The organism is Epilithonimonas sp. 33E, assembly GCF_059372615.1.
Map to the genome: position 1 here is coordinate 2,076,172 of NZ_CM182009.1, position 115,343 is coordinate 2,191,514.

Below are 115,343 nucleotides of genomic sequence, written 5' to 3' on the forward strand. Positions count from 1 at the left end.
TGGTGCAGCTAAACTATTTGATAGAGCTTATAATTTTCAACATACAATCGTAGATTTTGATGTTTTTATTACAGAATTAGAAGGCTCTACATTTGAGTTTGGAACTTTTGGAGTTGTAGATACAGATGAATTTATGCCGGTTTCTATCTACTCTTTCAACTACACAGGTAATCTGGAAGTAGTAAATGATGAAGATTATGGCTATGAAAGTACCGATTTTACTTGGGAAGCCAACAGATGGTATCATCTAAGATCAGAAACCAATAGCAACGAAATCAAATTTTACATTGATGGGGCATTAATCAAAACGATTCCGAATTTTGCTCAAACTAATATTACAGGCGTTAATTTTGTTCACGATAACTTTAGTGGAAGTGCTTATATTGATAATCTAAAAATCAATGATCAAATACTAGCCGTAAATGATGTAACGAAAGCCAACATCAAATTATATCCAAATCCAGTCAAAGATATTTTAAAAATCAATCTTTCAAATAACGAAAGCATCAGCGAAATCAACATCTATAATGTTGCCGGACAAAAGCTGAAAACGGTTTCTAAACAAACTGAAATTAATGTGGAAAGTCTATCAAAAGGTGTTTATTTGATTGATATCAAAACAGATAAAAACAAAACTTACAAATCCAAATTCATCAAACAATAAATCTTAATCCTGCTTTCATCGGCAGGATTTTTTATTAATTTTATCTAAAATATTATTCTGATGAAAAACCTTATCAAGCCGGAAACGCTTAACTTTCTTTCAACTCTGGAAATCAATAATAACAGAGAATGGTTTAATGAGAACAAACAGCTTTATCTAAATGCTAAAGAGAATGTTGAAAATGCAGTCAATGAGATTATTTCCGGTGTTTCGGAATTTGATAAAAGTGTTGAACGACTGGAAGCTAAGAATTGTATTTTCAGAATCTATAAAGACACCAGATTTTCTAAAGATAAAACGCCTTACAAAACCAATATCGGAGCATCGTTGGTAGAAAAAGGACCGAAAACTTTGAATCACGCCGGTTATTACATTCATCTTGAACCTAACAAATCTTTCCTGGCTGGCGGTGTTTATATGACCGAACCAAAAAACCTAAAATCCATCCGTGAAAAAATCAGTTCCGAAGGTGATGAATTTCTGAAAATCCTCAACAAAAAATCCTTCAAAGATCAACTGGAATTACGAGGCGATAAACTGGTAAAAGTGCCGCAAGGTTTTGACAAAGAAAATCCAATGGGCGATTATCTCAAATTCAAGCAATTCACGGTTTTTCATCCGCTTTCTGATGAAGATGTTCAGGATGGAAACTTTGTTAAAAATACCGTTAAAGTTTTTAAGGAAATTTATCCCTTTAATCAGTTTCTTAATGACGCTATAGGAAAATAATCACATTGATAAACACAAAGTAGAAGCTTTTTTATTAAGCTTCTACTTTTTTTAAAGTCTAAACAAAATTGCCAGAATCAATCGATTCTCTCTTTTGACCAAATCAGGTCGCCAATTCGGGTCCAGTTCAGAAACCGTGTAACCTGTCTGCGAAGTCACACCTCCGTGACCAGCAAAATAAGGAACATTAGCTTCGCGATAAACAAATTCCAAACGGAATGTAATGCTTTGATTCGGCATATAATCTAAGTTGGTAGAAAGATCCCAGCCTTCAAACTGATCTCCCGGATTAGCTGAGAATGGGAATGCGCCTTCTGTCTGTGTAGGATTGTTCGGATTGGGTAATGGGCTTGCCTGTCCAGTTGGATAAAGAACCAAATACCGTCCGGGATTTTTCATCCAGCCGCCACCAACAGTCCAGGCCATTTTATCTTTCGCAAACCAGACCCTGTTGTAAAACATTGCACTTAAGAAATATTGTGCTGGTTTGTCCGGATCATTATTATTGAAACCATTCACACCGCCGCCTTTTTCAAAACCGATATCGCCTGTAAGAGAAAACGCCATTTTAGTAATCCCGTCAGATTTTGGTCTGTTGTAGTAGCGCCACAAAACACTGTTGTCACTGTGAAATCTTTTTCTGTCCGGAATCAATGCCGCATCGGAGCCGTAATAATTATTCGTGATTAATTTCAGATTACAGTTAGGAATATAAGTCACATTAGCTCCAAATCCCGGCATTGCATTGAATCGCCCGTAACTCTGCCAGCCGTTGATAATCCAGGGTTCGATTTTTAAATTCCTGGTCGGAAATATCTGAATCCTTAATCCATTAAAAAACCAAGGTGTATTATCTGAAGTGAACGATGCCTGATATTCCCAATTCTCAGCCTGATAAAAAGAATTGAGTCCAATATAAGACATAAACAAACCTGCGTCAATATTGATTCCGTACCATTTGTTGATATGGATTCCGGCATTGGCTTCACTTAGATATCGATAAACATCATTCAGTTTATATTGTCCGCGGTAAGGGCTGTAATCGTTTCTCGGAATGACGACTGAACGTGTTCCAAACTGCGTCATGATTCTCGCTCTTGCATTTTTGTAATAGAAATCGCCGCCAAAATGTAAAGCCGCAATCTGAACCTCATTATGCCTTGCAACCGCTGTGCTTCCAATCGCCGTATTATCCATCGGGTTATTGAAAGAATAATTGTAATTGACATCCACCAAAACACTCGGAACAAAGAACTGGTTATCCTTCCATATATTTTTAGTTCGTCTGTCGCTTCCGTTTGCCCAGCTCATATCGAGACCTTCAAATGGTTCTCCGAATTGTTTATTGACTTTCGGTAATTCAGTATCGGTTGTATCAATTTTAGAATTGGTTTGAAGTTTCAAACTATCAAGAATTTCTTTTTTGACTTGCTGAACAATACTTCTTTTATCAGTTTCTGTTAAAGTTTGAGCATTACTATTCAATGACCATAAGCACAAGGCTATGATGATATTTTTTTTCATTGGATTAATGATAAAATTTAGATTTATAAAATAGGCTGAGTTTTGATTTCTCGTTTCAAATCGATTTTCGAAACAGGCTGGTAAACCAAAGGCGTGTGTTCTATCACAACATCACTTTTGTCCAACCCAAATGCTGCTTCATCGCTTTGACCAAGTCGCTTCAGAAAGAAATAGGAATTAAGTAAAACACCTTCTCTCAAAGCAAATTCATTTTCCACGGATAGGAATTTTTCTATGATGACAAATTTGAAATCCGGTTCGTTGTTATACTTGGAAGAACCATCCGGACGAATATGAAGATTGAGTTCTTTGCAATTGACCAAATCCTGCATAATTTTTTTGAAATACAATTCGGTTTTTGGCTGAATCCTGAATCCGATATTGATATTAACTTTAATAACTTTATCATCCACCAATTCCGAAATATTATAAGACAAAGTATAAGGTTCTTCTGTCCTATTAATATGGAGAAACCAATAAACATCTGCTTTTTTAGGATTTTTTGAAAAGATAGATTTGATGATTTTTTCTTCTATCTGGTGACGATGATTGGCCTTAGTCAAATAAACCAAATGTGTCGCAAACTTTGGAATATCCTGGTCTGAGCTTAACTCCTTGATTTGAGGGACAAATTGTCCAAGGTCAACAAACTTCGTAAATCTATTATTGATTTTTCTTGCAAAAAACCAGACATACATCGTCATAAAAATGAACAGTTCAAAGAACAAGAACATCCATCTCTCCTTGATTTTAGCAACGTTTGCAACAAAAAATGAAATCTCAACCGTCGCAAATAAAATCAATAATCCGAATACTAAAAACTTGTTCCATTTCAATCTGTAAATCAGGAAGTAACAAAGCAGAATCGTTGTCATCATCATTGCTATCGTGATACTAAAGCCATATGCTGCTTCCATATGTGTCGAAGATTGAAAATAGACAATCATCAGAATACAACCTGCCCAAAGGATATTATTCACACTTGGTATATAGATCTGACCTTTGATATTGGAAGGTTGTCTTACCGCTACTCTAGTCCAGAAATTAAGATTCATCGCTTCACTGATTAATGTATAACTTCCACTGATTAGAGCCTGAGAAGCAATGACTGTGGCAACTGTCGCAATAATAATCCCAGGAATTAAAAACCAATCAGGCATTATTTCGTAAAAAAGATTTCTTCCATCGAGAGCCGTTCCGCCTTCATTCAATAACCAAGCTGCCTGTCCCAGATAACATGAAATCAAACAAACTTTCACAAACATCCAGGTGATTCTGATATTCTTTTTACCACAATGTCCAAGGTCAGAATACAACGCTTCCGCTCCTGTTGTACAAAGAAAAACCGCTCCTAAAAGCCAAAATCCGTGAGGATAATTAACCAATAATTCATAAGCATAATGTGGACTCAAAGCTTTGATTACTGATGGAAACCGGATAATTTGTGAAATTCCCAAAATAAATAGCATTGCAAACCAAATTGCCATTACAGGACCGAAAACCCGACCAATCTTATGCGTTCCGAATCTTTGAAAAAAGAATAATAAAGAAAGAATTACAATGACAATCGGTACCGTTGGAATATGTTCCAGGCCTTTAACCATTTCCAGGCCTTCAACTGCTGAAGCTACGGAAATCGGAGGCGTGATAATTCCATCTGCTAATAATGTGGTTGCGCCAAGAATTGTCGGAATTGCCAGCCATTTTCCGTAACGGCGAACTAATGCATACAATGAAAAAATTCCGCCTTCGCCAGCATTATCGGCTTTTAAAGTCAGCCAGACATATTTGATAGTTGTTTGTAAAACCAAAGTCCAGAAGATGCAGGAAACACCTCCTAAAACCAATGTTTCCGTAATTTCTCTTTCTCCAATAACTGCTCTGAGAGCATAAAGTGGACTTGTACCGATATCGCCGTAAATAATTCCTAAGGCAACCAATAAGGAAGCAGCAGTAATCTTGCTGTTAATTCCGTTTTTTGACTTTTCCATTCATCTAATAATTGATGATACAAAAGTGGTAAGAAGCCTATCGGTAAAAGATAAAAAGAATGAGCGTTTGTATAAAGAAAATATAAAGATTGAAATATGTTTTTGTAACACAAAGGCACAAAAGCGTTAATATTAAATACAATTTTAAGGCACAAAGCTAAATTTGAAACAAATCTTTCTGCCTTAATTATTATTAAGAATTTCCTTGTGCCATTGTGTTTAACTTACTGAAACCTGTAACCGACTCCGCTTTCGGTAATGATATGTTTGGGCTGGTTGGGATTGTCTTCAATTTTTTTACGAAGTGTTCCGACAAAAACTCTCAGATACTGCGTTTCAGTTTGATAACCAACACCCCAAATTTCTTTCAAAATGTATTGATGTGTCAGAACGCTGCCTTCGTGTTTTGCAAAAAGCGAAATCAGATTGAATTCTGTCGAGGTTAATTTAATCAGTTCATCATTTTTCTTAACCGTCCTATTGACAAGATTAATCTGCAAATCATCAATCTCAATGACAGAAGTATTTTCCTGAGTCTGATTTCTACGAATGGCTGAGCGGATACGAGCCATTAACTCTGCCGTACGAAAAGGCTTTGTCAGATAATCCGTTGCGCCATTATCCAAAGCAGAAACAATATCATTTTCGTTGTTTTGAACAGACAGAATAATAATCGCTTTATTATACCATTCTCTGAGTTCTTTCAGAATCTCGTGACCGCTTTTATCGGGCAATCCAATGTCTAACAAAATCAATTCTGGTGGATGATTGGCTGCCATAATAATACCCTGTTTTCCGGTTTCTGCCTGCAGAACTTTATAATCATTACTTTCTAAGGTGATTTCCAGCAGTTTTCGGATTTGCGGTTCATCATCTATGATAAGAATCTCGGCTTTATTCATTTTTAAGATGGTTGATATAAGACGTTTCTGCAGGAATTTCTACCGTAAAAACAGCACCGCCATTTTCTTTATTATTCAATTTTATTTTTCCGTTTTGAGCTTCAACAAAACCTTTGACAATTGATAATCCTAATCCGCTTCCACCGGCCTTTGTGTTTGGAAGGCGATAAAATTTGTTAAAAACCAGATCCATCTTATCTTCGGGAAAACCATTACCATTATCAGAAATCAGAATAATTAAATTTTCCGATTGATGCCTCACTTCAATTTCAATGATTGAATTTTCAGACGTATATTGAATCGAGTTATGCAGAAGATTATGGATGATCTGTTCTGTAAATCCTTCATCGATCCTGAACAAAGGCAGTGTCTCATCGGACTGAAAAATAATCTTATGATTTTCATTAACCGATAATTTCTGAAGAACAGAATTAATCAAATCATTCATATCGTACCAATCGAATTTGGGACGTAAAATTCCATTTTCCAAGCGACTAATGTTCAAAAGGTTTTCAACCTGTCTATTCAGCCGAAATCCTGCTTTTCCAATTTCATTAAGCAAAATATTCTGATTGTCTATTGATAGTTTTTCTTTGTTTTCGTTAAGTGTATCAACTGCTCCGAGAATCGTTGCAATCGGTGTTCGCAGCTCATGAGAAAGGGAATTGAGAAGTGTGTTGTATAATTTGATCGTGTTTTCTTTTTCTTCTTTATCTCGCGCTTTCTTCTCGGCTTCTCTTATTTTGAAAGTCAAAACCGCATTGACCAAAGCAATGAAAAAATACAGGAAAAACATCAGCAGATCCTGCGTATTGTTGATATGAAAATTATAAACAGGCGGAATGAAAAAAAAGTTCCAGATCAATGCACTTAAAACTGCCGAAATAATTACCGGAACGATATCGAAAAGCATTGCGATCACAGAAACCGTCATCAGCAAAATCAATGAAGATGTTCTGTAACTTAACCAGTTTTGCAAGGAAAAACATAAGAAAGCAACCATAAGCACGGCTAAAATGCTTACGGTATATTGCTTCGTCAAGGAAATATTTTTTATTAACGGTATTTTCAATTCATTTATCAAAAAGTTGAACAAAGTTAGTTATTAACGTATAAAGATTTTGTAAAAAAAACTTTTTCATTAATTGGAAATAATTAATTTCTATAAAAACATTCTAAAATTATTAAAACTACTATTAAGTTAAAATAAAAAATCAATTCAAACCAGCGACTATACAGCGTTTTTCATAGGAATAGGTATGATCGATGATGTTAAATTCCAAATTCTATTTGGAACTTAAACCAAAAAGTTTATAATTTTGCTAACGCTGTTAGGAAAACTAAAATGGGAGTACACGAACGCAGACAAAGAGAAAAAGAATCTATACGCGCCAATATCTTGGATGCAGCTTTCTCTTTGGCTAAAACGGACGGGTGGGCTTCTCTTTCCATCAGAAAGATTGCTGATGCTATAGAATACAGCGCTCCTGTAGTTTATGATTATTTCGAAAACAAAGAAGCTATTCTCTTTGAGATCTCTCTGAATGGTTTTCATAAACTACACATAGAACTGCTAAAAGCTCAGAAGAAACACGACACACCGGAAGAGCAATTGGTTGCAATTGTTGATGCTTACTGGAATTTTGCTTTCAAAAATAAGGAGTATTATCAGCTGATGTTCGGATTGGGAATGCAATGCAGCGGAAAAGGATTGATGAAAGAAGAGTTCTCTTCTTTTCAGGATTTACTGTATGATTGCACTTATGATATCATTGTTAAAAAAGGTTCAAACCCAGATAATGCCTGCCATTCTTCTCACGCATTATTTTCAGCGGTTCACGGTTTGATCTCAATTATGATGATGCGTAATGATGATATCCCTTCTACGATGAATAAGACAACACTTGATGAGACTGTTGCAGCTTATATAAAATCGTTATAATTTTTTTCAATTTTCAATTAACACTGTTAGGAATATTAACACAGTATTAATTTTAATTTAATTATTAAAGGAATAATATCTGATATAATAGTTTCTTTATATTAACACTGTTAGATAAAAGAACATAGTTCAGATGAATTAATTAATCATATAATAACTTTTTAAAATATGGAAACAATGTAACTCAAATGCTAATATTTTGATTTTTAACTAACAATGTTAGATAAAATAACAATATTCAATTCTATTGCACTATTACTTAAAATTAACACACTTAAAAAACTTGAAATGAAAATAACTAACAATTCTAAACTTATTGTACTGATCTCGAGTATTATCTTTTTACAAAGTTGTACAAAAGCTGCAGACAATACGGCAATGGCGTTCCCTACGCCGGAACTTCCGGTCTATACCGTTATCACTTCTCTTGCAACAACTTATCAGGAATTCCCAACCTCTTTGGAAGGAAAAAACAATGTGGAAATCCGTTCTCAGGTAGACGGTTATCTGGACAGAATCTATGTTGAAGAAGGTTCTTTTGTAAGAGCCGGACAGCCGTTATTCAAAATTGATCCACGAGTTTACGGCGAACAGATGAATATGGCTGCTGCTAACCTTCAGGCTGCCAATGCTAATATTCAAAAAGCAAAAGTAGAAGTAGACAGACTTCAGCCTTTGGTTGCTGACAAAGTCGTTTCTGATGTACAACTGAAAACAGCAAAAGCCAATTATGCAGCAGCCGTTGCAGCAGCCGCTCAGGCAAAAGCATCGTTGGGTGGAAGTAAAATCAATGTTGGATTTACAACGATCACAGCACCCGTGAGTGGTTACATAGGAAGGATCCCTTATAAAAAAGGAAGTCTGATCTCCAGAACCGACCCTACTCCATTGACTTTGTTATCGGATATCAGCCAAATCTATGCTTATTTTTCTCTGAGTGAACTGGATTTCATTGCTTTCCAAAAGAAATATGCAGGCGCAACGCTTGAAGAAAAATTGAGGAATATGCCGGCGGTTGATCTGGTCATCGCAGACGGCAGCAATTATTCGGAAAAAGGAAAAATGAGCATCATTGACGGACAATTTGATAAAACAACTGGCGCAATCAGCGTTCGTGCTGTGTTCCCGAATCCAAATGGAACTTTGAGAACCGGCAATACCGGTCGTGTCCGTATGCCGCAATTATTATCAGATGCAGTTGTAATTCCGCAAGAATCTACTTTCGAAATTCAGGATAAAACTTACGTCTATGTTCTTGGAAAAGATAACAAAGTGACTGGAAAACCTGTGAAAATCTCCGGCAAGACAGAACACTATTACTTTATTTCCGAAGGATTGAATAAAGGTGAAAAAATCGTATTCACCGGCATCGGAAACTTGAAAGACGGTGCGCTTATCAAACCAAAAACAATCTCTTCTGACAGCTTATTGAAAGCCAATCCTTTGTAAAAATTATTCAGAAGATTAAAAATTAAACTAGTATGTTAAAACAATTTATAGAAAGACCGGTCCTTTCAACGGTCATCTCCATTATATTATTGCTGTTGGGAGCATTGTCGGTGTTCAATCTGCCGATCACATTGTTCCCTGACATTGCACCGCCAAGTGTTCAGGTAACAGCATTTTATCCGGGTGCGAACGCCGAAGTTGTAGCCCGTTCTGTTGCCGTTCCTATAGAAGAAGCAGTGAATGGTGTTGAAAATATGACCTATATGACATCCAATTCCAGTAATGATGGAACTATGACTTTGAGCGTATTTTTCAAGCAGGGTTCCGATGCAGACAATGCCGCGGTAAACGTTCAGAACCGTGTGTCAAAAGCGATGAGCCAGCTTCCTCAAGAAGTTGTCCAGGCAGGGATTTCAACTCAAAAAGTTCAGAACAGTTTCATTATGTTTATGGGTTTGTATAGTGAAGACCCTAAGGAATATGATGAATTATTCCTGCAGAATTATATGAAAATCAATATCATTCCGCAGTTGCAGCGTATTCCGGGAGTAGCTCAGGCGCAGGTTTTCGGAACAAGGGATTACTCGATGAGACTTTGGTTGAAGCCGGACCGTTTGGCGGCCAACAATCTTTCTCCGCAGGAAGTTCTGAATGCGGTAAAAGACCATAATCTGGAAGCGGCACCAGGTCGTCTGGGACAAGGAAGCAAGGAAACTTACGAATATATTTTAAAATATAAAGGTAAACTCAGCAAGAATGAGGATTACGAAAATATTGCCATAAAAGCCAATAATGATGGTTCTTTTCTAAGACTGAAAGACGTGGCGAGAGTAGAATTTGGTTCTTATACTTACACTGCTGCGAACAGAGTTGACGGAAAACCGGTTTCTGGTTTCGCAATTTTGCAGACCGCAGGTTCTAACGCCAACGAAATCTTAACTGAAATCGAAAAGCAGGTTGAGGAATTCAAAACAACTTTGCCAAAAGGTGTGAAACCGATTATTATGTACAATTCCAAAGACTTTTTGGATGCGTCCATTCATCAGGTTGTTGAAACTTTGGTGATTGCATTTATTCTTGTTTTCATTGTTGTATTTATTTTCCTTCAGGATTTCCGTTCAACATTGATTCCTGCTATCGCGGTTCCTGTTGCGATTATCGGAACATTCTTCTTTCTGCAGCTGTTCGGATTTAGTATCAATATGCTGACGTTGTTCGCACTGGTTCTCGCTATTGGAATTGTCGTTGATGATGCAATCGTTGTTGTGGAAGCCGTCCATTCCAAAATGGAACATACAGGAATGCCTGTAGAGCAAGCTACAATGAGCTCAATGTCAGAAATTTCAGGCGCCATTATTTCGATTACTTTGGTAATGTGTGCGGTATTTATTCCTGTTGGATTTATGCAAGGTCCTGCGGGCGTTTTCTACAGACAGTTTGCCTTTACGTTGGCGATTGCCATTATGATTTCTGCAGTTAATGCATTGACATTAAGTCCTGCTTTATGTGCATTGTTCCTGAACGACCCTCAGGGAGAGCACGGCGAACACGGTCACAAAAAAGGTTTTGGAACAAGATTTTTCAATGCTTTCAATGTGGCTTTCAATAATATGACCAGAAAATACATTTATAGTCTTAAGTTTTTAATTAAGAATAAATGGGTTGCAATTGGTGGTTTGGGAATTATCATCGCTGCGAGTATTTTCCTGATTAAAAAAGCACCAACCGGATTTATCCCGACTGAAGACCAAGGTTTTGTTTTATACGCTGTAAATACGCCTCCGGGAAGCTCATTGGAAAGAACACATAAAGCAACGGAACAAATCGATAAAATCGTAAAAGGCGAAAACGCAACCAATCATCTTTGGGTGGCAGACGGTCTGAATTTTATCAGTAATGCCAATGCTTCTCCATACTCTGCAGGTTTCATCAAACTGAAAGATTATGAAGACCGTGGCGACATGAAAGACCCGGATCAGATTGCAGCCGCTTTGACAGGAAAAGTGTCTCAGGTAAAAGATGCGAATGCATTCTTCTTCAACTTCCCTACAGTTCAGGGATTTGGTAACGTTTCCGGTTTCGAGTTTATGCTTCAGGATAAAACTAATGGTTCTTTTGAGCAATTGGGAACGACGGCTCAGGCTTTCATCGGAGAACTGATGAAACGTCCAGAGATTGCATTTGCTTTCACTACTTATGCAGCTGGCAATCCTCAATATACGATTGATGTTAATACCGATAAAGCCAATCAATTGGGTGTTTCAATTACAGAATTGATGCAGACAATGCAGATCTATTACGGAAGCAGCTTCGTTTCGGATTTCAACAGATTTGGGAAATATTATCGAGTAATGGCTCAGGCGGATATTCTTTACCGTACGGACACGAATTCTTTGGACGGCATCTATGTCAAAAATAATCTTGGCGAAATGGTTCCTGTCAAAACTTTGGTGACTTTGAAAAGAACTTTCGGACCAGAGACGGTAACAAGGAACAACTTGTTCAATGCTGTGACCATCAATGGAACACCGAAACCAGGTTATAGTACAGGTGACGCAATTAGAGCTGTGGAAGAAACAGCGAAACAATCTTTACCGAGAGGTTACGGCTACGAATGGACGGGAATCACGCGTGAAGAAATCAAAACCGGAGGACAAACGGCTTTCGTTTTCCTTTTGAGCATTTTGTTTGTTTACTTTTTGTTAGCAGCGCAATATGAGAGTTACATTCTTCCGTTTGCCGTTATTTTAACGGTTCCGACAGGAATATTCGGAGTGTTTGCTTTTACAGGATTGGCTGGAATTGATAATAATATTTATGTTCAGGTTGGATTGATTATGCTCGTTGGATTGCTTGCGAAGAACGCCATCCTGATTGTGGAATTCGCAGTTCAGAGAAGAAAAGCCGGGAAAACTTTGATTGAATCGGCCTTACAAGCTTCGAGATTGAGATTAAGACCAATTCTGATGACCTCATTCGCTTTCATTATCGGGATGTTACCATTGGTTTGGACACAAGGTGCGGCTGCAAAAGGAAATCATTCTATCGGAATCAGTACCGTTGGCGGAATGTTTACAGGGGTTGTATTCGGGATTTTCATTATTCCGGTGATGTATGTGATCTTCCAATACCTGCACGAGCAAATGCCAAGTAAAAAGAAACGTAAGCTAAAAAAAGAAAAAGCAGCTCTGAATTTAATTTAAATTTAAACGCAAAGGCACAAAGATTTTTTCCATAATCTCTATTGATAAGGTACAAAAATTTAAAATCTCCGATTTTATTTTGCGACTTAGAGTTTTTGACAATAAAGATTTATTTGTGCCTTTGCGATAAAAAAATAACAATCAATGAACATTATAAATAAAATAAAAGAGATTCTGGTCTCAACGGTAGTCGTGGCAAGTGCAGTTTCCTGTATGCCAAAATTAGCTTTGGACAAAGTAAGTCCGGAACTGCCGGAAACATTCCAATATATGGCAACGGCTGACACAGCAAGTGTGGCCAACCTGGAATGGCGACAGTTTTTCAACGACCCGATCTTGCAAGGTCTGATTGAAAAAGGCATCAAAAATAATTATGATTTGCAGATTGCCTTGAAACAGGTTGCCTCTTCGCAGGAACGACTAAAACAGGCAAAATATATGCAATATCCGGAAGTTGGTTTTGGCGTTACAGGTCAAATTACAAGACCTTCCGACAACAGTCTGAACGGACAAAGTATCAACTTGTTCCTTGGAAAAAGTTATGTTGAAGATTACAATGCAGCGTTCAATCTGTCTTGGGAAGCGGACATTTGGGGCAAAATCAAGAATCAGCAAGAAGTTTCGAAAATGCAATATCTGCAGACCTATGAAGCGACAAAAGCAATTCAAACGCAAGTTGTTGCAGCCATTGCGCAAGGTTATTATAACCTTTTGATGTTGGACAAGCAATTGGAAATTGCCAAATCGAATTTAGAGTTAAGTAAAAATACACTTAATATCACAGAAAAAATCTGGCAAAGCGGCGATGCAACATCTTTAGGTGTTCAACAGTCAAAAGCGCAAAAGGAATATACGGAACTTTTGATTACGCAACTGGAACAGAATATTAAAATCCAGGAAAATGCGTTGAGTATTTTGGTGGGTGAAAATCCGGCTAAAATCAGCAGAACGATTGAAATGTCCGACACGTCTCTTCCTCAAAATTTTTCTGCCGGATTGCCTGCAGCAATGGTAAGCCGCCGTCCGGATGTTCGTCAGCAGGAATTGGTTTTGTTAGAATCCAACGCTTTGATTGGAATTGCTCAGGCCAATATGTATCCTTCTTTGAAAATCACAGCCAATGGTGGTGTGAATTCATTTAAGTTCGATAACTGGTTTCAGATTCCGGCTTCGTTGTTTGGTTCAGCTTTAGGCGGAATAACGCAACCGATTTTCCAGAAAAGACAATTGAAAACCAATCTGAATGTAGCGAAAATCCAGAGAGAGAAAAATGTTCTGGCCTTCCGACAATCTGTTCTGAATGCCGTTGGCGAAGTTTCCGACGCATTGGTTTCTAATGAAAGCCTGAAAGTTCAGGAACAGAAAGCTGCAGAACAGGTTACAACCTTGAAATCCGGAATCCAAAGTGCTGAAAAACTTTATAAAAGCGGATTGGTGAATTATCTGGAAGTTATCACAGCTCAGGCAAATTCTCTCCAAGCGGAATTGAATCTGGCCTCCATTAAAAGACAACGGCTCAGCAGTATTGTTGATCTTTACCGTGCTCTTGGCGGTGGATGGAAATAGTAAAATTAAGTTATTTTTTGTTAAAAAGATGTAGTCTTTCGGGACTGCATCTTTTTTAATTTGATTAATGGGACTATAAAGATTTCAAATACTTTGAATTTTTTTATCAGAGATTTAAAATATTTATTTCTTAGAATACTTATCATAAGCCTTTTTCAGCTTTTTATCATAAGCATTAGAAGCCTGAGACGGCCCGTTATATTTCAAAGCAAACCGAGTCCAATCTTTCTTCTGTAAAAACGGGATCAGTTTATTTTTTTTCAGATACATGCCGAATGCTTTCAACTGTAATCCTTCACTTTTATACATGTCCGCTGTAAAAGATTCTACATTTTTGTACCCGATATCTATTGCATTGAAACCCATAATCTGAAACATTCCCCAAGATGTTGCACAAAGAGCTGCTTCTTTTACTTCTTTATTGTCGGATAAGGCAATAGCTTTATTCAGTCTTTTATATTCTGCAGCACCACCTAAGTAATATTTTTTTGTCCAGGTTTTATATAAAATATCCGGATTTTTTACAGAAAATTTTTTGGGGTCTATTCCTCTTTTAGTAAGTTCTTTCCAAAAGATATGTCCTTCAAATAAAATTTTCGGATCACCGTTGATAAGAAACCCTGTTCCATTACTTTCGATTTCGTTGACGGCTTTTACAACAGCTAATTCCAGTTTGTACTGCTTTGCAAAATTTATTAGATCATTTTCGGATAAGAATTTGTTTTTCTTAGAAAATATCTCTTTTTGTGTGGAAAGTAAAATTGTCCAGGTTTTAATTCCCACAATCCCATCGACAACCAGTTTATTCTTTTTCTGAAAATCTTTTACTGCTCTGTCCGTATCAACATCAAAATAATTATCTACAATAATGTAATCGTAGCCCACTTCTAACAATATTTCTTTGAGGGTGTAAACTGTTTTGTTTCTGGATTTGAGTTTAACGGTTTCCATTGCTTTATTTTTAAGAGTTTAAGTGATGATAATATTAGTAATTTTTTCTTTTACATCAAGTTACAATCTTAATAAAAAATAAAACTTTTAAAAGTTCTCTCAAGCGTATTTTACAGCAAGTCCCTGTGTTCCATCAGATAGGCTAAAGCTTCTTTTACCGTTTGTTCCGGACTCTTAGGATTAAAACCCAATTCGTTTCTTGATTTTGAAATATCGAAGTTCTGCTGTAATCCTGAAAACATTGCAATGTCTTTAACGCTTAATACCGGAGGTTTTCCACTGATTTTAGCTGAAAGTTCCATTACACCTGCAATTGCATACAGGACAAATTTAGGAACAGAACCAGGCACTTTGATTTTCAGTTCCGGATAAAGTTTTTGAGCCAGTTTGGTAGTATCGGTAATGGTCATACATTTTTCGTTGGCTAAAATATAACGCTCTCCGGATCGCCCTTTTTCTGCGGCAAGACAGCAACCTTCCGCAACATCTTTTACATCTACCCAATTCAGCGTTATTTTGGTATCCATCGGTATTTGCTTGTTTAAAATTAACCCCAGTACGCCATAAGAGACATTCAACTGGAGAAATGCTTCACTACCAATCATTGCTCCGGGCATTACGGACACCAATTCAATTCCTAATTCTTTAGCGAGCTGAAAAGCCAGCTTTTCTCCATCATTCTTAGAATTATAGTATATATCTCTCCTGTCTGGATTGTATCCATTACTCTCTTTAGTCGGGAGATTGGTATAATCTAAAGCAGCGATGGAACTCACATATACAATTCTTTTTACCCCCGCTTCAGCAGCGGCTTCAATCGTATTACGGGTTCCTTCCATATTGACATCGTAGATTTCCTTTTTAGGATCTTTGGCCCACAATTTAAATGAAGCACCCACAGCATAAAATGTATGAACTCCTTGAAGAGCCTTTACAAATGAAGCTTTGTCGGTGATATCTGCCTGCACCACTTCACAATCCAAATCTTTAAAACAGTCTTTATTTTTGATATTACGAACGGATGCGCGAACCTGAAATCCTTTTTTAATGAGTAACCTTACCAGATTGTTACCTAAATGTCCATTTGCTCCGGACACTAATACTAAATTCTTACTTGTCATTTTATTGATTTTAAATACTACTGCAAAGTTCATCCTTGCTTATTCAAAATCACTTCACAAATGTTACTTAAAAATCTGTTTGCGGATACGGCTCAAACTTTTGGGATTCATGCCCAGAAAAGAAGCGATATACTGCATTGGAACATTATGCAACAACTCAGGATGTTCTGTCATTAATTTTAAATAGCGCTTTTCTGCGGTAAGTGTTGCCAGTTCTTTCGCCCGTTTCTCATTGTAGGATAACGATTTCTGAAAAACTAAAAAACTGAAATCTTTAAATGCAGGGCTTTTTTGAGTAAGCAAATCAAGATCTGTCTTTGTAATACGTAAAAGTTCACAATCGGTAATACATTCCAGATTTTCATCTGATCGGGTCTGATTTGTAAAATTGGAATAAGAAGTAATAAAACCCGGAGGACAATTGATATGCGTGGTTACCTCATCACTTTTATCATTGTAATGAAACAACCGTACAAAGCCTGAAACCACAAAATATAAATATTGAGGAACTTTTCCCTCTTCTTCAATCACTCTGTTTTTGGGATATAGGACGGGTTCAAAATACTGAATGCATAATTCTCTTTCCACATCTGAAAGTTGTGTACGTACTGAAATAAGTTGGATGAGTTGATTATGCATAATATCATTTTTTAATTCATCAGTTCAAAAAAACTGGAATTATGATCATTCAAATATAACATTACTATTCTTCATAAACACTGGAAAAAGCGATCAGAAAAGTATCATTACTATTTTACTTAAAAATGCCAAATGATTATAAATTATCATTTGGCATTCTTTGTTCTAGTGACCTCAGCGGTGCATTTTCCGAACACTTTTGTAGAAGATTTGGATAAACTTGCTAAACTCTCGTCATTCATTATCTCAGATTGAAATGTAGAGAATAATTAGATGAAAGTTGTAGTTCATTATAAGACTTGGTGGCAAATACATTATTTTGATTTGGTTATATAAAATCACCAATTTTGTATTTTTTACTAACTTCAACAAATACTTTTAATATTATGAATGATTATGTAAATAGGAAATTTTTAAAAAGTAATAGTCAATTATATTTAGACGGGACTTGTTCTTATTTGAAAAACTATCCATAAGCTTTATATCCTTCTCTTATTTTTAGGTCACTTTTTTAAATAAGATTAAGAGCGTTTGTTTTTATTAGTCAAATATATGTCCTTTTTGTTTTTCCAAAAAAAAGACAATTTTTGATTGCAAAATTTCACTAAAACACAGACTATCAAAGGTAAAAATTCTTTAATGAAATATGTTTTACTTGTTGTATTGTTGATAGATGGGTCTGAAATAATCATATCCCTCTTTCACCAATCTATTGATGATGTGATTAGCTACAATATTCTGTTGATTCTCGTATAAGAATACCAAAACATTTAAAATAGGTTCTTTCTTATAAACATAATTTATTTTCATTAATAAAGCTATTCTGCTAATCAAATGAGCGGGGCTATTATTTATCCATCGAGATAATGCTTCTGTAATATGAATATTTACGATCTGATTCTGAAATTTCTTCATATTTTCTTCAACCAACAAGACATTTTCTTCATCTAATTTTTCTATAAAATCAGTGAGGTAAACAACTCCTTCTAATAACTTACTATCATTACTATCGGTTATTTTTTCTATAGACTGATTTATTAGTCCCCAAACTTTTAGAATTTTGTTAATTAAATCCTCTTTATTTCCAATCTGATCATTATCAATAATTGATTTTTGCCCTCTTAAAAGAGAAATAATTTTTTGGAGAACATGAATGTTCGGATTCTTCAGTGATTTATAAAGAAAACTTTCTTCAAAGCTATTTTCATAATTCCAAAAATAATAGGCTAAAAAATGCCTTAACAGACCGTGATTATAGAAAGTAAGAATCTTATCTGAATCTATGGCACGCTGATAACTTGAATAAAGTATTTTATAAAAATCAATATTTAACGGATTTCTAAAAGCTATTCCAGACATAAATGCTTCCCATTTAATATCATCATAATCTTCTACTTTTGAAAGATTATCATTAACCCAGGTGTTATCTAAGAACATAAATTGGGAAAGAAACTTTCCGAAGAGAACATAGGAATCAATATGGTTTTCGAAAGATTGTTCGAAAGCCAATTTAGCTTCAATATCCCATCGAGCGACTTTCTGATTATTCGGCAGATTTCTAGCATACTTCAAAGAATAATTAAGCAAACCTGTTAAAACATGTCCCGCTGTAGAATTTAAAGAATGAAGAATAAAATCACCACTCCGAATGGTACTAAAATCATCTTTAGGTAGTTCATCCAAGCATTGAAGCAAAACTTTTTTACAGTTTGGCAATAACTTACAATCAAAACTATGCTGTTCGTTTTGTGCTCCAGAAGTTATAAGCATACCAATCTCTCCAATTATCCAATCTTTAGTTACCCTAAAATCATCTTCTAGCTGAAGCTTATTAGATTTAAAAGACTCATTTGTTATGTATGCATAACAAAATTTCATAACCTTATCCCAATCAAAATCTCTACTTAACCTCCAAGCTTTAGAAAAACCTGATAAAATATTATAAGCATATATAAACTTAATCTCTACTAATTCTTCAACAAAATGAGCGAATCTATTTGGATCCTCTTCCACCGCTTCCTTTATAGCTTCTGCAAATCCATCAATTGTTGGATCATCAAATCCATAATTACTTTTAAAAGAATCCAGTTCATTCAATAGTTGCTCATCGGACATCGTTAGAATTTCATCTTTTGAAAATGGAGTGACATGGCCCATCCTAACAACAATTTTACCTTCTTCAGAATAATCTTTAGTAATCTTAGACTGTTCTTCAATCGTCAAGAACTTAGCACTAAAAAATGAATTTTCCTTTAGCGCGTCCAACCATCGGTGTTGCCATTCTTCTTTATTCAAGGCTAAGTGTTTGTCCCCTATTGGACCATTTTCAATTATTTTCCAAATAAACTTTTGTTCCTCTTCATTTAAGTCTGTACTAACTTTAGATAGTAGATAGTGAAGCTCTAATCTATAGGCATAGGTAGAAAATAAAGACATACTATCTTTTTCATCCAATAACTTCCAAAATAAAAATTTTAAATTACTCCAATCTTCAGCAACAATATAGAACAACATTCTCTTGAAGTATGGAAGATCAAATCTTTGGTCTTCAATAAAATCATTTAATACATCTTGTAAACTCTCGCTATCCTGCGTAACTAATTTGGTTAACCATTCTCTTAAATTAAATGAAAATACACCCAAAATAGGAGTATTATAATGAGAGTTCTCATCCAAATCTTTAATTCCTTCATATCCAATTATAGAAGTATAATCGCTCCAAAAATTAAAACTCAGACGATTATAAATATCTTGATAGATTACTTTATCAAGGTTATTTTTGTCAAATAAATCAGTTAAAAATTGATTAAACCAAACCTTATCCAGCTTTAAATAATTCTCTTGCGAAACCTCATCGATAATCATCGTTTCACCATTTGAAGATTTTTCCAAGCGAACTATCATTTTTTCAAAAATTCTAAATATTTTGAAAATATAATTTGTTTCACCAATTTTTCCCTCCGCAAAAATAACGTGATCGCGTAACAAGAAATTGATTTGCTCCAATAATCTGTATATCGTTTTGTTATGACAAATATTTATTATTTTGTCAAGTAATCCCTCGTTATGAAATGCATTATTTAAGGTATATGAATAATAAGGTGAATAGTATTGTACGGTAGATGATCTATTAAAATCCTCCAGATTATTTGATGTTCTCAACTCAAATAAATAATATAGAATTATTTCAGCTTTCTCTCTATCATTTGGATTATCTGTTAAAAATTTAGGTAATAATGAATCTGTAATTTCCGACGTTTGCAACATTGTATCAAATTGACTGGTTACCCATACAGGGATATAGTCCAAATATTCCTTTGTTACATTTTCGTTTGGAACCAAAGACAATATCTTAATTAAGCGATACCAAGTGTGGTAATTGTCGACGGGGTGTTCCGAAATATCCTTAATGATTTGTAAAATTTCCGGAACAAGTTCCAGATGCTCCGAACGCTCAAATTTTGTAGCAACACTAATCAGATAATCTAAAACCTCCCAAGATGGAATTTGATATCCACTTTCTTTTTGCACGGGTATTGGATTGTTTTCCGGATTAAAAAAACCTTGCTCTTTCAAATAACTAAACCAACTCATTCTCTGCCAATTTTTGGAAAAAATATAATTGATAACTCTGATTCATTTCGAATAAAAAATCTAAAATTTTCTTATCCAATGCTGTTTGTTTTCCAGACAGAATAATTCTGTCTATTTGTGCTGTGTTAGAAACAAACTCATCATCTTCCAAATCCATATTATTTCTTTGTTGAATTTTTCTTTCTGTAAGCAATCTGCTTTCTTGTTTACGTTTTTCCTCCAGCAAATGTTGGGAGAAAGAAGGAAGATGGGGTCTCAATTCTATTTTAAACAACTTCCCAGAAAAAGCTTTGATTGATGTGTCAAAAAATACATATTCTAAATTACCTTCTGTAAAATCCTGCTCGAGTCGACTATGCAATGTATAGCGCTCGTTTCCTTCACTAAAATCTTTATAATTAATGGTTGTGAATATGCATTTTGAATAGCCATGATCTTGTGAGTGCTTTTTTAACGTAAGCAGATTTATAGTATCCCTAAAACTATCTTTGGCGTGATTTGGTGGTGAACAATTAAGATTTCTTTTTGTTGCTTCCAAATAGATTTCGTCACTTTCTTTTGCTATGATTGCCTTATTGGAAAATAACATATCAATTCTACTCATTCGGTTATTGATAGAGGCTTCCACTTTGTCAGGTTCGTACATATTATCTAGCTGATGGACGGCGCTCATCATTCCTGCAATTTCTCTTTTCTTCTCCTTAAAACTTTTAAGAATCACCTGTTTTTTCACATCTTTATTCCGCATCCATTCCCTCTCCAAGTTTTCCGTAGTCACGAATATAACATGACCATTTTCTATCCAAAAGAGAAGTTCATCAAAATAATTGTCTTTATTTAAAAAGTCAATCTTAAGCAGTTCTAGCCAAACACAGGTATCAATAGCGAGGTAAATCATTTTCAAAATATCTACTTATACAAATATAATTAAATTTGAAATCCGCCACAGATAAACGAAATCCTGCGGTGCAAGTCAAAAAACTATTTCTGTTCACTATTTTTTTTGTAAAAGTTTTCTTTAATTCTAGCCAATTCATTTTTTTGTTCTTCCAATAGATCTTCTAAATCTTTGAACATATGATCAACTCTAGAAATATTATCATCCGACATTTTAAAATTATTTAAATCAACAACACCCATATTTTTATCAAAATCACTAAAAACTTCTAGCATCTCTAAGAAACTGATTTGCTCCCGAGTTAAAAACTCTTTATTCTCCTTCATCCATTCCTGATCTTTCAGCAGAATATCTTTATGCAGGTTAATTTGCACAACTTTACTAAAAATTTTTTCAGAATTATTTTTTACAAGATCAACAAATTGTGTCCATTCATTATCTCTTGGCATTGCGTTATATTCCAACCAACGAGGTATAATGATAGGTTCTTTATCCTCCTGTAAGATTTTCAATATCTCCAAAACCGGTTTTAAATCTTCCAAAGGTTGTTTGATTGGGAGATCATCTCTGTTAGACCATAACTTAAGAATAACATCACAGCATTCGGTCATTAATTGTTTTTTTTCGCTTTCAGATTCAGCAGCATTGATTCCGGAGATAAGTTCTGCTATATAGTGGGACATCCATCTAGCAAGTGTATTACTAGAATATTCAAGGTTTAGTTCCTTAATGAGCTTCTCACCCAATTTTATAATTGACTCCTCTGAGTGTTTTGACTGTTCCATCTGCTTTTATTAGGTAAAGTTTTATTTGATATCTGTTATCGCTGTCTCTATTTCTGTAGTGCCTCTCTTCGAGTTGTCTTTCGATCATACATCTTAAGATTAGATCCTTTTTTTCCTGTTTTAAAAATTCAACTAAAAAATTCTTCGATATTTTTAAAATACTGCCAGAAGATTCAACACCTGTATTATATTTTCTATTTCTCGGTTCATCGTTAGAAACCTCATTCCAGTTTTCGAAGACACTTATCAATGAATTTTTTGCATAACCCATTTTATAGTATTCATCATAAGTTACGTCATACTTTTTTTGCAAGCCATCTTCCAAAACAAAAGAACCTTGTTGATTACGGTTAAAAAGTTCATCCTGTGAATCAAGACCTTCGTATTCCGATTTAAATTCTTCTATCCACCCTTTCAAAAGGAAATCTTTTTCATCTGTTGCTTCATCATCATCTTCATCTTTAGCAAGAGGAAAATAATAATCGTAGCTATCTTTTGTCGTATGCAAAGCCCTCAATAAAGCATCTGATTTATCTGGAGAGACCAGATTTGATATAATACTTACTGACTCTTGATTAGCTCCCATATACATTGTAATACCACCATATACATAGAGAAAAGGATCGGCTTGATCCAAAAAGCCTACTCCCGAATCAAAATCATCTTCTTGGATCTGATCACGCCAAATCAAATCAAATTTGTTTTCGCCTTTCTTCCAGTATTTCTTTTTTAGTGGAAGCGGATCTCTTAAATCCGATAGCCAGAAGTTATCAAAAGCATTAGCTTCAGATTTTAACCAATCCTCCCAATCCTCCTTACCATCTAAATAATCAGTTTTAACGAATGGCTCATTTTCCAACAAAAAATTAGCGGCGCAGTACATAGCGTGATATTGCCAATAAATAGAAATATCTTCGACTTCCGGGTTGCTTCCGTGGTCATTTCTTGTAAGATGCCAATCTCCATTATAAAGCTGGCTTCCTATAAAATCATCTTCGTTAGGATTGCCAACGTACCCCCATTCTTCAGCAATAATTTTGTCTGCAACGTCTGCTACATCATATTCCGACAAGTTGAAAGGATCTCCAACCTTGTCATACCAATACGGCAATGTATCCAAACTACTAAATTTAAAAAGCCAACTATCGGAATCACTCCGTGCAAATTTTCGTTGCTTTCGGGCGTATTTTTTTTCCTCAACCATTTCAAATTTAGAATTATTCATTTGCAGAATAAAATTTAGCTCTTCATCTGTAAATACAGAGTTATCAAATGAATAAAGGTTAAGGCAACTTTTCTTAATATAATGCCTGATCAGGACATGAGGGAGGTTATTACTTAATAATTCCTGATAGAAAACATCTTTCAAATGCAAAAGTTTCTTTGGGTTCTCTTTTGATATTCTGTCTAAAGCAATCCACAAATATAATTTAGAAGACATCCAGTAAAACATATAGTTTTTCTCTTGGAAAGGAAGACAATTTTTTTCATTTTGTTTTTTAAGAAGTATATCAAATATACCTGTACTACCCAAGTTTACCATTTTCCGTAATGAATGGATAGCCCGCCAACGTAGACGCTTATCAGGATGACCAAGAATAAACCTCATCATATCTGCAACATTTTCAATACAGTCACTCGAAGGTCTTAATTCTTCACTCCAAAGACCGTCAGCTATATCAGGTTGAATTGGTAAGTTCCATCTTTTGATTATCCACTCTAATAATTCTTCGTTTTTATCTTTGGTGAGAGTATTCTTGATAAGCTCAAAAGAACTGTAAATAGATTCATCCGAAAGAAGATCAATTTTCTTAGGCAAAATTTTTCTGATAGTAATTTCCAAGATAATATCATCTACGCAGAATAGTTTTGCTAAGCTTTTGATAGAAAATATGCTCAAAGCACTCCCATAGTCAAGCTGATGGAGTCTGCTTATCAATACTTTTTCAAAGTTATCTTTCTTCCAATTTTTTATATCTGGATAAAATTCCCACTCTTCAAAAGCTTTTTCTAATATGTTTTCCAGAGTATGATATTCCAATAAATCACTGCTAACATCCACAAGGGCATTAAGGAAAAACACTTGATCCTCAACCTCACAGTTTTCAATTATATCTTCGAAAAAATTATTAATAACTGATCTACTGTTAAAACTTTCACCGCTGACTATGATATGATCAAGAACTCTTTCTAATGCTTTAACAGATGTAAAATCCAATGAAGCGAGATCAATATTATGATGTTTTTTTTCGTTATCAATATATTTTGATTCCGAATCTTCAGGTTTAGTTTCTAAAGAATCTATAAAATCAACATATTCTTTTATCTCCTTCACTAAATTATCATCAATGAGTTGGCGTGACTTTATCTGATCATATATTTCCTTTGAATAATGCTTATCTTTTTGCAGTTTTAAATCTCGGAACTCAGATTTTATAAATCTATTCTTTATATCAGTTTTTCCACTATTATTAATTCCTGAGATAATCATCTTGTATAATTCTTCCAGATTTCGCCAGTTATAATTTGTCTTAAGATTGATCAGCGACGCTGCCGTAATGTGGTCGATATATCCTACTTCCATTGCTTTTTTAAGCACTGTAATTATTGGACGTCCTAACTTTAGAACGTTTCGATGATGCCAACGGCACATGATCGGAAACATTGAAGATTTATCAATGTTTCCAATTCCCATTAAACCTTCAGCATAAGGAAAATGTTTTTTATCGTAATTTCCTAATTTAATATCGCAATATTCAATAAACTTAGCAAAATCATATGCCATCTTTGGATTATCATTAACAATGCCTATCTGTGACAATTCAAAAAGACATCTTATTTGTGCGAAAGCTTCAGTATCAATTTCCGAAACAGATTTAATTGCTTTTTCAAAAAAATCTTTACTTAGAGTATTATTAATCTTGCTGCTAAGCAGTAAACACTGTAGATAGTTCTCTGTAGATTCATTAGCAGAAACATGAGATTCCTGAATAATTTCTTTTGCCTCATGTAAAAGTTTGAATGATAACTTTAAATATCTTTTGTTTAAGATGATTACTTTTAAAACCTCGAACCTAAGTTTCAACTTTTCGGCCTGCTTGTCAAAGCTATCGATAATTAACTGCATCAACTCACCTTTATCATCAAAATGATTACAGGTTTTTGCGAGCTTAACCGCCAAAAATATAAATCGGGAATTTGCCCAATAACCAAATTGGTGTTTAAAATCATAATCATTTTGAATATCGCTGCAAATCTTTCGAAATCGTTCCGTAAGCTCAGTCTCTTCAAAACGGTGAGTTAAAAAATCGGAATGCAGCTGATAAACTGGAACAGCATATTTAAAAAAAGCTACAAACTCTCTCTTATCTCTTTCAATTATTTTACGTTGGTCATAATCTTTAATTTTATCAATGTTTCTAAAATTAGAAGGATAGTAATCTTCTAGTTTTTTGTCTGCATTCTGGAGTGATGACATAAGACAGTCCTTTTTGAGAAAAATTTCCATCAATCTTGGTTCATCCTCGAAACGGCTGTCATTAAAGAAAGGTACTTTACCGAGAGGTTTTGAATCAATTCGATTGAGACAATCAATGATTAAAACACTATCAACTCTGTAATAGCTTAAAATTCCGCAAAACTCTACAGCAAACTCATAAAATAATTGACTGAACTCCTTTTTCTTATGAGAAAATACTCTTAATAGGTCTTTAGCAAGCTGAGTCAAATCAAAACTGATTGGCAACTTATATTGAAACAGTTTACAAGATATATATATCTTTTCGTCAATTCTAAATTTATCATATTTCAACCACTCTGAAATCTCAGTTTCACTCGAATTGCTGACAATATTCTCGATAAGATGTTTACCTGCACTAATTTTCGACTCAACAGGACTCCATCTATTGAAGCGTTCCAACATTCTTCTGACTCCGTATAATTTCAAAAAAGCCTCAGCTTCAAATGCTATATCAAGACTTGATATGGGATAATGCCGTAGCTCTTCGTCATTTTTTGTTTTTCTCCAAACAAGCCATTCATTAGCAGTCTTAAGATGCTTGATGGCTATTTCTCTATTTTCGGGTTTACGGGAATTAATGCCAGCAAGTTTTAGATGAAAAGCTCCAGCCCAAGAGCGTTCTTCACTTTTCATTTGAAGCCTTGTCAAAGAATTTTGATCACCAAATCTCAAAACCAAATCCGGATATTTAATAAGAAGATTGGTCAGACCTTTATCTGTTTTAGATTCTTCGGCGGCTATAAATAATAATTTAAAATAATTGATATCATTCTCATGTTCAACACTGGCATTAAGAGCAAGTTTCGTACGGTTGATATAAACTTCCCTATTGCGTATCGGGTCTGTAGGGAAGTCTAAAAATTTTCTATCTAGAACAATATCAATCAATTCATTCTTCAAACCCGATGAGTATAAGATTGCTCCAAGATTTGTAGAAGCGTATTCATCTTTAGTTGAATTGGATAAAAACAAATTTGCAATATCCTGATGTTCTTCCAGACTGAAAGGATATGTCTGTCTTACATAATTCTCGAAATCTTCATCCCTGAAATAAAAATGGTTATTTTCAAGAACAAGTCCATTCCAAATGTCAGATGCTAAATCTTGAAGCAAAGCAATTTGAACATTCATAATTTCTGAAATGTAATTAATTGGCACCGGTCTTGGCAGCATTATGAGTAACTTAAAAAACTCATCGACAAGAGCTCTATTATCCTCTCCAAGCTTAACTATAGCATCTTCGATTTTATCGAGTATCAAATTATCAACAAGCTTACCGTTGGGTTTAAGATAATTAATTACCTCTTTTATTCCCTGATTTCGTAGGGACATTGAATAAAACTGTACTCTTGGAATACCATTGGTAAATTGATGAAATTCTAAAATTTCTCTTTTCGTAATATTTTTAAAATTGATTTTTGCAAATTGAGTTGTTTCCTCCAATGAAAATGGTTGTAGTTCATACTCCAAATGTTTTTTAATCGGGAGTTTGAGAGAATCTTTTCGGTACGTACGAGAGGTTACCACAATATGACAACCCTCTGGAATTTCCATATTGACAAGATCTTGGACAAAGCTTCTTTCTCCAAACGATTCTGCCGCTGTTACACTATTATCAGCAGCATCAATAATGAGCAGTAAATAAGCGTTAGCATCTCTGCTTTTTAAAATTTCAACGCCTGCTCTAATCCTCTTTTTTAGTTCATTCAAATAAACATCATCAGATTCATTTTGTACTAGCAAAAACTCAGTTCCTAATGACTTGGCAAGCTCATTAGCCAACTGTACAATAGCATTTCTATGTAAATGTCTTTTATCTTCCGGATTCTGATATTTACCTGCACCATAACAATCAAAGAGAATAGATTGGCAATAGTCGGGAACAGCATTTTTTATCTGATGAACAATGGTTGACTTACCAATTCCTGCACCACCGTGTAAACAGATGGGTAGGTAAGAAACATTGGAATCAATAACATTTACAATATCCTTCAGTTGTTCTCTTTCAACAGTACGTATATTTTTTTCGAAATTTTGAGAAACAGGAAAAAGATTTTCAAGCGCACTAAATCCAAAACTTGCAATCACATCAGTAACGCCTAAGGTGCGGTCATCCTCACTTTCAGGCATCATCTTATTCCAGACCAGCTGAAATAATGAATTGAACTGTCCTTTAGACTTTATGCTATTTTTTGAAATGGAATTTATCAATTCAAGTTTTAGTAGCTGTCTTGAATTTGATCCACAATCATTAAAATCCAGCAATCTCACAAAATCCGTAAACTCTGTAAGATTAAGACTAGAAGCCTTATGCAGTTTTCCGAAAGCATCTTTATTTAAGTCTGGAATTTCGGAAAAAACCTTGTTGAAACTTAAGGCTCTTTGATTAGTCTTTAAAAATTCCTGAACTTTAAGAATCTGATTGAGATGGGATTGATTAACATTTCTGTTACTGACAAGTTTGATCTTTATTTTTTGCAGAACTTTTTCCCTTCCAAACTCATCCACAAATTTTTTAAAAATATTAGCTAAACGCAGAACGATTGATCCATGAAAAGATTTACTCTTTTTTCCTTCATAAAGTTTGGAAAAAGTAAAATTTTCATCAGCCCTTCTGGTACTGTATTTTAATTGAGATATAAGTATAGAATTGGCGCTGTCGAAATCCTTTCCGCCAAAATATTCCGTTAAATCAATCCCTAAGAACATTTCTCCGGTAGGATCAAGTTTTTTCGAGAGATTTTTCTCAAAACCTTCAATAGTTAAAGCCTTTAGCCCTTGTTTATCAAAGTTTAGTAATTCCAGAGATTTTTTGATTGTCCACAAAATATGAAAATCATCCCCGGCGCTTGATAAATCGGCATCGGGAATAAACCTTTTATTAACCATTTAACTAATAATTTGTATAGCTAATTTACTTAAAATTATTTGTCAAATTTTATTTAAGTAACCGCAAATTTTCCTATTCCAAAAAAAAAATAGTAAATCAAATGAGTCTTTAAGAGTCCCTCGATTAAAGAAATTTAAATGAGTAGACATTTCAGCTTTGAACTTTTCTTCTGATTGTATTCCAAAGTCTGTAAACGGAAGAGGTAAGTTGATCTAATCTTTAACATAATTGGATACCCACAAGTTTTTTCACGTTTTTCTGGGCTTGCAAAAGTTAACCAATGGATGTTATCTTGCTTAAACAAATACAGTATAGATTAATGTTTATGAATTTAAAGGTAAGACGAGCCAAGGAATTACTCTTGAGTTTATCATAAAGAATAATCAACTTAAAACTGTATACCTTATCGTTTAGTTATTTTAAGAACAAAATAGCTTGTCATTTTCCAAATTTTACTTAATTTTAAATAAAGCAATATTTTTTTATAAAGCATCATTTAGAAACATAAATTATAATGAAAAACTATTACGCATCCGAAGAACTTGCTCAGATTTTACTAAATAATGGATTCGTAGACATCACTGATAAGAAATTCCCGCTGCACTTTAAGCAAATAAAAGAAAATGGCTATGACCCTGAAAAAGCTAAACGAGCATTTAGGATAAATACTAAAGATCTGATTCTTTTCGATTATATCACAGTTAAATTTGTCCACAAAGGAAATGGTTGTAGTGCAACAAATATGAGAAAAGAAATATCTGAAAATGAATTGAAATCAGCCATTGCATTTTTTTAAACTTCCTTATCAAACCAGAAATGCTATAATGCGATCAGGTGTTGCAATTCCTACATTACATCAGGATTACAGATATATTCAAGAAAATCCATCCTACAATAATCCCAGAAATAAACATATTGTTAAAGCTTTTGAAGAAGTTAAAATTAAATGAATGAATTTTTTTAGAAAAATTATATTTTTTCTAAAATCCATCTTATTAAAAATTCATTTGCAATCAAAATATAATTCTCTGCTTCTTGTTTAGATTTTGTCTGTCCAGGGTGAGCCGCAGAATTCCTCTGAATTCTTAAGCGCTCAAGCAGATTAATTTTTAAATTATTTGCATTATTAAATATTGTAGATAAATGTTGTCTCAAATTATTAAGTTCAGAAGGATTGCAACTCACACGACGTGTTCTACCTGATTTAAATTTTTCTAGCGAACCCTGCATTTTTGCCAATGTCAAGCCGGGTATTCTCAGTGGAGAAAACAAAATCTGCAGCTCATTCTCGATTGCTCTTCCATACTGGATAATAACAGGCGAGAAATCACTATTTAAATCTGTCGTAGCAAGCAAAAGTTCAGCAGAAGATAGGTATTTAACAGTGGTACTATTTAATTTATGGATATCAAAATTGTTAGAAATAATTCCCTCATAAACCGAGATATCTAACTTATTAACATACTCATCAATTCGCAATTCAAGATCATTGATTCTTTCATCATCTTGGACACTTTTTTCTTTCAAATTATTAAAATCATTAACAAATTGAATATTCAGGAGACTATGTTCTAAACTGGTTGTTTCATCAAAAAAACCACTATCAAATACATTATAATCGATACTGCCGTCATCAGAGATACTTAAAGATGACATTTGTTCGATATTAGTATTAGACTTCGCTTTATTCCTAAGATAAAATAATTTTACTCTTTTGCCTTTAAGCTTCTTTGCAGCTACTAAATTCTGAAAATTACGAATAAGATATTCACTGTGAGTTTCGATTATTAATTGGATATTAAATTTGTCATTGGCCTCTAAAAACATTTCTGCAAGAAGTGACTGCCACTTAGGGTGCAGATTAGCTTCCGGTTCTTCGATAAGAAGCAAACTTGGAAGATAATAAATCTCCATATGATAACCATATTCATTATCAGGAACCTCTTTTTCCCTTCTATTTCGTTTTGCCTGCACACAAATTTGAATTAATATCAAAATCAATTGTTTAATACCATACCCAAAATCAACTAGCTCACGATGACTTCCATCAAAATTAGTAACTGAAATAGAGATTAATTGAAGCTTTACCTGAAAATCAATGCTAATATTTAATCCTATTTCGAATTTTTTTAAATACTTTTCCATGAAAGGAAAACTTGATTCAAATGCATGGTAATCTTTAAGTAAATTTATAAATGGAGAGTTACTAGATGCAGAATAAACTCTAGCATTCTTTTCTTTTACCGCTGAAAGATAGTTAACCGTTAAAATCCTTTGCTGCAAAAGATCCCAAGCACTTTTAAAACAATTTTCAATTACATTATATTGAAGATTATTTTTATCTGTTTCTATCCAAAATACTTTCTGCTTGATGATATTAACAGAAGCCAGATAAAGAATTTCTTCTACTGTTGGAGGTGGAGTAAAATCATCTACTTCAAAATCACTCTCTCTGATTACTGCCCTATCACTAACAATATTATCTTGCAATCCATCAACAAATATAGTCCAAGAACTTAGATTAATATTGTCTTTAAAGGATTTAATGAGTACGGACGGAACAAATGGAACATGTTCTTTAGATGCGATACCATCCATATCCTCCAACCACTCTACACTATTGTCATTATCTTCATAAATTTTATAGAATCTGTATACGTTTTTTAATTCTTTCTTAAGCTTTCCAAAGTTAATAGTCCATTCGACAAATCCTTGAAGCTGGTTATAAGGTAGAATTGGTACATATTGTGAAAAAATAACATCTTCAGAATTTTTCTTATAAGCTTCGAATTTTTTTTCGTTTTCTTCTTTTTCTTTTTTGTACTCAATATCATCTATCGCTAAATCATTGTCAGTAGCTTTTTTATATGCAAAAGAAAACAAAAGTGATTCATCTTCATTATCAAGTACCTTGATTTCTCTTAATTTTGCTTTATATTTTTGATTAGATTGTACATCAAAAGATAATGAAACAAACAAATTAGTCAATCCTAAAAATGTAAAAGGAAGAGAAATTTGCATTCTATTATTCTTACTATTGTGCAAAACATTGTCAAAATCTCCTAATAAATGTTCTTGTAAACTCAAATCAAGATCAAACACTGATTGCCCTTCTTTAATACTATCTCTTAAAAGCTGAAGGAATTTAATAATTGAGCTTTTGCCTGAATTATTTGCTCCAGTTAGTATGTTTATAGAAGACATTTCCTCCTGAAATCCTTCTACATCATCAAATATTCTAAAGTTTTTAAGACCAAGAACGTCTATTAATCTCATTATTAGTTTTTTATTATAATTTCTTTTTAAAGTAAAAGACTTTCCCTGAGTCTTAACTGCATGATCAACGATGAAAATAGCTAATTAAAAATTCACTTAAAAAATGTGACTTAATAATTATTACAAATTTTTAATTTGCTGTTTTATATTTTGTCTAAACATCTAAAAAGTGCTGTAAATTTAAAAACTTTTTTTTCTATAAATTATGGAAAACCGTAATAATTCAGTAGGGAAATTAAATAAATTAGCAAAGCTTATTCAAGACTTTAAATTAAGTATATAAAATTTAATAATTTTACTTTTTTACATTTCAACTTAACTAAGCATGTACATATCTCAGATTAAAATTACCAATTTCAGGAATTTTGAAAATACTACAGTCGATTTTAATGACGGCATCAATGTAGTAATAGGTCATAACAATGCCGGAAAATCAAATTTGGTTTCCGCTCTTTCCTTAGTTATGGATAATTCAAAGTCAAAACGTCTTAATATTGACGACTTTTACAAACTTATTCCGACCGCACATTTATTGACTTCTCCTCCAAAAGTAAGCATTGAAATAACAATCAAAAAAGGATCTTATGAAACGGAGGATGACTTAGTAACCGTTTCAACTTGGCTAACCAGATTAGAGGAAGATTACGAAGCAAAATTAACATATGAATTCTTTCTTCCCGAAAAGCATGTCGAGAATTACCAAACCTTAGTTAGGGAAATTCCTGAGAATGAAAACCAAAATAAAAATATTTGGAATACGATTAAGCATGATTTCCTAAGACTTTATGTAGTAAAGATTTGGGGAGGAAATGTTGTCAATCAATCCACAGCAGACGTAGACTCATTACAAAAATTTGATTTTCAATTTTTAGATGCTATAAGGGACGTCGAGAGAGATATGCTGACGGGGCGAAATACTTTGCTGCGAGATGTTTTTGATTTTTTCATGGATTATGATATCAAAATCCATCCAACAAAAACAGCACCTGAGAAACATATGGATATTAAAGAAAGAAAAATTGAGTTTTCTGAAAAAGCTGAAGAATTAGTAGGTTTGTTACACAGGAGAATTGCATCAGGAAAGGAAGAAATATTATCTTATGCAAAAGATACGGGAGCGTCATTTAACAATGCTGTTCCAGATTTTGAAGGAGTAATATCAGAGACAGAGTTGTATAGTGTTCTAAAGTTAATTGTAGAATATGAGACAGGAATAAAAATTCCTGCAACACGCAATGGTCTTGGTTACAACAATTTAATTTACATGTCTCTTCTTTTAGCAAAAATGCAGGTCAATAATGACGTTAATTATTTGGATAGCAATGCAAAAATATTTTCAATGCTGGCTATCGAAGAGCCAGAAGCTCATCTACATCCGGCAATGCAATTCAAGTTTTTAAAATTTCTCGATGAAAATAAAACTAAAAGAAAAGTAAGACAAATCTTTGTCACAACACATTCAACACATATAACATCCGCCGTTGGGCTAGATGAAATTATTTGCCTGCACAATAATGAAGGAGAAACTATTGTGGCATATCCCGGAAAAACATTTGTTAATGCGGAAGGTCAACCTTTAGATCATAGCAAGAAGTATGTTGAGAGATTTTTGGATGCAAGTAAGTCAGATATGCTTTTTAGTCAAAAGGTACTATTTGTTGAAGGACTTGCCGAACAAATCCTTGCGACGGTATTCGCAGGTTACGAAGATAAATCTTTAGAAGACCATCATGTAAGTGTCATTAATGTTGGAGGAAGATATTTTAAACATTTTCTTTATTTATTCGATTCTGAAAAAGATTTCTCAATATCAAAACCTGTCGTATGTATGACTGACAAGGATCCTGAAAGAAAAAACAGAACAGTAGAAAGATCAAATTTTCAGAAGTGTTATCCATTTGAATATAATAGTGAAGCTGAAACCTTCGATTACCAGCAAAATTCTTTTAGCAACGAATATCAGCGGGAGACTCACCCGAACATTACAGTATATTCTCAAGATTCGGAGTTAGGAAAAACATTGGAATATGAAATAGCATTTTCAAATCCATCATTAAAACTAATTCTAACGGATTCTATGAAAAATAGAAATGAGCTAGAACGTCTAATGGATTTGTACGATCACGAAGATTCAACACTTGAAAATTTCTTTGAAATCCTACGTGAAAGTGATGAGAATGAGAGAATAATTTCCGGCATTACTCTCAACACCTCGCTTGATTTAGATGGTAAGAAAAGATCGATAATTGCAGCAAGATATCTTAATTCCATTGGTAAAGGCGAAAATGCTTTAGAATTGGCAGTTGTGCTAAAGGATAATTTATTAAAAAAAGGTACTGAAGAATATGTAGAGTTCAATGTTCCTCAATATATTAAAGATGCAATAGAAAAGTTATGCCAGTAGAAATATCATCAGATTCCTTAATAGAGATTAATAAACATTTTAAAGTTAAGGCTGGACCTGGTGCTGGTAAAACGCACTGGCTGGTTGAGCACATTAAAAATGTTACAAGAAATTCCACACTAATTTCCGGCGCAAAGAAGATTCTTTGCATTACATATACCAATATTGCAGCTGAAACAGTTTTAACAAGGCTTGGAAGCTCGGCAACTCAGGTTGAAGTATTGACAATTCACAGTTTCTTTTATTCCCATATAATTAAACCTTATCTATCATTCATTGCTGAAGAATATGATTTTGATGTCAGCTCGCTAGATGGTCATACAGATATTATAGTTTCTGATTACTCATTTTTGCAGGAGTGGAAGGCATTAACCGGTCAAAAAAGAATTACCGATGATAATTTAATTACTTACGCCTTTGAAAGACTCAGATGGTTACTAGTAGACGATGAATTGATTGTCAGAACAGATTATCCTTTCAGATTTGGGGGTTATCCTATTAAAAACAGCTCATATTTTGATTACAAAAAAATGACTTGGCAAAGGGGTATACTTCATCATGATGATGTATTGTTTTTTGCCTATCAGATTATCAAAAAGTTTCCTTTTGTTATTAAAATAATCAATAAGAAGTTCCCTTACGTATTTATTGATGAATTTCAGGATAGCAACCCTATACAGGTAAACATAATCGAAAAGTTATCAACTGGTTCTACAATTGGAATCATCGGTGATGTAGCGCAATCCATATATGCATTTCAAGGTGCAACACCTGCACTTTTCGATGGGTTTACATTACCTGAAATGGAGCATTATTTTTTAAAATTTAATCGCAGAAGCACTAATGAAATCATTGATTTCCTAAATATTATCAGGCAAGATCTTCCTCAAGATTATCATAGAACGGTTTCTATATCAAAACCAGTACTTTACGTGGGTGATATGGTCGAAGCTCTGAGAAGAGCTAAAACCTCTTGTCCTGATGGGTATGTATATACATTATCTAGAAATAATATCACTTCCAATGCTATGAAATCAGAAATAAACGGCTCTGGAATGGACGATAAGCTTTTACGGAAAATCAAGTTAGAAGACTCGACTAAAAAAAGGGCTGATCTAATAACAGCGTGTATTACTGCTGTTGCTCTCGGGCAACAATCTAAATTTAAAGAAGCCATAAAAGTTTTAGAAAACGTAATAAATTATAGACGTAATAGGTTAGAAGGAAAAAAGAAAGCTTTACATTACTTAACGATCTTAATGGCAAAATTCAATGACTATAAAGATCTTTCTATGCTTGAATTCTCAGAATTTATCAGACTGAATATTAACGATAGTATTCCAAAAGCAACAAAAGGAAAAGGAAAGATTTTTTATGAAAACAACACATTCCAAAGCGTCTACTTGTGTGTAAATATATCTGAAGATTTAAGCTATCACAGAACAGTCCATAAGGCAAAAGGAGATGAATTTGATAACGTTCTATTAATTTTAAAAGAAGAAAAAGATTTAAAATTTATGTATGAACCAGATTTATACAATTATACGCAGGAAGAACATAGAATTTATTATGTTGGAGCAAGTCGTGCTAAAGATCAACTTTTTATTTCAGTTCCAACACTTGATGTTAATGTTGAAGACATCATAAAAGATATGGTAAATATTCAAAGATTTTAATCGATATTCTAAAAGATGCGATTTTTTTTAACATTTAGCATATAATTCATATTTATTCGAAGAGCTAAGCTAGCCCAATGACATTAAAATCAGTAGGCAAATTAAGGCAATAATATACCAAAGTTAGATATATAAAATACTACTTGTTTTTAAAATTATACTATCCATAGAGAAATAAAATTGTTCTTTTTAGTGTAAAAATAAATCTGGTACATTAAAATATATAGTAACCGTAATTTAAAGATATTCTTGTCAGTTTCATTATTTGGTCTGAAGCATATATTTCGTATAAAAACCTAACTTAAATGTTTTTAAATTAGGTGTTAATTACGTCACATTTATGAAAACAGCTTACTTATACGTCAGAGTAAGTACTGACGAACAAAAAAGAAAAGGTTACTCCCTACCGGAGCAGGAAGACAGATTATTGAAATATTGTAAATACAACAATATCGAAGTTAAAGGAATTTATCGTGAAGACTATTCTGCTAAAAATTTCAATCGTCCAGAGTGGAAAGAATTATTCTCCAAAATTAAAAAGAAGTCATCAGAAGATAAAAATATATTATTTATTAAATGGGATCGATTTAGTCGCAATGTCGAATATGCTTACGAAATGATTGGAAAGCTTCGGAAGTATAAGACAACCGCAATGGCTATCGATCAACCTATTGATTTCTCCGTGCCTGAAAGTACTGTTATGTTGGCTGTATATTTAGCCGTTCCAGAGGCAGAAAATACTCGAAGAGCTCAAAATACTTCTAATGGTATTCGTCGAGCTAAGTTAATGGGTAGATATCCAAATAAAGCTCCCATAGGATTTATCAACGTAACTTTAATTGATGGTAAAAAAGCTATTGTACCTAAAGAACCGGAAGCTGAAATTATAAAATGGGCTTTCAGTCAAGCTGTTCAAAATCATCACAAAATATCTGAAATCAGTAAAATAGCTAATGAGAAAGGATTGATATGCTCACGATCATACTTTTTCCGGATTTTGCGCAATCCAATTTATTGTGGAATCATATCAGTTAAACTTAATTCTAATGAAAGACAGATGATAAAGGGATTACATGAACCATTAATATCTGAGGCATTATTTGATCAAGTTCAATCTGTCATTAATACAAAAAGAAAAATGACAGCTAAAAGAGATGATTTAAAAGAAATGTTTTTTCTTCGAGGCTTTTTGACTTGTCCTGTTTGTGGTCGAAAACTTACCGGAAGTTTTTCAAAAGGTAAGCAGAATAGATATCCCTATTACCATTGCGACAATCGTTGCAAAATTAGAATTGGTGCAGTTTTACTTAATGACAGTTATCAAAATAAACTTCAAGAATTAATACTAGCAGATAACACGATGGAGTTGTTTAAGAATATTTTGGAAAATCAGAATATAAAGACTCAGAAAGCGAATTATTTGTATGCTCAACAATTAGTAGACAGAAAGATAAAAGAGGAAAAATTAACGCTTTCTCGAGGAAGGAAATTATTTATAGCAGGAATATTAAAGATCGATGATTATAATGAATTAAAACAAGAAAGTCAAATCAACACAAAAAATCTGAAGAAAGAAGAGCGTGACATTACTCTTAATTTAAGAGTAATCGATAAAATGAATCAAATGGAAAATAAGACATTTCGTGAGATTTTCCAAAAATTTGTCGAGTTTGATACTTCAGATAAAAAGCATCTTGTGAATCTTATTCCTCCTATTGATATTGATTATAAAACTGGAGACCTTTCATTAGAATTTAAGCCAGCATTTTCAAAAATATTGTCAAAAAAAAGTAATCGAAAAAACAATAGGAAAAATGAATTTCATTGATAGAACTGTTTCAGTAGAACAAGCGATTATTATTCTGGCCAAGAATGGTGTTCAGGTAAATGAGAAAGAAGCTAAGGATATATTAGAATTGCTATATTTAGTAGCAAAAACCTACAATAATTCAAAAGAGAAAAAAAGCTCTAACCTTAAGGAGAATTCGAAATCTTAATGATTGTAGATTACAAGCCTATTGTGGCACTTTCAGACTGTTTATTTCAAACAGACTAAGTATTTTACGTTTAAAACATCGAACACAAAAGGTCAAATTTTAAAAATTTGATAACTAAGCATTTACGGATAAAAAAAGGAGATAACTAATAAATAGTTGTCTCCTTAAGTGACTCAGCGGTTGATTTTCCGAACACTTTTGTAGAAGATTTGAATAAACTTGCTAAACTCTCATCATTAATCATCTCTTAAAATATTATCTACGAAATACAATTCCATTTCTGGTTATTACATATCAGATTGAAATATAAAGAATTATTAGATGAAAGTTTTAGTTCATTATAATACTTGTTTGCAAATACATTAATTAGCAATTTTATAAATTTATAATTACCTAAAAGAAGATACCAACTTAAAAAAATAATAGATAAAAAGTTCCGATTTAATACTCAATAAAAATCGGCAATAATTGTTAAAAAAAAGAGTTACATAGAAAAATCTTTAAATAAAAGTATTTAAAGGTTTTTCTATGTAAATGGTAGTTGATGTTTTATTTACTCCATTTTAAGTTTTGTGCATACTTTGTATGTGGTCCAATTTCATGTGGAAAAGATTTCGAACCCCTCTCATCACCTAGTGTTTGAATAACTTCATCCGTAACCCAGATGTAATTTTCAGATGTTTTATTCTTTAAATCTTTAAGTAATGGCATTTGGTCATCATTAATTACTAAATCAAAAACTTCATAAATAAAAAGACCTTTACCTCCCATATCCAAATCAATTATAGGTGATTGACTTTTTTTCTTAAATCTATAGTCGATGTATCTAAAAGGCCGCCAGTTTAAAATTTCTGTTGCAATTAATTCTTCACAAAATTCTCTCCAAGGCGAACAGACATCATCTCCCCAGTTCTGACTTTTAACAACACTGATGAGCTTTGCTTCAATCTGTAAAGCGTTATCATACTCGGCAGTTACACCATTTGTTCGCAGGTATAGCTCACAGCGTGGAATACCATTTCCCCTATCAGGATGAGGCATAAAATCCTTCAGAATTTTTACAATACCATCATTGGGCATCAATCCTAATTTGCAGTGATCAGATAGGATAAATTCTGTCATCCCCGGAACATTAATATGAGGCTTCCTTCGAAATAAGGCAGTATAGAATTCTGTGCTTCTTTTTTGATCATGTACATATAGTATGATTTTGATTCCGACGATTTGCATCATATTTAAAGTTTTAATGGAGACATTACACACAATAAACAAAATCCTGTATCAGCTTCCTGTAGGATAACGAGCAGTATGATTTATGACACAAAAATAGAAAAAAAAATCAAAATAAGACAAAAATGTCTTATTTATAATATCTTTGCTGAAGAAATAATAAACATCTAAAAAAAGACAATCAATGGATGCAAATTTATCTTCCGCTCACAAAATTCTAGTATTAAATACACTGGCTTTTACCATTTGTTTTGCTTGCTGGACATTGAACGGAGTTCTCGTAACTTATCTCGTAGATAATAATATTTTCAATTGGTCAGTCGTCGAAACTGGCTGGCTGCTCGGAATTCCCATTCTTACGGGCTCCATTATGAGATTACCCTTGGGAATTTTAACTGATAAATACGGTGGAAAACCTGTATTTTCAACCCTACTACTTCTTTGCAGTGTTCCATTGTTCCTACTCTATTTTGCAGATTCCTATTGGATCTACTTTCTGCTAAGTGCCTTATTCGGAATGATTGGGACAGGTTTTGCCGTAGGAATTGCCTTTACATCAGCTTGGTATCCAAAAGAATGGCAGGGACGTGCCTTGGGAATATTTGGGATGGGAAATTCAGGCGCTGCCTTAACCACATTTTTTGCCCCCACTCTACTTAATTATCTATCTGCCGAAGACCCAGAGAATGGATGGAGAATGCTTCCCATACTCTATGGAATTACATTGGTCATCATAGGATGCATCTTTCTACTCTTTGTGAAAAATAAGAAAGTTACCGCACAAAACAAGTCTACAAAACAACTTCTCGAACCTCTCTCGAACATGAGAGTCTGGCGATTTGGTCTTTATTATTTTTTAGTATTCGGCTTATTTGTCGCTTTCTCTCAGTGGTTGATGCCTTACTATGTGAGTGTCTACAAAACCTCATTGGTTTTAGGAGGACTTTTGGCATCAGCCTTCAGCTTACCCAGTGGCGTTATCCGCGCTTTTGGCGGTTATCTTTCAGATATATTCGGTGCTAGAAAAGTGATGTACTGGGTCTTATACTCTTCACTGATTTTAAGCGGACTTCTGATGCTTCCGAAAATGGAGATTCTAACTCCCGGAAAAGGCATCACAGCAAAAAAAACAGGAATCGTAAAAAGTTTTGGAAATGAAAAGATCATTCTTGATAATGCCGAATTTGCTATTAGTGCAAAACCAGAGATTCCCCAACAAACTTCAGTATTACCCGAATCCTTTTCATGGCAGGAAATTTTAGTAAAACAAAACGAGCGCGTACAGAAAAAGCAGCTTTTGGCACAAGGTGTCACATTGATCAAATTTGAAGCACACATCTGGGTTTTCTCAATCTTGGTGATTCTCATCGGCATTATGTGGGGAATCGGTAAAGCAGCAGTTTATAAACATATCCCTGAATATTTTCCGAATGAAGTCGGTGTTGTCGGCGGAATGGTTGGATTAATTGGTGGTCTAGGCGGATTTATTGGTCCTATCCTTTTTGGATATTTATTAGATTTTTCAGGGTTATGGACCAGTTCATGGATTTTCGTATTTCTCATTTCCGCTATCTCATTGTTCTGGATGAATCAGGTTATTAAAAAAATGACAAACAATGCTGCACCGCATCTTAAAGACAGAATTGAGCACGTCAACAACAACAAAGATTAAAATAAACTAAAAGAATAAATTACTACAATATGAACGAGTCAAATTGGTTAACGGACTACGATCCGTCAAATGAAGAATTTTGGAAACGCAGTGGGAAAAAGATAGCTTGGAAAACTTTGGCCATCACCACAGCTGCACTTACTTTCTCTTTCGCAACCTGGTTTCTTTACAGTGTTATCGTTATCAAACTTCCGCACATCGGTTTTCAATTCACAGATGACCAGCTCTTCTGGATGGCCGCTATGCCCGGACTGGCGGGTGGTATTCTAAGAATCGTCAATACATTTCTAATTCCCATATACGGAACAAGAAAAGTTATTTCAATCAGTTCACTGATCAAAATAATTCCTCTTTTAATGTTAGGATTTGCTGTGATGAATCCCCAAACATCATTCACTTATTTTATGCTGATAGGATTCTTATTAGGGATTGGAGGTGGAGATTTTTCATCCTTCATGCCGTCTACTTCATTATTTTTCCCTAAAAAGGAGGTAGGAACAGCACTCGGAATCCAGGCAGGTGTCGGTAATTTTGGGGTAAGTCTGGTACAGCTACTCTCTCCTTTGATTATGAGTCTTACACTGTTCTCATTTTTAGGCGGCGGTGAAATCATCGTGGAAACCGGAAAAACGATCTACCTGGAAAATACTGCATTTATCTATGTGATTCCTTTATTGATCGTTGGAATTTGGGCTTGGTTTTCATTAAAAAGTATTCACGTAAAAGCTTCTTTCAAAGAGCAGCTGGATATTTTCAAAGACCGTCACACCTTGTATTGTACGATGACCTACATAATGACCTTCGGAATTTTTGCAGGATTTTCTGCGGCCTTCCCCCTGATGATAAAAAATCTTTACACGCCTTTGGATAAAAGCATTGACCCTTTGCAGTTCGCTTTCTACGGTCCCCTTATCGGTTCAGCATCCAGAGTTATTTTTGGAAAAGTTGCGGACAAGATCGGTGGAGCATATCTGACCCATTTTACAGGAATATCATTGATAATTTTAATTTCCAGATTGATTCTTGGCGGTTACCTGACCCCAACTTCACCGGATCAATTTCAGGGATTTCTTCTCATAGTATTAGCCATATTTTTCTTCACAGGTATAGGTAATGCAGCGACTTTCAAACAGTTTCCAGTTATTTTTTCAGAATCACCGAGAAAAGCAGCAGGTGTTATCGGCTGGACAGCAGCAGTGGCTGCATTTGGTCCTTTCGTATTTAATATTTTGATCACACAATCCAGAGCATTGACTGGAGATTCCAGATTATTCTTTTGGTTTTTGGTGGTAGGATGTGTTTGTGCAACCGCCGTCAACTGGCATTTCTATACAAAAAAAGGATGTGAAAGACCTTGCTAGTATTTCCTTTAAGCTCGTTTATTAATTTAAAAAATTGTAATGCAAAAGAAAATAACTTCAGTTTTACTGTTGATATCTATCGCTCTGAATGCGGGATTGATCTATCAATTTTTTTACAAGGGTGAAAAGGTAATTGCTGAAAAAGAGGGAAGATATGAAATCAAAATGGCAAAAGAAAACCGGGAGTTTGTTATGGCAGAAATGAGAGGTTTTCTGGAAAGCGTCCAAAAGATCAACGAAGGAATTGCTAAAAATGATCCTGAAATCATTGCAAAAGTCGGACAACAATCCGGAACCTGCAAAGTGGATGCGGTGCCACAAGGTCTTGTAAAATCTTTACCGTTTGAATTTAAACAAATGGGCTTTCAAACTCACGAACTTTTTGATGTGATGGCAAAAATGGCAAAAAAGAAATACGACCGCCAACTAACTCAGGAAAAGCTCAATCAATTGCTCAACAACTGTGTTGCTTGTCATAAAACCTATAAAATAACCACCGAATAATAAGAAGATGTATAAAACTAAAATCGCCATCAGCTTTCTGGTCTTTGCTTTTGGAATCACAAATGCACAAGTCGACAGCCTGAAAATGAACATTGACCTCAGAACAAGAGCCGAACTGGATAACGGAGCAAGAACGCTAATCCCAAAAGGAAAATCAGCAGAAACGACGGTTGTATCAAGAGCTCGTTTCGGAATTAATTATTACTATAAAAATCTGGAAGTTTACATTTCTGCACAAGACGTAAGAACTTGGGGTGAATCCTCTTCTACTGCAAGTAAAAATCAGAATTTTATTCTGAATGAGGCTTGGGCCAATTATCAATTTTCAGAACGATTTGCCTTAAAATTGGGACGGCAAATTCTTTCTTACGACAACGAACGATTAATTGGGGCATTGGATTGGGCAATGCAGGGACGAAGTTTTGATGCTTTAAAAGGTATTTTCAAATTAACTCCGAGTTCAAAATTAGAAACCGTTATTACTTACAATAATGACGACAATGACGCGAATGACCTTCCCGACAAAGAAGTTTATAATATTACAGAAGCCGGAGAAATCACAAAATCTCTACAAATCATCCATTACCAATACACAGGAAAAAACAAGTTACAGTTCTCCGCAATCGCTTTGAACCAGGTTTTACAAAACCCGTCTGGTACACATTACGATATGTTGACCGTAGGAATTAACTCAAAAAAATATTTTGAAAATTTCGGTTTTTTTGGTTCTGCTTATTATCAAACCGGAAAAAATACAGCCGCTCAAAGTAAATCTGCTTATCAATTTTCTGTAAATTCAGACTTCATCATCATACCGAAATTTAACGTGGTTTTGGGAACAGAATGGCTTTCCGGAAGAAGTTTTGATACGGAAGCCGGCAAGAATAGATCTTTCAGTCCTCTGTACGGAACTAATCATCTTTATAATGGTTTTATGGATTATTTTTATTTCGGGACAAATCATTTCAACAGTTTTGGCTTGAACGATTATTATCTGAAATCTACTTATAAATTTAACTCAAATTCTAATCTTCAAGCCGATTTTCACGCATTTACATCCAATGGAAAATTGGGCTTAAATAATTTGGGAGAAAAATATTCCAATTATTTAGGAACCGAATTAGATTTGGTTTTCACGCAAAAAGTTGGGAAAGTCATCACAGCTAATCTAGGACATTCGTTTATGTTTTCAGGAGAAAGTATGAAGTTTCTTAAAAATGTTCCGGAACCAAAAAACTTACAAACCTGGACTTGGATCGGTTTGAAGATTGCACCGAATTTCAGGCTGAAATAACCTTTATTACATTCCTTTCTTTCAACAAAAAAATCGACCAAAAGTTTTGGTGGATTTTTTTGTTATCTAGTGTATCGATTTAAGATCCGTATATAAATTTACCATCACATTCTTAACATCGAAATTATATGCGGAATTAAAATAATGTTAAACATGCTGAAGATTCGTTCAATTGATTTAAAACTTTACTCACATCTAACAAACAGGAAAATCATAGATAAAGATTTTGTATTTTTACATTCTATTCTGTTCAGAGTAATAAATCCGAGGGTCTAGATTAAATTATTAATTAAAATCAATGTTGATATTTTCCAATACTTGTCAATACGCAATTAAAGCCTGTATAGTTCTTGCAACCGAGAGGAAAAAGATAGGAATTATTGATATTTCAGAACAAATAGGAACGCCCACTTATTTTACTTCAAAAATTTTGCAGCAGCTGACCAAAAAACAATTGATTTCTTCAGGAAAAGGAAAAGGGGGCGGTTTTTTTCTGACTGATGAACAATTTGAAAACCTGACAATCAAAGATATTTATGAAAATTTCGAGGGAAAAGAAGTTCTTACTTCCTGCCTCTTAGGACTTAAACAGTGTAATGGAGATAACCCTTGCCCTATCCACCATCTTGCGGTTGCTGTAAAAGAAAAGGTACTGATTATGTTCAAGTACAAAATCAAAGATTTAAAAGATCTTGGAAGCGTGATGCAGATGATGGGTGTGCCAAGTGATTTATGAATTCAGTTATTATAATTGAGGAATTTTGATTTGATTCAATTTCAGTTTGAAAGATTTTAAGTCAGAAAAAATAGAATCTAATTTTGGTTTGAAATAATTGGTTTCGGCAAAAAGTTCTTCGTAATAAGCAATTCCTTTCAGCAAATTTCCTTTGAAAATCTCCCACTTTTTCACCTGAGATTTGGTGATTTCTTCAGAGAATTCCAGAATTTCATTCTTAAAATAATCGACATATAGTTTCAATTCATTGATGAATAAATGAGGACGTCGATCATCTGATAAAACATTCTCATAACCATAAATATGACGAACCATTTTCGAAAGTGAAACCTCTTTATCAAAAAAACTAAGATTCGGTCCCGGACAAATAACAACAACTTGCTTCTCCCCTTTTACCAGGATATCTAACTCCAAATATGCAGAATTTGCAAGTCCAACACAAAGACAAGATTTTTCTGTAATGTTTTGCTTCTGTTTCTCGTATTGTTTATCAGTCAATTTTAACCTGTTAGTTTTCAATTCACTCAGTTTTATATCCTGATATTTTTTGGAAGCCGTACAAGTTCCTTTAGGTGTAAATTCTTTGCTGAGCGCCAAAAATTTCTTTGGACAAGAACTCCCAAATTTTTGATTTGAAATATTCATATCCTTGATTTCATCATTGCTCGTGCCTCTGATTGTGTTAAACGGAACTCCCAATGGCGACATATTGCTCAGGTAATAATCTTCTTCTTTTGCATTTATCAAAAGGTTCCTGGTCTCCTGATCCACAGAAGTTGCCTCTGGAACCAGCAAAAATGGCGAACCCCAACCCACACTGTCCGCATTATATGTGGTCAAAAGAAACTCGTGTTCTTCAGAAGTTCCAACACCACCTTGCACAGAAATTCTGGTTTCCAAAGGTTCGGAAGTTGTCATTTTCCCTTTCTGCTCCAAGGCTGATTTCCAGAGAGCAAAAGCCGAAGCTTGAAGCTCGTTTTTCTTTTGTTTGAATTCTTCCATAATTGGCCCCATAAGAAGTCCGTCGGTTGCGAAGGCGTGTCCACCGCAGTTTAGTCCAGATTCAATTCTGTATTCTGAAACCCAAAGTCCTTTTTTCGCAAGAAAATTCCCCTGAATCATCGCAGAGCGAAAATCGCTGACTTTAAGAATGATTTTCTTTTTCAATTCGCCATTTTCATTAGGAAAAAAATCTTCAAACTCTTCCAGATAACTATACAATCTTGGATTCATTCCGGCAGAAAAAATGACGGATGACGACAATTTGCTATTGGCAAAACCTCGCAAAGAAGAGTGTGCATCATTATAAATAGTCGAAAGCTGAACATTTTTCACAAAATTATCCTTGTCTACTTTCGTCATAATATTCACATCTATTTCACCTGGATTTAAATGATTATCAACGAAATTTTTGATGCTTTCCGCCAGATTATCTTTTTTGTTGAGGATATTTTGCAAACCATCTCTCAAGCCAGAAGTACTTGGCAACATTCCGATAAACTGTTTGAGACTTTCTGTATTTTTTGAAATTTCATGTTTGAAATCTTTAAATTTTTTGGTCACAATTTCATCCATCATATCCAGATAAGCCGTGATTCTCTCCGCTCTGTGGTCTTCAGATTTAATTGAAATTTCTTTAAAATCGAAATTGAATTTTTTACTGTAAAAATCTCGCATTCTCTCAACAATTTCGTCATCTATAATTGAAACTACAGATGAAATCCCAAATTGAGCAACACGGATTGGACTATCGATTGTGTAAGCGAGTCCCATCACAGGAATATAAAAGTTGTGTGCAGGTTTTTTGTTCATTATTTATAAATTGAATTAATTGTTTGAGTTCCGAGATTTCATAGTAGTTACAAGAGAAAATAACCGTGCTGAAAGTCCTAACAAATTTAAGATTTTCAGAGGTTGTTATGTCAAGAATAGCAACATTTTTTAAGCACGAAAAAAAGGATTTATATCATACTAATTTCACCATCAAAACCATCGATAATTCAATAAAAATAATATGAGAAAATTGACGATAACATCAATGAGAATCAAAAGATTATGAAATTACCAAAAAGTTAGTCTACTTTTAAAGATTTGATAAAAGAACCGATTGAAATCATAATGATAACTGAGGCAAATAGCAACCAATATTTTGCACTCAAAAACGGAATATAAAAGATGGAAAAAATAGCTGCGAATGACAAGATGATTTCATTTAAAACAATACCGAAAACCATTAATAAAATACCACAATTCACTGTTTTATCAAATTTAAAATAGTCCAAATCTACTATTTTCCATATTAGAAAAAGACTAATTCCCAATAGTAAAACCAAATGCAAATACGCAATGACAATATTGATGCTGTTGAATGCATAAATGCCTAAAGACGGGATAGCAGAAGCAATTTGCAAGATAAACTTCATTAAAAAAGAAAATCCGACAACTGCCAATAATAATTTTTGAATGAAATGATTTTCTGAGAATTTCGATCGATTTTTCCAAACAAAACTCCAAAGTTTCCACGCTCCTAAAAGTTGAATGAGTGAAACTATGGTAAAAAATCCATACAACAAATCAGGAATTTCTGTCCATAAAATTGAAAGTCCGTAACCGAAAAAACAACCGATGAATAAAAGGAAAAATATAGTTTTATTCAAGTTTTCTGAGATTTGAATGCCGTACTTTTTTAATGAAATCATAAGCAAACCGACACACGAAAACAGAAAAAATCCATTGTACTGATAATGCAGATAAAAATAAGTTGAGGCTCTAAAAAGCACTTTAAATTCATCTTTTCGGGAAGAAAAATAAGCCAACCCAAAAATTCCAATTGCAGAAATTGTGGTAAAAAAAGCACCTGATTTTAACCAGATTATTTCAGGATTTCTATTTGATTTTGTATCAATTAATAAAAATATAAAATACGCAAATCCCGTAAACAAAGCAATTGACGCAAATATGATTGACAACCAAAAATAGCCTCCATAAAGAAAAGTGAACAACATTCCATACGAACCGATTTGGTTAGCAATCATTAAAAATTGGTATTTTTTGAAGTTTATTTTTTCGGAAATTTCACTCAAATATTTCGTAACAAAAAGATAAATACTTGCTGAAACCCAGCCATAAAAAGCAAAATGCGAGTGCGCTTCCTGCGTAAATTTGTGCGTTAATCCTGGTAAAGAAAAAGCCATATTGTACCTCATCATCACGCCGACAACCGACACAACAAAGAAATTGAAAACGCAAAGTTTTAACCAAATACTAAAATTCTTCATTAATTACTCAGGGATATAAATAATTTCTCCATTTTCCAATTCGTAAGCGATAATGTCCCAATTTTTGTCAGCTTGAACATCGGTAACGGTTACAATTTCATTTTTTGAAAATGAAAAATAAACCCAATTGGTATAAGATCTGGCATCTAAAACCTGATGCGTTTTGATTTCTCCTGCTGATGCAATGTCTTCTTCTCTATCATCACTACTGTTACAAGAACTAAAAATGAATAAGCCCAATACAAGAGCTACAAGTGATTTTACTTTCATAAGTATAAATTTTTTTACAAAGAAATAGTTTTTATTATACTGAATAAAAATAAAGATGTGATAGAAATCAAAAATAAGACATTTTTGTCTTATTTTAATTTTTAACAATTAATTTTGTTAAAATCCTTGGATTTTTAATGGAATCTAAAGCTGAAAATTATGATTTTAATTAAATGATATTCAAATTGTATGTTGAAAAACTTTCAAATTCCTCTTCACTATGACTGATGACAAATAATGTGGAATTATTGTTTTTATTAAACTCCAATAATTCATTTAACATCACTTTTCGCATCGCAATATCTACTGCAGAAAATGGTTCATCGAGCAAAACAATTTCAGCATTTTGGGCTAAAGTTCTTGCCAATGCAACCCTTTGCTGTTGTCCGCCAGAAAGTTTAGAAGGCGATGTATTCTCGAAGGTTTTGAGGGCAAAATTTTCTAATAATTCATCAACGATATTTTCGTCTTTTTCCGTTTGTGCGAAAGCGATATTTTGTTTCACATTCATATTTGGGAACAAGGCGTAATTCTGAAACATCAGTGAAATATTTCGTTTTTGAGGTGGTAGAAATATTTTATTGGCAGTATCCAGCAAGATTTTATCATTTAATTTAATGAAACCAAAATCCGGATCAATCAATCCCGAAAGTATTTTGAAAAAAGTGGTTTTTCCAATCCCGGAATCGCCTGAAACGTGCACAAAACTTCCTTCTGAAATCCGCTCATTCACCTCAAGAAATTTATTTCCTGACGAAGTAAAAATTTGATGTCTTATCTGAATTTCAATCATCGGAATGTGGTAAAATTAGTTTTTCGGTTAATGCTGTAAATCAACAATAAAATAAGAAAGGAAAGGATGAAAAGCACGAATGCATAACGGTTAGCAGCCTCAAAATTGAGCGCCTGAACCTGGTCGTAAATCGCAACTGAAGCGATCCTGGTTTCTTTGGGAATATTTCCGCCAACCATAATCACGATGCCAAATTCGCCGATACAGTGGGCAAAAGTGAGCGCAATTCCAGTGATAACAGATTTTTTTATATTTGGAATAAGGACTTTGAACAAAGTAACTATTTTCGATTTTCCCATTGTGTAGGAAGCTTGTCGCAAATCATCATTCAAAGCCGAAAACCCGTTCTGCAATGGCTGAATCATAAACGGAAGATTGGCAATGATACTTGCAATCACAATTCCCTGGAACGAAAAAGCGAGCCGAACATCACAATATTTTTGAAGAAAATTCCCGAAAGCATTTTCCGGACTGAAGGCGACCAAAAGATAATATCCCATCACTGTTGGTGGCAAAACCATCGGCATTGAAATTAAAGTTTCTGCAATGAATTTCAGTTTAAACCGAGAATAGGAAAGCCAATACGCAACCGGAATTCCAATGAGAATGAGGATTACCGTGGTAATTAGCGCTAATTTCCCAGTGAGGAGCAAGGTGTAAATGAAGTCTTGGTCAAGCATTTATTTTGAAATTTTGGTTTAATAACCGTAACGTTTCCAAATTTCATTTGCTTTTTCCGAATTGATGAAATCAAAAAAATCTTGAGATTCAGTTTGGCTTTTGCCTTTCAAAACGATTCCGCTTTGGGCAATCGGCGCGCATTCTTTTTCAGATAATTCATAGAAATTTCCTCGCCTCATCATTTCTTTATTTTTAGCATTGGAAAGTGCGATGAAACCTACATCTGCGTTTCCTGTCGACGCAAATTGTGCGACTTGACTGATGTTTTCTGCCCAAACGATTTTGTTTTCAATTTTGGAATATAATCCTGATTTTTTTAAAGCTTCGACTGTATTTTTTCCATATGGAGCGAGCTCAGGATTTGCGATGGCAATTTTATTTATTTCAGGATTTTGCAACAAATCCAAACCTTTAGAAACGTCCTTTTTGAAGCTCCACAAAACGACCTTTCCATAAGCGTAAATTTTAGGATTTCCATAATTTTTCCCAGCACTTTTTAATTTTTCCGGAAATTGAGTATCGGCAGATAAAAACAAATCGAAAGGTGCACCATTTAAGATCTGCTGAACCAGCAAACCAGAAGAACCAAAAGTAATTTCTACTTTTTTATCAGGATTTTCTTTGATGTAAATTTGTTTTAAATCTTCTAAAACGTCCCTAAGATTAGCTGCCGCCGCAACGGAAATGAAAGAATTTTGAGTGGATTTTTCAGATGAATTTGGTTCTTTTTTTTTACAATTCAACATCATAACTGACATTAAAATTGTACAGACTAACAGTTTCAAATATATCCAATTGCTCATAAATTATGCGAAAAGAAAGATTCAAAATAAGACTTTCTTATCCTTTTCAAAGGTATGATTATCGATTGAAAATCCAAAAACAAATGATCGAAAAATGAAGATTTAAACTTGTCTTTCTAAAGTCTTGCATTTTTCTTTGTCACCAGATTTTACGACTGAAACATCAATATATTTTACTTTTCCTTGGCTTGCTTCTTCGAACTGTTTTGCTTTTTTGTCGGCATATTCGTAGGTGTATCCAATTCCCATTACCACTTTGTGCCCGTTGCACTCTCCCATTGCCAGATAAAGATATTCTCCTAAAGTATGATTCATTTCAGTTAAAGTTTTTAATTTAATATCAAAGTTTTTAATTTAATATCAAAGTTATTTTTTTGATTTGTTGTTGAGCAATTGTTCCAGATAGTCTTTCAAAACCAAAGGATGACAATGTTTTTCATCCCTTGCTGCATAAACCAGCGTTATTTTTTCCTGTTGCCCATTTTTTTCCAGGAAAGGTTTTCCGGGATTTTGCTCCAAAAGTTCTTCTTTATATTTCCGGGAAAACTCTTCCCAAAGCAAAGGATCGTGATGAAACCACTCCCGAAGCGCTGTTGATGGTGCAAGATCTTTGTCCCATTCATCCAAAGCGGCTTTTTCTTTTGAGATTCCTCTTGGCCAAATCCGATCTACCAAAACACGGTAACCATCTTCGGGAGAAGCATCTTCGTACACTCTTTTTAATACGATTTCCATTGATTTATTTTTTAAAATTGATAATCATTTCCAAAATTCATCCTCATAATCATCATCTTCTTTGTGATGATGTTGGTTTAATTCTAAACCTATTGTATCCATCTGTTCATCGGAAAGATGTTCTTCAAGATAAGGAAAAACACTTCTTTCCTCAAAACGGATATATTTGTATAAAGCATCAGCAAAATCTGATAGCAACTGTTGGTTATTTGATTGATTGATACTTCCAATTAAACAGCTAATTTCGCGATGTTCTTTCTCCATTTGGTTCTGTAAACCCTCGTTCGACAATTCTGGAAGCACATCATCTTCAGTCTTGAAATGGTTATGAAGATTCTTTTCCCAATGATAATTAATGTAATTCTTGATGCGTTCGTAAGAAACCTCTTTTTTGATGCCCTGGCGGATTTTCCAGCAACAAAGCAAACCAAAATGATGGTCTCGGGATAAGGGTACGAGATTTTCGTTTCTTTTCATAGGATTGAATTTTTATTGATATTTTATCTTTAAAATTAATGAAAAAGAACCGCCAAAATAAGATGACGGTTCCTGCTTTTAATCATATTTTATCTTTTCTCTTTAAGCGACCAGCCGGTTTTCAGTCCGATAATGAAAATTACCAACAGCATCTCTCCTAGCGCCAGTAAAATGTCACCGGGAACACGTAGCCAACGTAAAGTATGCATCATATCGGTCTGCATAAATTCTGCGGAACGAGCGTACCAATATCCTTCTTTAATAGAGGCTACGGATTGCATAATTCCTATCGGCAACAAACTGATGGTTACCATTACTAACAATCCGATATTTGTTAGCCAAAATGCCCAGCCGATGAGTTTATCATTCCATTCTCTGTCAGGATATAATCCTCTCAACATAAACATCATCAAACCAATTCCCAAGATTCCATACACTCCGAACAGTGCGGCGTGGCCGTGAACTGCGGTTGTATTGAGTCCTTGAATATAGTACAATGCAATCGGTGGATTGATGGCAAACCCGAAAATACCTGCACCAAGGAAATTCCAAAAACACATGGCGATGAAACAGTAGATTGGCCATTTGTATGCTTTGATCCATTTGGTAGATTTACTGATCTGATAATTTTGATAAGCTTCAAACCCAATTAAAACCAAAGGAACAATTTCAAGTGCGCTGAATGTAGCTCCCAAAGCCAAAACTGCTGTTGGCGTCGCACTGAAATACAAGTGGTGGAACGTTCCCAAAATACCTCCCGCTAGGAAAATAATGGTTGAAAATAATACAGCATGAGTTGCTGCCTTTAATCTTAATAATCCCAATCTTGTAAATAAAAAGGCTGCTACAACGGTTGCAAAAACTTCGAAGAATCCTTCTACCCAAAGGTGAACCACCCACCATCTCCAGTATTCTGCAATGGCCATATGGGTTTGTCTTCCGTACATCAATCCGGCTCCATAGAATAGGGCAATTGCTACTGCGGAAAGTGTGAACAATAATAGTAAATGTCTGTCACCATCTTTCTTTTTCAATGCGGGTAAAAGTGCTCTTACCATAAGAATTAACCAAAGAATTAATCCTACTAACAATAAGATCTGCCAAATTCTACCCAGTTCTACATATTCGTAACCGGAATGTCCCCAAAGGAAATTATCTACATAACCTAATTTCTGCATCACGCCAAGCCATTGTCCCGCCAAAGAACCGAAAACCACAATCAGCAACGCTCCGAACAATACATTGACACCTAAAACCTGATATTTCGGTTCGTAACCCGAAACGGCAGGAGCAATATATAAACCAGTAGCGAGCCAGGAAGTTGCAATCCAGAAAATCGCCAACTGAACGTGCCAGCTTCTGGAAATGGATTGCGGAAGAACCTCATCCAACGGAATACCGTAAAAAGCACTGCCTTCTACTCCGTAATGGGCAGTAATAACGCCTGCAAGCATCTGAACCAAAATCAGTAATGCCACTACCCAAATATATTTCAGCGTTGCTCTCATAGAAGGTGTTGGTTTCATATTTCTGAGCGGATCTTCCAAAGGCAGCATCTCGCTTGAATTGATTTCTTCCTCCTTGTTTCGGGCGTGGTAAAATACCAGCAGACCTACACAACCCAGCAACATCAGCACACTGAAACCGGACCAAAGGTGTAACGATGGCGGTGGTACATTGCCAATCAGTTCATCGTGTGGCCAGTTGTTGGTGTACGTTACATCGTCACCAGGACGATCCGTGATGCAAACCCAGGCTGCCCAAGAGAAAAAGGCATTCATTTTTGCCATTCTTTCCGGAGTTTTTACCGTATTTTTCGGGATGGCGTACTGATCTCTCAGTTTTGCCATTTCCGGAGCATTCATAAATATTTTAGCGTAATAATCTGCCAGTTCTGCCTGTACTTTTGCTCTTTCAGGAGAAATCACAATTGTATTGGTGGCTTCGTCTAAGGTATTTTTACGAAGTTCTTTTTTCAGTAATACCTGATATTTTGCCTGCTCGTCATCCGGTAAATCTTTATAGACTTTCCCCTCTTTTTTAGCCAGTTCTTCCAGAAGAAGCAAAGATTCACGATGGAGATAATCGGCACTCCAATCGGGTGCAATATAGGCTCCGTGTCCCCAAATACTACCGACAGTCTGCCCGCCGATAGATTGCCAAACATTCTGACCGTCTTTGATGTCTTGTCCGGTAGCTATCACTTTACCATCGGTGGTCACCACATTATCGGGAACGGGCGGAATTTTCCTGTAAATCTCCACGCCGAAGAAAATGAGGACAGCAAAGGAACCAATAATAACGGCTGCAAGCCACGTCCATAACTTTTTAGGTGTCATATATTTTTGTTTTGATGCTTAATGTTCCACTGAAAACTCTTTCTCCAACTCGATAGATTTTGGGAAAAGGATATTATTTTCCAGATGGATATGTTGGTGTAAATCGTTCTCGAAATCCTGAAGCATTGCAAATGTCACTTTGTAGGTGTTGCAGGCATCGGCTGGCGGCGTATATTCGTTTGTGAGTTCTGCAATTTGTCGTAGGCGTTCCCCTTCCACGGTATGTTCGTGCTTCATCATATTTACCGGATTTTCTACTGTTCCGAAAGGCGGCTGCGGAATAGCACTGCCATCAATCTTGGCTTTCACCATATTTTTGATGAATGGGAAAAGCATCAGTTCCTCTTTTTTCAGATGTGCGCCCAGATCCTGTGCAGAAGCATCAAACAATTCTTTAATTTCGAATAATTCCGGATGACGACCGCCGTGCACTTTACAAAGTTTGTCTAAGAAAGCCTGTAAAATAGGCGTTTTTTCATACACGTAGCGGTGATGGATTTTCTCTACATAATCTGCCAGCAAGTCCAGTGGCCAGCTTTTAAAATCGATGGAGCCACCATTATCCTGAGGAAGATTTTCAATCTCTGCATAAATTGAATTGGCATCCAGCATTTTGTTTTCGCAGGCAACCTCTATGGTTCTTCCGCCTTTGCAGCAAAAATCGATACCATTTTTTTTGAAAATAGCTGCCGTTCTGAAATCTTCAGCTACAATCTCTCCTATAAAATCTGTCTTGATATTCATAATTAAATACTTTTTTATCTTTTATTATTTTAAAATTTTTTTATTTTGATTTTCTGGTTTTTAGTTTTCTGATTGGATATAGTTCATTATCAATAAATCTCCTATTTTACTATAAACAACTCTGCTTTTTAGTTTGTTCAAGCCTATTATTTGTCATTCCGAAGGAATCCATTCAGAATAAGTCCTTAATTCCTCATCAGTAAATTGAGATTCCTACGGAATGACAAAATAGTATTGAATAAGTTGTTAATCTATTTTTTAAGTGAAAGGATATATTTTACCATTTTCTGAGCGTTCTCTTTGCTGAGTCCGGCGTGCGGTGTCATCGGGATATCGCCCCAAACACCTTTTCCGCCATCAATCACTTTTTGTGCAAGATGGTCGATATCGGCTTCGGTATATTTTGCTGCTACGTCCTGATAAGCCGGTCCCACCAATTTAGAATCTACCTTGTGACAAGACAGGCAGTCTGCGCCTTCTACAAGAGCTTTGCCTTCGTCTTCGGGCTTTGCTGCGGCTGTTGTTGAAGCAGTATCAGCAGATGCTGCAGGTTTTGGTTCCTCCATCATTGTATTGGATTCTGTTGTGGGCTGCTGTTCTGCTACTTGTTCTTTTTTTTCTGAGCAAGAAGTGATGGTAAGAGAGAGCAAAATTGCTGTAAAAAATAAGTTTTTCATTACTAAAGATTTTTATGGATTATAATTCTATTTGTTTTTTAATTTCTTTTACAAGGTCATCATCGCCGGAGTCCAAACCTTCTTTTTGATAAGCTAAAGTTCCTTTTTTGGAATAGACACTGATGATATTGGAGTGGGAAAACTCTATCGGGGAGATTTCTTTGTATTTAACAGCCATTACGTTGGCGAGTTCCCGCGTATCATCTTCATTGCTGCGGATAAATGTCCATTGTTTTTCATCGAATTTATTGGTATCCAGATAAGCTTTCATTACCTGCGGTGTATCGTTTTTCGGATCAATGGAAATCAAAACATACTGGATGTCTTCCGGATTGGTTTTTCCTACTTTTTGGGAGATGGTTCTCATCTCGGCAGTGAGTCTCGGGCAAGCGGTTTTACACGATGTAAAAATCATTGCAGTAACCAGAACTTTCCCTTTCATATCAGAAAACGTAATGGTTTTACCGTCCTGTTTCTCCCATTTGGAACTGACATTATAAATGGAATCCGGACTTATTTCTTCGTTTTTTTTGCTGCAGGACAAACTTGCCATTGCCAACAAAATATAAAGTAAGTTTTTCATTTTTTTTAATTTTTAAAATCTCTTGCACATCGGAAACCGAGATTGTTGAGACAGTTGTTAGCTTTGATACTTCCGCGAAGTGCATAACGCACAAAGGCAGCATAATTTCTAAGATCCGAAGCGGTAATGGCGCCACCGGCACAAAACAAAGACTCGTTGGTGGTATTGTCTTTTCTGGATTCTCCGCTCATCATCACCGAGTTGAAATCGTACGTCCATTCCCAAACCATTCCGTACATATCGTAAACGCCGTAAAAATTGGGTTCACCTTGTCTTACAACTTTATTCATATTGCTTTTCCGCTGTTGGTATTCTCTAAGTATAAAATCTGTAAAATGAGGTTTATCAGAAGCATTTTTAGAACTGCGGTCTGCAAGTCCTACATATTCCCATTCTTCTATTGTTGGAAGCCTTTTGCCCACACTTTTGGCATACGCTTCTGCGGCAAACCAGGAAACATTGGTTACGGGAGCGTCGGGATTTATTTTTTCCGGAAGCTGATAATCGCCTTTCCAATGTTTGAGGTAAGTGCTGTCTGCGTATAACCGAAGCACTTTGCTTCTGGTCCATTGAGGATTAGCTTTCAGAAATGTGAGATATTCTGCATTGGTCACCGGGCTGTTATCAATATAAAAAGATTTTACTTTAATAATATTGTTAGAATCTTTTCCGATAAAAGCTCTGTACGATCCGCTGTCTATTTTCATCATTTTTTTTGAACTGGAAATGAATTCTAACTGATGATCTGCTATAGACGTACTCTGATGACTTTTGGGAGTTTGTGAACAGGAAGCTAAACCCAAATTCAGGATGACTGCACAAATGATGATAAAAACTCTCATTGCTTTGTATTTGCTAAACCTCAATGAAACAAGAAAAAAAATTATGGATTCTTTTTATAAACTGCAGGATTATCCGGTCCTGTAACTTTAATTTTGCCTAAAGCTCCTTTGTTGAAAGCTCTGAAAATTGCGTGGTCAACAATCACATATTCACCGGGAACGGTTGCTTTGAACTCTACAATAGACGCTCCACCAGGAGGAATAACCGTGGTCTGTACATTTTCATTGATTTTGCTGCCGCCTTCCATATACACTCTGTCGAAGATTTCCCCGATCACGTGGAAAGAAGACGTAAGGTTCGGACCACCGTTTCCTACGAAAAAACGTACAGTTTCACCTACTTTTGCCTGCAATTCGCCATCGCCCAAAAGAGCTCCGGTTTTTCCGTTAAATACAACATATTCCGGATGTTCTGAAATGGCTTTATCCATATCGAATTCCTGAAGACCTTTGTCACCAAATTTCCCTTTGGTGTAGAAATCGCCCTGCATAATGTAGTATTCTTTGTCCACTTTTGGCAGTCCGCCTTCCGGTTCGATAAGGATGAGACCGTACATTCCGTTGGCAATGTGCATTCCTACAGGAGCTGTGGCACAATGGTAAACATAAAGTCCGGGATTCAGTGCTTTAAAATTGAAAACTTTTTCCGTTCCCGGCGCTACGAAAGTGGCTTCTGCACCGCCACCGGGACCATTAACAGCGTGGAGGTCGATGTTGTGAGGGAATGTATTGTTTTCATTATTTTTTAAGTGAAGTTCGATTTCATCGCCTACCCTTGCACGGATAAAACTTCCCGGAACCGTTCCGTTGAAAGTCCAGAAATTATATTGCGTACCGTCTGCCAATTCGCCGGTCTTCTCGATAGTTTCCAGACGAACGACAACTTTCTTTGCTACACGATCTCCAACGGGAGCCGGCACGTTGGGCGGTGCTACAGATTTTTGCTGTTCTACGGAACCGTCTGTTTTAATTTTTTCTGTATCTGAATTATTTTCAGAGCTTGTAGAATTGTTTTGTTTACAGGAATTCAGACTGATGAAAGCTGATAAAACTGTTGCGATGATGAATGTCTTTTTCATAACTGAAATATTTGAGTAACATTTAGTACCAATAAATTAAAAAGATAAAAACACCTTTTAGTATTTTATTGTAATAATTTTTTTTATTGTTTTAGGAATGTCAGTTTTAAATCCAGATTTTCTACAAAAAGTTGAATTCTAGATTCTTCCAACATTGTTTTTATTTCCTGTCGTATGTGTTTAAAATCATTATGGATAGGACAAGGGTGATCTTCCGAACATTCTTTAAGACCAAGACCGCAACCCGAAAATAGTTTGTCACCATCTATTTCTCTCACAATATCAGCTACAGACTGTTCAAGATTGGCATCATCCATATAGAAACCACCGTTGGGTCCTTTTGCCGATTGCACAAAACCTTTTCTACTGAGATCCTGAAGTATTTTTGCAATGAAATATTCCGGAGAATCTATACCCGATGAAATATCTTTGATGCCTATCCGACTTCCATCTTTCGATTTCTGCGCAATAAAGATCAAGGCTCGTATGGCGTATTCACAGGTTTTAGAAAACATTTGTTATTTTTATAAAACAAAGATAAAAATATTAAGACAAATAAAAGACAAATTAGTATTTTATTTAATTGATATTTATCATTCCCATTCCAACAGTCTCCTTTCGCCTTCTATTTTTTTCGTTTCAGAAATATCCTGAGACATTTCAATTACACCCCGGTAATTTTTCTGAGCATCCCGAACAGCAAAATATCGAACATAAATCAACTTCTCTTTATAGTTAAACCAAAATGATGCTTCATTTTGTTCTCCTTTCCGAAATGCCTCTACTATTTTCAATACTGTATCAACACTTTTTGGAGGATGGCAGAATTTTACCTCCCTTCCGATGATCCCCGCACTTCTGGGGAAAACACGTTCTTCTCCTCGATTATAGAAGATCACTCTGTCATTTTCATCGACATAGGTCAAATCTAAAGGTAAAGTTCTAAATAATAGATTCACTTGTTCAATTGTCATATATCCTTCGTCGAAATGTGATGCATTTTCATCAAAAACGACATCGGTTCTTACGACTGTATCTTCTGATGGATGTACATATTGATTGTCTTCAGGATATTTTGCGGAGGCTTGCTAAGCATCCAGCCGATCTCATCTTCTCCTTCACGCATTTTGATCCATTCATCCTCTGTAAGAATATCCAAAGCGTTAGGAAACAAAACTGTTTTCTCAACCGCTATTAGATTCCTCAAATTCTGTCCTGCATACTCTGTATTTTCCATCGCAGAATCCAGATCTTTTTCATCGATATTTTTTCTGATGATCCTGAAAATTTCCCTTATTGTATCGTGGAAAGACCACATATTTCTGGAAGGCCCTGTCCATCCTTTCTGCTCTAAAAACGGAAACAGTTGATTTTCTTTTCTTTCAAATCGTCTTTCAACGGTTGCCAGTTGATTGAAAAGATTGTAAAACTTCTGAAATTCTTCGTTTGCATTTGTATTGTTCAGTTCTTCTAACAAAGAAATAATTATTTCTTCTTCGATCAAATAAGTTTGAACAGGATGTCCTGATTTAAATTGATTTTTATCCATTTATTTTTTAATAAAATATTAATATCTTTTTATCTTCTATTTAAAAATAAAAAAACTTTTCTAACTAGGCGTTTTGTTCTTTAATAATAGAATTACGACAAATTTAAGATTAGAATTTCAAATAAAAGAGTGTTTTGTCTTTTATTATTCTGATTTATGTCATTTGATTTAATGCTTGCCTCCATTTATTATTTTATAGATATGTAAAATTCCAGGAAATATCGCATCCATTGACTCCTCCGCTCCTTTTGTAGAACCAGGAAGTGCAATGACCAATGTCTCACCAATCATTCCGGCAATACTTCTGGAAAGCATTGAATAAGGAGTTCGTAATTGTCCGTAATTTCTAATGGCTTCTGCAACTCCGGGAATTTCTCTTTCTAAAAGCGGACGAACTGCTTCCGGTGTTACATCTCTTTTCGAAAGTCCTGTTCCTCCAGTGATCATTACAAGGGAAATTCCGTTTTGGACGTAAAAGTTTATTTTGCTTTGAATTTCCACAATCTCGTCAGGAATAATGATATAATCATCAATACTCACGAGGTTTTTCTCCAATGCTGAAATAATCGCCTTTCCTGCTTTATCTTCTTTTTTCCCTGCAAAAATACTGTCTGAACAAACTATTACGGAAGCGTTAATTCCCACTCCAGAATCCTTGAGGTCTGATTTACCACCTTTTTTCTCGATCAGTCTGATATTTCTGATTTCTATATTTTTATCAATCGGTTTCAGCATATCATACATTGTGAGTGCCACAACAGAAGCTGAATGCATCGCCTCGACTTCTACCCCGGTTTTATAAATTGTATGAATTTCAGATGTGATATAAATTTCCAAATCTCTGATCTCAAATTGTATGGAAGTATATTCTATCGGAATAGGATGACAATCAGGAATAACATCACTGGTTTTTTTGGCAGCAAATAATCCCGCCGTTTTTGACATCTCAAAAACATTGCCCTTCGGAACAGAATTGTTGACAATCGCATCAATCGTTTCTTGTGAACTAACGCTCAGGACAGCCTCAGCCATAGCTTTTCTGAGGGTATTATTTTTATGAGTAATATTAACCATATACTTATTGCTTATTTTCTTTCCAAGTGTGAGAGTTATCTTCCAGTATTTCTTTGCCCCATAAAGGAACTTCTTTCTTAATCCTATCAACCATTTCATCACAGGCGTTGATGGCTTCCTTACGATGCGCAGCTGAAGTGAAAACGAAGAGGCAGATTTCACCCACCTTGATTTCCCCCAACGAATGGTAAATATGTGCACAGGTTAACCCATATTTTGCAATAATCTCTTCACGGATCTCATGTGCCTTTTCAAGAGCCATTTCTTTGTAAGCTGTAAAATGTATTGCTTGAACTTTTTTCTTGTCAATCATATCTTCGCGGATCTGACCAAGAAAAATACTGTGTCCGCCAATCGTGGTTTTGACCGTATGCTTTGTAATGCTTTCAGCAACGAATATTGGATTGATAGGACCTTCGATAAAAATATCTTTGATTTTTTTCATTGTAAAATTGATTTTATGCCTGATTTAAAATGTTTTATTTCTTTATCCGGAAAATGACTTTTTAAAAGTTTTACCGCTTTCTGACTCCTGATTCCTGAAACACATACAAAACAGATCGATGTATAGCCATTCAATCTTTCCAAATTTTCTTCAAGTGTGCCAAATGGAAGTTCTAAAATCTTCATTGCTGAAATTTTAGGCTGTTCGTCCTCTTCTCTTACATCGATCAAAATGCTTTTGTCATGATTTAAAAACGATTGAAGTTCTGAAAATGAATTTATTTCATCATTTTTATTAAGACTACAGAATTCTTCATAATCAAAATTTTGAAATTCTTCGATGGTTTTTGGTCCCGCTTTTTCTTGATTTTCATTAAATTTAATTTTCATTGATTGATAATTTTTGGTATTAAAAATCAGTAACTGATGAATCAAAGTCTCGGCTGAACCGCTTAATAACTTGATGACTTCATTCGCCTGAAAAGTTCCGATAACAGCCGAATGCGTAGGCAAAACTCCCGCTTCATTACAATTTGGAACTTCACTCTGATTGGGCGGAACCGGAAATAAATCTCTATAATTGGTCATTTGATCTTCCTTCTCCACATTGAAGACCGAAACCTGACCTTCATCTCGAAAAAGAGATGCATAGACCAAAGGTTTTTTCATCAGATAGCAGGCGTCGTTCAATAAATACCTTGTGGCAAAATTATCTGTACAGTCTACCACTACATCAAAATTATGGATGATCGACAAAACATTTTTATTTGTTATCATTTCCTGAAATGCTATAATATCGATCTCAGAGTTGATTTTACTTAAATGTTCTACAGCAGCAATAACCTTAGGCACTCCTACATCCTGTTCACTATATAAATACTGACGATGAAGATTCTCAAATTCTATGGTGTCAAAATCCGCTACTCCAACCACTCCTACTCCCGTAGATACCAAAATCTGCATCACAGGACATCCCAGGCCACCCGCTCCGACCACCAAAACCGAAGATCTTGAAAGTTTTTCCTGTGTAGAAATTCCGAAACCCGGAAGTATGATCTGTCTGTTATATCTTTTTATATTCATTTTACTTAAATTTTAACCACCTGAATACGGCGGTAATAATGCGATTTCAGATGTATCAGATATCAGTTGGTTATTATCTGCTTTTAATCCGTCAACAGCAACCAAAAAAGTAGTTTCTTTTAATCTTGGAAATTCTTTATCAAGCATCAATTTCAGCTCAGCGATGGATATATTGTTTTCCAAAGAAAAATTATATTCATCGGTATTAAAGATCTCCGTAAGTTTTCCAAATATTTTTAGTTTCATTTTAATTAAATTTAAAAATGATAATTCACTGCTGTAATGAAGTTTCTGCCCTCTTTTGGATAGCCATAAGAAAGGTAATAATTTCGATCGAATAAATTTCTAACACCAAAATCGAAGTTGACTTCTTTGACAATATTTACCGATAATTTTGCATTAAGCGTGTATCCGAATTTTGCACTCAATCTCACATCCATAGATTCAGAATTCACTCTTTCTAATGATGGTTGCAACTGTGTTCTGTCAAATTTTCTTGAAATCAGATAATTATCAACTTTCAATAAAGAAGCAGAACCCATTATGTAAAATTTATCTTGTCTGGTTCCGATGTTGAGCGCCGTAAAATAAGAATTCACACCCGTTCCGTCTGCAAAACCAACGCCCGATTGACCATCAATATCCAAAGCTTTGATAGGTTTTCTGGATACTATGTTCACAGCTCCACCCATCGTATTTGATCCGTATTGCACGCAAACCAAACCTTTTTTCCACAGAAATACTGTTAATGTCAAAAGTCGTAAAACGGCTCAAATCAAAATTGCCATCATAAGGCGTGTAAATAGGAATGCCATCAAAAAAAACAGGCGTTCTTAGCGAGTTGAATCCCCTAACCAAAATACTTCCCTCGTTTCTTGCATCCATTTGCGTAATGCTTACTCCGGGTAAAAGATTGACCGCATCTACAACATTCGTTTTATTAAAATCCTGAATCAACTGCGTATCAATCTTATGAATTGGGCCTTCATTTTTCTCTTTTCCAAAGATATTCACTTCCTGGATTTCGTAATAATTCTTTACAGAATCTACCTTTGTTTTTTCCTGTGCGAACACGTTCAATGATAGCAGAATTGCTCCTGCCACTGCATAATTCTTATTCATTGCTATAAATTTTTGTTGAATATAATTTCTGCATTCCGGAAGTTTTCGGGCGTATTTATATTTAAAAGTTGATGCTCAAAACTGTCTTCGAAATCTATGTAATGAGCGTTTTGTTGTTCCAGAAAGCTCGTCATTCTGAGGTTTCCGTTGTCGATGGTTTTCTTTAAATCATTCAGAATAGAAAAAGGATAAATGCCCAAAACCGGATATATTTTTTCGCCAAAACGCACGACATTAATTCTGTATTCTACTTTTTTTTGAAGAATATTTTCAATCAAATCCGAAGAAACGAAGGGCATATCGCAACTGCAAACAAAAATATCTTCCTGGCAAAATTCTAAGGCGGAGCGAATTCCACCCATCGGACCTTTTTGTGTTGTAACATCTTTAATAATGCCCTTCGAAATTGGATAATTTGAATGATTTCCTGAAATAAAAATCTCATCAAAAACAAAAGACAAATTATCGATAATGTGCTGTATCAAGGTTTTTCTGCCCAAAATCATCGAGGCTTTATCTTGTCCCATTCTGGAGCTTTTGCCTCCTGCTATAATGATGGCTTTCATTTTTTTGATTTTATTTAAAATTTTTAAACATCAAAAAATCTCATCTTCAGAAAATTTCATAAAATATTCCTCGGCTGTTTTGAATTTTTCCACAATTTTTTTTCCGTAATCTGTGAGTGAACTTTTTCCACCGGATTTCCCACCCGCTTCTTTGATGACGATTTCTTTGGACGAATTGGCGTTGATGTCCCGCACAATTCCCCACGCCTTTCGATACGGAATTTACAAAATTTTTGAGGCTTCTGTGATAGAACCCAACTCGTCAATTTGTTCTAAAAGTCGGGCTCTTCCGATGCCGATATTCAGTCCGGATTCGGTTTCAATCCAGATTCTGCCTTTGATTTTCAGACTTTCCATATTTTGACTTTTTCTCCGATGTTGATTTCAGTTGCGCCGTCGGGAAACTCCACCAAACAGTTGGCTTGTGCTACAGAATCCATTTTATAAGATTCCTGTGCGTTGAGAATGAGCACTTTTCCTTTTGTGTAAAATGCTTTCAGAAACTGGGTTTGATCCTTGTTTTTCTTCTTTGCAAAAGATTCCGAAATGGCAAAATCTTGTTCTTCATCAAACTCTTTTCGTCCAAAACAACCGAGCAAAAACGGCTTCACATATTGATGATAGCAGGAGAAAACAGAAGCGGGATTTCCGGGCAACGCAAAAACAAATTTCTCTTCAAGTTTTCCGAAGTACAAAGGTTTTCCGGGTTTCTGTCTTATTTTATAAAATAATTCTGAAACACCTATTTTTTCCAAAGCCGGTTTCACATAATCATAATCTCCGACAGAAATCCCACCGGTAATTAATAAAATATCCACCGTTTCTAAGCCATTTTTTATAGCAGAAAAAGTTGCTTCTTCAGTATCTCCTACGTGATAGACGAACGAAAACTGATGATTGATTTCAGATAAAGCTGATTGAAGTGTGTACGTATTAGAATTGTAAATTTCGCCATCCAGAAGTGGTTTTCCTATTTCTACTAACTCATTTCCGGTATACAAAAGTCCTATATTTAATTTTTTGTAAACTCCTATTTTCTCAATTCCAAATCCTGCCAAAAACCCGATGACTGCGTGATTGACCAACGTATTTTCTTCAATTATTTTTGTTCCGACTTTGGTTTGAGAACCTTTCAAACGAATATTTTCACCTTTTGAAATTTCATCATCATTAAATTGAATTCGGTCGACAATTCTGGTCGTTTTTTCCTGCATAATCACGGTATCGACACCATCAGGAATTTTTGCTCCCGTAAAAATGCGCACGGCTTCTCCTCTATTCAAAACAAAATCGATTTTTGAAATCCCAGCTGGAATAATTTCAGTGACATTTAATTCTGAAAAATCTGCCAAATCATCAAATCGAAATCCATAACCATCCATCGCAGAATTGTCGAAAGACGGAACATCTAATGTTGCAAAAATCGGTTCTGAGGTGTAAGAACCTTGTGCTTCTAAAATTGAGAGCGTCACTTTTTCTGTACGAAAAATTTGTGTTTCGATTATTTTTTTAGCTTCAGAAACGGAGATGAAATGGTTCATTTTTGATGAATGTTGAATGTTTGATGATGGAAGATGGAAGTCTTTAAGGTAATTTCTTACACAATTTCGACTTATTTCACTCGGGTTACTTCGATGCTTTTCAGCCATTTTACGTGGCGCGAACCGGTTTTCGTATCAGTCATACTTACTAAAATCATTTCTCCTTTTTCTTTCAGCGGTTTTCCGTTTTGCTCAAACAATACGAATACTTTTTCGCCAGTCGGATTGTTGAATAATTCTGCCCAGGAAAAGGTGGCTTTGTAATCGTCTGAAGCTCTTGCAACGATGTAGAAATTGCGGTCTTTATGCTCTTGTTGTGCGATTTTTGCTTTTTCCAAAATGTCGGTTAGCAAAACTCCTTTTGTAGATTCTACGCTATCTTTGGTCAATCCTGTCTGGCAAACAATTTTGAAATCGTTGAGTTCTACGACTTTCATTTTTTTCAAAGAATCGACCGTTAAAGTCAATGGTGTTACGACATCCCCTGTTACTTTTATTTCTTTACTCACATATTTTAAATCATCTTTCTCGTCGTGTTTGTGGTTTTCTTTTTCTTCAGAATGTTTTTGAGAAGTTTTTGCAGAATTATCCGTCGCTGGATTGGTTGCTTCAGATTTTTTGCATTGTACCATTGTGACTGCAATCATCACAATCGTAATCAAATTGGATAATATTTTCATTGGTAATTATTTACGAATTGTCTGAAATCTTATCGTTATGTTTTTTTTATCCTATCGGTTGGCAAAATTTTTATCCGCCAATTTTTATCATACTTCTGTTGATGATTTTTTGGTTGTTTACATTTTCCATTTCGGAGAATTGTCCGCCTTTTTCTTTATGTTTTTTGATGATTCCCAATTTGATCAGTTCAGTTAAACTTTCATTATTTCTGAAAGATTTTAACAAATCAAATTCATCTGCGCCGAAAAGACAATTTTTCATTTTTCCGTCGGATGTGATGCGGATTCGGTTACAACCAGCACAAAATGAGTTGCTCATTGTGGAAATCAAACCAAAAACGCCCTTACTTTCTGCATCAATTCTGTATTTTCTTGACGTATCATTTTTATGGTCTTCCACCTTTTCGAAAGTGAAATGTTCTGAAACCAAAGTGAGCATTTCGGAAATCGGAATGACTTTATTTTTCTCCCAAGAATTCCCTGTGAAAGGCATAAATTCTATAAACCTCAACTCAATCGGATAATGATGAGAAAGTGCGATAAATTCTGGGATTTCGTCTTCATTAAAACCTCGCATTACAACAACATTTAGTTTTACATTGAACCCACGTTTTATGCTTTCTTTAATATTGTCCCAAACCGTTTGAAAAAGATCTCTTTTTGTAATATATTTAAACTTTTCCCGGTCGAGCGAATCGATACTGATATTGAGATTTTTGATGTTACATTCAGCAAGCAAATCAAAATATTTATGAAGCAGCACACCATTGGTTGTAATCCCAATATTCGCTCCCAATGTAGAAAGTTGTTTAATAATGGTCTCAAAATCATTTCTTACCAAAGGTTCACCACCTGTAATTCTGATCTTATTGATATTAAATTGTTGTACAAAAATTTTAGAAATTTCGAAAATTTCCTGACTGTTCATCAACTCGATGGATGGTGTGCTTTTGAACGGTTCATCGGGCATACAATACAGACATCGGAAATTGCAACTATCGGTAATCGAGAGTCGGAGATAATCATGTTTTCGTCCGAAGGAATCGAGTAAATCAGTAGGCTTTGTTATCGTTTTCAGCTTCTGAATTTTTGATTTGTCCAGTCGGAATATCGGGTACATATCTCAAAAAGAAAATAGTACACAGAAATATAACAACAGAACCGATTGCGGAATACCAAGCAAAATCGATATGTTCTTTGTCTAAAGCTTTGTTAATGGTTCCGAACAAAAGCCACATCTGCATACTGACCAACAAGATGTAAATGCTGATGATGGCAACCAACATCTCGTTGACGCGGAATGTTACTTTTTTGATGGGTTTCTTTCGTATTGACATTTTGTTATTTTTTAATTTATTTTGAACCGTCGAATTGTTGCAACCCGGCTTAACGGTAATCCTTTTTTCGTTGAGAAAAGCCTATGCAAAAAAGATTGACTTCCTCGAACCACTTTCGTAGGTCTGGGAGTGAAATACGGAAATTGTTGCCTAAATAATCATCGTTCTATCCGTGACCGTGCGTTTCCTTGGCTTCTTTGATGAAATCTGTCACGAAAATTTTATCATCTTTGATGACAACCGTTAATTGTGGAAGAGGTCTTGGTGGCGGGCCTTGAATGACAGAACCATCGTCGGGATTGAAAAAACCGTGATGACAAGGACATTCTATTACTTTTTCATCGTGATTGTATAGAACGGAACACGAAAGATGCGTGCATTTTTGCTCGAAAACCTTCCATTTGTCTTCGGCTAATCTGATAAGCATGTAAGGATTTCTGTGATCTTCGTTGATGTAGAAAGTCCGCATTCCTCCAATATTAAGGTCGGTGGTCAATCCCACGAAATATTCGCCGAGTTTTTCTTCTTTTTTGAAATAATTAAACACCGGAATCGCCACATTTGCTAATGCTAAAGTCCCAGAAAAAAAGGTAATGAGTTTGATGAATTCTTTGCGGGAAACGTAAGCTGCCTCTCGTTTTTTGATGGGGAAATCGGCTTTCCAGGCGGGGATTTTTTTATTATCTTCTGACATAGTACTATGATTAAAAAACTTTTAATTCTTCGCTGCCTTTCGGCATCATTATATTCACTTTGGTATTCACGACTTCTTTCCCGAAAATAAAGCGGTTGACTGGCGAACTGTTTGGTCTTTTCTTCGCAACATTTTCTCTGGTATCAAAGGTTAATGCGCCACTCGGACAAACTGTTGCACACATTGGCTTGAGTCCAGTACTTGTTCTGTCGTAGCACATGTTGCATTTCATCATCAGCATTGCGCTTTGGTCCGGAATCTGTGGAACTCCGAACGGACAACCGATGACACAATTGGCACAACCGATGCATTTGGAAGTATCTGCCGTGTGTACGATTCCATATTCGTCTTTTGTGATTGCGTCTGCCGGACAAACGTTTGCGCAAATCGGGTCTTCGCAGTGCATACAAACCTGAACTGTGGTCTGAATCGTCTCTGCTCTGTCAACATAATGAATATGAATCATCGAGGTTTCTCCGTTGGTTTCACACTCCGCACAAGCCATCTCGCACGAGTGACAGCCGATGCATCGCTGCATATCCACGAAAAACTCCATATCATTAAATTTTTCAAATTGCTCCGCCATAATTTTTTAAAATTTAATATTGAATATCTCTACTTTGGTTGGCAAATTCTTTTGAATTTTCACCTTTTTTTCGTCCTGTTTTTTCCACTTTGCAGGCACAAACTTTAAACTCGGGAATTTTTGAAACCGGGTCCAAAGCATCGACCGTTAATTGGTTTGCAGAATTGACTCCGCCCCAATGATAAGGAATGAAAACAGTGTCTTGTCTGATGGTCTCCACCACATTTGCAGGAAATAATGCGCTTCCTCGTCTTGTAGAAACTTTAATTAAATCATTTTCTTCGATGCCATATTTCGCTGCCAGTTTTGGATGGATTTCCAATAATGGTTCGGGATACAAATCAACTAATTTCCCAATTCTTCTTGTCTGAGAACCGCTTAAATATTGGCTTACAACTCTACCCGTTGTCAACACAATCGGATAATCTTCGTCTGGTTCTTCGGTTGGTTTTTTATAAGGCGTTGGGTTGAAATGCGCTTTTTTATCATTGGTATTGAAAACCTTGTCTTCCCAAAGTCTCGGTGTTCCGGGATGATCTTCGGTAGGACAAGGCCAGAAAATTCCGAGATTTTTTTCTACTCTTTCGTAAGTAATTCCGTAATAATCTGCGGCGCTTCCCCTGGATGCAACTCTTAATTCATTAAAAGTTTCTTCGCTGTTTTTATAATTAAATTTATCTCCTTCGCCTAATCTTCTGGCGAGTTCCATTAAAATTTCGCTGTCCCGTTTTGCTTTTCCGGGTGGATCAACTACTGCACGGATTCTGATAACGCGACCTTCTGCAGAAGTTGTTGTTCCTTCTTCCTCTTCCTGCAATGAACCAGCGAGAATAATGTTGGCGTGGCGCAAAGTTTCTGATAAAAAGAAATCAATTCCGGCGTAAAACTCTAATTTTTCTAATGCTGCACGAACGTTACTGTTATTTGGCAAAGAAACCAAAGGATTAAAACAAATTGAAAGTAAACCTTTAATCTCGCCTCGGTTGATAGCTTCAATAATTTCATAAGCACTTAAACCTTTTCCGGGCATATCTTCTTCTTTGATTCCCCAGACATTGGCAACAAATTTTCGATGTTCGGGATTTTCGATGTCTCTGTTTCCTGGAAGTTGGTCGCATTTGTGACCGTGTTCACGACCGCCTTGTCCGTTCCCTTGCCCTGTAATCGTCCCGTAACCGCAATAAGGTTTCCCGATTCTACCGGTTGCTAAAACTAAATTGATACAGCTTGAAACATTTTGAACGCCTTTAGAATGATGTTCGATTCCACGAGCGTGCATCAGAAAACTTGTTTTGGCTTTACCCCACATTTCTGCGGCTTTATAAATTAATTCTTTCGGAATTCCGGTTACTTCTTCTCCCCATTCCAAAGTGCAATCTTTTACAGCTTCGGCAGTTTCTTCAAATCCTGAAGTGTAATTATGAATAAAATCGTTATCCAGCCAATTATTATCAATTAAAACTTTCAACATTGTATTCGTCAATGCAGAATCGGTTCCGGGTCTCAATGGCAGATGAATATCGGCAGTTCTGGCAATCGGAATCTGACGTGGGTCGATGACAATCAATTTGGCTCCGTTATCACGAGCTTCCCAGATTTTATGGGTTAAAACTGGGAAACATTCGCTCACATTTGCTCCGGTAATGATGATGACTTCTGCGTGCGCCAAATCTGCCCAACTGTTGGAAGACCTGTCCATTCCAAAGGCTTTTTTGTTTCCTGCACCTGCACTCACCATACAAAGACGACCGTTGTAATCGAGGTTTGCGGTTTTCAAAGCAACTCGGGCAAATTTCCCGATCATATAACTTTTCTCATTGGTAAGAGAAACGCCGGACAACATTGCGAAAGAATTTTTTCCGTATTTTTCCTGTATTCTTTTAATTTCATTAATCACAACATCGTACGCTTCATCCCATTCTATCGGCACAAAACCTTTACCTTCTACTCTTTTGTATGGCGAAAGCAAACGGTCCGGATGATTATCCTGCATATAGCGCTGAACACCTTTTGGACAAAGTCTACCCTCATTAAAAGGGAAATCGTTCCAAGGTTCAAAACCTACGACTTTTTTGTCTTTTACTTTTAATTGAATGCCACATTGCAAACCACAAAAACAGCAATGCGTTTTTACCAAAGCATCAGGATTTTGAGGATTAGACCTCACTGTACCTTTGTTTGGATAATGTTTGTGCGGTCCGAAAACATTGATGATTTCGTCGGCTGTTACAGGTAATTTTGCCATTTTATTTTAAATTTTAACCAAAATAAGTTCCAGATTCTTGTCGTGCTTTTAGATGTGCTTTTGCAAGCATTGCCCGTTTTCCTTCCGGGCTGAAATCTAAATAACTTTTCCCCTCTTCATTTTCTAAATCGAATCCCATTTCCTGGGTTATTTCTTTTAAATCTTCGATGTGCATTGAAGTTGTGTATTCGTCGCCTGTGTGTGGACAAGTTTGCATTCCACGGCGCTTTCCTTCTATTTTATAGATATTTGCACCAACTTGTGCCGGTCTTTGAAAAATGTGAAAAAACTTCCCGAACGGAATCCACATCAGAAACATTGCAACCGTAATTGCGTGTGTGATTGCCATAAACTGGCTCATTTTTCCTTCGAGATAAGAGTAATCAAACCAAATTCCCAAACCAGTGACGGAAACTGCAACGAGTAAAATCAATGGAAGCCAATCTCTTTCGAACCATTGTGTTGCGATTAATCCCTCGTCTACAAATCTTCTGTGCATCATAATTAAGCAACCTATTATCACCATAATAGCAGTCCAAACCAAAATATGGAAAAGGATAAGTGCCATCACAGTATTAAGTGGAAAAGTCATTACTGTAATCCCCATCATATGGGTTTCATACATATCCGTTGTTCCAGCTTTTAACGTAAAGTGCATCCAGCCAAAGGTGAGCCCGAAAGTAACTCCGAAAGAAATTAAACATCCCGTTGCTAAAAGAAAGTGACCTAGCCATCGCATTCTTCCTCTTGGCATAATAAACCTTTGAAAGAGAATGTTGCGTACAGAAAGACGAATCACCTCTTTCATATAGATTGGATAATCTTTACTGAAGATAAATTCCCAGGTGCGTTTCCAATACTTTTGTGTAGCCGGACGCTGCTTCCAAACAGAATGATGGTAAACTACGCCAAAGGTCATACTTATTGTTCCGAAAAAGTATATGATCAAGGCTGCGTCAAAATTCTGTAAATTCAGAGAGCCTATCACTGTGATAGCAATTACAACGAACGTTGCAATAATAGCATTGAAAAATGCTTTCTTATTTATATTTGTAAAAATACTGAACATGTGCAAAGTTTTAAATGATAACTCACTTACAATCAAGAACCACTTTTTTTTCTTAAACAAAGATACAATAACCAATTTTTAAATAAGATACAGATGTCTTATTTAAAATCATTCAAAATAAATGATGTAAATAATATAAAATACCTAATTGATTAACAATAACTTGTATTTAATATGATTTACATCATATTTTAAAAATGAGTTGAAATTTCCCTTTTAATCTAGTTCCTATAAAAAAAACACCTCAAAAAAGGTGTTAAATGATGATAATATAAAAGTTAAACAAAATCTAACTTCAATTTCTCTAAGTCTGCAATCTTTATTCGTTTTCCTGAAAATATGAGGATATTTTCGTTTACCATTTCTGAAATTACCCGGTGCATAGTTTCATAGGTTGTTCCTATATATGCCGCCAAATCTGTCTTGGTTAGTTCAGCTTTTAAAACATTGTCTTTATCAAGTCCTAAATGATCAATAAGATATAAAAGGTTAACGATAAAACGTTTCTTTACAGACAACTGAAATAAACTTGCCATCTTTTGTTCAGACCAGTGCAGTTCCTCTGCGTAAAACATCATCAATTCATAAGCAAAAGTATTATTGGTTTTCAACAAGGTTTTAAAAAAATCCAGTTCTACAAAGCAGAGAACAGAATCTATCATTGCCGTGGCAGAAATTGGAGAAAGTAAATTAGCCGTCGAAATTCCGCGGTGTCCGACTATATCGCCTTTTTTACCAAATCTCACAATCATTTCACGCTCTTCCCAATGCTTATGAACTTTTACAAAACCATCCTGTATAAAGTAAACTCCTGACATCTCATTCCCTTCCTCTATGAATTTTTGCCCCTTTTTAACCTTGATCAAAAACCTTTTTAGGTCAATCATCTGCCACCAATCCTGCGTTATGTTTTGACACATAAAACACGTATGACTACATTCACTTAATTTTTTATTCATAGTTGAAAACTGAAGGATGTACTGCAAATGTAGATGAATACACTTTGAATAACAAATAAACACATTAAAATGCGTCTTGGCTTAAAAGATTAGTGAAGAAAATATTTGTTTAATATTTCTCCAGATCTTAAATCTTTTAATATTTGATTCGTTTTTAACTTATCGAGTCCACCTAAACTTGAAATCCATTTTCCCGTTTTAATGAAATCTAGAATATTTAATGATTCAGGGTATTTTCTTTGGATTTGTTTTTCATTCAAACCCGTGTACAAAGCGACTTTTAAACGAAATTTTTTTTACGATATTTATTAAAATTAGCAATTCCAAACAACTCCATTCTCCACCCATAAAAATTACACATGTAATTGTTTCACTATATTTTAAAAGTAATTTTTCAAACGTCTCGGGATTTAGTATTTTTCCATTTTCTGGATTCCAGAGATGCTCAGAATGACAAAGAGGAAAGAAAAATGTTTATTATTACTACCATTGTAATTCCAAATGTGGTTACAGGCATAGTTCCAGTAAAGTAAACTTGGCATTTGAAAATGAACTCCCTAAATACGAATATCATGATGGAATTAATAAATTACTAAAAGAAGTCATCTTAACAAATTTTAAATACATACAGAAAAATATTGATCTTCAGAAAAAAGAAATTTCTGAGCAGATTGTTAATTTGAATAATCGTTTAGATAGCGCAAGAGAAAAATATTTACAAGATCGATTAGATTTTGATGATTATCAGATTATCAAAAATGAAAGTAAGCAGAAAATTGATAATTTAGAAATGGCCTTGCAAAATCAAAAACTTTCAAGTAAAAATACTGATATAAAAGTTAAACTTGAACAAGTACTGGATATTTTGCCAAACCTTTCTCAACTGTATATAAAAGGCGATAATTATACAAAAAGTTCGATATTGTGTTCGATATTGGCTGAAAAATTGGAATTTCAAGAAACAGCATTTCGAACACCTAAATTGAATTCAGCATTAGCTCAAATACTATTGATTAGCAATCAATTACGAAGTAAAAAAAAAGGAAAAACCACTCCTAAAAGTAATTTTTCCCGCCAAGTGACTCAAAGGTACATTTTCCAAAAAATTTTGTAGAAGATTTAAATGAAATTGCGAAACTCGTAGTACTCTTGCCATATTAAATCTACAATGAGCAAAGTAACAAAAAGAACAAAGTTAAAAATTATATTATTTCTACTCTGCATAATCTAACTAGGGAGCGAAGCGATTTTCTGAAAAAACTAATTAAGCAGACAAAAAATACAATTCTTAGCTAGTTCCGTTAAAAGTTCAATGATGAATAAATTTAAAATTAAGAAATTAATCTTTATCTAATAAAAAATCTCTAATTGTAATTTTTGCAAGTGCATGAAGAAATTCTAAAATTTCAGAAGCCTCGTCTTTTGAGACACTTATCCCAGAATCTTTAAGTATTTTAATTGCTTGATCCAAGGATATTTCACGAAACTTCATAAATGATGACAGATCAGATTTGTTTGAACTGTCGATAAATAATTGTTTATTTATTTTGCCGTTAGACACTATTGATTATTATTTATTTAAAAGAAAGAGACTTACTTTCCATCAATTATAAAAGTTGTTGATAAAAGCTTACAATTCTCTTTTAATTCTCAATAAAAATCGACAATAAATCCGAAAGAAAATACTATCATTAAGATCAAAATATTATTCAAGATTCATATGGTATAACAATGTCTTGATAGAGATGATTTTGGTATAAAGAATAATATTCTAGATATAGAAAGACTAAGATTATGGCTACAAAAAATCCTCTAAAGCTATCGTTGTTATAGGATTAATATTGTCAAAACGTCGCCAAAATGATGTAGCATTTTATCTAATTGCACGTCCCATTACCAATATTGTTAAAAATTGTAAATACGCTGGAATATTTTATGCAGAATTGCTGGCACTTGATATATTTTAACTCCTAGCCTGTAATAGCCAAAATATCTAAGTATTTTATGCATTTTCAAATATAGAAACAGTTTAAGCCTTTCCTCTAAGCTTGAAAAAGTCATCCGGCATGGCTTTGATATCTTCATTATCATCAAAGTTTGTAGACTTTAAAAATTGGGTAATAAAATCTCCATTCTTTACTACATCAGTTTTGACAAAAGTATCTCTAAAAGAAGGATAATTAGGAACGATAACATTCTCGTTAAATTTGCTTTTTTTCAAGGCATATTCTTTAAGGCATTTAACTAAATCAAACTGGTTATTATAATATATTAATTCAACCAAAGAATTTAAGTCAAGCATTGTTAAATTATGAACTTTCTTAAAGCCAGTGTCTAATTCTTTCATTTTTTCAGACATTTTAATTCCTAAATAATGTTCTAATGAAGGGATATTATAAAACGCATTTGAAACAACCAAAACTGGGTATATTTCAATAGTATGGGTTTTAATTTTTTTATTGATGATAAATTCATCAAAATAGCTATTACCTTTGAGTCTTTTAATCATTGAAATTAATTGAGAAACACCTTTCTTTTCAACAAAATTTTTATCTAATATTTTCTCAACCTCATCGTAGTTATAAATGGAATCCAATTTATTGATACTTTCATAATCCTTAAATTCAAATAAGAAAATATGCCTATTATTAAATATCATACCATCTATCAATGACTTATCAGTATCATTAAATATAATTTTGTAATATTTATTTTTTAAAGACTGTTGAATAAGGTTTCTGAATAATATCTCTTCTCCACCCTTTTCAGCATATTCGGAGGAGAAATCATTATAAGAATTAAAAGCATTATATTCTTCAGTCAAAAACTGGAAAGCTTTGAACTTAATCTTATGATAAAAGTATAGAAACAAGTAGGCTTTATTTAATACGAAATAACCATTCTGATCATCAGAGTCTTTAAGCAATGGAAAATATTTGAGCTCAATTTTATTCTTATTGAATAAGCTGTTTATACATAGCTCTTCACAAAATTCTTTTATTTGAATTTCATTTGAGTTTTCTGGATTAAGACGTATATAGTTTTTATCGTCTAGATAGTTTAATAAAGATAGCTGGTCAAAAATGTATTTATCTAGACCATTAATATTATATTTTTCTTCAAACTTCTGTAGAAAGCCTGAGTAATTTCTGCACAAGTATTCAAATAAAGATCGTAACCTAGCAAAGATAAAGAGCTGATGGTATACAAAATCGAAATCTATGGTTTTTGCAGTAATAATAAATTGAGATAAACTTTTAAAATACGCTGGTGGAATATCATCCATAAATTTGTTTCCAGGATAAACTTCTGTATTAAAAAGTAAATACGCTTTAATAAAAGGAAATGACTCAAAGTCAGGGTCTGCTTTTTCTTTCAGATAAACATAATTTTCAACAATTTTTTTGATTAACAAACTATTTGCTTTCGTATTAAAAATACATTTTTCTTCATTAATACTGGAGTCAGAGTTCTTTTTATCTAAGATACTTAATATCCTACTGATTTCGTGCCTATATTTCTTTTTCTCAGCATTTGATAATGACTGTATTAGGTTATCTTCAAAAGACTCTCCCTCATCAAGAGATTGATTTATAGCACAAACAGTTATTAGTAAAACATCAGGATCTATTCCTGTTAAAAAGTCTAAGACATTTCTTTTTTCGATTTTTTCTGGAAAAATATCTTTCCAACCAAGAGCAACAACTAATTTTAAGTATCTTCGACTTTTCAATTTTCTCATTTTTGATTTCAGTGGTAACAACAATAAATTAAGTATATTAAGTCTTTAGACATCAAAAATATTAATACTTTAACTATTGAGATTTTAAGATTATTATTGATAAGCAAAATTATGGCTACTTACTAACGTAAAATCTTTGCCACTTCTCTTAACGCAGTTTTCAAATCTCCTTTTTGAGACTGGGATAAATAAAATTGATGCTCTAACCTCTCAATGAATGGATAGAAAAAATTAATATGTTCAATTTTTCCTTGGTTTTCTACTATAAATAAATTTAAGGCTTCTGTTACTTTGTATAACCCCTCCTCACTTTCACTAGCCATATTTGTGAGCACCTCAGTAACATAGTTTTCAAGACGGTCAAATTCATCCCTGTCTTTTTGGGTTTTAGATATTTTTAGTAAGTCCATCATTTTTGGCAAATAAACCAAATCCCTAATATTTTTCAGATATGCTGCATCGTAATAAAAATCAAATTCATCTTCGCTATCGTCATCACTATGGTTTAACATATAGTTTAGATAATACAATGTCCCATCAAAATCTCCAACTCTTGTTAGCTGTTGTGAAGCACGATATTTCTCTTGTTCAGGTTCTTCATCATTGTCAATTATGTTCGTAAGAAATGCTGTGATTTCATTTTTGCAGCTTTCTTTTAAAAGAATTAAATTTATAATTTCCCATCTAATTGTATCATTTGCTACAACATATAGCAGCGTTAGCAAATCTTTAGGATCATCTACAAATTTATCAAAAGTCCGCAGAACCTCATTTTTAGCATACTCATCATATGTAGTACCAGCCAAAGCAGCAAAAATAAATTGGTAAGCGCCCTCCAATCCATTTTCAATAGCATAAATAGCATTATTTTTCCAAGAAGCATCATAATCAATATCTTTCTCAAGATTTTCAATGACTCTTTTGGCTACTTCTTCCTTTCCTACTTGTTTTTCTATCACATTAAAGTCTAGTGAATCAGAATTTCTATTTAAATCATAGTGGGTTGTAAAATCAAGAATTTTTTCTTTACCTATTTTTATTTCAAACCTAGAAATATAATACCATAGATTTTGAACTTGTCTATCAAATGTTGCTCTTTGTCTGCCAGAACTACTAACAGTAATTGCATTTTTTATATCAGCTTTAGAAACCCTATCCCTTACCCAATCAGCAAGCTGATTTATCTGCATCTCGTTTAATTCTATGTTAGGATCACCTGTCAATTTGTCTTTCAGACTTGTGAAAAGATAATCTTCAAATTTATCCGTTTGCTCAACAAAAGCTAAAACCTGTTCAACAGTGACCTCATTATTTCCTCTGGTAAAATCTGCAAGAAGCTCGAATGGTCCATTAAGAATATCTGTTTCATCATACTTTCTATGCTGATATAGCAAATCCCAATCTAGCTTTTCAATATTATGCTGATCAAAAAAGTGAATTAATTCCTGTTTGAATAGCTCTTTTGAGAAGAAAACATCAGTGTTCTTCTGCGCCCACTCATTATTTTGTTGTACAATAGTAGGTTCACTTACATTGTCCAATACCTTTGAATTTTCCCTGATCTGTTGTTCCAGATAGTTAAATTCTTCCTTAATTTGTTGGCTTCCATACCACTTCACTTCTTTGTAAAATGATAACAGGTCTTCATTTGTTAAATTATGCTCTTTATACAATCCAATAACATAATCTATAGCATCTTTATTTACAAGTCTTTTGTAAAGATGGGCTCTTTCATATGATAAAATTGCACTATTGCCAAAAATCTCTTTAAATATTCTTAACGAAGTTTCGGTTTTGTTAAAAAAGCTACTTAAAATATCTAAACTTTTTTCATCACCTAAACGAATATTATGTTTGTACGCTTTATTAATAAGATCATATAAATCAGGGTATTGATTATATAGTTCTGCTGATTGATCGATAATACTTTTAAGTACTTTTTCTCGATTATCTAGCCTAAACAACACTCTACTATTAGTATCGTCAGAAAGATATTTTAGTATTTTTTTAAGGGCTTCAATTCCAAAATTGGCAGAAAAAACTTCAGTAAGCTGCATCTCTTCATCTAATAAGTTGACCTTATCCCTATCTTTATCTTGTTCCGAAATATCCAGTCCTTGTATTAAATAATCAACATATTCACTCTCGAGCTGGGCTTTATGTATCAGCCTGTACATAGCCGAACGGATATATTGATTATTTCTTTTTCCATAAACTTTCATCAATTCATCAATTACAGCTCGGTTTGCATACCCAAGTGTTCCTAGTGCATAGGCTGCCGCATTAAAATAATGAACATCAGTAGTTTCTTCAAGTATAAAAGATAAAAGAGCTTCTTTTGTTTTTACATTTTCTTGAGCTCCAAGATGCTGATCATCGATCAGATGAAGCGCATTCAATCTCGTATATCTGCTATTATTTTTATCTAAGAGCTCTTTAAGGAGAAATTCATTAGCAGATTCCATTGGCGCAAAACGTGCAAGTTCTATTGCAGTGAACTTGTTTGATCTTAGCCATACCCCTTGTTTTTTATAATGATTGAAGATATTTTTAAAAATTTCAAATCTTATCTGCGGATCTATTTTATCTGGTTCTATCTTGACCAAAATTTCCGGTTCTATCTTCAGTATCCATTCGATTAATCCTTTTCTTTTGTTATCATCAATTATGCTCATCAAAAAGAACAAAGTATTTACCCAACTGGGTTTAATAATCTTACCTTTAAAAGAAATTGTTTCCTTTATTTCTTCAATTGACATTTCATGTAATGAGCTTGCTGCTAAAAATTCCTGAATATTATTATGTTCAAAACCCCACACTGCAGGATCATCATCAAAATTTTTAAACGTGGTAGAATATCTTATTAAATCTAGATCAGCAGGATCAGGTAAAATTTGGCTTAGTTGATCAAAAGAAACATAATTTTTACCCATAAATTCCATAGTTAGGGCAACTTTTCGCAATAATTCCATCACCCTATTCTTCTGCAACTTTAAGTTAGTTGTCCCATTAAAATGTATTTGATCAAAGTCGAACCTTTTCTCAATGAATTCATTTAGTAAATCGGCCTTACTAATTTCTAAGTCTGCATTTAATTTATATTTTTCCAGCAAAATCTGAAGGAAAAAGGGCTGTATGATAAGATCTTTGAAACCTTTATTATAGGCTTCTTTTATAAATTCACCCCCGTTAATTTGATATTCTTCATGCGCATATGTTCGAATGTCCTTAACATCGATATCATCAAATAAGTAGACATCAAAATCGGAAAGTGTACCTCCTGAAATGTCTGATGGAAATTCATAAAAATTAGTTCGACAAGAGATAACAATATGAATGCTTGGAAACTTACTTGAAAAAGAACTTATCTTTCTTACCGCAGTATTAAAATTTACAGGCTCAATCTCATCCAGACCATCCAGAATTACTAAACAAATATTTTCGGGTATTTTGTTCCAATCTCTTGGTAGAAAATCTTCTATATTTTCATTTACGTAGGTGTTCATCTTTTGAAAAACAGGAACAAATGGGGAATTTGGAACTGAATAGTGTGCTACCAGATTAGATAATTCGGTAGACTTTCCGGATCCTGCACCACCTAACACTACTATCCTTGTTTCTTCTGCAGCTAATTCAGCTAATGTTTTTCTATTTGATGTATCAAAAAAACTATCTATAGAATCAGCATTTGAATCATACGGACTTAAAGTACGATGTATAACTTTTTTGTAGGGCACTATACCAATAATAAAATTGGAAAAATCAATAGATTCCGCAGTTGCTGTGGTTACTTGGTTTTCTTTAAAAAATTCATTTTTTTCTTCTACTCTCTTTTTTTGTTCTACCTCCCATACCCAATCATTAAGCACTTGATGGATTTTATTGACAAAACTAGTCTTATCCGCCAAATCAGGAAACGTATGTACCCAACCACTATCTTGAATTTCTGTCTTAAATTTCTGGACCTTGAGCAAATCCTCCGTTTCTTTAATACTGGTGGATTTCCTTGGCTCTTTGAAGAAAAAATAAATGGCAATCTTTTGGCCATCTTTAAACTTTTGGACAGCTAACCGAAACTCCTCTTCTGTACCAGATCCATATGGTTTTCCGGTTGCCGGATCATCTGCTCCAGAAGCTGTACCATACTTCATCCACAATAATCCTATATAAATGTCATACCCTGAAAATCTAAAGTTAATTTCCTCTTGTGATCTGTTTCCCCAGGGAGCCACAATATCTTTAAAGTCTAAAACTTCAAAAAAAATCCCTCGATCTTTTATAGAGAGTTGATGGTTTAAAGATTTACAAACCTCTTTTATAATATTTTTTTCATCATTTACATCTCCAGGACAGGAAACAAAAACTCGTATCTGTGTACTATTTAACATGAAAATCTGTTTGTGTAAATTTAGCAAATCTTAAAATTAAAGCAAGACATACTAACTATTATTCATAAGAATAAAGCAATCCGATTAATAAAATATTTTTTTTTGAAAATTCAAAAAAAAATCAAGAACTAGGATCCATCCTACGTAATTTATGCAAGCGAGTTCCTTAACGTTAACCAATCAAAAAAGTTAGGATCATCTGATATTTCAGCTTTAAACTTTTCTTCAGGTTGTATTCCAAAGTCAGCAAATGAAAGAGGTAAATTAGTCAACAAGTGATAATCTTTAATATAATCATTTGTAATCCAAGCACTACCAAGAACACATATTGAGTTATAATATAAAATTACTTGTTCAAAATTTGATAGCTGCGCACGCACCATTTTTACATAATCATATTTTACATCATCAGTAAATAATTCATTTTCTTGAGAATGTACATACTTCACTGTTTGAAATAAGTGTCGATAATAATGACCTATCTTGGTACCATGCCCTGTAAAAGGCTCATAGTATTGTATAAAAACAGCGTTTTTCCCCTTATGTGTAATTTCAAGATTTTTCAGCTTTAAAACTTTGTAGCCCGTTTGATTTTCGTATTTTTTCTTATCATTTAAAAAATGAGCGTATGTGAGTTTTTCACTTTCTAATCTCTTGAGAGTATTTTTAAAAAATTCAGTAGAATTAATTTTTGGCGCAATATGAGAAAAGACACCATCACTCGCATGCCCAATTCCGTAGAAAAAAATCAAATATGCTAAATTGGTTAATTGTTCTTTATCTAGTACAATACTTTTATCCGATTTATCATAATTGTGTTCAAGCACAAAATAAATATATCTTAACTCAAAATAATAGGTTGTAAAAGCTTTTCTACCAATAACAACATTTTGTATATTTTGCTCTTCAACATTTTCTCGGTGAATTCTTATTAACTCAAAGAACCTGTTTTCAAACCTTTCTATCACGGTATCATCGGCTTGCTTTGCAAACTGGTCTCTTTGTTCTTTATTTGCCTCATACTGTATGTAAAAAGCCATAAAAGTTAAAATAGATGCAATCCACGCTATTATCGGTCCAGCAGTACCTCCGAATGCATCACCAATTGCACCTCTATCTCCCACATTTCCTTTATCGAAGTATCTCGATTGAATTAATTCGGGTCCGTTTTTGTATAGAAATATTGCTACAATTACCCCGATTAAACCTAATATTAATAAGCGATCTTTTGTTTTCTGTTCCAAAATTTAATACATAATTAGTTCTCGATATGATTAAGTTATTAGTCCCAATGCAATCTACATCTACCAAATAATATCCCCGTTACTTAATATATTCTTTGCATTGACTCTATTTTTAACTTTTGCGAGAGTTATAACTTCAGGATGATTCCTTACATATTCCTTTTCGTAATAAGATTCCTCAACTTCAAATTCAGTAATTTGAAATAATCCAAATTTACTTTCAACAGAATCAGGATGTACAGCCAAATTATCCGTCCCAAAATCATTTCCAACACTTGGATAAATAATACAATCAAAATTAAAAGAAGGATTTGGGTCAGTCCTCGTTCTAAGAATTCTTTCAGAAAAGATAGCACTAATTAAATATTCATAATGATGGGAAACAGGTTTTGTAAATTCTCTACCTAACAATTTAAAATAATGTCTTGACCATTCAACTAAAAGTTTGGAATGACTATCTCCATACTTTTCGAATGCTGCAGTTGCCTTCTGCACTCCTGGATTGACATACATTGCTCTATCGCTATGAGAAATTGGATAAGAAACAAGTTCTTTTTGTTCTTTAGGCTTCCATAATCCAACTGTAATCAATTTATTAATGGGAGGCTTTATTTCTTTTAAAGCTGAATCAATATTCTCGGTTGTATATAATACAGTCGTATTAGGAGTATTTGCTCTATTATATTTATTTATACTCTTTACAATGTCTATCGGTGGATATTTTAAAAAACTTATATTATTGAGTCTTTCATTTTTTTTTGAAACCCATTCATTAACCACCAATCTATATGTGTGAATTACTGATAACTTATTAGACATTAAGGGAATATAATTAAATGCGTAATCTATATAACTTTTGAAGTTGTCGAATTCGTTAGCATCAAATGATGAATAGTCCAATTTTTGGAGAGCAATATCAAGATCTTCGTAAAATTTAAAAAGACTTATAAAGTCATTTCGTTCATCATTTGAGATTTCCTGATGCTGTAATAATCTAAATGAAATATTTTGTTCTTTTGTGTAATGAGCTCCATCTATCCATCTTTTCAAAGGGGGAATTTCAGGTAAATCTCTGAATTTTAATTGCCAATTTGGTTTGATCATTAGTTTTATAGTTTGCAATTCTCAAATATACAAAATGGACATTAAAAAAAATATTGATATTACGAGATGCAAAATATTGCTAATATCCAGGGCAAGAGGTGACTGTTATCTTATTAGGAAAACTTATATCTTACATATTCAATAGGTAGTTTTGACCTTTCGTTACTTTTTCTCGCTATCTATATATTCAATTACTTTTTTTGTCTCCGTGCCAACTCATTCTTTTATCAGTTGTTGAGTATTGTGGTTAGTACTGTTATGCATAAGAGGTAAAATTAAACAGAAAACTAAGGAGCGCACAGCATCGTAATGCTAGCAAAATAGGTTTTTTAATGGCGTTGTTTTTATACTACTAAATTTACGAAAATTTTGAATTAAAAATCCAAAAAATAATCTGGAGAACGGAAAGCATTGTTTGATTTCCTATTAACAATTTTTTTGGCAATGTTTCAGCAGATTTCTGCACAAAGCGATTATTATTTGGGTTTGTGGAACTGCCAATTCACCAGTCTGGAATACGAAAATGTAAAAGAATTTATCGATACAGTATCTAAGGAAGTGTTTATTAATGGTGGTTTACACAATACGAGGTGTACAAAAGTGGTACACGATTAAGATGCTGCAACATCTTTTTTTTTTACTTTTCCGCACGAATCTCGTCACGTTAAATGCTTGTAATCCAGTAATTTAAAATAAATAACGATAAATTTAAAAATACATTTGTACTACTTCCGTACACCTCCAACCTTATAAATTACTGTAAATTAAACAATTAACATTTCCCGAATGCGACAGTTATAATTGATACATTTCAGCTGTACATCTCAATTTCATATAATTTTAGGGCTAAACAAGACATACTTCTAAATAAGTCAGCTCAAATTTCATCTATTTCTAGTTGGTAAAAATAAGGACATAACTTAGCAAAATTTAATATTTATTTAGAGGTGTTTATGTTGGTAAATGTAAAATTTTGCTTTTTAATCTCATCACTAAATCTGATACATCTGTTATGATCATCAATTATTTGCGATATATTTTTTTTCAAAAATAAACAAGAGCATGGTGATACTGTTCTCATTTTAAAATTTTACATTTTATTTTAATTGATTTTCAATAAATTGACATCAAAAATTATAATCATCACTAATTTTGGAACATTACCTACAGTAGCTGTAATTACAGTGAATACATTAATTTCGCCATTTATTCATAATGATTTAAAGTAAATTAGTAACTCCACATCTGAACCATTACCCGCAATTGAAATTCAATGGACAGAGGATTATTGATAAGCAGCAAAAGAAGTAAAAATCGCTCAGAGCTGATTTTAAATTAAATATGAACTTGCTGGTACAGAACCCGAACTTTTTATTGGAAGATTTGAAGAAGTTAGTGTTGGTAATCACAAATAACATAGATAAGTCACTGACAATCACAAGCCAACGGCAAACAAATAGAAAAAGGCTTTGAATGAAACTTCAGTAGAGGGGAGTTGCAAGTGTCAAACCTTTTTGAAGATGTAACTGCAATATTGGCCATGGAAAACTTATTGGTCATTTCGCTAAGCTATTTATTGAAGTTACTCAAAACGTTGACAGGATGAACAACACAGCAACACATACACTATAAATTGATTGATAAAGCAAAGAAAAATTATCCCCGACAGACAAGACAATTAGTGAAATCATCTACGAGTTGAGCTTTGAGCATTTGCAGTCATTCAGCAAACTTTTTCAAGACGAAGACAAACGTTTCGTCTTTGGAGTTTAGACAGTCGTTTAACTAATGAAGTCGTATTTTTCGTTAAGTTTGTAATATTTTTATATGTAAAATATGCCAAATTCCAATATAAAATACCGTCTTATCAAACCCGAAGAAACGCTTGCGGATTTTGTCTATTGTTTTTCAGCTTTACAGGACGTGTCGCATATAGAGGAAGGCATTATTATTCCGAATGGAAAAGTTGATTTGATTTTTACCGTTACAGATAACGGTCAATTGCGTACTGCATTATTAGGATTAGAAACCAAGCCTAAAATAACAAATGTAAAAGTCTCAGCTTTTTTAGCAGTGAATTTCAATCCGCTTGCTGTAGAGTATGTTTTGCAGGATTCCATTGCCGATATAAGGAACAGCGGAAAAGGACTCCCCAACCATTTTTGGGATTTTACGGTGAATGATTTACACGATTTTGATGCCTTCTGCGAAAAAGCCACGCACAAAATCCTATCTGTGTTACCTGATAAAATTGATGAACGCAAACGCCAATTATTCAAACTGATTTTTGCTGCCAACGGAGAAATTTCGGTAAAAGAACTTTCCGAAAAGGTGCATTGGAGCGAGCGGCAAATTAACCGTTATTTCAATCAACAATTCGGACTTTCTTTAAAAGCGTATTGCAATATTCTCCGTTTTCAGGCTTCGCTTACCCATATTAAGAAAGGCGAATTATATCCACAACTCAATTTTACCGACCAATCCCATTTCATCAAAGAAATTAAAAAACTTTCGGGCGTTTCGCCCAAAGAACTTCACAAAAATGAAAACGACCGTTTTTTACAATTTTTAGTTCCGGCAGCAAAATAATTTTGCAGCATTAATTTTAATCACAAAAATTATGTTGTTACAAGATAAAAAAGTCGCTGTTATTGGTGCAGGTCCTGTTGGATTAACCTTTGCAAGATTGCTGCAACAGGAAGGAGTAAACGTAAGTGTTTATGAACGCGACATAAATCAATACGCCCGGATAAAAGGCGGTACGCTTGACTTGCTTAAAGATATGGGACAGGCTGTTTTTGAAAAAGCGGGAATATTAGCTGCTTATTTTGATAACGCAAGGCCAACAGCACGAAGAATTGCAGACATCCACGGGAACGTAGTTCAAACGCTTCCTATATCTGACAATCCGGAAATTGACAGAAACGATTTGAGAAGGATACTGCTTGAAAGCCTGCATCCTCAAACGGTCATTTGGGACAGAAAGTTTATCTCCATTGAAAAAAAAGAAGGAACATTCCTGCTGCATTTTGAAAATGACATCACAGAAACCGCAGATTTGGTAGTTGGCGCAAACGGCATTATGAGCAGGTTGAGAAAAGAAATGACCGAAGTGCCTGCAAGATATACAGGAACCATTACTATCACGGGCGAGGTGCTTGACTATGCATCCCAATGCCCCAATTTTAAAAATATATGTGCTGACGATAAAATAATAGCTAAGGATGACCGCATCTTTTTTCTTTCCCAACCCAAAACAAACGGTGAGCTATATTATTATGTTTGCTTTCGCCAACCTGAGAGTTGGTTAAAAAGTCATAACCTCAACCTCAATGATAATCAGCAAATAGCTGCTTTTTTAAGTAGCCTGTGCTATGAATGGGATGGTGCTTACAAAGAACTTTTTGCAGCAACAAGTGAGTTTACTTTATTGCCGATGTATCAGGTTCCCTTGGAAAATTGGCACAACCATAGCCATATCACTTTAATGGGCGATGCGGCGCACGGAATGCCGCCCTATGCAGGCGTAGGCGTAAATACAGGTTTATTGGACGCTTTGCATCTGGCAGAAAATTTGACCAATAGGGAATTTGAAAGTATCCAGGCTGCAATTGATGATTATGAAAGACAGATGTTTGCTTATGCTTCGGAGGCACAACAACAAACCGCATCCAACGAAGCTGCACTTTTTCCAAAAGAGTAGTGCATTTTAATATCCCTTATACAACAAATGAAGTCGAAGAAATATAATCTATGGATTATAGTCGGAATTGTGTTGTTAAACTCCATTGGACTTTCGATTGTAATTCCGTTGTTGCCCTTTTTGATTGGAAACTATTTGCCGCAACAACAAATAGTTGTAGGAATTAGTTTGCTGATGTCGATATACGCCGCCTGTACATTTTTTGCTGCACCTGTGTTTGGTGCGCTGAGCGACAGGTACGGAAGAAAAAAACTCCTGCTGATCAGTTTAGTCGGTTCGGTATTTGGCTATGTATTGTTTGGTATCGGTGGTGCATTATGGATTCTTTTTGTCGGAAGAATTATTGACGGGCTTACCGCAGGTAACATTACTATTTTATTACATAGCCGACTCCACAGAAGCTGATGAAAGAGCAAAATGGTACGGCTATATAGGTGCGGTTATGGGAATAGGAAAAATCGGCGGACCGGCACTCGGCGGTTTATTGGGAAGCATTTCAATAGGGCTCACTTTTTTTATAACAGCCGCTTTGATTTTTCTTTCAGCCGTTGCGGTTTATTTTCTGCTCCCCGAATCTTTACCAAAGGAAAAGCGAACAACACATTTATCGCTTAACAGCTTCAATACCTTTTCGCACTTCAAAGATATTTTTCTGTTAGAGGCTTGAAATTTTTTGTTTTGATAGGTCTGTTGTTTTATGTGGGGATAAATGTTTTTCAGTTCAACTTCACACTTTTTTTAAAAGATATTTATCATGGGACGCCTGTACTTATCGGCAGCATCTTAACTTTTGTGGGTATTTGCGAAATTATTACAAGAGCCATTTTACTGCCGTGGTTATTGAAGCTGTTTTCGGATAAAAATATTGGAACAGCAGGATTAATTATCGTGGGTATCGGCCTAGGTTTAATTCTCACGAGTATTTATGTAAATTCAGCCGTCGTTATTTCCCTTGCGGTAATTGCCATCATTTCAGGCGAAGGTTTATTCGACCCCATTTACAACGGAATACTATCGAAATCAGTCGAGGAAAACGAACAAGGAAAGTTGCAAGGCTTAAATCAAAGCCTGCAATCGGCAAACAATGTGCTGGTTCCGTTGGGCGTGGCTGCCATTTATTTTTACAGTCCTACCATTTTATATGCAACAGTAATGTTCATAGCCTTTGGTGCTGCTGTGATGTTTACCAATTATAATTCTTCGAATCAACAGCGGAAATAAATATAATTTGGACGAGACTATTTGCACAAACTGCGATAGCTTGATCCCTCCAATTGACCACCTTTAATCTATTGATCAGGTAACTCCAAAATTGGCAAAGATGGGTCAATTCAAATGGCTTATCAATTAACCAGCGGACAGCAGATTACGATATCCATCATTCACCTCACAAAAATGTTAAAAATGGCAAGAAAGCTTTGATATATGAACTCTGGAACTATTACAATTTTCTTATATCTTAGAAATGACTTTTCACAAACAAAAGTTGATCTAAAGCAATTACTTATATATTTTGCTTTAAAACAGATGTCTGATAAAACAAATTGGGAATTTGGACAACTTTACAACCCAAGAAGTGGACTAGCTTTTAAATTTGAACTTAAAGAACTTATTTCTAAAATATCTGGTGGAAAATCACAAAGCGAAGCATTTGAAAGTCTTTTAAATGGACTAGTGAGGAAGGTTCAAATAGATAGTAATTTTTAAAAATTTTAATATGGAAATACAAAGAACAATTCATAATGTAAGTCATAATTTCCACATATTATTTGATGTAAAAGATCATCGAAATGTTATTGGAAATATTGAGGTTAATAAAAATGTTGAAAACTTTAGGAGACTAGAAAATAGCTCTGAAATTTTAAAGAGCATTTTACATAAAGCATTGTACGAAAATTTTCAAGCAAGATGATACAGTATCTAAAGAAGTCTTTATTGATGGCTGTTTACATAGATCGAAGTGTACAAAAGTGGTGCACGATCAAGATGTTGCAACATCTTTTTTTCTACATTTCCGCAAGAATCCCGCCATATTAAACACTTACAGATCAGTGTTTTATATTTTTTTACAGATAAATTTAAAAATGCAATTGTACTATTTTACTACACCTCCAACCTTATAAATTACTGTAAATTGAAAAATTAACATTTTCGAATGCAACAGTGATAAATGATACATTTGGCCTGTATACCTCAATTTTCATTTATTTTAGGACAAAATAATTTAAAATGCTAACAAGTATCGTTTAAGCTTTTATTAAAATGTCTTAATTAATCTACCTATTAATTCTCTGTTGGATTTATTGACTCCAAAATCTTTTGATAGTCTTGACCATTTACTAATTGCTGATGTTGTTTGCTCAATAACATTCTCTATGAATTCTATTGATAGTTTAGCCTCCTTTCCTAATTTAACAAGATGTTTTGTTGTTACATTTTTGCCTTCTCCTAAAATCATGGTACTCTGCTCTCCGCCAGGACCTGCCGAAAATGTTAAATCGTAGGCAGGAGAAAGTTTCCAGTTGCCGTTTTCGTCCATTAAAAAGCTAAAGTTCTTTGCGTGGTCATCCCTGTTATGAGCCATTACATTGAAGACCGCCAGTCGATACATTTTTTCGACTTCACGAATATCCTTGGTCAGGGTTGCGGTCAAGTTCAGTAAATCTTCATAATCAAGCGAAGGTAGCCTGAAATTGCTATGCAGCAAACCACTTACAGTGTGCATATGTAATCTTCTATTTCCATCCCTATCGAATCTTTTTACTCCAAAATAACCGTTCCCATTTTGAGAGGAAAATAAATGCACGTCCGGCATTGAGATACCAGCTTCTGCAGCCATCAGCGCATAGACATATTCAATGGCTCCTGAATCGGGACCGTCCTGTGAATTAGAAAACTTAACCAACCAATGTTCAAAATTTTCGTCTAAGTTTTGAGCTCCGTATAAAATATTTTTACGTTCGCTATCTACGCCAATAAGTGCTTTTGGTCTGGCACCTGCCGAAGAACCATTTAAAGCTAACAGCTCAGTAATTACCTCTTCCGAACTTCCTTCCAGGACTTTTTCAGTTTGTACAGCCAGCAAATCCAGGTCGACTTTATCTTGCGGCACTTCAGGACTATTATCCGGCTCATAGACCAATGCTCCCATTCCGTGCATACCTACGTGAGCAAGGCGGTCCAGTGGTGAAACATCTGATGGCATCAATCCAAAGGTTCTGATCATCCTGTCAAATAGCAATCTTCCCCAGCCATCCGGCAAGCTGTCGCTGAATACCCCGGCCAATCCGTCAAATGGATGCAGAGGCAATTCACTAAGGCCTCTTTTCAAGGGCAGTCTGAAAGGAGATATTTCAATTCCTGCGTCGAGAAAATTGTCATCATATTGGAAATAGATGACACCGTTACGTATAGCAAGACGTCCAACATGCTGGACTGCCATGCCAAAATCTAACCCTACTTTTATTTCTGAAACAGGCTTAATCATTTTCTTCGACCTCTTTTTTTAATTATAGTATCATCTTGTTTCAAAACATCGTCTATTGAAGTAAAAGCTGGCTTATCTGGCTTAAGAGCATCAAGCATTTCTTCCAATCCTCCAACCACCATCAAGATCTTTAGAAAAGAGTCCAGCGAAATCAATCCTTTTTGCTCAAACTTCCTAAGGGTGGAAAGTGCTACACCTGAACGTTCAGCCAGACCTTCCTGAGTAAGCTCCATCAGAAGCCTCCGGTCACGAACGTGAGTAGCAATCATCTTTTGTGCCTTAGACATTGATATAAATAACATAACTGTATTATTTAACTATAATTACAAGCAATAATTATCATTATTGTATAACAAATATAAAAAATTGTAAGCTATAAAATCAACTAAAATATATTATCTTTTTATTTTGTTTTCGATCTGCTCATTAGTTTCATTTTGATAATTCATTCCAGACGTCAAAATTTTTATTAAATTCTGTAGTGAATGGTGTTTACTCTGCGCAGCTCGCTTTCGGAAATATACGAGAACTTCGCGGCAAGATCCTACATAATATCTTAAGAAAAACCTATGTTATATTAAATCCTTCTAAATTTACAATGGTAATTTCTCAGTCTTTGTTATCGAATTTTGAAAGGTCATAATCCTTTCCCAAATTTCCAAGAACATTGACTTTAGCATCGGGAATGGTTTAAATGATGGTTTCTACCTACAACAATCAGTTGCCTACTGAAGTTTCCCCGTTCCATCGATTCGTGCATCGATACCGTCCAAATAAGACGACAAAAACAACAAACCTAAACTGCGTCTTCTTTGGTAAAGAGATTGATGAAATCACAAGTCTTTTTTGATATCTGCTTTTCTTATCCCTGTTCCATACCACTTAATCATTATTAATACTTAATTTCAAAATTTCATCTACAATTATTACTTTAAGAAACCGTCACCCCGAAAAGATGTCCAATCAAAGCGGTAATTCCCATGGCAACCGTTCCCCAGAAACAGATTCTTAAAACAGCAATTCCGATTTTTGAACCGCCTGTTTTTGCTGAAATCGCTCCTAAAATCATTAAGAAAATGATAGAAAATCCATACTGAAAATACACCATTTGTTTAATCGGAGCTAAAAGTGAAACCGCAAATGGCAGCAATGCGCCCAAAGCAAACGAACCGAATGATGCAAACGCAGCCTGCAAAGGTTTTGCCTGTGTTATTTCATTGATTCCCAACTCATCATGAGCGTGAGCAGCCAAAGCATCGTGTTCCGTGAGTTCTTTGGCAACTTTTAAAGCGGTTTCTTTACTTACGCCGCGTCTTTCATAGATCTTTGCCAATTCTCTCAACTCCACTTCCGGCATTTCTTCAAGCTCGCGTTTTTCTCTTAAAAGATCAGCTTTTTCGGTATCTTCCTGTGAACTTACCGACACGTATTCTCCTGCTGCCATAGACATCGCTCCGGCGATCATTCCTGCTAAAGCGGCAAGAATAATGGTATTTCTGTCGGGGTTGGCTGCAGCAACACCAATGACGATACTTGTGGTAGACAATAATCCGTCATTTGCACCTAAAACCGCAGCACGAAGCCAACCTACCCTATTCACATAATGTTTTTCCAATTGATGATGCATAAGCTTTATTTTTTTATTAAAAAATGACTTGCCAAACATCTTTAGCAAGTCAAATTTAAAATGATTTTATTTAAATCTCAAATTCAGGGAAATAATATCAGACTTCATTCCCACGGATTTCGTGTAATGTCCGTATCTGATTTCCAGCATATTCAGCCTTTCAACACCAAATAAACCGTTCTTCGGACTGATTCTGATTCCTGCTCCGTAAAAATGACTGTCGAATTTTGAAAGGTCATAATTACTCGTATAAAAGTCATCGAAAGCCGTGTGTTGTTGATAAGGCGCAAAATATTTAGCCGCAGTCTGAGAATAATACCTGTAAAACGGGCTTACCGAAATAAAAGGCGAAATTTTCACAGGTGTTTCCAGGCTGAAAGTATTGGATTTCAAGCCCCAATCGTCGGTATAATAACGATAATACGCTCTCAGAATCACTTTGTCCCCGAGGAAATAATTCGCTCTTACTCCCAAAGGAATTTTAAACCTTTTATCCGGCAAAGCTTCCTGATGAACTGAATTATCATTGAAATAAACCCTGTGGAAAGGCAAACTTAAATATCCCGTCTGCTGAACACCATCCGCCAAAAATTCAACCTGAAAATTCTGATTAATGATCTGCGAATAAGAAAGTGACAGCGCAAAAGTATTTCTTCCGCTGGTTCCGTAGTTTTCGTGTTCTCCCCCGGTGCTTCCGTTTGTTCTGAGTTCAATCGGAGCAATCAGCTTTACCTGATCCAGATAAGCCTGGAATTTCGCCGTAAACTCTCCCATTCTGTTCTTGGTTTTTTGCGAAAACCCGATGTTTGCACCATAAGATGCATAATCAAATTCAAAAGAGGTAGAAACACCCGCCATTAAAGTCGTTCCTTTTTCAGTATTCTCACGGCTCCAGCTTAATGCAGGATAAATTCTGTTGTCTGCGTGGGAAGCGGATGAATTGGCTTTCAGATCGATCATATCCGACGAAGCGGAAGTATAATGATCGATCCCGACACTGAGATCGAATTTGTTTTTCCTGTCTTTCTTGTCGTATTTTACCATAGTTACATCGATGGTATTGGAAATATCGGTCAGTTTTTCCGTCCCGATTCCTCCCGTCACTGCAGAATTGTTTCCGTTTTGTTTATAATAGCTTGAAACTAAATTAGCTTCATCAAAAGTCAGTTTTTTAGGCTGTTCATTATTTGTGTTTTCCTGTGCTTTTGCGTTGAAAATTCCGAAAAGAGCAATAACACTTACGATCAATTTTTTCATTTTTGAATCACAATTAAATTTTACGATTACTCTTTTTTAGTTACATCCGCAACCACCGCCGACTTTTCCGGCATTTGCGCCCGAAGATCCTTCTCTGTAAGATTGAAAGCTGAGTTCAGTCTTTTCAATCGTTCTGTTTCCCAGAACCATTTCGGCGTCGTTCAATTTATTTTTTTCGTACTCTTTTACAGTTGTACACGAGTTCAATAATGGAATTGTCAGTATTGAAAGTACAGCAATTGTTCTGTAATTTAAAGCGTTGAATCTTCGCAGCCCGGCTTGAACGGAGCTCTTTTTGTGAGGAACGAACAAAAAAGCGGGAGTGGAAGACGGATAAAGCTGCTCAAACAAATATTCGACAAGCTTTTGACTGTTTTTTATAAGGTTTTTCATTTTAAATTAATGTTTTGAGATGAATAAATTTTGTCATGGTCATCAATAATGATGCATTCCAGATGATTGATCTGGTTGATCATATTGAGCGCCGCATCGATTCCCATAATGCTTACGGGAGTCGCCATTGCATCGGCAATTTCTGCGTTGGGACAAAAAATAGTAACACTTTTCACGCCCGAAACAGGCATTCCTGTTTTTGGATTAATGGTATGAGAATATTTTTTACCGTTGATCACGACGAATTTTTCATAATTCCCGGAAGTTGCAACCGCCATATTGGTGATATTCATGTAGGAAAATGGCTGTTTGGCATTATCGGGATCGGCAATTCCGACAGTCCAGGGTTTTCCGTCTGCCTGATTTCCCCAAGTTGTTAAATCGCCCGAAGCATTCACAATTCCGGAAGTCACACCTCTGTTCTGAAGCATTTGTTTTGCCATTTCTGCAGCGCAACCTTTCCCGATTCCTCCGAAACCGATCCGCATTCCTTTTTCTTTGAGGAAAACGGTTTGATTTTCGCGATCAAGAATAATATTCTGATAATTAACGAGTTTCAGATGTTCTTTAATCAGTTCAGGATTGGGGAGTTCTTTCATTTCGCGATCGAAATTCCAGAAACTTTTATCGATTCCTCCATAGGAAATGTCGAAATATCCGTCAGTTATTCTGCTGATCCTCAAACTTCTTTCAATCAGGTCAAAAATCTCCCAATCTACTTTTACAGGTTTGATTCCGGCATTTCTATTGATGAGATTCGTCTGGCTTTCTTCACTGAATGTTGTCAGAAGTTTTTCGATCCTCCTGATTTCGTTAATCGCTGCATCAATATGCTGATTTGCAGAATTTTCATCATTGCTTACAACGGTAATTTCAAAAGCGTTCCCCATTAATTTCTGAGGTCTTTTGAATTCTCTTAACATACCTTTTATTTTTGATTTTCTTTGATACTTCTTATCTCTTTGCTGAAAGCTAATGCATTTTCAGATGGAAGACCTTCCCAGCTTTTCAGGATTTTGCCTTCCGAATTCAGTAGCAATGTGTAAGGAAATAATCCTTTTTTATTGTACTGATCAGCAAGTGAAGCGTTTTCTTTTTTCAGTTCCTGGGAAAGCTGATTTTTTTTATTTCTCGGAAAATCTGCATTGATGTAAACGACGACATTTTCTGTTTCCAGCTTTTTAAATTCATCGGTTTCGATGATATTTTTATGAAGTTTGATGCATGGAATACACCAGTCGGAACCGGAGAAATTCAAAAGGATAAGCTCTTTATTTTGCGAAGCTTGTTTTTTGGCATTTTCCAAACGGCTTTGCGCATGGATGCCAACAGCGAATACAACCATGAATATGGCTGAAAATAGTGTTTTCATTATTTAATTTTTATAATGATTTTAGAGAATAATGATGTTGTTTGATTGCAGATCAATCAAATTAAATAGATTATATGGACAAAGATTTCGGTGGTTCCCAGACGGATCCTGTAAATCCTTTGTAACAAAAATCTTCATCTTTTGAAGGAATTTTATGAGATTGTAATGGCCTGAAACTTTCAGCCTTTGCTTCAAAATAAAAGCCTGGGTGAATCGTGAATATCAAAGTTAATGGGGCAGAATGAATTACAAACGGCAGTTTCTGATCTTTACCATAATCTCCGTCTTTAACGGGATTTTCATAATGGGTTTTCAGAAACGCTGTAAGAGACATTTCCGGATTCAACTTTTTGTGTTCCCAATAATGTTCTATCAAAGTCGGAATTTTCAACAGCTGATATACTTCAATTGTTGAAATTAAATACAGTGACAATAACAGTATGGAAATCAATTTTTTCACAAATCAAAATTATAAAATATTTTATTAAGAATGATTATTTTTTATTTCCTTTCCAAAAGCCTTTTTAGAAGCTTATAGATCTCAAACCACAGCACAGAAACTGCAGCAGTAAGGAATGTTAATCCTAATTCTTTTACTGTAAGAGGCGCTACACTAAAGAATCCTGATACCGGCTTTACATATAGAATAACAAACAATAATACAAGAACCAACGCGGAAATTCCTGCTAATAAATAATTACGATTTTTAAAACTTTCAAAAATGCTGTAATAGAAAGATCGATTTACTAAACTCAGTAAAATATTCGCAAATATTAAAGTGCTGAACACCAAAGCTCTTGTTGTAGGCTCATCATTCCCCAGGTGAACAGAATATTGATACATCCATAGTATTCCTGCTGTGATAACCAATCCCTGAATAATACTTACCATAAGCTCTCCCCAGTTCAGAAATGTATCTGTAAGCACTCTTGGAGGTCTTTGCATTGCATCTCTTTCAATAGGCTCATTTTCATACACAATAGAACAGGTAGGTCCCATTACCAGTTCAAGAAAAATAACGTGAACCGGGGTAAATATGTGAGGGAATACCCATCCCAGAAATAAAGGTAAAGAAACTGTAAGGATAATGGGAATATGAATAGAAATGATGTACTGAACAGCTTTTTTGATATTGGCATAAATTCTCCTTCCCGCAGCAATTCCGACTACCAGCTTTTCAAGATCATCATTCGTAATGACGAGTGCTGCTGCTGATTTGGCAATTTCGGTTCCTTTATTTCCCATTGCGACTCCTATATGGGCCGCTTTTAATGCAGGTCCGTCATTCACTCCATCTCCCAACATGGCCACTACGTTACCCTGTGCTTTCAGCGCATTCACCACTTCAAGCTTTGCTTCAGGAAACATTCTTGTAAACAGAGTCGTTTTTTCAGAAAGCTTCATTAAATCATCTTCTGAACTTGCGGTGACCTCACTCCCATTAACGGCCGGAGCGTTATTGATAATCCCGGCCTGCAATGCAATAGCCTTTGTGGTATCCGCATTATCCCCCGTAATTACCTTTACCTTAATCCCCGCATTATAAATATGCTGAAGCACTTCTTTTATTTCTTTTTTAGGAGGGTCATAAAATGCGGTCAATCCTAAAAATTCAAAATTAAAATCCTGCTGGTTTTCAGGGAAATTATTTCCTTCGAAATGAGATTTGGCAACCCCAAGAACCCGATATCCCTTTTCACCAAATTCTTTTACGATATTTCTGATTTTATTTTTTTCATCTTCTGAAAGTTCAGAAACAGTAAGGATTGCTTCAGGCGCACCTTTTGCCGCAATAATTCTCTCTTTTTGTTCATTTTCAAAAAGATGGGTCATCATAGGAGGTTTTCCTTCCAACGGATATTCATGAAATAACTGATAATTTTTTCTGTCGTCAGAATCCTGAGTCTGCTCATACACCTTATGTAAGGTTATTTCCATCGGATCAAACGGAACTGGCTCACTGCTCCACATCGCGTAATCAATAAGTTCATCCAACTCTTTTGTCTTGAAATTCTCCTGTTCATAAATCGTATCAGACTTATAATCATAAAGATGCTTTAGCTGCATTGAGTTTTCGGTAATTGTTCCTGTTTTATCTGCACATATCACTGTAACACTTCCCAACGTTTCGACAATACTGCTTCGCTTGATAATAATTCCTTCCCGCATCAGCTTCCAGGCTCCCAAAGCCATAAAGGTGGTAAAAGCTACAGGAATTTCCTCAGGAAGTACAGACATCGCCAAAGTCAAACCGCTTAATAAGCTGGTCACAAAGTCTTCTGTTTTAATATAGCTGAAAATACATACCGCCAAAAAAATTATCAACCCAATAATCGCCATGCCTTTTACAAAATTCCGGATTTGAAGCTGTAAAGGAGATATTTCTTCTTTTATTCCCAGTATAGACTGCCCTATTTTTCCTACTTTGGTTTCTTTTCCTATTTGTTCTACCTCAAAAACTGCAAGTCCGGAAACAGTAATTGTTCCGCTGTATACTTTATTATCTTCTGATTTGCTGTCTTTAAAAACAGAGAAGCTTTCCCCTGTAAGTGAAGACTGATTAACGGAAAAATCATTGCTATGTACAATTGTACCATCTGCATTGATCAGATTTCCTTCTTCGGTAATACAGAGATCTCCCACTGCAATTTCAAAGGTGGGTATTTTAATAATCTTTGAATTTCTTATGACCGTGCTTAAAGGCTCGTTCAATTTTTCAAGTTCTTCCAGGGCCTTTTTACTTCGGTTATCCTGGTAGAAAGAGATAGCCGTAACTCCTATTATCGCGACCAACATAAATAATGCCTCACCATAGTCACCTATGATTACATAGATAAGGGAAACACATATCAATAAAATAAGCATGGGTTCTTTCAGAATATCAATAAGCATATCTGCCCATGTTTCTTTTTTAACTGCTTCAAGCCGGTTATATCCGTATTTTTTTCGGGAAGCTTCCACTTCCGCTTCTGTAAGACCTTTGAGATTTTCAGGGATATTATAATTCATGTGAAATGGATGTAGTATTAAAATTACTGAATGTTTTTGTCATAGCAGAATAATATTGATGATTTTAATCCTTAATTGATCTTCTTTTTAACCTGAACCACCCATTTTTCTATTTCCGATTTATCCCTAGAAGATAATTTTGCATCATGATGGATTATTGTATACGAGCTAAGAGGCATTTCTCCGCTTTTAACGGTTTCGGCAACTTCATCTAATTTCTTCAATTTCTTTTCTTTAGTATAGGTATTAAATTCATCAAAATTCAAATGCCTCTTCCCTGAATTGACATGATCTGCCAACCACCATTTTACCGGCTGTATATTACTATACCAAGGATAAGCTGTATGATTAGAATGACAATCGTAACAGCTTGTTTTTAATAAGCCCTGTACATGGGATGACACCTGATAATGTTTTTCAATTGCATTTTCAGAAGGAGTGGCTGATATATTTTTATCAGTATCAAAAAATTGGATAACGATGAGAAACAGAACTATAAAGCCTGCTCCTATTTTTATTAAAGATGATGTTTTCATAATTTGTATTTATCTATAAGTTCTTTTATTATTCATCTGCAGTGTTCTTAAGTTTCATAAGAAGGGTATAAGCATTCTTGGTGACAATTTTCTTATTTTTAAAATCATCGGTATTAAGTATCTGTATGAACCCGTTCTCTGTTTCACCCAATGTTACAGGAGTCAAGCGGTAGGTACGTGTTTTCTCTTCCACAAAAACAAAGTCTTTCCCTTCAAAATTGATAATGCTTTCTTCAGGAACTGCATTGGAAAAAGAGGTACTTGTTTCTATTTCTGCATTCATATACATTCCAGGAACAAGGCTCTGGTCATATTTTTCAAAATGACAGTGTACTTCAGCCATACCTCCCGGGTTAACATCCTTACTGATCAGAATGATCTCTCCATAATATTTTTTATCAGGAGCCGCATTCGTGTAGGCCGTAAACCGTTGTCCCATTTTGAGGTTTCCAAGATCTTTTTCGTATACTTTAAGGTTAAGATGTATATCATCCGGATTGATGAGTTCAAAAAGGACATCCGAAGGATTTACATATTTTCCGATATTCACATTTACCTTACTCACAAACCCATTGATACTGCTGTAAACCGGAACGCTTTTTTTAATATTCCCGGAATTCAGCGATGCTGGGTTAATATTGATAAGGCGGAGCTGCTGGGCCAGAGAGTTCATCAGGATTTTCTGGCTGTTCATTTCAGACTGGGCCTGCTGCATGACTTTATCACTGGTAGCCTGACTTTGATTAAGGGTTTTCTGACGGTTATAGTCCAGTTCTGCAAAATGCATTTTGGACCTTGCCATTAAATAATCCTGCTGAAGCTGTATAAACTGCGGGTTTTCAATAACGGCAATCACCTGCCCTTTTGAAACCGGCTTGCCCGGCAACAGGCTGCTGGATTTGAGATATCCGCCCAGTGGAATACTTACCGAAACCAGGTTTTGCGGAGGAACATCAATCATTCCATTAAGCTTTAAAAGCGAAGATATCTTCTGTAAAGAAAGGGTTGTAGTAGCTATAGGAGCATTTTTTAATTGGGCTTCAGTAAGCGTTACTACGTTTTCATCTTTGGAAGAGACCACTGCTGGTATCGGCTCCGTTTTTCCATGGTCTTTACACTCATAAAACATGAGCAATCCTATTATTGGCAGAGAATATGATATGATTTTAAATTTACGTTTCATTATTATGGGTTTAAAGTAAGATATTCCAATTCTATAGCACTCTGATTCAGTTTCCAGACTGCATCGGTATAACTGTTTTTTAAGGTGACTGCCTGATTGACCAATATTACAAATTCGAGGTAATTGATCTCTCCGGCAAGAAACTGTTTTTTAGCTGTTTCAGTGATAACATCGGCGTTTTTAAGTTCTGCGCTTTCATAGCGGGAAATAATGTCAAGATTAGTCTGATAAATCCCGGATGCTTTTTTACGCTGATTCTGCAGGTTGAATTCCATATTGGCAATATCATTTTCAGCAACTGATTCTGCAATTTTAGCAGCCTGAATTCTGGCTCTCTGTCCGCCTGAAAAAACAGGAACCGAAACACCCAGCTGTACGGAATGAAATTGTGGTGCAGAGCCGTACACTTTGTCATCAGCCCCCGTTCCTTTAAAACTGTTAAGATTGTAAGCAAGCTGCAATCCCGGAAGCAGCTTAGCTTTTTCAAGGGCTGTCTGCTGTTCGGAAACTTTTTTCTGCTGCTGCAATACCTGGATCACAGGATGTGAACTCAGCTCTTCTTTAAGTCCTCTGCTAAATAACTTCTTATCTTCAGGAACAAAATCTGTTTCAGTATTCAAAAGCCATTGCAGCTGATATTTCAAAACTGAAAGCTCCTGATTCAGCTGCTTCAGCTGTATTTCAATAGCAGATTTCTGGTTGGAAGCAGTTGTTTTTTCCAAAATATTACTTTCTCCTGCTTTCAGACGAATGCTTGCTTTATCCAGAAAGTCGGTATACAGCTTTAATGTTTCCTGCAGAAGCTTTTCTTTTTCTTTCCAGTAGAGAATATTATAAAAAGTAAGGCTTACGGCTTTCTTTAGCTCATATTCTTTAAGGGAAACATTCAGCAGAGACTTTTTCCATTCTTCCGTATAAAGATTCTTCTGTTTTTTATATACAGTAGGAAATGCTATATTCTGAGAAATACCGAATTTCATATCTGTCAGGGCACTGTTGATTTGCCCATAATCCATCGTAACTCCTGTCTGAGGAATATCTGATGCTGATCTGACAAGTGCCTTTGAATACTCGGATTTTAATTTTTCATTTTTAATAATCCTATTATTTTTCAAAGCGACATCAACAGCTTCCTCCAAAGTAACAGGGGTTTGGGATTTTACTTCAAGACCAATAAAACAGAATAAAAATACCAATACGGAAGCTATATTTCTGTTTTTCATTTTTTTCATTTTGATTCCTTTTTCAATATTTACATAAAGCAATGGTAAAACAAACAGAGTAAGGAAGGTTGCCACTATTAATCCTCCGATAACAACTGTAGCCAGTGGCCGCTGTACTTCGGCTCCGGCCCCGTTACTCAATGCCATCGGGATAAAGCCCAGCGAGGCAACAAAGGCGGTCATAAGGACCGGGCGGAGACGTGATTCTCCTCCGTCAATAACAATTCTTACAATATTTCTCATTCCGCTTTTGTAAAGACGGTTAAACTCAGATATTAAAACAATTCCGTTCAGCACAGCTACTCCAAAAAGTGCAATAAACCCTACTCCGGCACTGATACTGAAAGGCATTCCTCTCAGAGCCAGAAAAAATACTCCTCCGATGATGGAAAGAGGAATTGCAGTATAAATAAGTAAGCTTTCTTTTACAGATTTAAATGCAAAAAACAACATTACAAAAATAAGGGCAAGTGCAATAGGAACCGCAATCATGAGGCGCTGTTTGGCATTGTTGAGGTTCTCAAAAGACCCTCCATAGGTCATATAGTAACCCGTAGGGAGCTTTATTTTCTGATCTACTTTTCCCTGCAGCTCTTCAACAATGCTTTGTACATCCCTGTCCTTTATATTAAAACCTACGACAATTCTTCTTTGGGCATTTTCTCTCTGAATCTGGTTGGGACCATTCTTCACTTCCACTTTGGCAAGCTGAGACAGCGGAATCTGATTTCCAAAAGGTGTGGGAACCAAAAGATTCTTAATATCGGTAACATTTTTCCGGTCTTTGGTATCGAGGCGTACTACCATATCGAAGCGTTTTTCACCTTCAAAAACCAGCCCTGTACTTTGTCCGGCAAATGCCGTATTGACAATTCTGTTAATATCTGCAACAGATAGGTGGTACTGGGCAATTAAAGGGCGGTTGTATTCTATAATTACCTGAGGCATCCCGGAAATAGGTTCGATGTAAAGATTCTGTGTTCCTTCAACAGTTTCTATAATTTTACCAAGTTTCTGAGCATTCTGGGAAAGAACATCCAGATCATCACCAAAAATTTTCACTACTACATCCTGTCTTGCTCCGGTCATCAATTCATTAAAACGCATCTGCACAGGATATTGAAAGCTGGCTGTAATTCCGGGTACTTCCTGAAGCTGTTTCCCCATTTTATCCGCTAATTCGGGAAAAGTAGAGGCAGAGGTCCATTCTTTTTTATCTTTCAGGATAACCATCATATCAGAAGCATCCATCGGCATTGGGTCTGTAGGTACTTCCCCGCTCCCGATCTTTGTAACGACCTTCCGCACCTCGGGAAATCTTGATTTGAGAATATGTGCTGCTTTTTGGGTACTTTCAATTGTTGTGGTCAAATTACTTCCCGGAAGCACTCTTGTGTCTACGGCAAAATCTCCTTCTTCAAGGGAAGGAATAAATTCGCCCCCCATTTTGGATAAAATGAAAACGGCTGTTATAAATAAGACTGCCACTACCCCAAAAACTATTTTGGGTACTCTGAGAAGTTTGAGCAAAACTTCAAGATAGATCTTCTCTACCTTTTTCATCATGCTGTCTGATAAAGTAGGTTTATTACTTCTTTTTCTCAGCAATACCGCACTCATCATCGGAATATAGGTCAGTGAAAGTAAAAATGCTCCTAGCAGCGCAAAAGCTACGGTCTGTGCCATGGGTTTGAACATTTTCCCTTCAATTCCCTGCAGGGTAAGAATTGGCAGATAAACAATCAGAATAATAATCTGTCCAAAAACAGCACTGTTCATCATCTTTCCGGCAGAATCAATAACTACAGCATCCATTTCTGATTTGCCTACAGAAAACATTCTTTTGAATTTTGAATTATGGGTCAACTGATGCAGAACAGATTCCACAATAATAACTGCCCCATCAATAATAAGCCCGAAATCCAAAGCCCCAAGGCTCATAAGGTTCCCGCTGACTCCAAAAAGGTTCATCATACAAATTGCAAATAACATAGCAAGAGGAATCACTGAAGCCACCAATAAACCGGCTCTTATATTCCCAAGGAATAATACAAGAACAAAAACCACAATCAATGCTCCTTCTGTAAGATTTTTTTCAACAGTACCAATAGCATTATTCACCATTTTGGTTCGATCCAGGAAAGGCTCTATCACGACTCCTTTTGGAAGCGTCTTCTGAACCTGAGCGATTTTCTCTTTTACATTTTTAATCACCTGGTTACTGTTTTCACCCTTAAGCATCATAACGACCGCTCCTGAGACTTCTCCTTCATCATTAAAGGTCATGGCTCCGTATCGGGTCGCAAAACCCGGCTTTACTTCTGCAATATCTCTTATAAACAGCGGGACATCGTTTGTTTTTGTAGCAATAGAAATATTTTTAATTTCTTCAATGTTTCCGACCAAACCTTCACTTCTAATGTATAAAACCGTAGGCCCCTTTTCAATATAAGCACCTCCTGTATTTTGATTATTAGCTTGTAGCGCATCGAAAACATCATTAATGGTAATTCCATAAGCATTCAACCTATCCGGATTGACTGCAATCTCATATTGTTTTAGCTTTCCTCCAAAGCTACTGACTTCTGCAACCCCTTTTACACCTAACAGCTGCCTCCTTACAATCCAATCCTGAATTGTACGAAGCTCCGTGATATTGTATTTTTTTTCATATCCTTTTTCAGGTCTTATTACATACTGAAAGATTTCACCTAGTCCCGTAGAAATAGGTCCTAGTTGGGGATTTCCTATTCCCTGCGGGATAACAGCCTGTACCTGCTGGAGCCTTTCAGCAACCTGCTGTCTGGCCCAGTAGATGTCAACATCATCTTCAAAGACAATGGTAACCAGCGATAGTCCAAATCTGGAAAAGCTTCTGATTTCCTTTAATCCTGAAATATTATTGTTGGCCTGTTCTATAGGAAAGGTAACAAGCCGTTCTATATCTGTTGCACCAAAAGAAGGTGCCATCGTAATGACTTGTACCTGATTATTGGTAATGTCGGGTACCGCATCTATCGGTAATTTAGTGACCTGATAGGAACCAATTCCCATAAGCCCTAATACCAACAATGCAATAATGAGTTTATTCTTTACAGAAAACTCAATGATTTTTGTAAGCATAAATGATTGATTATTAATCTTAATTATTGAGATAAGTTATAGGTATTCTGAAGCACACTATGAATACATCTGCATCTTTTGCAGATACTTTATGGCAAAGCGGAATACTCTCAATCAGAGAATGATTGAGAAAAATAGATTAAGATTGATAAAATTTTGGAGGCTCCCAGATAGAATTTAAAATTTCCTTATTGTAAAGCGCACTTTTGTAAAAGGTCTTTTTGATCTCAATAGAATTGTACACCTTCTCGGTAAAATGAAGATCTAAAATTGGATTAACGGTAAATGCAACAGAAAGAGGACTTGCGTGTGAAACAAAAGGTAGCTTTTGATCCTGATCATAATCATTATCTTTAACCGGATGATCATAATGCATTTTCAGAAATGCAGTAAACGACATTTCAGAATTAAGGTTTTTGTGCTGAAAATAATGCTCAATGAGAAGCGGCATTTTCAAAAGCTGATATAGTTCGGTTGTAGAAACCAAATAAAGGGATAACAACAATATGGAAATCAGCTTTTTCACTATAACAAAATTATGAAATATTTCATTAAGAACGATTTTAAATAAGCCCAATCATTGGTTTTTCATTATTATATTTTCTTAATAATACTCTTTCTAATCAGCAAATTGATAAAGTCTCTATAATCTATTTCATACCTATAAAGTCAATGAATAAGAATTGCGTTTGAACAATGTTGGCAATTCCCCAATATATGTGATATTCTAAGTCTATTGCTACCCATGAATCTTTACGATAAGGTCTTCAGAATTTATTATTTCACCACCAACTTTTACCGCTTCAACCATTTATTATATCATCGGTTTTAATATTTTGCTTTCTTTGTATTAATGAATGAGAATGAAAGAAAAATATATCTTTACAGTGCCTTTTTGATCACACTAATGGTCAATTCTGCAAAACTGATGGCCCTTAACAGTGATGGGATTATCGCCCGTTACTGGCAGTTCAATATTGGGGAATATGGCTACCAGTTTTTGTATAATATGGCATTCTGCCTTTTGTTACTGTATCTTAACCTGTCCCAGGGTAAGTTTCTGAGTGTCTTTAGAGAAAACAAACAATACTGGAGACTCTATATATTCAATGTCTTGGTGTTGGTGGCAGCAATTATACTGGGAAGTATGATCCATTCTTTGCTCTTTGGGACTCCCCAACTTACGGGAGGAAGAATTAGAGGATATTTTGTCCGGTTTTTGCTCAGCAGTATCATGATTGCAGTCGTTATCCGACTTATTCTTCTGATGCGTGAAAGCAGAAATAAGGACCTTATCAACGAGCAGCTCAATTCCGCTTACCTTAAGGCACAACTGCAATTGCTCCAGGAACAGCTTAACCCGCACTTTCTATTCAATACATTGAGCAGCCTTTCTGCCATAGTAAGGGAAAATCCAAATCTGGCTCAAAACTATATTCTCCATCTTTCCAAAATCTTCAGATATACGCTGGTTCGTTCAGGTAACAATCTGGTAAGTCTTGAGAAAGAGCTTGAGCACCTGAAATCCTATATACAGCTGGTAAAAATGCGGCTGGAAAATGCATTTCAGATTCATATCAATATCAGCGAAGATTGTATAAACAAACAAATTCTTCATTTATCACTGCAACCCCTGGTGGAAAATGCTGTTAAACATAACAAAGCCACCCTTTCACATCCTTTAACTGTAGAGATTTATGAAGAAGACAAATGGCTTATTATCCGAAATAATCTCCAGCCCTCCATCAGTGAGACAGAAGGCACTGGGCTTGGTCTTACCAACCTGAATGAGAGATACAAACTGCAACTCCATAAAGAAATAGAGATTTTCCAGACAAAAGAATATTTCATCGTAAAGCTTCCCTTCTTATGAAAAAAAATTTACATATCGTCATTATCGAAGATGAAGCTGCAACCGCAAGAAATCTTGAATATATCCTGAAAGAAATCAACCCGGCAATCCAAATTGTGAAGACTTTACCAAGTATAGCAGAAGCAATGGATTGGTTCAGATTAAACGATAGTGATTATAATCTTATATTTTCGGACATAAAGCTTTCTGATGGGTTATCATTTGAAATCTTCAGACAGGTAAACATAAGAAAGCCCGTTATTTTTGTTACGGCATATAATGATTATGCTATCGAGGCCTTTCGTAACAACGGCATTGATTATGTTTTAAAACCTTTTGACACAGAAGAAATACAGCGGACTTTACTTAAATACAATACCCTTATTGCTGATGATTCAAAAAATAGACAGGACAAAACAGAATCTCTGCTAAAGAAGCTACAACATACAACAAAGCAATATAAAAAATCCTTCCTTATTCATTACTGTGGCAGGCTTATCCCTGTTGACGCGGCTAAAATCAATTGGTTCCATACCGCAAATGAAATCGTATACGCACATATGGCCGATGGCAGACAATATGTAGTGGAATTTACCCTGGAACAGCTGGAACATGAGCTCGATCCTACTCTATTTTTCAGGGCTAACCGCCAATTCATTATCAACAAGAATGCTGTAGATGCCGTAGAATATTTCTTTAATGGCAGACTGCTGGTCAAAATACATCCGCTACCTCAGGAACAAATCCTTGTCAGTAAAGCAAAAGCGATGCATTTCAGAAAGTGGCTGGATCAATAATGAATTCACCCCGGAATTTAGCAGCTTCATCCTTTTTTATCTTAAAGGAAATAATCGTTCTTGATACATTTGTTTCACCAAAAATTAAAATTTCCAAGATGATTTTAAAACAAAAACAATGGCCCATTCTTGTGACAGCATTTCTATGTATGACATTTGCAAATGTAACGGCACAGGCAAAAAAGTTAAAGGACAGTACTCCCGAACAGCGCGCAAAGATGATGACGGAGTGGATGACAAGTAAATTAGCATTAAATACTAAGCAGGTTGAGCAGGTCTCTGCTCTTAATCTTCAGTATGCCCAAAAGAACGACCCGATTCTGCAAAGTAATGAAGGTAAACTCGCTAAATTCAAAAAACTGAAAGCTTTACAGAAAGAAAAATCCAATGCCCTGAGCCAAATTCTGGATGCAGGACAATACAAAAAATATGAGGAAATTAAAGATCAGATGGTTCAACATATTAAAGACAAAAGAAAATGAAAAAACTATTCTATCCATGGGTAATGATTTTGTTTATTACCACTTCTGCATGCTCTCAAAGCACTAACGACACTGACGAAGCTGATCCTATTCAGCCAAAACTTGGCAACAGCTTTCAGGGACCTATTCAGAAACCGGCATCAGGATATGGTGCAGACGGAAATTTTGAAGTGGCTGAAATTGATTTTAATAACCCCCAGTACGCTGGAACACAGGTTTCAATTTTCTATCCTAAAGGAATTACTTCTCCCAGACCTACTATATTTTTTTCACATCCCTTTGGTGGTGAGGATAAAGAATACAATATAGAGCTGTATAACTTTATTGCCAAGAAAGGTTATGTGGTAGTATTTGTGCCTTATCGCACCATAGATATCAGTGTTGATCACCGTTACCAAACCCTGTGGGAAGGCTTCGTAAAAGCTGCCACAGATTATCCTAATATTATTGATACTCAGAAAGTAGGATTTATGGGACATTCTTTCGGCGGTGGGGCAACTATTGATCTTGCCTATAAAGCATTTACGGAAAAAGGTTGGGGACAAAACGGACGTTTTCTTTTCACCATGGCTCCGTGGTATTCCTTTAATTGGAACAGTTCATTAACTACCCAACAGCAATTACAGAGTTTTCCTTCCAATACCAAAATGATCACCCAGGTCTATGATGAGGACGATGTCAACGATCACAGAATGGCAATTGATATTTTTAAAAACATTAATATTTCTAACTCTGAAAAAGATTTTATTTACTTTAAATCATCTACCATTAATGGATACAATTATGTAACTGATCACGCAATGCCAAGTTCCCGAAAAGCCTTTGATGCATTAGATTATTATGGTGTATATCGTCTTTTAGATGCCATGATTGATTACAGCTTCAACGGAAACAGCAATGCCAAAAATGTTGCTTTAGGTAATGGTTCCGCGGCTCAGGTTACCATGCCTTCTTATAACGGACAATCGATGGTTCCATTGGAAGTTACAGATAATCCCACTCCTAAATATCCGCAAGGCAAATATCAGTTTCAATGCGGAGACAATACCAATCCACGAATTTCTTTCTGTAATTAATATGAAAGACAGCTTTCTTTGAATAAAACACATTTAAAATAATAATTAAAAAGGGTTTCCCGCTATGTGGAAGGTCTTTTTAATTATCAAAAACTATTTATTTTAGCAGCTCTAAATATAATCAATTAATAGTATATTGTGGTCAAAAACAATTAACAATGTCTGTCAAACATCAGGTCGAAAATCAAACAAAAAAAATCAAAAAATTCTTTGGTCTTTTAGGTCCCGGACTGACAACGGGAGCGGCTGATGACGATCCTTCAGGCATTGCTACCTATTCTCAGACAGGAGCTCAGTTTGGCTATGGTCAATTATGGACAGCCCTCTATATGCTCCCATTTATGACTGCCGTGCAGGAAGCCTGTGCAAGAATAGGAATGGTTACTGGTAAAGGACTTACCGGAGTTATCAAAGAGCATTACACCAAAAAAATACTCTATAGCTCTGTCGGATTGGTTGTCATTGCCAATACGATCAATATCGGAGCGGATATTGGAGCCATGGCAGCTGCCGCACAATTAATTATTCCTGCTGATATTGTTATACTTATGCTGTTTTTTACGGTTAGTATACTTACATTAGAGGTCTTCACCAGTTATCGGGTATATTCAAAAGTTCTTAAATGGCTGGCATTATCACTTCTTGCCTACCCTCTTACAGCTTTTATTATTGATCAGCCGTGGAAAGAAATACTAAAAGCCTCTATTGTTCCTCATTTTGAATTTTCTTTCAATTTTCTTTTTATAATCACCGGAGTATTTGGGACAACGATTACACCTTATATGTTCTTTTGGCAGGCTTCCCAGGAAGTGGAAGAAGAAAATGAAAGAGGTCTTATCCTAGACGGAAAGCCCAACATCGGATGGCGCCATATTCATGCAATGAGAAAAGATAATAGTATAGGAATGGTCATCTCTGAATTTACAACATGGTGTATTATATTGGTTGGAGGAACGGTTCTGCATAGCGCTCATATAACAGATATTAATACTGCGGCTGATGCAGCAAAAGCTTTAGAACCCCTGGTACAATCATTTCCAAATTCAGGTTTGATATCAAAAATCATATTTGCTACAGGAATCATTGGGTTGGGATTACTTGCCGTACCCGTTCTTTCAGGATCGGCATCATATGCGGTTTCCGAAGCCCTCAACTGGAATGCAAGTTTAAACCTTAAATTTGCAAGAGCAAAAGGATTTTATATGGTTATTATTATCTCTACACTTATTGGTCTGTGTATGAATTTTATTGGGATTAATCCTGTGAAGGCTCTTGTTTACACAGCTGTTCTCAATGGCGTAGCTGCTGTGCCTCTCTTGTTTCTTATCATCAGAATATCTGCAAGTGAAAGTATTATGGGAGAATTCAAAAGCAGGTGGCTTTCAAAAAGTTTATTATGGGTAACTTTTATATTTATGGCTACAGCGTCAATTGCAATGTTTTTTACGATCTAAAATAAATCCGAAAATAATACAGACTGTGTCGTATATGTTAATATTGCCGCTTTCAGGATTATCAAAAAACAAAACATCTGCAATATTACTCTAATGAATATTTGGAACTTTTGTAAGAATATTTTAAAATTACATTAATGTTTAAGTACGTATCTTCCTTTTGCCTTTCCTGTGAGAATCTCATCTAGTTTGTCAGGCAATTCCTCTAATCCGATTTCTGTAATAATATTTTCTAAATTTGAAAGTTTCCATTCATTAGACAATTTTCCCCAAATTAAGTTTCTTACTGATAAAGATGCTTCAACAGAATCAATTCCTGCCAAATAAACCCCTCTTAAAATAAATGGAAATATAGACGTATTCACTTCTGTAGATCCTGTCATTCCACAACAAGTAACAATACCTCCATACTGAGTAGATTTTACCATCCCCGAAAGAATCGCTCCGCCAACGGTATCAATTCCTGCAACAAATGTAGGTTTAGCAAGTGGTTTGCTATCATACATTTCAATGAAATCATTTCTGTTGATCACTTCTTTCGCTCCTAAAGAGTTGATTAAATACTCATTTTTCTTTTTTTCCCGAAACTGCAAGTACGTCAAACCCTATTTTCGCCAAGATAGACACCGCAATACTTCCAACTCCTCCAGTAGCTCCGCTCACAACAACTTTTCCATTTTCTGAATTAACAGTGCTCGACTGCAATATTTGACAAACGGATAATCCTGCTGTCAAACCTGCTGTTCCATAACTCATTGCCTCTTTCTCTGTTAGTTCGGCAGGTAAATGAACTGCCCATTTTTCGGGAATACTGATATATTCACCAAATCCACCCCAGGTGTTCATCCCTAAATCAAAACCTGTAACCAAAACCTTACTTCCAATTGGAAATTTTTTTGAATTAGATTCAGCAACAGTTCCCACAGCATCAATACCCGGAATATGCGGAAACTTACGAGTTACTCCTTTATTACCTGAAGCTGACAATGCGTCTTTAAAGTTAATCGATGAATAACTCACTTTTATCAAAAGGTCATTTTTAGGAAGCTCTGACAAGTTTTTTTCCTTAATTTCTTTTGTAAACCCAATTGTACTTTCATTTATAACTAATGCTTTAAACGTATTATCCATTACTTTTTTGAGTAAATTTATTTAACTTTACATTGTAAAACAAGTACTTACATTCAATTCAGCTACTGAAACAAAGTACAGTTTTACTGACTATCAGAAGAAAAAATGTATGGAATTGCAAAAAATTGAAATAGACGAAATCGGAGAAACAGAAAATAAATGTCCATCCGATGTATTTTTACAAATAATAAAAGGTAAATGCAAAACAACCTTAATTGTTCTCATAAAAAAAGGCAGAAACAGGTTCGGAGAATTAAAGCGAACTCTTCCCACAATCAGTGAAAGAATGCTGGCTCGGCAATTAGAAGAATTAGTAAAAGACGGAATTCTTACACGAAAATCATTTGGAGAGGTTCCTCCAAGAGTGGAATATTATTTAACCGATTATGGCGAAACCATTTATCCAATTATCAAAGAGATGAGGAAATGGGGATATAAACACATAGAGGGATCAATCAATCTTTAAATTGATGTGGATTACATATTATTATATTTAAAGCATGATCTAATTCAAATAAGACAAGCTCTTAGACTCCTTATTTTCAGTGAGAGAAATTCCCCAAAAATAAATCCTCAATATAGCATCTGTATATTTATCCCTTTGAGCTTTATTAATACTCTTCCTTCCTAATCGCTTTATATGAGTTCGTAGATCAAGGAACTTCCGCTCAATATGATTGGTCTCTCTTCGTTTTGTGCTGTGAAGATGCTTAGGAATAATTTAGGATAGATATTCAAACGATCACTATATATCTTTTTTGGATTTGCATAAAGTAAAGTATCTATAATACATTGTAGCGTCTTGGTCGTTCTTCTCCCAAGTTTATAGTCAATTACTTTCTTTGTCTCTCTACAATACGCTGCAACTACCCACCGCTCATTGGTTTTACTTTGAGTGTATGTTTTTAATTCATCAATTTCGATTGTAATATTCTGAGGGATTGGTGGCTTAACAACTTTAGAAGCGATTTTTAAAATCTTTTTTAGTACAGTCGTCTTACTGACATTAAGTAATCTGCTAATACCTCTAATACCAACTCCTTCTTTTATCAGCTGTTGAATATTATGATTAGTACTTTTCTGATATGCACGATAAGAATATTTCCCAATGAACTTCTTTTTGCATTTTTTGCACTGATAGCGCTGCTTATTTTGTGATGTTATTCCTGCCTTGATACAGTAGCTGTAATTACAGTGAATACATCGATTTCGCCGTTTATTCATAATGATTTAAAGTAAATTAGTAACTCCACATCTGAACCATCAGCGTTTTTGCAGGTTTAAGACCATTAGCCGCTCCCGAAAAAGAGGGACAAAGCACCAAGGAAGTATCCCGAAGCCATAAAATAATGATATCTGATTCAGGACTTGTGACCGTTATTGGCGGAAAATGGACCACATATAGAGAGATGGCGGAAGAAATTGTTGATGAAGCGTCAAAAGTTGCAGACCTGCCAGAAGTAAGTTGTAAAACGCATCATTTTTCTATTCACGGAAATATTCCAGCTTCTCACGCAGATCAGAGCGACCACCTTTACATCTATGGATCTGACATCCCTGAAATAAAAAAACTACAGCAAAGCGATGCTGCACTGAAACAAAAAATACATCCGAAATATGACGCTACTTATGCAGAAGTACTATGGGCAATAGAATGCGAAATGGCGGAAACCCTAGAGGATGTACTGGCCAGAAGAATCCGTTTCTTGTTTACGGATGCCCGTGCAGCCATTGATATTGCAGAAGATGTTGCCCAATTTATGGCGCAGAGATTAGGAAAATCCGAAGAATGGGCAGTACTGGAAACTAAAAATTTTATTGAGCTTGCAAAAGGCTACTTACTGGAAGATCATTCCCCAAAAAAAGAAACTCAAATTATCAATTAAACTTTAATAGAATCAAATTATGGCACCAGCGGAAAAACTAAACAAACTTATTTTGGCCCTTGACCAAGGGACAACCTCATCAAGAGCCATTCTTTTTAATCAAAATGGAGAAATTGAAGAATTATCGCAGAAATCATTCACCCAAATATTTCCAAAAGGAGGCTGGGTAGAGCACGATCCCAATGAAATATGGTCTTCACAGATATCCGTTGCGGCAGAAGTCATTGCAAAAGCAGGAGTATCAGGTAGAGAAATCGCAGCGATAGGTATTACAAACCAAAGAGAAACCACTGTTGTTTGGGATCGCGAAACATCAGAGCCTATCTACAATGCCATTGTCTGGCAAGACAGAAGAACAGCAAAATACTGTGATGAGCTGAAGCAAAAAGAAGGGTACATAGAAACTATCAAGGAAAAGACTGGACTAATCCTTGATGCCTATTTCTCAGGAACAAAATTGAAATGGATTCTTGATAATGTAGAGGGTGCAAGAGAAAAAGCGGAGCAGGGAAAACTTTGTTTCGGCACTATAGATACTTGGCTGGTTTGGAAATTGACCAGAGGAAAAATGTTCGTCACAGATGTAACCAATGCCTCCAGAACACTACTTCTTAACATCCATACCCAGCAATGGGACGACGACCTGTTACAACTTTTCGATATTCCAAGAGCTATACTTCCTGAAGTTAAGCAAAGTTCCGAGATCTACGGAGAAACATCTACAACACTATTTGCATCAAAAATTCCTATTGCAGGTATTGCTGGCGATCAACAAGCTGCACTTTTCGGACAAATGTGCACCTCGGAAGGGATGGTGAAAAACACTTATGGAACAGGATGTTTTCTTCTGATGAATACAGGAGATAAAGCGGTTTATTCGAAAAATAACCTGCTGACCACTATCGCATGGAAAATCAATGGGAAAGTAACCTATGCACTTGAAGGCTCTGTTTTTGTCGGAGGCGCAGCAATACAATGGCTCAGAGACGGGCTAAAACTCATCAGAACAGCACCTGATATTAGTAATCTCGCCAATCTTGTAAAAGAAACAGAAGGTGTATATTTCGTTCCCGCCTTAACAGGTTTGGGCGCACCTTATTGGGATCCGTATGCTCGTGGCGCTATTGTGGGAATTACCCGAGGAACAACCGATGCGCATATCGCAAGAGCAACCTTGGAAGGTATCGCTTACCAGGTATATGATATTGTAAAAGCAATGGAAGCAGATTCCGGAATGCAGTCCATGGAACTGAGAGTCGATGGTGGTGCTACCGCATCTGACCTATTAATGCAAATACAAGCTGATTTGTTTGGTTTTTCTATTACAAGACCAAAAACATTGGAAACAACAGCTCTTGGAGCGGCATATCTTGCCGGACTTGCTGTTGGATTCTGGGATAATATTGACGATATCAAATCACAATGGAGCGTAGATAAAAAATTTGACCCTAAAATGGAGCGTGAAAAAGCGGACGAAATGATTAAAGGATGGCATAAGGCAGTAGGAAGATCCAAAAACTGGGAAGAATAAAAACAAAAATCTCCAACAAAACTGAGCTATTATTAAACAGCCCATTAAATAACTAAGAAAATTAAACTATTATATCATTATTTATTATGTCAACTATTTTTATTGCAGAGATGATGGGAACGATGTTCCTTATTCTCTTAGGAAACGGGGTCGTAGCCAATATCCTTCTCAAAAAAACAGGAGGTAATGGCGGAGGTATCATTTCCATTACAGCTGCCTGGGGATTTGCAGTATTCGCCGGAGGTTTAGTTGCTGTCAATCTAGGCAGTGCTGGAGAACTAAATCCAGCCACTGTAATTGCAGGCTGGATAAACGGAGCTTATACTACCAGCCAATTATTGCCTTACATCGGAGGCGAATTGACAGGAGCTATGCTAGGAGCATTTTTGGTATGGTTACTATATAAAGACCATTTTGATGAGACATCTGCAGAACCACACTCACAGCTTGCTTGTTTTTCTACATCCCCATCAATCAAGAACACTCCCCTCAATTTCTTTTCTGAAGTATTGGGAACATTTGTTTTGCTCTATGTTGCTATGAGTTTCCAAGGATCTGCCGTAAACTTGGGAAGCACAGGAAGATGGCCAATAACCACACTTATTTGGGCAATCGGATTATCGCTTGGAGGAACAACAGGATACGCCATCAATCCTGCAAGAGACCTCGGTCCGAGAATCATGCATGCCATTTTACCCATAAAAGGAAAAAGTTCCAGTAACTGGAGTTATGCCTGGATACCAATAATAGGACCTGTTATAGGAGCTTTAATATCAATTCTTATATTCAATCTATTACATTAAATCTATTCCATCAAATTTACCATGAAAAAAATATCAACATTGCTGACGAGCTTGTTTGCAATAACACTATTACTGGCACAGACATCTGAAGATGATGGGGCTTCTGCTGAAAATGACAACCTCCACCTTTCTGCGGGGATAAAAACAAACCATTTGTGGAGAGGACTTATTA

At 35.2% G+C, this 115,343-nt stretch carries 104 protein-coding genes and 1 pseudogene (2 of these 105 only partly in view); 34 read left to right on the forward strand and 71 right to left on the reverse strand.

What is annotated here, in order from left to right:
• A protein-coding gene (locus tag AC5P2S_RS09530; protein ID WP_283415513.1) for a T9SS type A sorting domain-containing protein crosses the window boundary here: on the forward strand, positions 1–664 show its 3' portion. It extends 254 nt beyond the left edge of the window; only the last 664 of its 918 coding nucleotides appear in the window; its start codon lies off the left edge, out of view; its stop codon occupies positions 662–664.
• A 60-nt stretch (positions 665–724) separates the two neighbouring features.
• Entirely contained in the window at positions 725–1,393 is a 669-nt protein-coding gene (locus AC5P2S_RS09535) for a DUF2461 domain-containing protein (protein ID WP_494554761.1), read from the forward strand.
• Between the two features lie 51 nt (positions 1,394–1,444).
• Here AC5P2S_RS09535 and AC5P2S_RS09540 read toward each other — a convergent pair whose 3' ends face one another.
• The 4 genes from AC5P2S_RS09540 to AC5P2S_RS09555 form a co-directional block, all read right to left on the reverse strand.
• Entirely contained in the window at positions 1,445–2,917 is a 1,473-nt protein-coding gene (locus AC5P2S_RS09540; protein ID WP_494554762.1) for an outer membrane beta-barrel protein, read from the reverse strand.
• A 23-nt stretch (positions 2,918–2,940) separates the two neighbouring features.
• Positions 2,941–4,908 (reverse strand): KUP/HAK/KT family potassium transporter, encoded by a 1,968-nt coding sequence (locus tag AC5P2S_RS09545; protein ID WP_494554763.1) that lies wholly within the window; start codon positions 4,906–4,908, stop codon positions 2,941–2,943.
• 224 nt (positions 4,909–5,132) lie between these two features.
• Positions 5,133–5,810, reverse strand: coding sequence for a response regulator (locus tag AC5P2S_RS09550; RefSeq protein WP_283415517.1), 678 nt, complete (start codon positions 5,808–5,810; stop codon positions 5,133–5,135).
• Entirely contained in the window at positions 5,803–6,852 is a 1,050-nt protein-coding gene (locus tag AC5P2S_RS09555; protein ID WP_494554764.1) for a sensor histidine kinase, read from the reverse strand. The genes AC5P2S_RS09550 and AC5P2S_RS09555 overlap by 8 nt, the downstream gene beginning before the upstream one ends.
• A 303-nt stretch (positions 6,853–7,155) precedes the next feature.
• Here AC5P2S_RS09555 and AC5P2S_RS09560 point away from each other — a divergent pair, with 303 nt between their 5' ends.
• From AC5P2S_RS09560 to AC5P2S_RS09575, 4 genes are all read left to right on the forward strand, one after another.
• Positions 7,156–7,752, forward strand: a complete 597-nt coding sequence (locus tag AC5P2S_RS09560) for a TetR/AcrR family transcriptional regulator (protein ID WP_283415519.1) — start codon at positions 7,156–7,158, stop codon at positions 7,750–7,752.
• A 288-nt stretch (positions 7,753–8,040) separates the two neighbouring features.
• Positions 8,041–9,201, forward strand: coding sequence for an efflux RND transporter periplasmic adaptor subunit (locus AC5P2S_RS09565; protein ID WP_494554765.1), 1,161 nt, complete (start codon positions 8,041–8,043; stop codon positions 9,199–9,201).
• 32 nt (positions 9,202–9,233) lie between these two features.
• Complete coding sequence (locus AC5P2S_RS09570) at positions 9,234–12,404, forward strand: efflux RND transporter permease subunit (RefSeq protein ID WP_494554766.1); 3,171 nt, start codon at positions 9,234–9,236, stop codon at positions 12,402–12,404.
• 144 nt (positions 12,405–12,548) lie between these two features.
• Complete coding sequence (locus AC5P2S_RS09575) at positions 12,549–13,970, forward strand: efflux transporter outer membrane subunit (RefSeq protein WP_494554767.1); 1,422 nt, start codon at positions 12,549–12,551, stop codon at positions 13,968–13,970.
• Between the two features lie 123 nt (positions 13,971–14,093).
• On the opposite strand, the gene AC5P2S_RS09580 is transcribed toward AC5P2S_RS09575, so the two are convergent.
• From AC5P2S_RS09580 to AC5P2S_RS09610, 7 genes are all read right to left on the reverse strand, one after another.
• On the reverse strand, positions 14,094–14,921 hold the full coding sequence (locus AC5P2S_RS09580) for an N-acetylmuramidase domain-containing protein (protein WP_494554768.1): 828 nt from the start codon (positions 14,919–14,921) through the stop codon (positions 14,094–14,096).
• 110 nt (positions 14,922–15,031) lie between these two features.
• Positions 15,032–16,042 (reverse strand): NAD-dependent epimerase/dehydratase family protein, encoded by a 1,011-nt coding sequence (locus AC5P2S_RS09585; RefSeq protein WP_494554769.1) that lies wholly within the window; start codon positions 16,040–16,042, stop codon positions 15,032–15,034.
• Between the two features lie 63 nt (positions 16,043–16,105).
• Positions 16,106–16,681 carry a Crp/Fnr family transcriptional regulator gene (locus AC5P2S_RS09590; protein ID WP_494554770.1) on the reverse strand — a complete coding sequence of 192 codons (576 nt, stop codon included), beginning with the start codon at positions 16,679–16,681 and terminating at the stop codon, positions 16,106–16,108.
• A 651-nt stretch (positions 16,682–17,332) separates the two neighbouring features.
• A complete protein-coding gene (locus AC5P2S_RS09595; protein ID WP_047096978.1) occupies positions 17,333–20,275 on the reverse strand; it encodes a hypothetical protein in 2,943 nt (980 codons plus the stop codon).
• Positions 20,262–21,173 (reverse strand): PIN domain-containing protein, encoded by a 912-nt coding sequence (locus AC5P2S_RS09600; protein ID WP_494554771.1) that lies wholly within the window; start codon positions 21,171–21,173, stop codon positions 20,262–20,264. Before AC5P2S_RS09600 ends, AC5P2S_RS09595 begins: the two co-directional genes overlap by 14 nt.
• An 83-nt stretch (positions 21,174–21,256) precedes the next feature.
• Positions 21,257–21,958 carry a hypothetical protein gene (locus tag AC5P2S_RS09605; RefSeq protein ID WP_002978689.1) on the reverse strand — a complete coding sequence of 234 codons (702 nt, stop codon included), beginning with the start codon at positions 21,956–21,958 and terminating at the stop codon, positions 21,257–21,259.
• Positions 21,912–28,367 (reverse strand): NACHT domain-containing protein, encoded by a 6,456-nt coding sequence (locus tag AC5P2S_RS09610; RefSeq protein ID WP_138402056.1) that lies wholly within the window; start codon positions 28,365–28,367, stop codon positions 21,912–21,914. Before AC5P2S_RS09610 ends, AC5P2S_RS09605 begins: the two co-directional genes overlap by 47 nt.
• A 515-nt stretch (positions 28,368–28,882) precedes the next feature.
• Here AC5P2S_RS09610 and AC5P2S_RS09615 point away from each other — a divergent pair.
• A complete protein-coding gene (locus AC5P2S_RS09615) occupies positions 28,883–29,164 on the forward strand; it encodes a hypothetical protein (protein WP_002978687.1) in 282 nt (93 codons plus the stop codon).
• Positions 29,165–29,337: 173 nt separating this feature from the next.
• On the opposite strand, the gene AC5P2S_RS09620 is transcribed toward AC5P2S_RS09615, so the two are convergent.
• The gene (locus AC5P2S_RS09620) at positions 29,338–31,644 is read right to left on the reverse strand and encodes an AAA family ATPase (protein ID WP_002978685.1); all 2,307 of its coding nucleotides are present in this window, start codon (positions 31,642–31,644) and stop codon (positions 29,338–29,340) included.
• Between the two features lie 325 nt (positions 31,645–31,969).
• Between AC5P2S_RS09620 and AC5P2S_RS09625 the strand changes: the two genes are divergently transcribed.
• The 4 genes from AC5P2S_RS09625 to AC5P2S_RS09640 all read left to right on the forward strand — a co-directional run bounded on the left by AC5P2S_RS09625 (position 31,970) and on the right by AC5P2S_RS09640 (position 37,721).
• Entirely contained in the window at positions 31,970–34,048 is a 2,079-nt protein-coding gene (locus AC5P2S_RS09625; RefSeq protein WP_002978684.1) for an ATP-dependent nuclease, read from the forward strand.
• Positions 34,039–35,724 (forward strand): UvrD-helicase domain-containing protein, encoded by a 1,686-nt coding sequence (locus tag AC5P2S_RS09630; RefSeq protein WP_002978683.1) that lies wholly within the window; start codon positions 34,039–34,041, stop codon positions 35,722–35,724. Before AC5P2S_RS09625 ends, AC5P2S_RS09630 begins: the two co-directional genes overlap by 10 nt.
• 340 nt (positions 35,725–36,064) lie before the next feature.
• The gene (locus AC5P2S_RS09635) at positions 36,065–37,552 is read left to right on the forward strand and encodes a recombinase family protein (RefSeq protein ID WP_494554772.1); all 1,488 of its coding nucleotides are present in this window, start codon (positions 36,065–36,067) and stop codon (positions 37,550–37,552) included.
• The gene (locus AC5P2S_RS09640; RefSeq protein WP_002978681.1) at positions 37,539–37,721 is read left to right on the forward strand and encodes a hypothetical protein; all 183 of its coding nucleotides are present in this window, start codon (positions 37,539–37,541) and stop codon (positions 37,719–37,721) included. Before AC5P2S_RS09635 ends, AC5P2S_RS09640 begins: the two co-directional genes overlap by 14 nt.
• Positions 37,722–38,270: 549 nt before the next feature.
• Here the strand turns inward: AC5P2S_RS09640 and AC5P2S_RS09645 are convergent.
• The gene (locus AC5P2S_RS09645; protein ID WP_494554773.1) at positions 38,271–38,843 is read right to left on the reverse strand and encodes an SMODS-associated NUDIX domain-containing protein; all 573 of its coding nucleotides are present in this window, start codon (positions 38,841–38,843) and stop codon (positions 38,271–38,273) included.
• Between the two features lie 292 nt (positions 38,844–39,135).
• Here AC5P2S_RS09645 and AC5P2S_RS09650 point away from each other — a divergent pair, with 292 nt between their 5' ends.
• From AC5P2S_RS09650 to AC5P2S_RS09670, 5 genes are all read left to right on the forward strand, one after another.
• The gene (locus tag AC5P2S_RS09650) at positions 39,136–40,623 is read left to right on the forward strand and encodes an MFS transporter (protein ID WP_138402057.1); all 1,488 of its coding nucleotides are present in this window, start codon (positions 39,136–39,138) and stop codon (positions 40,621–40,623) included.
• Positions 40,624–40,652: 29 nt separating this feature from the next.
• Positions 40,653–41,984 (forward strand): MFS transporter, encoded by a 1,332-nt coding sequence (locus AC5P2S_RS09655; RefSeq protein WP_494554774.1) that lies wholly within the window; start codon positions 40,653–40,655, stop codon positions 41,982–41,984.
• A gap of 39 nt (positions 41,985–42,023) precedes the next feature.
• A complete protein-coding gene (locus tag AC5P2S_RS09660) occupies positions 42,024–42,488 on the forward strand; it encodes a hypothetical protein (RefSeq protein ID WP_002978677.1) in 465 nt (154 codons plus the stop codon).
• A 7-nt stretch (positions 42,489–42,495) separates the two neighbouring features.
• Complete coding sequence (locus tag AC5P2S_RS09665) at positions 42,496–43,782, forward strand: alginate export family protein (RefSeq protein ID WP_002978676.1); 1,287 nt, start codon at positions 42,496–42,498, stop codon at positions 43,780–43,782.
• A 298-nt stretch (positions 43,783–44,080) separates the two neighbouring features.
• Positions 44,081–44,518, forward strand: coding sequence for an RrF2 family transcriptional regulator (locus tag AC5P2S_RS09670; RefSeq protein WP_002978675.1), 438 nt, complete (start codon positions 44,081–44,083; stop codon positions 44,516–44,518).
• A gap of 9 nt (positions 44,519–44,527) precedes the next feature.
• On the opposite strand, the gene AC5P2S_RS09675 is transcribed toward AC5P2S_RS09670, so the two are convergent.
• The 36 genes and pseudogenes from AC5P2S_RS09675 to AC5P2S_RS09850 all read right to left on the reverse strand — a co-directional run bounded on the left by AC5P2S_RS09675 (position 44,528) and on the right by AC5P2S_RS09850 (position 73,310).
• Positions 44,528–46,330 carry a hypothetical protein gene (locus AC5P2S_RS09675; protein ID WP_047096972.1) on the reverse strand — a complete coding sequence of 601 codons (1,803 nt, stop codon included), beginning with the start codon at positions 46,328–46,330 and terminating at the stop codon, positions 44,528–44,530.
• Positions 46,331–46,590: 260 nt separating this feature from the next.
• On the reverse strand, positions 46,591–47,796 hold the full coding sequence (locus AC5P2S_RS09680; protein ID WP_494554775.1) for a hypothetical protein: 1,206 nt from the start codon (positions 47,794–47,796) through the stop codon (positions 46,591–46,593).
• A gap of 3 nt (positions 47,797–47,799) precedes the next feature.
• The gene (locus AC5P2S_RS09685) at positions 47,800–48,066 is read right to left on the reverse strand and encodes a hypothetical protein (RefSeq protein WP_047096971.1); all 267 of its coding nucleotides are present in this window, start codon (positions 48,064–48,066) and stop codon (positions 47,800–47,802) included.
• Between the two features lie 169 nt (positions 48,067–48,235).
• Positions 48,236–48,859, reverse strand: a complete 624-nt coding sequence (locus AC5P2S_RS09690; protein ID WP_002978671.1) for an ATP-binding cassette domain-containing protein — start codon at positions 48,857–48,859, stop codon at positions 48,236–48,238.
• Positions 48,856–49,539: a molybdate ABC transporter permease subunit gene (gene modB / locus AC5P2S_RS09695; protein WP_002978670.1), complete on the reverse strand. Its 684-nt coding sequence runs from the start codon at positions 49,537–49,539 to the stop codon at positions 48,856–48,858. Before modB ends, AC5P2S_RS09690 begins: the two co-directional genes overlap by 4 nt.
• A gap of 18 nt (positions 49,540–49,557) precedes the next feature.
• On the reverse strand, positions 49,558–50,286 hold the full coding sequence (modA, locus tag AC5P2S_RS09700) for a molybdate ABC transporter substrate-binding protein (RefSeq protein WP_047096985.1): 729 nt from the start codon (positions 50,284–50,286) through the stop codon (positions 49,558–49,560).
• 159 nt (positions 50,287–50,445) lie between these two features.
• Entirely contained in the window at positions 50,446–50,658 is a 213-nt protein-coding gene (locus AC5P2S_RS09705; protein WP_002978668.1) for a hypothetical protein, read from the reverse strand.
• A 51-nt stretch (positions 50,659–50,709) separates the two neighbouring features.
• Positions 50,710–51,078 carry a DUF488 domain-containing protein gene (locus tag AC5P2S_RS09710; protein WP_002978667.1) on the reverse strand — a complete coding sequence of 123 codons (369 nt, stop codon included), beginning with the start codon at positions 51,076–51,078 and terminating at the stop codon, positions 50,710–50,712.
• A 24-nt stretch (positions 51,079–51,102) separates the two neighbouring features.
• The gene (locus AC5P2S_RS09715; RefSeq protein WP_494554776.1) at positions 51,103–51,555 is read right to left on the reverse strand and encodes a hemerythrin domain-containing protein; all 453 of its coding nucleotides are present in this window, start codon (positions 51,553–51,555) and stop codon (positions 51,103–51,105) included.
• An 89-nt stretch (positions 51,556–51,644) separates the two neighbouring features.
• Complete coding sequence (locus AC5P2S_RS09720) at positions 51,645–53,894, reverse strand: nitric-oxide reductase large subunit (RefSeq protein WP_002978665.1); 2,250 nt, start codon at positions 53,892–53,894, stop codon at positions 51,645–51,647.
• 18 nt (positions 53,895–53,912) lie between these two features.
• Positions 53,913–54,638: an iron-sulfur cluster repair di-iron protein gene (gene ric / locus AC5P2S_RS09725; RefSeq protein ID WP_002978664.1), complete on the reverse strand. Its 726-nt coding sequence runs from the start codon at positions 54,636–54,638 to the stop codon at positions 53,913–53,915.
• Between the two features lie 251 nt (positions 54,639–54,889).
• Positions 54,890–55,315 carry a c-type cytochrome gene (locus AC5P2S_RS09730; RefSeq protein WP_002978663.1) on the reverse strand — a complete coding sequence of 142 codons (426 nt, stop codon included), beginning with the start codon at positions 55,313–55,315 and terminating at the stop codon, positions 54,890–54,892.
• A 19-nt stretch (positions 55,316–55,334) separates the two neighbouring features.
• Entirely contained in the window at positions 55,335–55,898 is a 564-nt protein-coding gene (locus AC5P2S_RS09735) for an SCO family protein (protein ID WP_002978662.1), read from the reverse strand.
• Between the two features lie 5 nt (positions 55,899–55,903).
• On the reverse strand, positions 55,904–56,740 hold the full coding sequence (locus tag AC5P2S_RS09740; protein WP_002978660.1) for a formylglycine-generating enzyme family protein: 837 nt from the start codon (positions 56,738–56,740) through the stop codon (positions 55,904–55,906).
• Between the two features lie 41 nt (positions 56,741–56,781).
• A complete protein-coding gene (nirK, locus tag AC5P2S_RS09745) occupies positions 56,782–57,819 on the reverse strand; it encodes a copper-containing nitrite reductase (protein WP_002978658.1) in 1,038 nt (345 codons plus the stop codon).
• Positions 57,820–57,902: 83 nt separating this feature from the next.
• Positions 57,903–58,334, reverse strand: a complete 432-nt coding sequence (locus AC5P2S_RS09750) for an RrF2 family transcriptional regulator (RefSeq protein ID WP_002978656.1) — start codon at positions 58,332–58,334, stop codon at positions 57,903–57,905.
• A 78-nt stretch (positions 58,335–58,412) separates the two neighbouring features.
• Positions 58,413–59,368, reverse strand: a pseudogene (locus tag AC5P2S_RS09755) (DUF438 domain-containing protein).
• A gap of 168 nt (positions 59,369–59,536) precedes the next feature.
• Positions 59,537–60,442, reverse strand: coding sequence for a bifunctional molybdenum cofactor biosynthesis protein MoaC/MoaB (gene moaCB / locus AC5P2S_RS09760; protein ID WP_002978652.1), 906 nt, complete (start codon positions 60,440–60,442; stop codon positions 59,537–59,539).
• Between the two features lie 4 nt (positions 60,443–60,446).
• Positions 60,447–60,887, reverse strand: a complete 441-nt coding sequence (locus AC5P2S_RS09765) for a molybdenum cofactor biosynthesis protein MoaE (protein ID WP_002978650.1) — start codon at positions 60,885–60,887, stop codon at positions 60,447–60,449.
• Complete coding sequence (locus AC5P2S_RS09770; protein ID WP_002978648.1) at positions 60,884–61,969, reverse strand: HesA/MoeB/ThiF family protein; 1,086 nt, start codon at positions 61,967–61,969, stop codon at positions 60,884–60,886. Before AC5P2S_RS09770 ends, AC5P2S_RS09765 begins: the two co-directional genes overlap by 4 nt.
• A gap of 12 nt (positions 61,970–61,981) precedes the next feature.
• Positions 61,982–62,215: a MoaD/ThiS family protein gene (locus AC5P2S_RS09775; RefSeq protein WP_002978646.1), complete on the reverse strand. Its 234-nt coding sequence runs from the start codon at positions 62,213–62,215 to the stop codon at positions 61,982–61,984.
• Between the two features lie 11 nt (positions 62,216–62,226).
• Positions 62,227–62,649 carry a TonB-dependent receptor gene (locus AC5P2S_RS09780; RefSeq protein ID WP_164465341.1) on the reverse strand — a complete coding sequence of 141 codons (423 nt, stop codon included), beginning with the start codon at positions 62,647–62,649 and terminating at the stop codon, positions 62,227–62,229.
• Positions 62,606–63,091: a Plug domain-containing protein gene (locus tag AC5P2S_RS09785; protein WP_002978642.1), complete on the reverse strand. Its 486-nt coding sequence runs from the start codon at positions 63,089–63,091 to the stop codon at positions 62,606–62,608. Before AC5P2S_RS09785 ends, AC5P2S_RS09780 begins: the two co-directional genes overlap by 44 nt.
• 2 nt (positions 63,092–63,093) lie before the next feature.
• Positions 63,094–63,657, reverse strand: coding sequence for a molybdenum cofactor guanylyltransferase (locus AC5P2S_RS09790; RefSeq protein ID WP_002978641.1), 564 nt, complete (start codon positions 63,655–63,657; stop codon positions 63,094–63,096).
• Between the two features lie 30 nt (positions 63,658–63,687).
• Positions 63,688–63,852 (reverse strand): hypothetical protein, encoded by a 165-nt coding sequence (locus AC5P2S_RS09795; RefSeq protein ID WP_002978639.1) that lies wholly within the window; start codon positions 63,850–63,852, stop codon positions 63,688–63,690.
• A 27-nt stretch (positions 63,853–63,879) separates the two neighbouring features.
• Positions 63,880–64,014, reverse strand: coding sequence for a hypothetical protein (locus AC5P2S_RS09800; protein ID WP_002978637.1), 135 nt, complete (start codon positions 64,012–64,014; stop codon positions 63,880–63,882).
• A complete protein-coding gene (locus AC5P2S_RS09805) occupies positions 64,002–65,198 on the reverse strand; it encodes a molybdopterin molybdotransferase MoeA (RefSeq protein WP_002978635.1) in 1,197 nt (398 codons plus the stop codon). Before AC5P2S_RS09805 ends, AC5P2S_RS09800 begins: the two co-directional genes overlap by 13 nt.
• Positions 65,199–65,269: 71 nt before the next feature.
• On the reverse strand, positions 65,270–65,878 hold the full coding sequence (locus AC5P2S_RS09810; RefSeq protein WP_002978633.1) for a molybdopterin-dependent oxidoreductase: 609 nt from the start codon (positions 65,876–65,878) through the stop codon (positions 65,270–65,272).
• Positions 65,879–65,948: 70 nt separating this feature from the next.
• On the reverse strand, positions 65,949–66,989 hold the full coding sequence (moaA, locus tag AC5P2S_RS09815) for a GTP 3',8-cyclase MoaA (protein ID WP_494557020.1): 1,041 nt from the start codon (positions 66,987–66,989) through the stop codon (positions 65,949–65,951).
• Entirely contained in the window at positions 66,931–67,215 is a 285-nt protein-coding gene (locus tag AC5P2S_RS09820; RefSeq protein ID WP_494554777.1) for a DUF6755 family protein, read from the reverse strand. Before AC5P2S_RS09820 ends, moaA begins: the two co-directional genes overlap by 59 nt.
• 166 nt (positions 67,216–67,381) lie before the next feature.
• On the reverse strand, positions 67,382–67,909 hold the full coding sequence (locus AC5P2S_RS09825) for a QcrA and Rieske domain-containing protein (RefSeq protein WP_002978627.1): 528 nt from the start codon (positions 67,907–67,909) through the stop codon (positions 67,382–67,384).
• Positions 67,910–67,919: 10 nt separating this feature from the next.
• The gene (locus AC5P2S_RS09830; protein WP_002978625.1) at positions 67,920–68,495 is read right to left on the reverse strand and encodes a 4Fe-4S dicluster domain-containing protein; all 576 of its coding nucleotides are present in this window, start codon (positions 68,493–68,495) and stop codon (positions 67,920–67,922) included.
• Positions 68,496–68,508: 13 nt separating this feature from the next.
• Positions 68,509–70,740, reverse strand: a complete 2,232-nt coding sequence (locus AC5P2S_RS09835) for a molybdopterin oxidoreductase family protein (protein WP_002978623.1) — start codon at positions 70,738–70,740, stop codon at positions 68,509–68,511.
• Positions 70,741–70,753: 13 nt separating this feature from the next.
• Positions 70,754–71,809 (reverse strand): hypothetical protein, encoded by a 1,056-nt coding sequence (locus tag AC5P2S_RS09840; RefSeq protein ID WP_029292686.1) that lies wholly within the window; start codon positions 71,807–71,809, stop codon positions 70,754–70,756.
• 278 nt (positions 71,810–72,087) lie between these two features.
• The gene (locus AC5P2S_RS09845) at positions 72,088–72,729 is read right to left on the reverse strand and encodes a Crp/Fnr family transcriptional regulator (protein WP_494554778.1); all 642 of its coding nucleotides are present in this window, start codon (positions 72,727–72,729) and stop codon (positions 72,088–72,090) included.
• Between the two features lie 449 nt (positions 72,730–73,178).
• Positions 73,179–73,310 (reverse strand): hypothetical protein, encoded by a 132-nt coding sequence (locus AC5P2S_RS09850; protein ID WP_494554779.1) that lies wholly within the window; start codon positions 73,308–73,310, stop codon positions 73,179–73,181.
• On the opposite strand from AC5P2S_RS09850, the gene AC5P2S_RS09855 reads away from it, so the two are divergent.
• Positions 73,304–73,882 carry a hypothetical protein gene (locus AC5P2S_RS09855; protein WP_002978616.1) on the forward strand — a complete coding sequence of 193 codons (579 nt, stop codon included), beginning with the start codon at positions 73,304–73,306 and terminating at the stop codon, positions 73,880–73,882. The genes AC5P2S_RS09850 and AC5P2S_RS09855 overlap by 7 nt on opposite strands.
• 225 nt (positions 73,883–74,107) lie before the next feature.
• Here the strand turns inward: AC5P2S_RS09855 and AC5P2S_RS09860 are convergent, their stop codons facing one another.
• From AC5P2S_RS09860 to AC5P2S_RS09880, 5 genes are all read right to left on the reverse strand, one after another.
• A complete protein-coding gene (locus tag AC5P2S_RS09860) occupies positions 74,108–74,329 on the reverse strand; it encodes a hypothetical protein (RefSeq protein WP_002978614.1) in 222 nt (73 codons plus the stop codon).
• 468 nt (positions 74,330–74,797) lie between these two features.
• Positions 74,798–76,510 carry a hypothetical protein gene (locus tag AC5P2S_RS09865; RefSeq protein WP_002978612.1) on the reverse strand — a complete coding sequence of 571 codons (1,713 nt, stop codon included), beginning with the start codon at positions 76,508–76,510 and terminating at the stop codon, positions 74,798–74,800.
• Positions 76,511–76,632: 122 nt separating this feature from the next.
• Positions 76,633–80,898, reverse strand: coding sequence for an NACHT domain-containing protein (locus tag AC5P2S_RS09870; RefSeq protein ID WP_047096967.1), 4,266 nt, complete (start codon positions 80,896–80,898; stop codon positions 76,633–76,635).
• Positions 80,899–81,047: 149 nt separating this feature from the next.
• Entirely contained in the window at positions 81,048–82,142 is a 1,095-nt protein-coding gene (locus AC5P2S_RS09875) for a putative phage abortive infection protein (protein WP_002978609.1), read from the reverse strand.
• Positions 82,143–82,202: 60 nt separating this feature from the next.
• The gene (locus AC5P2S_RS09880) at positions 82,203–83,246 is read right to left on the reverse strand and encodes a hypothetical protein (protein ID WP_002978608.1); all 1,044 of its coding nucleotides are present in this window, start codon (positions 83,244–83,246) and stop codon (positions 82,203–82,205) included.
• 444 nt (positions 83,247–83,690) lie between these two features.
• Here AC5P2S_RS09880 and AC5P2S_RS09885 point away from each other — a divergent pair, with 444 nt between their 5' ends.
• The 7 genes from AC5P2S_RS09885 (at position 83,691) to AC5P2S_RS09915 (ending at position 88,656) form a co-directional block, all read left to right on the forward strand.
• Positions 83,691–83,861, forward strand: coding sequence for a hypothetical protein (locus AC5P2S_RS09885; RefSeq protein WP_002978607.1), 171 nt, complete (start codon positions 83,691–83,693; stop codon positions 83,859–83,861).
• A gap of 1,221 nt (positions 83,862–85,082) precedes the next feature.
• Entirely contained in the window at positions 85,083–85,835 is a 753-nt protein-coding gene (locus AC5P2S_RS09890) for a helix-turn-helix domain-containing protein (RefSeq protein WP_494554780.1), read from the forward strand.
• Between the two features lie 31 nt (positions 85,836–85,866).
• Positions 85,867–86,949, forward strand: coding sequence for an FAD-dependent oxidoreductase (locus AC5P2S_RS09895; protein ID WP_494554781.1), 1,083 nt, complete (start codon positions 85,867–85,869; stop codon positions 86,947–86,949).
• Between the two features lie 27 nt (positions 86,950–86,976).
• Entirely contained in the window at positions 86,977–87,354 is a 378-nt protein-coding gene (locus AC5P2S_RS09900) for an MFS transporter (RefSeq protein ID WP_002978603.1), read from the forward strand.
• Positions 87,239–87,616, forward strand: coding sequence for an MFS transporter (locus tag AC5P2S_RS09905; RefSeq protein ID WP_237730167.1), 378 nt, complete (start codon positions 87,239–87,241; stop codon positions 87,614–87,616). Before AC5P2S_RS09900 ends, AC5P2S_RS09905 begins: the two co-directional genes overlap by 116 nt.
• An 11-nt stretch (positions 87,617–87,627) precedes the next feature.
• On the forward strand, positions 87,628–88,170 hold the full coding sequence (locus AC5P2S_RS09910; protein WP_198418454.1) for an MFS transporter: 543 nt from the start codon (positions 87,628–87,630) through the stop codon (positions 88,168–88,170).
• A gap of 204 nt (positions 88,171–88,374) precedes the next feature.
• Positions 88,375–88,656: a hypothetical protein gene (locus AC5P2S_RS09915; RefSeq protein ID WP_002978600.1), complete on the forward strand. Its 282-nt coding sequence runs from the start codon at positions 88,375–88,377 to the stop codon at positions 88,654–88,656.
• 550 nt (positions 88,657–89,206) lie between these two features.
• On the opposite strand, the gene AC5P2S_RS09920 is transcribed toward AC5P2S_RS09915, so the two are convergent.
• The 13 genes from AC5P2S_RS09920 to AC5P2S_RS09980 all read right to left on the reverse strand — a co-directional run bounded on the left by AC5P2S_RS09920 (position 89,207) and on the right by AC5P2S_RS09980 (position 104,685).
• The gene (locus tag AC5P2S_RS09920; protein ID WP_228457428.1) at positions 89,207–90,391 is read right to left on the reverse strand and encodes a type II toxin-antitoxin system HipA family toxin; all 1,185 of its coding nucleotides are present in this window, start codon (positions 90,389–90,391) and stop codon (positions 89,207–89,209) included.
• Between the two features lie 41 nt (positions 90,392–90,432).
• Positions 90,433–90,723, reverse strand: coding sequence for a helix-turn-helix domain-containing protein (locus tag AC5P2S_RS09925; RefSeq protein ID WP_002978597.1), 291 nt, complete (start codon positions 90,721–90,723; stop codon positions 90,433–90,435).
• 644 nt (positions 90,724–91,367) lie between these two features.
• On the reverse strand, positions 91,368–92,063 hold the full coding sequence (locus tag AC5P2S_RS09930; RefSeq protein WP_494554782.1) for a VIT1/CCC1 transporter family protein: 696 nt from the start codon (positions 92,061–92,063) through the stop codon (positions 91,368–91,370).
• 66 nt (positions 92,064–92,129) lie between these two features.
• A complete protein-coding gene (locus tag AC5P2S_RS09935; RefSeq protein WP_283415424.1) occupies positions 92,130–93,320 on the reverse strand; it encodes a DUF3570 domain-containing protein in 1,191 nt (396 codons plus the stop codon).
• Between the two features lie 36 nt (positions 93,321–93,356).
• The gene (locus AC5P2S_RS09940) at positions 93,357–93,713 is read right to left on the reverse strand and encodes a DUF4266 domain-containing protein (protein WP_455580208.1); all 357 of its coding nucleotides are present in this window, start codon (positions 93,711–93,713) and stop codon (positions 93,357–93,359) included.
• Positions 93,710–94,636 (reverse strand): FAD:protein FMN transferase, encoded by a 927-nt coding sequence (locus tag AC5P2S_RS09945; RefSeq protein WP_123899431.1) that lies wholly within the window; start codon positions 94,634–94,636, stop codon positions 93,710–93,712. Before AC5P2S_RS09945 ends, AC5P2S_RS09940 begins: the two co-directional genes overlap by 4 nt.
• Before the next feature lie 5 nt (positions 94,637–94,641).
• Positions 94,642–95,085 carry a thioredoxin family protein gene (locus AC5P2S_RS09950; protein WP_138402062.1) on the reverse strand — a complete coding sequence of 148 codons (444 nt, stop codon included), beginning with the start codon at positions 95,083–95,085 and terminating at the stop codon, positions 94,642–94,644.
• Between the two features lie 70 nt (positions 95,086–95,155).
• Complete coding sequence (locus AC5P2S_RS09955; RefSeq protein WP_123899429.1) at positions 95,156–95,545, reverse strand: hypothetical protein; 390 nt, start codon at positions 95,543–95,545, stop codon at positions 95,156–95,158.
• Between the two features lie 41 nt (positions 95,546–95,586).
• Complete coding sequence (locus AC5P2S_RS09960) at positions 95,587–98,094, reverse strand: cation-translocating P-type ATPase (protein ID WP_138402063.1); 2,508 nt, start codon at positions 98,092–98,094, stop codon at positions 95,587–95,589.
• 71 nt (positions 98,095–98,165) lie between these two features.
• Positions 98,166–98,630 carry a heme-binding domain-containing protein gene (locus AC5P2S_RS09965; protein WP_138402064.1) on the reverse strand — a complete coding sequence of 155 codons (465 nt, stop codon included), beginning with the start codon at positions 98,628–98,630 and terminating at the stop codon, positions 98,166–98,168.
• 28 nt (positions 98,631–98,658) lie between these two features.
• A complete protein-coding gene (locus tag AC5P2S_RS09970; RefSeq protein ID WP_138402065.1) occupies positions 98,659–99,813 on the reverse strand; it encodes an efflux RND transporter periplasmic adaptor subunit in 1,155 nt (384 codons plus the stop codon).
• A 2-nt stretch (positions 99,814–99,815) separates the two neighbouring features.
• On the reverse strand, positions 99,816–104,159 hold the full coding sequence (locus AC5P2S_RS09975) for a CusA/CzcA family heavy metal efflux RND transporter (protein WP_138402066.1): 4,344 nt from the start codon (positions 104,157–104,159) through the stop codon (positions 99,816–99,818).
• A 139-nt stretch (positions 104,160–104,298) separates the two neighbouring features.
• Positions 104,299–104,685, reverse strand: a complete 387-nt coding sequence (locus AC5P2S_RS09980; protein WP_041461445.1) for a hypothetical protein — start codon at positions 104,683–104,685, stop codon at positions 104,299–104,301.
• A 327-nt stretch (positions 104,686–105,012) separates the two neighbouring features.
• Here AC5P2S_RS09980 and AC5P2S_RS09985 point away from each other — a divergent pair, with 327 nt between their 5' ends.
• The 5 genes from AC5P2S_RS09985 to AC5P2S_RS10005 all read left to right on the forward strand — a co-directional run bounded on the left by AC5P2S_RS09985 (position 105,013) and on the right by AC5P2S_RS10005 (position 109,820).
• A complete protein-coding gene (locus AC5P2S_RS09985) occupies positions 105,013–106,032 on the forward strand; it encodes a sensor histidine kinase (protein ID WP_002978585.1) in 1,020 nt (339 codons plus the stop codon).
• A complete protein-coding gene (locus tag AC5P2S_RS09990) occupies positions 106,029–106,808 on the forward strand; it encodes a LytR/AlgR family response regulator transcription factor (RefSeq protein WP_002978584.1) in 780 nt (259 codons plus the stop codon). The genes AC5P2S_RS09985 and AC5P2S_RS09990 overlap by 4 nt, the downstream gene beginning before the upstream one ends.
• Positions 106,809–106,906: 98 nt before the next feature.
• Positions 106,907–107,290: a DUF4890 domain-containing protein gene (locus AC5P2S_RS09995; protein ID WP_041461718.1), complete on the forward strand. Its 384-nt coding sequence runs from the start codon at positions 106,907–106,909 to the stop codon at positions 107,288–107,290.
• Positions 107,287–108,366 (forward strand): alpha/beta hydrolase, encoded by a 1,080-nt coding sequence (locus tag AC5P2S_RS10000; protein WP_002978582.1) that lies wholly within the window; start codon positions 107,287–107,289, stop codon positions 108,364–108,366. The genes AC5P2S_RS09995 and AC5P2S_RS10000 overlap by 4 nt, the downstream gene beginning before the upstream one ends.
• Before the next feature lie 158 nt (positions 108,367–108,524).
• Complete coding sequence (locus AC5P2S_RS10005; protein ID WP_494554783.1) at positions 108,525–109,820, forward strand: NRAMP family divalent metal transporter; 1,296 nt, start codon at positions 108,525–108,527, stop codon at positions 109,818–109,820.
• 134 nt (positions 109,821–109,954) lie between these two features.
• On the opposite strand, the gene AC5P2S_RS10010 is transcribed toward AC5P2S_RS10005, so the two are convergent.
• Positions 109,955–110,422: an MDR/zinc-dependent alcohol dehydrogenase-like family protein gene (locus AC5P2S_RS10010; protein WP_494554784.1), complete on the reverse strand. Its 468-nt coding sequence runs from the start codon at positions 110,420–110,422 to the stop codon at positions 109,955–109,957.
• Positions 110,385–110,951: an alcohol dehydrogenase catalytic domain-containing protein gene (locus AC5P2S_RS10015; RefSeq protein ID WP_002978579.1), complete on the reverse strand. Its 567-nt coding sequence runs from the start codon at positions 110,949–110,951 to the stop codon at positions 110,385–110,387. Before AC5P2S_RS10015 ends, AC5P2S_RS10010 begins: the two co-directional genes overlap by 38 nt.
• A 109-nt stretch (positions 110,952–111,060) precedes the next feature.
• On the opposite strand from AC5P2S_RS10015, the gene AC5P2S_RS10020 reads away from it, so the two are divergent.
• Positions 111,061–111,417 carry a winged helix-turn-helix transcriptional regulator gene (locus AC5P2S_RS10020; protein ID WP_002978578.1) on the forward strand — a complete coding sequence of 119 codons (357 nt, stop codon included), beginning with the start codon at positions 111,061–111,063 and terminating at the stop codon, positions 111,415–111,417.
• A gap of 39 nt (positions 111,418–111,456) precedes the next feature.
• On the opposite strand, the gene AC5P2S_RS10025 is transcribed toward AC5P2S_RS10020, so the two are convergent.
• Both AC5P2S_RS10025 and AC5P2S_RS10030 read right to left on the reverse strand, forming a co-directional pair.
• Positions 111,457–111,672: an IS1 family transposase gene (locus AC5P2S_RS10025; protein ID WP_494557021.1), complete on the reverse strand. Its 216-nt coding sequence runs from the start codon at positions 111,670–111,672 to the stop codon at positions 111,457–111,459.
• The gene (locus AC5P2S_RS10030) at positions 111,588–112,175 is read right to left on the reverse strand and encodes an IS1 family transposase (RefSeq protein ID WP_494554785.1); all 588 of its coding nucleotides are present in this window, start codon (positions 112,173–112,175) and stop codon (positions 111,588–111,590) included. Before AC5P2S_RS10030 ends, AC5P2S_RS10025 begins: the two co-directional genes overlap by 85 nt.
• Before the next feature lie 125 nt (positions 112,176–112,300).
• Between AC5P2S_RS10030 and AC5P2S_RS10035 the strand changes: the two genes are divergently transcribed.
• The 4 genes from AC5P2S_RS10035 to AC5P2S_RS10050 form a co-directional block, all read left to right on the forward strand.
• Entirely contained in the window at positions 112,301–112,837 is a 537-nt protein-coding gene (locus AC5P2S_RS10035; protein ID WP_002978576.1) for a glycerol-3-phosphate dehydrogenase C-terminal domain-containing protein, read from the forward strand.
• A 19-nt stretch (positions 112,838–112,856) separates the two neighbouring features.
• Complete coding sequence (gene glpK, locus AC5P2S_RS10040; protein WP_002978575.1) at positions 112,857–114,368, forward strand: glycerol kinase GlpK; 1,512 nt, start codon at positions 112,857–112,859, stop codon at positions 114,366–114,368.
• An 86-nt stretch (positions 114,369–114,454) separates the two neighbouring features.
• The gene (locus AC5P2S_RS10045; protein WP_002978574.1) at positions 114,455–115,171 is read left to right on the forward strand and encodes an MIP/aquaporin family protein; all 717 of its coding nucleotides are present in this window, start codon (positions 114,455–114,457) and stop codon (positions 115,169–115,171) included.
• A gap of 21 nt (positions 115,172–115,192) precedes the next feature.
• Positions 115,193–115,343, forward strand: the beginning of a protein-coding gene (locus tag AC5P2S_RS10050; protein WP_002978573.1) for a hypothetical protein. 677 nt of this gene lie beyond the right edge of the window; 151 of the gene's 828 nt are visible here — the first part of the coding sequence; it begins with the start codon at positions 115,193–115,195; its stop codon lies off the right edge, out of view.

Excerpts from the sequence above, each read along its gene's own strand:
- AC5P2S_RS09535 (WP_494554761.1), top strand. The coding sequence starts at position 725 with ATGAAAAACCTTATCAAGCCGGAAACGCTTAACTTTCTTTCAACTCTG.
- AC5P2S_RS09540 (WP_494554762.1), bottom strand. The coding sequence starts at position 2,917 with ATGAAAAAAAATATCATCATAGCCTTGTGCTTATGGTCATTGAATAGT.
- AC5P2S_RS09545 (WP_494554763.1), bottom strand. The coding sequence starts at position 4,908 with ATGGAAAAGTCAAAAAACGGAATTAACAGCAAGATTACTGCTGCTTCC.
- AC5P2S_RS09550 (WP_283415517.1), bottom strand. The coding sequence starts at position 5,810 with ATGAATAAAGCCGAGATTCTTATCATAGATGATGAACCGCAAATCCGA.
- AC5P2S_RS09560 (WP_283415519.1), top strand. The coding sequence starts at position 7,156 with ATGGGAGTACACGAACGCAGACAAAGAGAAAAAGAATCTATACGCGCC.
- AC5P2S_RS09565 (WP_494554765.1), top strand. The coding sequence starts at position 8,041 with ATGAAAATAACTAACAATTCTAAACTTATTGTACTGATCTCGAGTATT.
- AC5P2S_RS09570 (WP_494554766.1), top strand. The coding sequence starts at position 9,234 with ATGTTAAAACAATTTATAGAAAGACCGGTCCTTTCAACGGTCATCTCC.
- AC5P2S_RS09575 (WP_494554767.1), top strand. The coding sequence starts at position 12,549 with ATGAACATTATAAATAAAATAAAAGAGATTCTGGTCTCAACGGTAGTC.
- AC5P2S_RS09580 (WP_494554768.1), bottom strand. The coding sequence starts at position 14,921 with ATGGAAACCGTTAAACTCAAATCCAGAAACAAAACAGTTTACACCCTC.
- AC5P2S_RS09585 (WP_494554769.1), bottom strand. The coding sequence starts at position 16,042 with ATGACAAGTAAGAATTTAGTATTAGTGTCCGGAGCAAATGGACATTTA.
- AC5P2S_RS09590 (WP_494554770.1), bottom strand. The coding sequence starts at position 16,681 with ATGCATAATCAACTCATCCAACTTATTTCAGTACGTACACAACTTTCA.
- AC5P2S_RS09595 (WP_047096978.1), bottom strand. The coding sequence starts at position 20,275 with ATGAGTTGGTTTAGTTATTTGAAAGAGCAAGGTTTTTTTAATCCGGAA.
- AC5P2S_RS09600 (WP_494554771.1), bottom strand. The coding sequence starts at position 21,173 with ATGATTTACCTCGCTATTGATACCTGTGTTTGGCTAGAACTGCTTAAG.
- AC5P2S_RS09605 (WP_002978689.1), bottom strand. The coding sequence starts at position 21,958 with ATGGAACAGTCAAAACACTCAGAGGAGTCAATTATAAAATTGGGTGAG.
- AC5P2S_RS09610 (WP_138402056.1), bottom strand. The coding sequence starts at position 28,367 with ATGGTTAATAAAAGGTTTATTCCCGATGCCGATTTATCAAGCGCCGGG.
- AC5P2S_RS09615 (WP_002978687.1), top strand. The coding sequence starts at position 28,883 with ATGAAAAACTATTACGCATCCGAAGAACTTGCTCAGATTTTACTAAAT.
- AC5P2S_RS09620 (WP_002978685.1), bottom strand. The coding sequence starts at position 31,644 with ATGAGATTAATAGACGTTCTTGGTCTTAAAAACTTTAGAATATTTGAT.
- AC5P2S_RS09625 (WP_002978684.1), top strand. The coding sequence starts at position 31,970 with ATGTACATATCTCAGATTAAAATTACCAATTTCAGGAATTTTGAAAAT.
- AC5P2S_RS09630 (WP_002978683.1), top strand. The coding sequence starts at position 34,039 with ATGCCAGTAGAAATATCATCAGATTCCTTAATAGAGATTAATAAACAT.
- AC5P2S_RS09635 (WP_494554772.1), top strand. The coding sequence starts at position 36,065 with ATGAAAACAGCTTACTTATACGTCAGAGTAAGTACTGACGAACAAAAA.
- AC5P2S_RS09640 (WP_002978681.1), top strand. The coding sequence starts at position 37,539 with ATGAATTTCATTGATAGAACTGTTTCAGTAGAACAAGCGATTATTATT.
- AC5P2S_RS09645 (WP_494554773.1), bottom strand. The coding sequence starts at position 38,843 with ATGACAGAATTTATCCTATCTGATCACTGCAAATTAGGATTGATGCCC.
- AC5P2S_RS09650 (WP_138402057.1), top strand. The coding sequence starts at position 39,136 with ATGGATGCAAATTTATCTTCCGCTCACAAAATTCTAGTATTAAATACA.
- AC5P2S_RS09655 (WP_494554774.1), top strand. The coding sequence starts at position 40,653 with ATGAACGAGTCAAATTGGTTAACGGACTACGATCCGTCAAATGAAGAA.
- AC5P2S_RS09660 (WP_002978677.1), top strand. The coding sequence starts at position 42,024 with ATGCAAAAGAAAATAACTTCAGTTTTACTGTTGATATCTATCGCTCTG.
- AC5P2S_RS09665 (WP_002978676.1), top strand. The coding sequence starts at position 42,496 with ATGTATAAAACTAAAATCGCCATCAGCTTTCTGGTCTTTGCTTTTGGA.
- AC5P2S_RS09670 (WP_002978675.1), top strand. The coding sequence starts at position 44,081 with ATGTTGATATTTTCCAATACTTGTCAATACGCAATTAAAGCCTGTATA.
- AC5P2S_RS09675 (WP_047096972.1), bottom strand. The coding sequence starts at position 46,330 with ATGAACAAAAAACCTGCACACAACTTTTATATTCCTGTGATGGGACTC.
- AC5P2S_RS09680 (WP_494554775.1), bottom strand. The coding sequence starts at position 47,796 with ATGAAGAATTTTAGTATTTGGTTAAAACTTTGCGTTTTCAATTTCTTT.
- AC5P2S_RS09685 (WP_047096971.1), bottom strand. The coding sequence starts at position 48,066 with ATGAAAGTAAAATCACTTGTAGCTCTTGTATTGGGCTTATTCATTTTT.
- AC5P2S_RS09690 (WP_002978671.1), bottom strand. The coding sequence starts at position 48,859 with ATGATTGAAATTCAGATAAGACATCAAATTTTTACTTCGTCAGGAAAT.
- modB (WP_002978670.1), bottom strand. The coding sequence starts at position 49,539 with ATGCTTGACCAAGACTTCATTTACACCTTGCTCCTCACTGGGAAATTA.
- modA (WP_047096985.1), bottom strand. The coding sequence starts at position 50,286 with ATGTTGAATTGTAAAAAAAAAGAACCAAATTCATCTGAAAAATCCACT.
- AC5P2S_RS09705 (WP_002978668.1), bottom strand. The coding sequence starts at position 50,658 with ATGAATCATACTTTAGGAGAATATCTTTATCTGGCAATGGGAGAGTGC.
- AC5P2S_RS09710 (WP_002978667.1), bottom strand. The coding sequence starts at position 51,078 with ATGGAAATCGTATTAAAAAGAGTGTACGAAGATGCTTCTCCCGAAGAT.
- AC5P2S_RS09715 (WP_494554776.1), bottom strand. The coding sequence starts at position 51,555 with ATGAAAAGAAACGAAAATCTCGTACCCTTATCCCGAGACCATCATTTT.
- AC5P2S_RS09720 (WP_002978665.1), bottom strand. The coding sequence starts at position 53,894 with ATGACACCTAAAAAGTTATGGACGTGGCTTGCAGCCGTTATTATTGGT.
- ric (WP_002978664.1), bottom strand. The coding sequence starts at position 54,638 with ATGAATATCAAGACAGATTTTATAGGAGAGATTGTAGCTGAAGATTTC.
- AC5P2S_RS09730 (WP_002978663.1), bottom strand. The coding sequence starts at position 55,315 with ATGAAAAACTTATTTTTTACAGCAATTTTGCTCTCTCTTACCATCACT.
- AC5P2S_RS09735 (WP_002978662.1), bottom strand. The coding sequence starts at position 55,898 with ATGAAAAACTTACTTTATATTTTGTTGGCAATGGCAAGTTTGTCCTGC.
- AC5P2S_RS09740 (WP_002978660.1), bottom strand. The coding sequence starts at position 56,740 with ATGAGAGTTTTTATCATCATTTGTGCAGTCATCCTGAATTTGGGTTTA.
- nirK (WP_002978658.1), bottom strand. The coding sequence starts at position 57,819 with ATGAAAAAGACATTCATCATCGCAACAGTTTTATCAGCTTTCATCAGT.
- AC5P2S_RS09750 (WP_002978656.1), bottom strand. The coding sequence starts at position 58,334 with ATGTTTTCTAAAACCTGTGAATACGCCATACGAGCCTTGATCTTTATT.
- moaCB (WP_002978652.1), bottom strand. The coding sequence starts at position 60,442 with ATGGTTAATATTACTCATAAAAATAATACCCTCAGAAAAGCTATGGCT.
- AC5P2S_RS09765 (WP_002978650.1), bottom strand. The coding sequence starts at position 60,887 with ATGAAAAAAATCAAAGATATTTTTATCGAAGGTCCTATCAATCCAATA.
- AC5P2S_RS09770 (WP_002978648.1), bottom strand. The coding sequence starts at position 61,969 with ATGAATATAAAAAGATATAACAGACAGATCATACTTCCGGGTTTCGGA.
- AC5P2S_RS09775 (WP_002978646.1), bottom strand. The coding sequence starts at position 62,215 with ATGAAACTAAAAATATTTGGAAAACTTACGGAGATCTTTAATACCGAT.
- AC5P2S_RS09785 (WP_002978642.1), bottom strand. The coding sequence starts at position 63,091 with ATGAATAAGAATTATGCAGTGGCAGGAGCAATTCTGCTATCATTGAAC.
- AC5P2S_RS09790 (WP_002978641.1), bottom strand. The coding sequence starts at position 63,657 with ATGAAAGCCATCATTATAGCAGGAGGCAAAAGCTCCAGAATGGGACAA.
- AC5P2S_RS09800 (WP_002978637.1), bottom strand. The coding sequence starts at position 64,014 with ATGGAAAGTCTGAAAATCAAAGGCAGAATCTGGATTGAAACCGAATCC.
- AC5P2S_RS09805 (WP_002978635.1), bottom strand. The coding sequence starts at position 65,198 with ATGAACCATTTCATCTCCGTTTCTGAAGCTAAAAAAATAATCGAAACA.
- AC5P2S_RS09810 (WP_002978633.1), bottom strand. The coding sequence starts at position 65,878 with ATGAAAATATTATCCAATTTGATTACGATTGTGATGATTGCAGTCACA.
- AC5P2S_RS09820 (WP_494554777.1), bottom strand. The coding sequence starts at position 67,215 with ATGTCAATACGAAAGAAACCCATCAAAAAAGTAACATTCCGCGTCAAC.
- AC5P2S_RS09825 (WP_002978627.1), bottom strand. The coding sequence starts at position 67,909 with ATGTCAGAAGATAATAAAAAAATCCCCGCCTGGAAAGCCGATTTCCCC.
- AC5P2S_RS09830 (WP_002978625.1), bottom strand. The coding sequence starts at position 68,495 with ATGGCGGAGCAATTTGAAAAATTTAATGATATGGAGTTTTTCGTGGAT.
- AC5P2S_RS09835 (WP_002978623.1), bottom strand. The coding sequence starts at position 70,740 with ATGGCAAAATTACCTGTAACAGCCGACGAAATCATCAATGTTTTCGGA.
- AC5P2S_RS09840 (WP_029292686.1), bottom strand. The coding sequence starts at position 71,809 with ATGTTCAGTATTTTTACAAATATAAATAAGAAAGCATTTTTCAATGCT.
- AC5P2S_RS09845 (WP_494554778.1), bottom strand. The coding sequence starts at position 72,729 with ATGTGTCAAAACATAACGCAGGATTGGTGGCAGATGATTGACCTAAAA.
- AC5P2S_RS09850 (WP_494554779.1), bottom strand. The coding sequence starts at position 73,310 with ATGCCAAGTTTACTTTACTGGAACTATGCCTGTAACCACATTTGGAAT.
- AC5P2S_RS09865 (WP_002978612.1), bottom strand. The coding sequence starts at position 76,510 with ATGAGAAAATTGAAAAGTCGAAGATACTTAAAATTAGTTGTTGCTCTT.
- AC5P2S_RS09870 (WP_047096967.1), bottom strand. The coding sequence starts at position 80,898 with ATGTTAAATAGTACACAGATACGAGTTTTTGTTTCCTGTCCTGGAGAT.
- AC5P2S_RS09880 (WP_002978608.1), bottom strand. The coding sequence starts at position 83,246 with ATGATCAAACCAAATTGGCAATTAAAATTCAGAGATTTACCTGAAATT.
- AC5P2S_RS09885 (WP_002978607.1), top strand. The coding sequence starts at position 83,691 with ATGTTTCAGCAGATTTCTGCACAAAGCGATTATTATTTGGGTTTGTGG.
- AC5P2S_RS09890 (WP_494554780.1), top strand. The coding sequence starts at position 85,083 with ATGCCAAATTCCAATATAAAATACCGTCTTATCAAACCCGAAGAAACG.
- AC5P2S_RS09895 (WP_494554781.1), top strand. The coding sequence starts at position 85,867 with ATGTTGTTACAAGATAAAAAAGTCGCTGTTATTGGTGCAGGTCCTGTT.
- AC5P2S_RS09900 (WP_002978603.1), top strand. The coding sequence starts at position 86,977 with ATGAAGTCGAAGAAATATAATCTATGGATTATAGTCGGAATTGTGTTG.
- AC5P2S_RS09905 (WP_237730167.1), top strand. The coding sequence starts at position 87,239 with ATGTATTGTTTGGTATCGGTGGTGCATTATGGATTCTTTTTGTCGGAA.
- AC5P2S_RS09915 (WP_002978600.1), top strand. The coding sequence starts at position 88,375 with ATGAACTCTGGAACTATTACAATTTTCTTATATCTTAGAAATGACTTT.
- AC5P2S_RS09920 (WP_228457428.1), bottom strand. The coding sequence starts at position 90,391 with ATGGCAGTCCAGCATGTTGGACGTCTTGCTATACGTAACGGTGTCATC.
- AC5P2S_RS09925 (WP_002978597.1), bottom strand. The coding sequence starts at position 90,723 with ATGTCTAAGGCACAAAAGATGATTGCTACTCACGTTCGTGACCGGAGG.
- AC5P2S_RS09930 (WP_494554782.1), bottom strand. The coding sequence starts at position 92,063 with ATGCATCATCAATTGGAAAAACATTATGTGAATAGGGTAGGTTGGCTT.
- AC5P2S_RS09935 (WP_283415424.1), bottom strand. The coding sequence starts at position 93,320 with ATGAAAAAATTGATCGTAAGTGTTATTGCTCTTTTCGGAATTTTCAAC.
- AC5P2S_RS09940 (WP_455580208.1), bottom strand. The coding sequence starts at position 93,713 with ATGAAAAACCTTATAAAAAACAGTCAAAAGCTTGTCGAATATTTGTTT.
- AC5P2S_RS09945 (WP_123899431.1), bottom strand. The coding sequence starts at position 94,636 with ATGTTAAGAGAATTCAAAAGACCTCAGAAATTAATGGGGAACGCTTTT.
- AC5P2S_RS09950 (WP_138402062.1), bottom strand. The coding sequence starts at position 95,085 with ATGAAAACACTATTTTCAGCCATATTCATGGTTGTATTCGCTGTTGGC.
- AC5P2S_RS09960 (WP_138402063.1), bottom strand. The coding sequence starts at position 98,094 with ATGAATTATAATATCCCTGAAAATCTCAAAGGTCTTACAGAAGCGGAA.
- AC5P2S_RS09965 (WP_138402064.1), bottom strand. The coding sequence starts at position 98,630 with ATGAAAACATCATCTTTAATAAAAATAGGAGCAGGCTTTATAGTTCTG.
- AC5P2S_RS09970 (WP_138402065.1), bottom strand. The coding sequence starts at position 99,813 with ATGAAACGTAAATTTAAAATCATATCATATTCTCTGCCAATAATAGGA.
- AC5P2S_RS09975 (WP_138402066.1), bottom strand. The coding sequence starts at position 104,159 with ATGCTTACAAAAATCATTGAGTTTTCTGTAAAGAATAAACTCATTATT.
- AC5P2S_RS09985 (WP_002978585.1), top strand. The coding sequence starts at position 105,013 with ATGAATGAGAATGAAAGAAAAATATATCTTTACAGTGCCTTTTTGATC.
- AC5P2S_RS09990 (WP_002978584.1), top strand. The coding sequence starts at position 106,029 with ATGAAAAAAAATTTACATATCGTCATTATCGAAGATGAAGCTGCAACC.
- AC5P2S_RS09995 (WP_041461718.1), top strand. The coding sequence starts at position 106,907 with ATGATTTTAAAACAAAAACAATGGCCCATTCTTGTGACAGCATTTCTA.
- AC5P2S_RS10000 (WP_002978582.1), top strand. The coding sequence starts at position 107,287 with ATGAAAAAACTATTCTATCCATGGGTAATGATTTTGTTTATTACCACT.
- AC5P2S_RS10005 (WP_494554783.1), top strand. The coding sequence starts at position 108,525 with ATGTCTGTCAAACATCAGGTCGAAAATCAAACAAAAAAAATCAAAAAA.
- AC5P2S_RS10015 (WP_002978579.1), bottom strand. The coding sequence starts at position 110,951 with ATGGATAATACGTTTAAAGCATTAGTTATAAATGAAAGTACAATTGGG.
- AC5P2S_RS10020 (WP_002978578.1), top strand. The coding sequence starts at position 111,061 with ATGGAATTGCAAAAAATTGAAATAGACGAAATCGGAGAAACAGAAAAT.
- AC5P2S_RS10030 (WP_494554785.1), bottom strand. The coding sequence starts at position 112,175 with ATGAATAAACGGCGAAATCGATGTATTCACTGTAATTACAGCTACTGT.
- AC5P2S_RS10035 (WP_002978576.1), top strand. The coding sequence starts at position 112,301 with ATGATATCTGATTCAGGACTTGTGACCGTTATTGGCGGAAAATGGACC.
- glpK (WP_002978575.1), top strand. The coding sequence starts at position 112,857 with ATGGCACCAGCGGAAAAACTAAACAAACTTATTTTGGCCCTTGACCAA.
- AC5P2S_RS10045 (WP_002978574.1), top strand. The coding sequence starts at position 114,455 with ATGTCAACTATTTTTATTGCAGAGATGATGGGAACGATGTTCCTTATT.